The 87733-nt window shown below is 67.2% G+C and carries 77 protein-coding genes, 1 tRNA gene and 1 pseudogene; 45 read left to right on the forward strand and 34 right to left on the reverse strand.

Annotated elements, in window-relative coordinates; all coding sequences use genetic code 11:
• From GU927_RS20720 to trpE, 3 genes are all read left to right on the forward strand, one after another.
• Positions 1–127, forward strand: a 127-nt coding sequence (locus GU927_RS20720; RefSeq protein WP_161763958.1) for an integrase core domain-containing protein, incomplete at its 5' end; no start/stop codon positions are given.
• A gap of 72 nt (positions 128–199) precedes the next feature.
• Entirely contained in the window at positions 200–2077 is a 1878-nt protein-coding gene (locus GU927_RS18870; protein WP_161763959.1) for a peptidylprolyl isomerase, read from the forward strand.
• A 14-nt stretch (positions 2078–2091) separates the two neighbouring features.
• A complete protein-coding gene (trpE, locus tag GU927_RS18875; RefSeq protein WP_161763960.1) occupies positions 2092–3600 on the forward strand; it encodes an anthranilate synthase component I in 1509 nt (502 codons plus the stop codon).
• Positions 3601–3801: 201 nt separating this feature from the next.
• Here the strand turns inward: trpE and GU927_RS20655 are convergent, their stop codons facing one another.
• Complete coding sequence (locus GU927_RS20655) at positions 3802–5235, reverse strand: divergent polysaccharide deacetylase family protein (RefSeq protein ID WP_161763961.1); 1434 nt, start codon at positions 5233–5235, stop codon at positions 3802–3804.
• A gap of 136 nt (positions 5236–5371) precedes the next feature.
• On the opposite strand from GU927_RS20655, the gene GU927_RS18885 reads away from it, so the two are divergent.
• The 6 genes from GU927_RS18885 (at position 5372) to lexA (ending at position 10269) form a co-directional block, all read left to right on the forward strand.
• On the forward strand, positions 5372–5965 hold the full coding sequence (locus GU927_RS18885; RefSeq protein ID WP_161763962.1) for an anthranilate synthase component II: 594 nt from the start codon (positions 5372–5374) through the stop codon (positions 5963–5965).
• Positions 5962–6978, forward strand: a complete 1017-nt coding sequence (gene trpD / locus GU927_RS18890) for an anthranilate phosphoribosyltransferase (RefSeq protein WP_161763963.1) — start codon at positions 5962–5964, stop codon at positions 6976–6978. The genes GU927_RS18885 and trpD overlap by 4 nt, the downstream gene beginning before the upstream one ends.
• A 44-nt stretch (positions 6979–7022) precedes the next feature.
• Positions 7023–7829 (forward strand): indole-3-glycerol phosphate synthase TrpC, encoded by an 807-nt coding sequence (gene trpC, locus GU927_RS18895; protein ID WP_161763964.1) that lies wholly within the window; start codon positions 7023–7025, stop codon positions 7827–7829.
• Positions 7826–8308 (forward strand): cyclic pyranopterin monophosphate synthase MoaC, encoded by a 483-nt coding sequence (gene moaC / locus GU927_RS18900; protein ID WP_161763965.1) that lies wholly within the window; start codon positions 7826–7828, stop codon positions 8306–8308. Before trpC ends, moaC begins: the two co-directional genes overlap by 4 nt.
• Positions 8305–9483: a molybdopterin molybdotransferase MoeA gene (locus GU927_RS18905; RefSeq protein ID WP_161763966.1), complete on the forward strand. Its 1179-nt coding sequence runs from the start codon at positions 8305–8307 to the stop codon at positions 9481–9483. The genes moaC and GU927_RS18905 overlap by 4 nt, the downstream gene beginning before the upstream one ends.
• 81 nt (positions 9484–9564) lie before the next feature.
• Positions 9565–10269, forward strand: coding sequence for a transcriptional repressor LexA (gene lexA / locus GU927_RS18910; RefSeq protein WP_161763967.1), 705 nt, complete (start codon positions 9565–9567; stop codon positions 10267–10269).
• Here lexA and GU927_RS18915 read toward each other — a convergent pair.
• Positions 10263–12284: a ComEC/Rec2 family competence protein gene (locus GU927_RS18915; protein ID WP_161764031.1), complete on the reverse strand. Its 2022-nt coding sequence runs from the start codon at positions 12282–12284 to the stop codon at positions 10263–10265. The genes lexA and GU927_RS18915 overlap by 7 nt on opposite strands.
• Positions 12285–12397: 113 nt before the next feature.
• Between GU927_RS18915 and gltX the strand changes: the two genes are divergently transcribed.
• On the forward strand, positions 12398–13819 hold the full coding sequence (gene gltX / locus GU927_RS18920) for a glutamate--tRNA ligase (protein ID WP_161763968.1): 1422 nt from the start codon (positions 12398–12400) through the stop codon (positions 13817–13819).
• 85 nt (positions 13820–13904) lie between these two features.
• Entirely contained in the window at positions 13905–15200 is a 1296-nt protein-coding gene (locus GU927_RS18925) for a citrate synthase (RefSeq protein ID WP_161763969.1), read from the forward strand.
• 82 nt (positions 15201–15282) lie between these two features.
• Here the strand turns inward: GU927_RS18925 and GU927_RS18930 are convergent, their stop codons facing one another.
• Both GU927_RS18930 and GU927_RS18935 read right to left on the reverse strand, forming a co-directional pair.
• Entirely contained in the window at positions 15283–17556 is a 2274-nt protein-coding gene (locus GU927_RS18930) for a xanthine dehydrogenase family protein molybdopterin-binding subunit (protein WP_161763970.1), read from the reverse strand.
• Positions 17557–17667: 111 nt separating this feature from the next.
• Positions 17668–18813 carry a type III PLP-dependent enzyme gene (locus GU927_RS18935; protein ID WP_161763971.1) on the reverse strand — a complete coding sequence of 382 codons (1146 nt, stop codon included), beginning with the start codon at positions 18811–18813 and terminating at the stop codon, positions 17668–17670.
• Between the two features lie 215 nt (positions 18814–19028).
• On the opposite strand from GU927_RS18935, the gene GU927_RS18940 reads away from it, so the two are divergent.
• The 3 genes from GU927_RS18940 (at position 19029) to GU927_RS18950 (ending at position 23946) form a co-directional block, all read left to right on the forward strand.
• Positions 19029–19460: an Lrp/AsnC family transcriptional regulator gene (locus tag GU927_RS18940; protein ID WP_161763972.1), complete on the forward strand. Its 432-nt coding sequence runs from the start codon at positions 19029–19031 to the stop codon at positions 19458–19460.
• Positions 19461–19742: 282 nt separating this feature from the next.
• Positions 19743–22652, forward strand: coding sequence for a valine--tRNA ligase (locus tag GU927_RS18945; protein WP_161763973.1), 2910 nt, complete (start codon positions 19743–19745; stop codon positions 22650–22652).
• A 187-nt stretch (positions 22653–22839) separates the two neighbouring features.
• On the forward strand, positions 22840–23946 hold the full coding sequence (locus tag GU927_RS18950; RefSeq protein ID WP_161763974.1) for a pyridoxal phosphate-dependent aminotransferase: 1107 nt from the start codon (positions 22840–22842) through the stop codon (positions 23944–23946).
• On the opposite strand, the gene GU927_RS18955 is transcribed toward GU927_RS18950, so the two are convergent.
• The 3 genes from GU927_RS18955 to GU927_RS18965 all read right to left on the reverse strand — a co-directional run bounded on the left by GU927_RS18955 (position 23947) and on the right by GU927_RS18965 (position 26197).
• Positions 23947–24324 carry a DUF4177 domain-containing protein gene (locus tag GU927_RS18955; protein WP_161763975.1) on the reverse strand — a complete coding sequence of 126 codons (378 nt, stop codon included), beginning with the start codon at positions 24322–24324 and terminating at the stop codon, positions 23947–23949.
• Positions 24325–24428: 104 nt separating this feature from the next.
• Complete coding sequence (gene gatB, locus GU927_RS18960; protein ID WP_161763976.1) at positions 24429–25940, reverse strand: Asp-tRNA(Asn)/Glu-tRNA(Gln) amidotransferase subunit GatB; 1512 nt, start codon at positions 25938–25940, stop codon at positions 24429–24431.
• 56 nt (positions 25941–25996) lie between these two features.
• A complete protein-coding gene (locus GU927_RS18965) occupies positions 25997–26197 on the reverse strand; it encodes a hypothetical protein (RefSeq protein ID WP_161763977.1) in 201 nt (66 codons plus the stop codon).
• A 247-nt stretch (positions 26198–26444) separates the two neighbouring features.
• On the opposite strand from GU927_RS18965, the gene GU927_RS18970 reads away from it, so the two are divergent.
• Entirely contained in the window at positions 26445–27047 is a 603-nt protein-coding gene (locus tag GU927_RS18970) for a transglycosylase SLT domain-containing protein (RefSeq protein ID WP_161763978.1), read from the forward strand.
• A gap of 85 nt (positions 27048–27132) precedes the next feature.
• Here GU927_RS18970 and pepN read toward each other — a convergent pair whose 3' ends face one another.
• The 3 genes from pepN to GU927_RS18985 form a co-directional block, all read right to left on the reverse strand.
• Entirely contained in the window at positions 27133–29688 is a 2556-nt protein-coding gene (gene pepN / locus GU927_RS18975) for an aminopeptidase N (RefSeq protein WP_161763979.1), read from the reverse strand.
• 70 nt (positions 29689–29758) lie between these two features.
• Positions 29759–31843, reverse strand: a complete 2085-nt coding sequence (locus GU927_RS18980; RefSeq protein ID WP_161763980.1) for a sensor histidine kinase — start codon at positions 31841–31843, stop codon at positions 29759–29761.
• Positions 31844–31995: 152 nt separating this feature from the next.
• Positions 31996–32781, reverse strand: coding sequence for a ZIP family metal transporter (locus GU927_RS18985; RefSeq protein WP_161763981.1), 786 nt, complete (start codon positions 32779–32781; stop codon positions 31996–31998).
• Positions 32782–32933: 152 nt separating this feature from the next.
• On the opposite strand from GU927_RS18985, the gene GU927_RS18990 reads away from it, so the two are divergent.
• Together GU927_RS18990 and GU927_RS18995 are read left to right on the forward strand one after the other, a co-directional pair.
• Complete coding sequence (locus tag GU927_RS18990) at positions 32934–34448, forward strand: FAD-binding domain-containing protein (RefSeq protein ID WP_161763982.1); 1515 nt, start codon at positions 32934–32936, stop codon at positions 34446–34448.
• 2 nt (positions 34449–34450) lie between these two features.
• A complete protein-coding gene (locus tag GU927_RS18995; protein WP_217765731.1) occupies positions 34451–34615 on the forward strand; it encodes a DUF2256 domain-containing protein in 165 nt (54 codons plus the stop codon).
• 8 nt (positions 34616–34623) lie between these two features.
• Here the strand turns inward: GU927_RS18995 and GU927_RS19000 are convergent, their stop codons facing one another.
• Genes GU927_RS19000 through GU927_RS19010 form a run of 3 tightly spaced genes read right to left on the reverse strand, consistent with a single transcriptional unit; the run spans position 34624 to position 35908 of the window.
• The gene (locus GU927_RS19000; protein ID WP_161763983.1) at positions 34624–35085 is read right to left on the reverse strand and encodes an SRPBCC domain-containing protein; all 462 of its coding nucleotides are present in this window, start codon (positions 35083–35085) and stop codon (positions 34624–34626) included.
• Positions 35082–35570 carry an SRPBCC family protein gene (locus GU927_RS19005; protein ID WP_161763984.1) on the reverse strand — a complete coding sequence of 163 codons (489 nt, stop codon included), beginning with the start codon at positions 35568–35570 and terminating at the stop codon, positions 35082–35084. Before GU927_RS19005 ends, GU927_RS19000 begins: the two co-directional genes overlap by 4 nt.
• Entirely contained in the window at positions 35567–35908 is a 342-nt protein-coding gene (locus GU927_RS19010; RefSeq protein ID WP_161763985.1) for an ArsR/SmtB family transcription factor, read from the reverse strand. Before GU927_RS19010 ends, GU927_RS19005 begins: the two co-directional genes overlap by 4 nt.
• Before the next feature lie 192 nt (positions 35909–36100).
• Between GU927_RS19010 and GU927_RS19015 the strand changes: the two genes are divergently transcribed.
• The gene (locus GU927_RS19015; RefSeq protein ID WP_161763986.1) at positions 36101–38251 is read left to right on the forward strand and encodes a malate synthase G; all 2151 of its coding nucleotides are present in this window, start codon (positions 36101–36103) and stop codon (positions 38249–38251) included.
• Between the two features lie 65 nt (positions 38252–38316).
• Here GU927_RS19015 and GU927_RS19020 read toward each other — a convergent pair whose 3' ends face one another.
• Positions 38317–38568 carry a BolA family protein gene (locus tag GU927_RS19020; RefSeq protein WP_161763987.1) on the reverse strand — a complete coding sequence of 84 codons (252 nt, stop codon included), beginning with the start codon at positions 38566–38568 and terminating at the stop codon, positions 38317–38319.
• Between the two features lie 77 nt (positions 38569–38645).
• Between GU927_RS19020 and GU927_RS19025 the strand changes: the two genes are divergently transcribed.
• Positions 38646–39281 (forward strand): J domain-containing protein, encoded by a 636-nt coding sequence (locus tag GU927_RS19025; RefSeq protein ID WP_161763988.1) that lies wholly within the window; start codon positions 38646–38648, stop codon positions 39279–39281.
• On the opposite strand, the gene GU927_RS19030 is transcribed toward GU927_RS19025, so the two are convergent.
• Complete coding sequence (locus GU927_RS19030; RefSeq protein WP_161763989.1) at positions 39266–39727, reverse strand: hypothetical protein; 462 nt, start codon at positions 39725–39727, stop codon at positions 39266–39268. The genes GU927_RS19025 and GU927_RS19030 overlap by 16 nt on opposite strands.
• The gene (locus tag GU927_RS19035; protein WP_161763990.1) at positions 39720–40892 is read right to left on the reverse strand and encodes a cytochrome-c peroxidase; all 1173 of its coding nucleotides are present in this window, start codon (positions 40890–40892) and stop codon (positions 39720–39722) included. The genes GU927_RS19030 and GU927_RS19035 overlap by 8 nt, the downstream gene beginning before the upstream one ends.
• Before the next feature lie 199 nt (positions 40893–41091).
• On the opposite strand from GU927_RS19035, the gene cobS reads away from it, so the two are divergent.
• Positions 41092–42078, forward strand: a complete 987-nt coding sequence (cobS, locus tag GU927_RS19040) for a cobaltochelatase subunit CobS (RefSeq protein ID WP_161763991.1) — start codon at positions 41092–41094, stop codon at positions 42076–42078.
• Positions 42079–42192: 114 nt separating this feature from the next.
• Positions 42193–42585 (forward strand): hypothetical protein, encoded by a 393-nt coding sequence (locus tag GU927_RS19045; RefSeq protein ID WP_161763992.1) that lies wholly within the window; start codon positions 42193–42195, stop codon positions 42583–42585.
• Between the two features lie 64 nt (positions 42586–42649).
• Here GU927_RS19045 and GU927_RS19050 read toward each other — a convergent pair whose 3' ends face one another.
• The gene (locus tag GU927_RS19050; protein ID WP_161763993.1) at positions 42650–43234 is read right to left on the reverse strand and encodes an NADPH-dependent FMN reductase; all 585 of its coding nucleotides are present in this window, start codon (positions 43232–43234) and stop codon (positions 42650–42652) included.
• 234 nt (positions 43235–43468) lie between these two features.
• On the opposite strand from GU927_RS19050, the gene cobT reads away from it, so the two are divergent.
• The 3 genes from cobT (at position 43469) to GU927_RS19065 (ending at position 47683) form a co-directional block, all read left to right on the forward strand.
• On the forward strand, positions 43469–45337 hold the full coding sequence (gene cobT, locus GU927_RS19055) for a cobaltochelatase subunit CobT (RefSeq protein ID WP_161763994.1): 1869 nt from the start codon (positions 43469–43471) through the stop codon (positions 45335–45337).
• A 79-nt stretch (positions 45338–45416) separates the two neighbouring features.
• Positions 45417–47213 carry an aminopeptidase P family protein gene (locus GU927_RS19060; protein ID WP_161763995.1) on the forward strand — a complete coding sequence of 599 codons (1797 nt, stop codon included), beginning with the start codon at positions 45417–45419 and terminating at the stop codon, positions 47211–47213.
• Between the two features lie 128 nt (positions 47214–47341).
• Entirely contained in the window at positions 47342–47683 is a 342-nt protein-coding gene (locus tag GU927_RS19065; protein WP_161763996.1) for a DUF427 domain-containing protein, read from the forward strand.
• On the opposite strand, the gene GU927_RS19070 is transcribed toward GU927_RS19065, so the two are convergent.
• Positions 47680–48090 (reverse strand): SufE family protein, encoded by a 411-nt coding sequence (locus tag GU927_RS19070; protein ID WP_161764033.1) that lies wholly within the window; start codon positions 48088–48090, stop codon positions 47680–47682. The genes GU927_RS19065 and GU927_RS19070 overlap by 4 nt on opposite strands.
• Positions 48091–48211: 121 nt before the next feature.
• Here GU927_RS19070 and GU927_RS19075 point away from each other — a divergent pair, with 121 nt between their 5' ends.
• Positions 48212–48670, forward strand: coding sequence for a hypothetical protein (locus GU927_RS19075; RefSeq protein ID WP_161763997.1), 459 nt, complete (start codon positions 48212–48214; stop codon positions 48668–48670).
• Between the two features lie 10 nt (positions 48671–48680).
• Here GU927_RS19075 and rnd read toward each other — a convergent pair whose 3' ends face one another.
• The 3 genes from rnd to purM all read right to left on the reverse strand — a co-directional run bounded on the left by rnd (position 48681) and on the right by purM (position 51640).
• Positions 48681–49838, reverse strand: coding sequence for a ribonuclease D (gene rnd, locus GU927_RS19080; RefSeq protein ID WP_161763998.1), 1158 nt, complete (start codon positions 49836–49838; stop codon positions 48681–48683).
• Positions 49839–50012: 174 nt separating this feature from the next.
• Entirely contained in the window at positions 50013–50606 is a 594-nt protein-coding gene (gene purN, locus GU927_RS19085) for a phosphoribosylglycinamide formyltransferase (protein ID WP_161763999.1), read from the reverse strand.
• The gene (gene purM, locus GU927_RS19090; RefSeq protein WP_161764000.1) at positions 50603–51640 is read right to left on the reverse strand and encodes a phosphoribosylformylglycinamidine cyclo-ligase; all 1038 of its coding nucleotides are present in this window, start codon (positions 51638–51640) and stop codon (positions 50603–50605) included. Before purM ends, purN begins: the two co-directional genes overlap by 4 nt.
• A gap of 168 nt (positions 51641–51808) precedes the next feature.
• Between purM and GU927_RS19095 the strand changes: the two genes are divergently transcribed.
• Entirely contained in the window at positions 51809–51988 is a 180-nt protein-coding gene (locus GU927_RS19095) for a hypothetical protein (protein ID WP_161764001.1), read from the forward strand.
• Positions 51989–52029: 41 nt separating this feature from the next.
• Positions 52030–52102: transfer RNA gene (locus GU927_RS19100), tRNA-Ile, on the forward strand.
• Positions 52103–52163: 61 nt separating this feature from the next.
• Here the strand turns inward: GU927_RS19100 and GU927_RS19105 are convergent.
• Positions 52164–52571, reverse strand: coding sequence for a RidA family protein (locus tag GU927_RS19105; protein ID WP_161764002.1), 408 nt, complete (start codon positions 52569–52571; stop codon positions 52164–52166).
• A gap of 160 nt (positions 52572–52731) precedes the next feature.
• On the opposite strand from GU927_RS19105, the gene GU927_RS19110 reads away from it, so the two are divergent.
• The 7 genes from GU927_RS19110 (at position 52732) to GU927_RS19140 (ending at position 60147) form a co-directional block, all read left to right on the forward strand.
• Complete coding sequence (locus GU927_RS19110; protein ID WP_161764003.1) at positions 52732–53430, forward strand: glutamine amidotransferase-related protein; 699 nt, start codon at positions 52732–52734, stop codon at positions 53428–53430.
• Positions 53431–54312: a DMT family transporter gene (locus GU927_RS19115; RefSeq protein ID WP_161764004.1), complete on the forward strand. Its 882-nt coding sequence runs from the start codon at positions 53431–53433 to the stop codon at positions 54310–54312.
• Positions 54312–54908, forward strand: coding sequence for an NAD(P)H-dependent oxidoreductase (locus tag GU927_RS19120; RefSeq protein WP_161764005.1), 597 nt, complete (start codon positions 54312–54314; stop codon positions 54906–54908). The genes GU927_RS19115 and GU927_RS19120 overlap by 1 nt, the downstream gene beginning before the upstream one ends.
• A gap of 11 nt (positions 54909–54919) precedes the next feature.
• Complete coding sequence (locus tag GU927_RS19125; protein WP_161764006.1) at positions 54920–55705, forward strand: creatininase family protein; 786 nt, start codon at positions 54920–54922, stop codon at positions 55703–55705.
• A complete protein-coding gene (locus GU927_RS19130; protein ID WP_161764007.1) occupies positions 55702–56952 on the forward strand; it encodes an amidohydrolase family protein in 1251 nt (416 codons plus the stop codon). The genes GU927_RS19125 and GU927_RS19130 overlap by 4 nt, the downstream gene beginning before the upstream one ends.
• Before the next feature lie 99 nt (positions 56953–57051).
• Complete coding sequence (locus GU927_RS19135; protein ID WP_161764008.1) at positions 57052–58458, forward strand: FAD-binding oxidoreductase; 1407 nt, start codon at positions 57052–57054, stop codon at positions 58456–58458.
• Positions 58459–58500: 42 nt separating this feature from the next.
• A complete protein-coding gene (locus tag GU927_RS19140) occupies positions 58501–60147 on the forward strand; it encodes an ABC transporter substrate-binding protein (protein WP_161764009.1) in 1647 nt (548 codons plus the stop codon).
• A gap of 70 nt (positions 60148–60217) precedes the next feature.
• Here the strand turns inward: GU927_RS19140 and GU927_RS19145 are convergent, their stop codons facing one another.
• Together GU927_RS19145 and GU927_RS19150 are read right to left on the reverse strand one after the other, a co-directional pair.
• On the reverse strand, positions 60218–62632 hold the full coding sequence (locus tag GU927_RS19145; RefSeq protein ID WP_161764034.1) for a GcvT family protein: 2415 nt from the start codon (positions 62630–62632) through the stop codon (positions 60218–60220).
• A gap of 7 nt (positions 62633–62639) precedes the next feature.
• On the reverse strand, positions 62640–64160 hold the full coding sequence (locus tag GU927_RS19150; RefSeq protein ID WP_161764010.1) for a trimethylamine methyltransferase family protein: 1521 nt from the start codon (positions 64158–64160) through the stop codon (positions 62640–62642).
• 190 nt (positions 64161–64350) lie between these two features.
• Here GU927_RS19150 and GU927_RS19155 point away from each other — a divergent pair, with 190 nt between their 5' ends.
• Together GU927_RS19155 and GU927_RS20570 are read left to right on the forward strand one after the other, a co-directional pair.
• A complete protein-coding gene (locus GU927_RS19155; RefSeq protein ID WP_161764011.1) occupies positions 64351–65217 on the forward strand; it encodes a LysR substrate-binding domain-containing protein in 867 nt (288 codons plus the stop codon).
• A gap of 112 nt (positions 65218–65329) precedes the next feature.
• Positions 65330–67876, forward strand: coding sequence for a hybrid sensor histidine kinase/response regulator (locus GU927_RS20570; RefSeq protein ID WP_161764012.1), 2547 nt, complete (start codon positions 65330–65332; stop codon positions 67874–67876).
• A 39-nt stretch (positions 67877–67915) separates the two neighbouring features.
• Here GU927_RS20570 and GU927_RS19165 read toward each other — a convergent pair whose 3' ends face one another.
• The gene (locus GU927_RS19165) at positions 67916–70978 is read right to left on the reverse strand and encodes an efflux RND transporter permease subunit (RefSeq protein ID WP_161764013.1); all 3063 of its coding nucleotides are present in this window, start codon (positions 70976–70978) and stop codon (positions 67916–67918) included.
• Positions 70975–72102 (reverse strand): efflux RND transporter periplasmic adaptor subunit, encoded by a 1128-nt coding sequence (locus GU927_RS19170; RefSeq protein WP_161764014.1) that lies wholly within the window; start codon positions 72100–72102, stop codon positions 70975–70977. The genes GU927_RS19165 and GU927_RS19170 overlap by 4 nt, the downstream gene beginning before the upstream one ends.
• Before the next feature lie 287 nt (positions 72103–72389).
• Here GU927_RS19170 and GU927_RS19175 point away from each other — a divergent pair, with 287 nt between their 5' ends.
• Positions 72390–73073: a VOC family protein gene (locus GU927_RS19175; RefSeq protein WP_161764015.1), complete on the forward strand. Its 684-nt coding sequence runs from the start codon at positions 72390–72392 to the stop codon at positions 73071–73073.
• Here the strand turns inward: GU927_RS19175 and gph are convergent.
• The 3 genes from gph to GU927_RS19190 all read right to left on the reverse strand — a co-directional run bounded on the left by gph (position 73060) and on the right by GU927_RS19190 (position 76512).
• Positions 73060–73713, reverse strand: coding sequence for a phosphoglycolate phosphatase (gene gph, locus GU927_RS19180; protein WP_161764016.1), 654 nt, complete (start codon positions 73711–73713; stop codon positions 73060–73062). The two genes, GU927_RS19175 and gph, sit on opposite strands and share 14 nt — an antisense overlap.
• A 4-nt stretch (positions 73714–73717) precedes the next feature.
• Positions 73718–75100 (reverse strand): NAD(P)/FAD-dependent oxidoreductase, encoded by a 1383-nt coding sequence (locus tag GU927_RS19185; RefSeq protein ID WP_161764017.1) that lies wholly within the window; start codon positions 75098–75100, stop codon positions 73718–73720.
• A 188-nt stretch (positions 75101–75288) separates the two neighbouring features.
• Positions 75289–76512, reverse strand: coding sequence for an acyl-CoA dehydrogenase (locus GU927_RS19190; RefSeq protein WP_161764018.1), 1224 nt, complete (start codon positions 76510–76512; stop codon positions 75289–75291).
• 128 nt (positions 76513–76640) lie between these two features.
• On the opposite strand from GU927_RS19190, the gene GU927_RS19195 reads away from it, so the two are divergent.
• Positions 76641–77528, forward strand: coding sequence for a LysR family transcriptional regulator (locus tag GU927_RS19195; protein WP_161764019.1), 888 nt, complete (start codon positions 76641–76643; stop codon positions 77526–77528).
• A 109-nt stretch (positions 77529–77637) separates the two neighbouring features.
• On the opposite strand, the gene GU927_RS19200 is transcribed toward GU927_RS19195, so the two are convergent.
• Positions 77638–77922, reverse strand: coding sequence for a DUF1330 domain-containing protein (locus tag GU927_RS19200; RefSeq protein WP_161764020.1), 285 nt, complete (start codon positions 77920–77922; stop codon positions 77638–77640).
• The gene (locus GU927_RS19205) at positions 77922–78596 is read right to left on the reverse strand and encodes a GntR family transcriptional regulator (RefSeq protein WP_161764021.1); all 675 of its coding nucleotides are present in this window, start codon (positions 78594–78596) and stop codon (positions 77922–77924) included. Before GU927_RS19205 ends, GU927_RS19200 begins: the two co-directional genes overlap by 1 nt.
• A gap of 99 nt (positions 78597–78695) precedes the next feature.
• Here GU927_RS19205 and GU927_RS19210 point away from each other — a divergent pair, with 99 nt between their 5' ends.
• From GU927_RS19210 to GU927_RS19230, 5 genes are read left to right on the forward strand one after another with little or no spacing between them, the layout of a single operon-like run.
• Positions 78696–79298, forward strand: coding sequence for an amino acid synthesis family protein (locus GU927_RS19210; protein ID WP_161764022.1), 603 nt, complete (start codon positions 78696–78698; stop codon positions 79296–79298).
• The gene (locus tag GU927_RS19215) at positions 79270–80094 is read left to right on the forward strand and encodes an alpha/beta fold hydrolase (protein ID WP_161764023.1); all 825 of its coding nucleotides are present in this window, start codon (positions 79270–79272) and stop codon (positions 80092–80094) included. Before GU927_RS19210 ends, GU927_RS19215 begins: the two co-directional genes overlap by 29 nt.
• Positions 80091–81020, forward strand: a complete 930-nt coding sequence (locus GU927_RS19220; RefSeq protein WP_161764024.1) for a flavin reductase family protein — start codon at positions 80091–80093, stop codon at positions 81018–81020. Before GU927_RS19215 ends, GU927_RS19220 begins: the two co-directional genes overlap by 4 nt.
• A complete protein-coding gene (locus GU927_RS19225; RefSeq protein WP_161764025.1) occupies positions 81017–82054 on the forward strand; it encodes an LLM class flavin-dependent oxidoreductase in 1038 nt (345 codons plus the stop codon). Before GU927_RS19220 ends, GU927_RS19225 begins: the two co-directional genes overlap by 4 nt.
• A 7-nt stretch (positions 82055–82061) precedes the next feature.
• Positions 82062–83528: an aldehyde dehydrogenase gene (locus GU927_RS19230; protein ID WP_161764026.1), complete on the forward strand. Its 1467-nt coding sequence runs from the start codon at positions 82062–82064 to the stop codon at positions 83526–83528.
• Between the two features lie 30 nt (positions 83529–83558).
• Here the strand turns inward: GU927_RS19230 and GU927_RS19235 are convergent, their stop codons facing one another.
• Together GU927_RS19235 and GU927_RS19240 are read right to left on the reverse strand one after the other, a co-directional pair.
• Complete coding sequence (locus tag GU927_RS19235; RefSeq protein ID WP_161764027.1) at positions 83559–84989, reverse strand: bifunctional serine/threonine-protein kinase/universal stress protein; 1431 nt, start codon at positions 84987–84989, stop codon at positions 83559–83561.
• A gap of 3 nt (positions 84990–84992) precedes the next feature.
• Positions 84993–85733 carry a metallophosphoesterase family protein gene (locus GU927_RS19240; RefSeq protein WP_161764028.1) on the reverse strand — a complete coding sequence of 247 codons (741 nt, stop codon included), beginning with the start codon at positions 85731–85733 and terminating at the stop codon, positions 84993–84995.
• Between the two features lie 169 nt (positions 85734–85902).
• Here GU927_RS19240 and GU927_RS19245 point away from each other — a divergent pair, with 169 nt between their 5' ends.
• Together GU927_RS19245 and GU927_RS19250 are read left to right on the forward strand one after the other, a co-directional pair.
• A complete protein-coding gene (locus GU927_RS19245; protein ID WP_161764029.1) occupies positions 85903–86757 on the forward strand; it encodes a carbohydrate ABC transporter permease in 855 nt (284 codons plus the stop codon).
• Positions 86754–87533 (forward strand): carbohydrate ABC transporter permease, encoded by a 780-nt coding sequence (locus GU927_RS19250; RefSeq protein WP_161764030.1) that lies wholly within the window; start codon positions 86754–86756, stop codon positions 87531–87533. The genes GU927_RS19245 and GU927_RS19250 overlap by 4 nt, the downstream gene beginning before the upstream one ends.
• A 67-nt stretch (positions 87534–87600) precedes the next feature.
• On the opposite strand, the pseudogene GU927_RS19255 reads toward GU927_RS19250, so the two are convergent.
• Positions 87601–87733 (reverse strand): annotated as a pseudogene (locus GU927_RS19255) (phosphonate ABC transporter substrate-binding protein); the annotation flags it as partial.

An 87733-nucleotide genomic window follows, 5' to 3' on the forward strand; every position in this document is an offset into this window, starting at 1 on the left:
ATCAGCAGCGCGAAACGCCGACCTCACGCGCTGGCTTGACTGGTTCAACCAGTCACGACCACATTCTGCACTGGGCGGCCTCCCGCCAATCGCAAGGGTGAATGACCTTCTGAGAACTCACATCTAGCCCCCGCTTGCCCACCGCGCGCTGACCCACTAGACAGGCTGCGACACATCCCAGCCCGGACAGGCGCGACCCATGGCCAAGACGACCCAGACCGACGACCAGCCCCGCAAGAAGAAGAAGGCAGGCTCCTTCATCGTCTGGGGCATCCTCGTCCTCGTCATGCTCGGCCTCGGCGGCTTTGGCGTCACCAATTTCGGCGGCGGCGTCAATTCCATCGGCAAGGTGGGCGACCGCGAGATCGACGTGAACGACTACGCCCGCGCCCTGCGGCAGGAGATGAACGCCATCTCCGCCCAGTTCGGCCAACCCGTCACCTTCCAGCAGGCGCAGGCCTTCGGCATCGACCAGCGCGTCCTGCAGACCGTCGTCACCCGCGCCGCGCTGGACAACGAGGCCGCCCGCATCGGCATCTCCGCAGGCGACGCCTCCGTCGCGGCCGAGATCACCGCCATCGACGCCTTCAAGGGCAGCTCCGGCACCTTCGACCGCGAGGCCTACCGCTTCGCACTCGACCGCAACAACCTGACCGAGGCCGATTTCGAACAGGGCATCCGCGAGGATATCGCCCGCTCCGTCCTGCAAGGCGCCATCGTCGGCGGCTTCACCGCCCCCGCCGCCCTGACCGACACGCTCACCGCCTGGGCGGGCGAACGGCGCAGCTTCTCGCTCCTGCAACTGACCGAAGCCGACCTGACCGCCCCCGTCGCCGACCCCACCGAAGAAGAGCTGACCGCCTTCTACGACGCCAATATCGACCGCTTCACCAAGCCCGAGGCGAAGCGCATCACCTATGTCGCGTTGCTGCCCGAAACCCTCGCCCCCGAAATGGAAGTGGACGAGGCCGCGCTGCGCGACCTCTACGACTCGCGCATCGACGAATTCATGATCCCCGAAAAGCGCCTCGTCGAACGCCTCGTCTTCCCGACCGAGGCCGACGCTCAGGCCGCCCGCGCCCGCCTCGACGCGGGCGAGGTCACCTTCGACCAGCTCGTCACCGAACGCGGCCTGTCGCTGACCGATGTCGACATGGGCGACGTCTCCGAAACCGATCTCGGCGCGGCGGGCAAGGCCGTCTTCGCCCTGACCGAACCGGGCGTCGCAGGCCCCGCCCCGTCCGACCTCGGCCCCGCGCTCTTCCGCATGAACGCCATCCTCGCCGCGCAGGAAACCAGCTTCGAGGACGCCAAGGAAACCCTCTCGGCCGAGATGAAGACCGACGCCGCCCGCCGCGCCATCTCGGCGCGGATCGAGGAAATCGACGACCTCCTCGCCTCCGGCGCCGACCTCGAGGAAGTCGCGGCCGAGGCGAAGATGGACATCGCCACCATCGACTATGTCACCGGCGCCGAAAGCCCCGAAGGCATCGCCGCCTATCCCGACTTCCGCGAAGCCGCCGATGCCCTGCAAGAGGGCGACTTCCCCGAGGCGATCCAGCTTGACGACGGTGCGCTCGTCGCCCTCCGCCTTGACCAGATCGTCCCCCCCGCCCCCATCCCGCTGGACGAGGTGCGCGAGGACGCAACCGCCGCATGGCGCCTTGAGGCCACGCAAAAGGCGCTGGCCGCCCGCGCAGAGGCCATCAAGGCCGAGGTCGGGGGCGGCAAATCGCTTGGCGCCTTCGGCATTGTCAGCGTCACCCGCAACATCACCCGCGACGGCTTTGTCGAATCCGCGCCCGCCGATCTGCTCGACACGCTCTTCGCGATGGAACAGGAGGAACTCCGCGTGGTGCAGGGCGACGGTTTCACCGGCCTCCTGCGCCTTGACACCATCTCCCCCGCCGAAACCGCGGGCGAGGATGCCGAGGCACTGCGCGACTCCATCGCCATCCGCGCCCAGCAGACGCTGGCGCAGGATGCCTTCGCGCTCTTCACCAACGCGCTGTCGACCGAGGCGGGCATCCAGATCGACCAGACCGCCGTCAACGCGGTCAACGCGCAGATGAACTGAAGGCAAGGGCACGCATGAAACTCGAACCCGCCTTCGAAGACTTCGAACGCGGCTGGATGGCTGGCAAGAACCAGATCGTCCACGCCCGCATCGCCGCCGACCTCGACACGCCCGTCTCGCTCATGCTCAAACTGGCCGAGGCACGCGCCGACACCTTCATGCTCGAAAGCGTGACAGGGGGCGAGGTGCGGGGCCGCTACTCGGTCGTCGGCATGAAGCCCGACCTGATCTGGCAATGCCACGGCCAGACCAGCCGCATCAACCGCGAGGCGCGCTTCGACGCCACCGCCTTCACGCCCCTTGACGGCCACCCGCTCGACGCCATCCGCGCGCTGATCGCCGAAAGCCGGATCGACCTGCCCGAAGGGCTGCCCGCCATCGCCTCCGGCCTCTTCGGCTATCTCGGCTATGACATGATCCGTCTGGTGGAACACCTGCCCGACGTGAACCCCGATCCGCTGGGCCTGCCCGATGCCGTCCTCATGCGCCCCTCGGTCGTGGCGGTGCTCGACGGGGTCAAGGGCGACGTGACCCTCGTCGCCCCCGCATGGGTCAATTCCGGCCTGACCGCCCGCGCCGCCTATGCACAGGCCGCCGAACGCGTGATGGACGCGCTGCGCGACCTCGACCGCGCCCCCCCCGCCCAGCGCGACTTCGGCGAGGCCGCTCCCGTGGGCGAGGCGACATCCAACTTCACCCATGACGGCTACAAGGCGGCCGTGGAAAAGGCGAAAGACTACATCCGCGCGGGCGACATCTTTCAGGTCGTCCCCTCGCAACGCTGGTCGCAACGCTTCGAACTGCCGCCCTTCGCGCTCTACCGCTCGCTGCGCCGCACCAACCCGTCCCCCTTCATGTTCTTCTTCAACTTCGGCGGGTTTCAGGTCGTGGGGGCCAGCCCCGAAATCCTCGTCCGCCTGCGCGACGGCGAGGTGACCATCCGCCCCATCGCCGGCACCCGCAAACGCGGCGCGACGCCCGAAGAGGACAAGGCGCTGGAACTCGACCTCCTCGCCGACCGCAAGGAACTGGCCGAACACCTCATGCTCCTCGACCTCGGGCGCAACGACGTGGGCCGCGTGGCCAAGGTCGGCACCGTCCGCCCGACCGAGAAATTCATCATCGAACGCTATTCCCACGTCATGCACATCGTCTCGAACGTGGTGGGCCAGATCGCGGAAGGCGAAGACGCCCTCTCCGCCCTGCTTGCGGGCCTGCCCGCAGGCACGGTGTCCGGCGCGCCCAAGGTGCGCGCGATGGAAATCATCGACGAGCTGGAACCCGAAAAGCGCGGCGTCTATGGCGGCGGCGTGGGCTATTTCGCCTGCAACGGCGAGATGGACTTCTGCATCGCGCTCCGGACAGCAGTGCTCAAGGACGAAACCCTCTACATTCAGGCGGGCGGCGGCGTGGTCTATGACAGCGACCCCGAGGCCGAGTATCAGGAGACCGTCAACAAATCCCGCGCGCTCCGCCGCGCGGCCGAAGATGCGGGTCTCTTCACCCGCCGCGGCAACGCCTGATCGCTCAGGGCCGCGCCGCCGTCTTCTCTGCCCGAATATCCTGCGGGGGTGCGGGGGTGCAAAACCCCCGCCGCGCGCCCTCTGCCACCGTGGTTAACGCCCCCTTCGGGCACCGTGCGTATGCACAGCCTGCGGTACAACCGTCTGCACAGCATCCGGACAACCCGAATTGCCGCGCTGCAAACGGATAACGCAGCGTTCTCAGGGCTTTGGCGTGGCCTCCAGAACCGCGCTCACCGGCGCCAGCGCCACCGTCGACGCCCGCCCCTCCACCGTCCATTCAAGGATCGCCGCCACCGTTTCCGGCTTGGTTGTCCCGATCACCAGCACCCGCCCCTCCTGCGCCGCCTTGAAGGCCGCGCGGTCAAGGTAGTTTCGCATCTTCGGGATGGATTCCCCTTCGGAATCAAGCACGCGGAAGATCACCGCCGCCGGAACCCCCTCGCGCCGCGCGACCTGATCGGCGGTGTTCAGCCCGCGGTCATAGGTCACCAGCCCCCGCCCCTGCGCCGCCACGATCGGCACCGCCTGCCGCGCAAGCTCCGGCTTGTCCTGAAACCCCGCCGCCGCATCGTCCAGCACCACCACCGCCTCGGGCAGGGCGATGTCCAGCGCCTGGAAGGTCTGCTCCATATCCGCCGCCGTCGCCCCCGCCGGAATCCCCGCGGCCAGCATCGCCACCTCCTGCCCCGCCGCGCGGTAAACCCTTGCCGCCTCGGCAGAATCCGCCGCCAGAGGGTCCAGCGCAAAGGTCACTGGAAAGGGCAGCGCGGCCAGATTGGCACGGTCTTCGGCGGATGTTCCGCGGTCGATCAGGATGATGGAAAACAGCGGCTTCGCCTCGGGATTGTCGAACTGCGCCGCGAAAAGCTCCAGCGGCGTGGTCCCTGTCACGGCCAAGACCCCGGGGTCCGGCGCAGCGTCGCCTGCACCCTCCTCCGGATCACCGATGCGTGGCAGGCGGTCCGTTTCGACCTCCGGCACGGCCATGTCGATCCCGCCATCGCTCGCAAGACCGGGGGCAGGTTCGGGCGCGATCACAACCGGTTCCTCGGGCGCGATCAGGGCAGGGGCGGGGTCGGCAAACGGGGCCGGATCGGGCCGCAACAGCGCCTCTTCCACAGGTGCGGCGGGCGGTTCGCCTTGCACCTCGGGCACGGCCTCGGCCGATGGTGCGGCAGGCTCGTCCGCCGGAACGACACCCGGGGCCGCCTCGGCCTGCGGACTGGCAAGCGCGTCCCCCTCCGCCGCGGCGGCAGGGGCAAGGGGCGCTGCGGGGGCCTCGGACGTCACGCCTGCGGCGGGGGATGGCGTGGCACTTTCCCCTTCTGCGGCAGGGGCTTGCGCGGGATCATCCGCCAAGGTGCCGTCCTCGTCCCCTGCGCTTTCCTCCGCCCCGACGTCAGGCTCTTCCTCGGTCACTGGTCCCTTCTGCAGGATCTCGGGCGCGGGTTCCGCCTCGGGTGCTGCGGGCAGCGGCGCGGGTTCCGGTGCGGCACTGTCGGGGGCGGGGGCCTCGACCAAAGGTTCGACGGGGCCCGAAGCAGGCAGCGGCGCAACCTGCGACACCACGGCAAGCCCCGTCCCCGCCACGACGGCCCCCCAAAACATACCGGATAGGTAACTGCGGATCACCGCCCGAACTCCTTCTTCACCGGCCCCTAACGGACCGCTGGCAGCGTCACTTTGACTTGACGCCCCTTCGCCGCTCGGCCCATGTATAGCCCGACCAATCACGGGGTTCATCCCCTATCCGGCAAGGCCCCGCAAGATGCTGCTCCTGATCGATAACTATGACAGCTTTACCTACAACCTCGTCCACTATCTGGGCGAGTTGGGGGCGGATGTCGTCGTCAAACGCAATGACGCGCTGGATGTGCAGGCGGTTCTGGCCCTGCGCCCCGAATGCATCGTCCTCTCGCCCGGTCCCTGCGACCCCGCACAGGCGGGAATCTGCCTGCCGCTGGCCACCGCCGCGGCCGAGGCGCGCATCCCCCTTCTGGGCGTCTGCCTTGGCCACCAGACCATCGGTCAGGCCTTCGGCGGCAATGTCGTCCGCTGCAACGAGATCGTGCATGGCAAGATGGGCGCCATGCACCATGCGGGCAAAGGCGTGTTCCGCGGCCTGCCCTCGCCCTTCCTTGCCACGCGCTATCATTCGCTGATCGTCGACCGCGCCACCCTGCCCGACTGTCTGGAAGTCACCGCATGGCTTGAGGACGGCACGATCATGGGCCTGCGCCACAAGGAGCGGCTGATCGAAGGCGTGCAGTTCCACCCCGAAAGCATCGCCTCCGAACACGGCCACCAGCTCTTGCGGAATTTCCTCGACGAGGCGAAGGCCGCCGCACGGGTGCCGGCATGAGCGACGCGCTCCGCCCCCTGATCGGCATCGCCGCCGAACGCCCGCTGACCCGGGCCGAGGCCGAGACCGCCTTCGAGGCGCTCTTCAACGGCGAAGGCACGCCCGCCCAGATGGGCGGCTTCCTCATGGCCCTGCGTACGCGGGGCGAGACGGTGGACGAATACGCCGCCGCCGCAACCGTCATGCGGTCGAAATGCCACAAGGTGGCCGCCCCCGCAGGCGCGATGGACATCGTCGGCACCGGCGGCGACGGCAAGGGCACGCTGAACATCTCCACCGCGACCGCCTTCGTCGTGGCGGGCGCGGGCGTGGCGGTGGCCAAGCATGGCAACCGGAACCTGTCGTCCAAATCCGGCTCGGCCGATGCGCTGACGGAACTGGGCCTGAACGTCATGGTCGGCCCCGACGTCGTGGAACGCTGTCTGGCCGAGGCGGGCATCGGCTTCATGATGGCCCCCATGCACCACCCCGCCATGCGTCATGTCGGCCCCGTGCGGACGGAACTCGGCACGCGGACGATCTTCAACATCCTTGGCCCCCTGACCAATCCCGCAGGGGTCAAGCGGCAACTGACCGGCGCCTTCACACCCCGCCTGATCCGCCCGATGGCCGAAACCCTGCTTGCGCTGGGATCGGAAAAGGCATGGCTCGTCCATGGCGGCGACGGCACCGATGAACTCTCCATCGCCGCGAAGTCGAAGGTCGCAGCACTCGAAGGCGGGATGATCCGCGAATTCGACATCGGCCCCGAGGATGCGGGCCTGCCCTATCACCCCTTCGAGTCGATCCTTGGCGGCACCCCCGCCCAGAACGCCGCCGCCTTCCGCGAATTGCTGGACGGCGCACCGGGGGCCTATCGGGACGCGGTGCTTTTCAACGCCGCCGCGGCACTTGTCGTGGCCGAGCGCGTTTCCTCCCTGTCCGAAGGGGTTGACCTCGCCCGCCAATCCATCGACAGCGGCGCCGCACGGGCCAAGGTGGACGCATTGGCCCGCATCACCTCGGCGGGCTGACCCCCGCCCATCCCCGCCCCTGCGGGCACGACAAGGCAGACCGAATGAGCACGATCCTCGACCGCATCAAGGCCTACAAGCTGGAAGAAGTGGCCGCACGCAAGGCGCAGCGGTCGCTGCACGACCTTGAAGAGGCCGCGAATGCCGCCCCCGCCCCGCGCGGCTTTGCCCGCGCCCTGACGGAGGCCGCGCAGTCCGGCTATGGCCTGATCGCCGAAATCAAGAAGGCCAGCCCCTCCAAGGGCCTCATCCGCGCCGATTTCGACCCGCCCGCCCTTGCCCGCGCCTACGAGGCGGGCGGCGCCACCTGCCTGTCCGTCCTGACCGACGGCCCCAGCTTCCAGGGCGCCGACGAATACCTGACACAGGCCCATGACGCGACGGCCCTTCCCTGCCTGCGCAAGGATTTCATCTACGACCCCTACCAGATCACCGAAGCCCGCGGCCTGCACGCCGACTGCATCCTGCTCATCATGGCCTCGCTCTCCGACAGCCAGGCGGCGGAACTGGAAGATGCCGCGCTCGGCTGGGGCATGGATGTGCTGATCGAGGTGCATGACAAGGCCGAACTGGAACGCGCGGCGCGTCTGAAATCGCAGCTCATCGGGATCAACAACCGCAACCTGCACACCTTCGAGGTGACGCTGGACACCACCCGCGATCTGGCCCGCCGCGTGCCCGAGGATCGTCTGATCATCGCGGAAAGCGGCCTCTACACCCCCGACGACCTTGCCGACCTCGCCCGCTACGGCGCGCGCTGCTTCCTGATCGGCGAAAGCCTCATGCGCCAGAAGGATGTCGAGGCCGCGACCCGCGCCATCCTCGCCCGCCCGCTGACGGGGCAAAGATGACGAACCCCCTCACCCATTTCGACGATCAGGGCCATGCCCATATGGTCGACGTCTCGGCCAAGCCGGTGACAGACCGCACCGCCGTGGCCGAAGGCGCGGTCGTGATGCAGCCCGAAACGCTGGCCCTCGTGACCGAGGGGCGCGCCAAGAAGGGCGACGTCCTTGGCGTGGCGCGGCTGGCGGGGATCATGGGGGCGAAAAAGACCTCCGACCTCATCCCGCTCTGCCACCCCCTGCCCGTCACCAAGGTCGCGCTCGACCTCGTCCCCGACCCCGCCCTTCCGGGCATCCGCGTCACCGCCACGGTCAAGACCGGCGGCCAGACGGGGGTCGAGATGGAGGCGCTCACCGCCGTCTCGGTGGCCTGCCTCACGGTCTACGACATGCTCAAGGCCGCGGAAAAGGGGATGCGGATCGAAGGCATCCGCCTTCTGATGAAAGAAGGCGGCAAGTCCGGCCGCTTCGAGGCCGGCGCATGATCTCGGTCGACGAGGCGCTGGCGCGCTGCTTCGCGCTCGTCTCGCCGCTCGGCACGGAAACCGTGCCGCTGCGCGCGGCGGCGGGCCGCGTCATGGCCGAACCCGCCATCGCCCGCCGCGACCAGCCGCCCTTCGCCGCCTCGGCCATGGACGGCTATGCACTGGGGGGCGATCCCGTCGCGGGCGACCGCTTCACCGTGGTGGGCGAGGCAGGCGCGGGCCACGAATGGCAGGGCCGCCTTGCCGCCGGTCAGGCGCTGCGGATCTTCACCGGCGCCCCCGTCCCCGAAGGCGCGACCCGCGTCGTGATACAGGAAGATGTGGACGCGCAGGGCAATACCATCACCATCCGCGCCGGTGCCGACAGCGGCACCCATATCCGCCCCGCCGGTCAGGATTTCCGCACCGGTGACGCCCTCGCGCCCCGCCTCCTGCGGCCCAATGACATCGCCCTTCTCGCCGCTATGAACATCCCCGAGGTGACGGTCCGCCGCCGCCCTGTCGTCGCCCTCATCGCCACGGGGGACGAACTGGTGATGCCCGGCGAAGACCCGGCGCCCGACCAGATCATCGCCTCGAACAACTTCGCCCTCGCCGCCTTGGCCGAAGAGGCGGGGGCCGAGGCGCGTCTCCTGCCCATCGCCCGCGACACCAAGGAAGAGCTCTTCACCGTCCTCTCCATGACCGAGGGCGCCGATCTTGTCGTCACCATCGGCGGAGCATCGGTGGGGGATCATGACCTTGTCGGTCGCGTGGCCGAAAGCATGGGGCTGGAGCGCGCCTTCTACAAGATCGCGATGCGCCCGGGCAAACCGCTGATGGCCGGACGCCTGCGCGGCGCGCCGATGCTGGGGCTGCCCGGAAATCCCGTCTCTTCCATCGTGTGCGGCCATCTTTTCATGCTGCCCATGATCCGCGCCATGCTGGGTCTGGGCGAACACCCGCCCGCAACCCGCCGCGCCCGTCTGGCCATGGACGTCCCGCCGACCGGCCCGCGCACCCATTACATGCGCGCCCGCCTCTCGCCCGGCGCGGACCTGCCCGGCATCGCACCCTTCGATCGTCAGGACAGCGCGCTGCTCACCATCCTGACACAGGCCGACGCGCTGCTGGTCAGGCCCAAGGACGGCCCCGCCCTGCCCGCAGGGACCGAGGTGGATTATCTGCCCCTTTAACCACATTTTTACGGCGCGCTTGACACAAAACGGGAACACTGGCAGAACATAGCATCAACACCCTTGGCGTTGGAGTGGCGCATGCTGACCCGCAAACAGCTCGAACTGCTGGATTTCATCAAGACGCGGATGGATGCCGATGGCGTCCCCCCCTCGTTTGACGAGATGAAAGAGGCGCTCGACCTGCGCTCCAAATCCGGCATCCATCGCCTGATCACCGCGCTGGAGGAGCGGGGCTTCATCCGCCGCCTCGCCCACCGCGCCCGCGCGCTCGAGATCGTCAAACTGCCAGAGGCGATGGAAAAACCCGGCTTCCGACCGCGGGTGATCACCGGCTCCAAACCCGAACCTGCCCCCCGCGCCGAAGCACCGCGCGCCGCCATGCCGGTCGACAGCCTCCATGCCATGGAACTGCCCGTCATGGGCCGTATCGCCGCCGGCGTGCCGATCGAGGCGATTGCAGAAATCTCGCACCATGTCTCGGTCCCGGGCTCCATGCTCTCTGGCCGCGGGCATCACTATGCCCTTGAAGTCAAAGGCGATTCCATGATCGAGGCGGGCATCAACGATGGCGACATCGTCGTGATCCGCGAACAGTCCACGGCCGAGAATGGCGATATCGTCGTGGCACTGGTGGAAGAGCAGGAGGCGACCCTGAAACGCTTCCGCCGCCGCGGTGGCATGATCGCGCTCGAGGCGGCGAACCCCGCCTACGAAACCCGCGTCTTCCCCGACCATGCGGTGCGGGTGCAGGGGCGGCTGGTCGGGCTGATCCGCACCTACTGATCCCCCGGCCACAGCACATGGCGGGCGGGAACGGACCATATCCGCGCCGTGCCATGGGTCGAAAAGACCGTAACCCCTTGGGCTGTCGGGTAAAAGGCCAGCGTGCCCGTCGCGCGCAGGATGTCATCCGTCAGCCAGAGGCAGGTTTCATCCGCCACACCCCCCTGCGGGGCCACCACCAGATCATGCCCGCCGCATCCCGCAGGCAGGGGATCCCCCTTGCGGACCAGCAACCCTGACCGGCCCGCAAAGCCGAAGACCAGCCCCGCTCCGGTCTCGACGAAACCCGCGCGGGCAGAGGCTTCTTCCTGCGTCGCCAGATCGCCGTCATTTTCCAGCCAGTTGCGCGCCGTGAACCCCTCGCCCCGCGCGCGCGACAGCGCCCGCCCCTCGGGGCCCGCCACGCCGACCAGACCGCCCCCGGCGACCAGCAGCACAGGCCGCTCGGCCGTGGTCCAGAGCGCCATCGCCGCCATGACCGGCACAAGCCCCAGCCAACGCCCCCGACCGCCCCACAAGACCAGCCAGACCAGACCAAGCGTCAATACCGGCAGCACTTGCGGCGGCGGTGCCGGTATTGCGGTGACCGCCCCGTCCAGCCCCGCGATCCGGTCCGCGATGAAAAGGATCCAGCGGCAGCCCTGTTCCATCACCCAGAGTGCGGGCGCAGCCAGCCCGAAAGGTGCCAGCAGCGCGGCCATCGCCCCCGCAGGCATCACCACAAGCCCCATCACCGGACCCGTCAGCAGGTTCGCCAGCAGCCCGTAATCGGTGAACCGGTTGAAATGCGCCGCCGCATAGGGCGCCGTGGCAAACCCGCCGATGACCGAGGCCAGCACCACCGTCACCCCGATCCGCGCCAGCCACGGCACCCCCCGCCGCAGCATGCGGTCATTCACCGCGGCAAAACCCGCGATCAGCGCGACAGTCGCCGCAAAGCTCATCTGGAACCCCGGCGACAACAGCGCCTCGGGCTGCCACAGCAGCAGGATCATCCCCGCAATCGCAACCGACCGCAGCGTGATCGCCAGCCGGTCCAGCAGCACCGCCACCAGCATCACCGCGACCATGATGAAGGCCCGCTCCGTGGCGACATTGGCGCCCGACAGCAGCAGATAGAAGCAGGCCACAGCCAGCGACACCGCAGCTGCGACCTTCTTGCTGTCCACGCGCAGGGCAACGGGCGGGACCAGCGCCAGCCCGTACCGCAACAGGCCAAAGGTGAACCCCACCAGAAAGGCCATGTTCATCCCCGAGATCGCCAGAAGATGCGCCAGACTGGAATCGCGCAGGTCCGCCACGGCATCGACCGAAAGCCCGGATCGGTCGCCGGTCAGCACCCCCGCCGCAAAGGCCCCCGCATCGCCCGCGATGGCCCGCCGTATCGCCGCCGAAAGATGGGCGCGCAACCGGCCCACACGGGCCTCGCCCTCGGCCGCCTCGTCCCACAGCAGGAGCGGCGTGCGCGCATAGCCCACCGCTCCCAGCGCGTCGAAAAAGGCCATGCGGCGGAAGTCGAAGCCCCCGGGCTCCACCGCGCCGCCGGGCGCGTCGAGATGGGCCGTGACCATGACCACGTCGCCGGGGACCGGATCATGCACCACCGCCCCCTCCTGCAGCGAGATCCGCACCCGCGCGGGACTCTCGGGGGGCGGAACGCCGGTCAGCCAGACCCGATCCAGCGTGATCCGCAACGCCCCCGCCTGTGACCGGTCGACATCGACAACCCGCCCCGTGACAGGGCCGTAATACCGCTCGGACAGAACCGGCGCAGATACCAGTTCCACCCTCGCGCCGCAGGCAAGGACGCCACACAGCACGGATGCCAGCATCAGCACCAATGGCCGCCCCGCACTCGTGAAGGGCAAGGCCACCGCACAGCAGGCCAGCGCCAGCAGAACCAGCCCGTAATGCACGCCTCGGGGGTCGGCAGGCAGCGCGAACCACAGGCCGGTTCCAATGCCCAGACCGACGGGAAGAAAGGGGAAAAGATGTCCCCGCTGCCGCTCCAGCATGCGGAGTGGCTGTTGCACAACAGCCCCGATCCCGGCCACCTTGTTTCCCGCCCCGCGATTGCCTAGACAGGCGCAACCCTAGCCCCCGACAGGTTTCCGAAAGGTTAAAGGCCATGTGCGCCGTCAAGACCGCCGACACTCAGGTCGTCACCCGCTTTGCCCCCTCGCCCACCGGCTATCTGCATATCGGGGGCGGGCGCACGGCGCTGTTCAACTGGCTTTACGCGCGCGGACGGGGCGGCAAATTCCTGCTGCGGATCGAGGATACCGACCGCGAGCGTTCGACGCCCGAGGCGACCGAAGCCATCCTGCAGGGCCTGCGCTGGCTTGGCCTTGACTGGGATGGCGACGCGGTCAGCCAGTTCGAACGCAAGGACCGCCATGCCGAGGTGGCGCATCTGATGCTGGCACGCGGAACGGCCTATAAATGCTTCTCCACGCCCGAAGAGATCGCCGCCTTCCGCGCGGATCAGGAGGCGAAGGGAGTGTCCTACGCCCTGTTCCAGAGCCCGTGGCGCGATGCCGATCCCGCAACCCATCCCGACGCCCCCTATGCGATCCGCATGAAGGCCCCGCGCACGGGCGAGACGCTGGTCGAGGACGCCGTGCAGGGCACGGTGCGGTTCCGCAACGACCAGCTGGACGACATGATCGTCCTGCGTTCGGACGGGACGCCGACCTATATGCTGGCCGTGGTGGTGGATGACCACGACATGGGCGTGACCCATGTGATCCGGGGCGACGACCATCTGAACAACGCCGCGCGCCAGCAGATGGTCTATGATGCGATGGGCTGGGCGATCCCCGTATGGGCGCATATCCCCCTGATCCACGGGCCGGATGGCAAGAAGCTGTCGAAACGCCACGGCGCGACGGCGGTGGGCGACTATCAGGCGCAGGGCTATCCGGCGGCGGGGATGCGGAACTACCTGACCCGTCTGGGCTGGGCGCATGGCGACGACGAATTCTTCACCAGCGCGCAGGCGATGGAGTGGTTCGACCTGCCCCAGATCGGGCGCGCCCCCGCGCGGCTGGATTTCAAGAAGCTGGAGAATATCTGCGGGCTTCATATTGCCGCGACGGACGATGCCGCACTGCTGCATGAAATCGAGGGCTACCTTGCCGCTTCTGGCCGCCCCGCCCTTGCCGACGCACAGCGCGACCTCCTGTCGCGTGCCATGTACTGTGTGAAGGACCGTGCAAAGACCTTTCCCGAACTGCTTGAAAAGGCTCATTTTGCGCTGACATCGCGGCCTGTCGTGGCGGATGAGGCCTCGGGCAAGGCGCTGGATACGGTATCCCGTGGTATACTGAAATCGTTGACGCCGCGCCTGCAAACTGCTAGCTGGACAAAGGACGCGCTTGAGCCGATCCTGACCGAAATTGCCGCGGCCCACGGCATCGGTTTCGGCAAACTGGCCGCACCGCTGCGCGCCGCCCTTGCGGGCCGGAGCGCCACACCAAGCGTTTACGACATGATGTTAGTCATCGGTCGGGACGAGACGATTGCGCGGCTCGAGGATGCTGCGGGCTAACGCCCTCCTCGCTTCGGCCGTATTGCTGCTAGCTGCCGCTGGCCGGACTGCCCGGCCGATCCGGCATAACGAGGGACGTTGAGAGATGGCCGAAAGCAAGAAATCCGCGACGCTGACACTGGACGGCAAGACCTATGATCTGCCGGTGCATTCGCCCACCCTCGGCCCGGATGTGCTGGATATCCGCAAGCTGTACGGGGAAGCCGACGTCTTCACTTTCGACCCCGGCTTCACCTCGACCGCCGCCTGCGAAAGCGCGATCACTTATATCGACGGCGACAAGGGCGAGCTGCTGCATCGCGGCTATCCGATCGAACAACTCGCGGCGCATTCCTCCTATGTCGAAGTCTGCTACCTGCTGCTTTACGGAGAGCTGCCGACGGCGTCGCAACTGGCCGATTTCAAGAGCCGCATCACGCGCCACACGATGGTGCATGAACAGATGCACAACTTCTTCCGCGGCTTCCGCCGGGACAGCCACCCGATGGCCACGATGGTGGGCGTCGTGGGCGCGATGTCGGCCTTCTATCACGACTCGCTGGACATCAACGATCCGTGGCAGCGCGAGGTCGCGGCGATCCGGATGGTGGCCAAGCTGCCGACCATCGCCGCCATGGCCTACAAGTATTCGGTGGGCCAGCCCTTCGTGTACCCCAAGAACGCGCTGTCCTATGCGGGCAACTTCCTGCACATGTGCTTTGCCGTCCCGGCCGAGGATTACGTGGTCAACCCGATCCTCGAAAAGGCGATGGATCGCATCATGATGCTCCACGCCGACCATGAACAGAACGCCTCGACCTCGACGGTGCGTCTGGCGGGGTCGTCGGGCGCGAACCCCTTTGCCTGCATCGCGGCGGGGATCGCCTGCCTCTGGGGTCCGGCGCATGGCGGGGCGAACCAGGCCTGTCTGGAAATGCTGAAGGAAATCGGGACCGTCGACCGGATTCCGGAATTCGTGGCCAAGGCCAAGGACAAGAATTCGGGCTTCCGCCTGATGGGCTTCGGCCACCGCGTCTACAAGAACTTCGACCCGCGCGCGACCGTGATGAAGGAAAGCGCGGACGAGGTGCTGGGCCTGCTGGGCGTCGACAACAACCCGCTGTTGCAGGTCGCCAAGGAACTGGAACGCATCGCGCTGTCGGATGACTACTTCGTCTCGAAGAAGCTTTATCCGAACGTCGACTTCTATTCGGGCATCATCCTCGAGGCGATGGGTTTCCCCACCTCGATGTTCACGCCGATCTTCGCCATCTCGCGGACCGTGGGCTGGATCAGCCAGTGGAAAGAGATGATCGGCGAAAAGAACCAGAAGATCGGCCGTCCGCGCCAGCTCTATATCGGCTCGCCCAAGCGGGATTACGTGGATATCCGCCACCGCTGAGCGGGTCCGCCGGAAATGGAACGGCCGTCGGGAAACCGGCGGCCGTTTTTCTTTGTGCATCCGTGGCTTGGTGCGGACGGGTCTAACGCCCCGCCTCCTGCAACCACGCCCACACCCGCTGCGGCGTGAAGGGCATGTCGACGCGCGTCACCCCCTGCCCCGCCAGCGCGTCGCGCACGGCGTTGGAGATGGCCCCCAGCGCGCCGACCGTTCCCGCCTCGCCGCAGCCCTTCATGCCAAAGGGGTTGAGGATGGAGGGCACGGGTTCCGATGTGAAGGAGAAGAAGGGCAGCTCATCCGCCCGCGGCATGGCGTAATCCATGAAGCTGGCGGTCAGAAGCTGGCCGGTTCCGTCATGGACCGCATTCTCGCAGACCGCCTGACCATAGCCCTGCGCGATGCCGCCGTGGACCTGCCCGATGGCCAGCGCGGGTTCGATCAGCGTGCCGAAATCGTCGACGACTGTATAGCGGTCCAGCCGCAGCGCGCCTGTTTCGGGGTCGATCTCGACCTCGGCCAGATGGGCGCCGTTGGGGAAGGAGCGGCCTTCCAGCGTGATGGTGGCGGAGCGGTCGCACAGGTCGTCGCGGCCCTTCTCGCGGGCCAGTTCCGCCGCCTCGGCCAAGGTCAGGCGCAGGTTCGATCCGGGGGCGCCGAAGGTGCGACCGTCGAAGGCGACACCGTCCAGCCCGAGATCGGCCTGCAGGAAATCGACGAAACCCGCCACGACCTGCGCCACCGTCTCGCGCAGCGCGGTGCCCTGCACGGTGACCGAGCGCGACCCGCCTGTCCCGCCGCCCTTGGCGATCAGGTCGCTGTCGCCCTGCACGACGCGGATCAGCGCCTCGTCCAGCCCTGTCATTCCGGCGGCCATGCGGGCATAGACGGTTTCGTGCCCCTGCCCGTTCGACTGGGTGCCCACATAAAGCGTCGCCCCGCCATCGGCATCCAGCGTCAGGCGCGCGGTTTCATCGGCATCGCCAAGGATCGATTCGATATAGGCGGCAAGGCCCAGACCCCGCAGCAAACCCTTGGCCTCGCTTGCCTTTTTGCGTGCAGCAAAGCCTGCGACATCCGCCTCGGCTTCGGCCCGCGACAGCACGCGGTCGAAGTCGCCCACGTCGATGAAGGACCCCGTCACACTGCGATAGGGGAAGGTGCGGATGAAGTTCCGCCGCCGCAGGTCGAAGGGGCTGACGCCGAGAACGCGCGCGGCTTCGTCCATCACGCGTTCGATGGTCAGGATCGCCTCGGGCCGGCCCGCGCCGCGATAGGCGTCGACGGGGGCGGTGTTGGTAAAGACCCCCTTGGCGTTCAGCCAGGCATGGGGGATGTCGTAAAGTCCGGTCAGGACCTTGGCAAAGAGTTCGGACTGGATGCCCTGCCCGAATTGCGAGTTATAGGCGCCAAGGTTCGACAGGACCGTGACGCGATAGCCGGTGATGCGGTGGTCCGCGTCGAACCCTATCTCGGCCCGCGCGATCAGGTCACGACCGGCATTGTCGGTCAGCATCCCCTCGCCCCGTTCGGACATCCAGCGCACGGGGCGGCCCAGCAGGCGCGCGGCCTGTGCGATGACGGGGTATTCGGGGTAAGTCATTGCTTTTATGCCGAAACCGCCGCCGACATCGGGGTTCGTCACGCGGACCGCCTCGGGGTTCAGGGCCAGCATCCGTGCCAGTTCGCGCTTTTGCACCCAGACGCCCTGCCCGTTCACGCAGAGATGCAGGCGCAACCCGTCCCAGTCGGCCCATGCGCCGCGCGGCTCCATCGGGTTCACGATGATACGGTTGTGGAGCACCTCGAGCCGGATGACACGGGCGGCGGCGGCGAGGGCGGCTTCGGTTTCGGCCTCGTGCCCGATGCCGTAGTCGAAGGCGAGGTTGGCGGGGGCCTCCGCGTGGATCTGCGCCGCGCCGGGTTCGAGGGAGAGGGCGACGGGCCGTTCGTCCATGTCGAGTTCGACAAGCTCGGCCGCATCGCGGGCCTGATCCAGCGTTTCGGCCACGATCATCGCAATGGCCTCGCCCACAAACCGGACGCGACCTTCGGCAAGGACGGGGCGACGGGGGGCGGCGCCCTTGGTGCCATCGCGGTTGGTCATGCGGGAAAAGCGCATCCCTGCCTCGACCCCCTGTTCGCGCAGGTCGTCGGCGGTCAGGACCAGATGCACGCCCGGCGCGTTGCGGGCGGCCGAGACGTCGAGGCGGGTGATGTCGGCATGGGCGCGGTCGGACCGCAGGAACCATGCACGCAGCGCATTTTGTGGCGCAATATCATCGACATAGCGGCCCTGTCCGGTCAGGAAGCGGATATCCTCGCGGCGGTTGGCGGGCTGGGCCTGACCGAATTTCATGACGGGCTGTTCCTTTGTTCGACAGCCGCAAAACCTACGCCCCCGGCGGGGAATGTCCAGCCGGGGGCGCGGTATTCGTGGCGGTTAACCGTTCGTTAACCGGAAAGGCGGTCAGACCTTGAGCGACAGGACCGTCGCCATGGCCACATCGCCAAAGCCGTTGAAGCGGCTGTTGGTGACGGTGGAATAGGCGCCCATCCCCTGCACGATGACATAGTCGCCTTCCGCGATGTCGGAGGGCAGCATCACCTCGCCCGGCAGGCGGTCGACCGAGTCGCAGGTGGGGCCAAAGACGATGCGGCCCTGCGCCTCTCCCTTGCGGCGGTTGCCTTCGGGCGAGAGCACCTCGATCCGGTCGATGACGCCGATCAGCGGCAGCTCGGTCAGCGTGCCGTAGACGCCATCATTCAGGAAGACATGGGTATCGTCGCGCAGCGCCTTGACGCGGGCGGCCAGCGTGAAGGCATCCCCGCAAAGCGCACGGCCCGGTTCGCAGACCAGAAGCGGGCGGTTGTCGCCGAAGGCTTCGGTCGCCACGCGGTCGATCAGGGCGAAAGTCGCCTCGAGCTGCGGGATCACGCCGGTCAGGCGGTGCGAGGGGAAGCCGCCGCCCACGTTCAGACGCGCGATGGTGACGCCAGCGTTCCGCGCGATCTCGGCGGCGGTGCGGATATAGGTTTCCCATGCGGCGGGGTCGGTGCATTGCGTTCCGGGGTGGAATGTGAGCGAGGGGATGAACCCCGCCGCCGCGACAGTCGCCAGAAGTTCGGTCGCAAGTTCCGCTGTGGCACCGAATTTCGCGCCGAAATTGTAGGCCGCCCCTGCAACGGGCAGCTTGAAGCGCACCGAAATCTCGGTGTCCTGCGCGGGGACGAGTTCGATCAGCTTGGCCAGTTCCGATTTCGAATCGACCGAATAGGATTTCACGCCCTTTTCGACGGCATGCTGGATTTCGGCCCGGGCGCGGACGGGGTTGTTGTAATGGATCGCCGCATCGGGGGCGAGGCGGCGGATCAGGTCGATCTCGAAGGCCGAGGCGCAGTCATAGCCGCGCACACCGGCGGCGGCGAGGTTTTCGATGACCTCTTCGCCCGGGTTCGACTTCACGGCATAGGTGACCATGCCGGGGAAGCCGTCGATGAAGCGGCGCGCGGCGGCCTGAAGTGCCGAGGGCGAGAAGAACAGCACCGGATTTTCCGGCTGCTGGTTGCGGAGGAATTCGGTCGGATTGGTCCAGATCGTTTTGGACAGTCCCATCGGCGTGATCCTTTCTGCCAACAAGACGCAAGCCCTCCCCGTTTGCATGTTACGGACAGCGGCACCTGCGAGGTTTTTTCCAACCAGGCCAGGTGCGTATGAGCCGCCCTTTTCCTGCAATCGAGGATGCCGCATATGGGGTACAACTTCACCGGACAAAACTGTATAAATGCCGCGAAACGTCGTCATAATGACGAAATGATCGGGCAGAATGCATGGACGAACTGGATCGCAACATATTGGGACTTCTGGGGGCGGATGCCCGTATGTCGGTGGCGACGCTGGCGCGACGACTAAAGGTTGCGCGCAGCACCATCCAGGCGCGGCTGGAGCGGCTGGAGACGACCGGAGTCATAGCCGGATATACGTTGAAACTGGGTGAAGGGGCCCGTCAGGGGCGGCTGCGGGCATCGGTCCTGCTGACGATCGAGCCGCGGGCGCAGGCGGGAATCCTTCAACGTCTGAAGGCGATTTCCGAGGTGGAGCGGGTGTTTACCACCAGCGGGCGGTTCGATCTGCTGATGCAGATCGCCTGTCCCAATACGCAGGTGCTGGATCAGGTGCTGGACCAGATCGGCACGATCACGGGGGTGAAGTCGTCCGAAAGCCTGATCCACCTGTCGACACGGATCGACCGCGCCGTGTGAGAATCGGCCTTGGCCGCAGCTTGTGCCGTCGGCTGTGCAGACAGGTGTACATACGCAGCGGGCGGCGGGTTAAGGGTCCGGCCGAGAAGGCAGCATGCGCTGCACCCGCCCCCCCCGCCTGACCCCGATCGCGGGCGGCGGCGGGACGGGCCGCCGCAGGTTTCAGCCGACGGTTCGACCGAAGGGCCAGCCGGACCCAGCCGGATGCGGAGGTGGCATCTGGCGCTTTCCCTTGGCCCTTGGCCGCGCTAGAACCCGCGGCGACGATAGGGGATGCACGCGATGCCGATGGAAAAGACCTTTGACGCCGCCGGGGCCGAGGCGCGGATTTCCGCGAAATGGATCGAGGAGAAGGCGTTTCGCGCCGGGGCCAATGCGCGGCCCGGGGCGGAAAGCTTTTGCGTGATGATCCCGCCGCCGAACGTCACGGGATCGCTTCACATGGGCCATGCCTTCAACAACACGTTGCAGGACATCCTGACCCGCTGGCACCGCATGAAGGGGCATGACACGCTGTGGCAGCCCGGGACGGACCATGCGGGGATCGCCACCCAGATGGTGACGGAACGCGAGATGGCGGCGAAGGGCGAACCCGGCCGCCGCGAGATGGGGCGCGACGCCTTTACCCTGCGGGTCTGGGAGCAGAAGCGGAAATCGCGCGGCACGATCATCGGGCAGTTGCAGCGGCTGGGCTGTTCCTGCGACTGGGACCGCGAGGCCTTTACCATGTCGGGCGCACCCAACGCGCCCGAGGGGGAAGAGGGCAATTTCCACGATGCGGTGATCCGCGTCTTCGTGGACCTTTACAACAAGGGCTTCATCTATCGCGGCAAGCGGCTGGTGAACTGGGACCCGCATTTCGAGACGGCGATTTCCGATCTGGAGGTCGAGAATATCGAGGTCGACGGGCATATGTGGCATTTCAAGTATCCGCTCGCGGGCGGAGCCACCTATCGCTATGTCGAAAAGGATGCCGAGGGGCGCGTGGTGGTGGACGAGGTCCGCGACTACATCTCCATCGCCACGACGCGGCCCGAGACGATGCTGGGCGACGGCGCGGTGGCGGTGCATCCGTCGGATGAGCGTTACGCGGCCATCGTGGGCAAGCTGTGCGAGATTCCGGTGGGGCCAAAGGCGCATCGCCGCCTGATCCCGATCATCGTGGATGAATATCCGGACCCGACCTTCGGGTCGGGCGCGGTGAAGATCACGGGGGCGCATGATTTCAACGACTATGGCGTGGCCAAACGGGGGGGGATTCCCTGCTATCGCCTGATGGACACCCGCGCCCGGCTGCGCGATGACGGGGTGGCTTACGCCGAGGCGGCGGCGGTGGCGCAGGCCGTGGCGCGGGGCGAGCGGGTGTTGTCCGAGGCGGAGGCGGATGCGCTGAACCTTGTCCCCGATCACCTGCGGGGGCTGGACCGGATGGAGGCGAGGAAGCGCGTGGTCGAGGAGATCACGGGCGAAGGTCTGGCCGTGATGACGCGGGCGGATGATGCGCGTCTGGGAAAGGCGGCGGTGAAGAAGGATGCCGAAGGGGCGGATGCGCCCGTGCCGCTGGTCGAGGCGAAGAAGATCATGCAGCCCTTCGGTGATCGTTCGAAAGTGGTAATTGAACCCATGCTGACGGACCAATGGTTCGTGGATACGGTTCGAATCGTGCAACCCGCCTTGGACGCCGTGCGGTCGGGCGCGGTGAAGATCATCCCCGAAAGCGGCGAGCGGACCTATTACCACTGGCTGGACAATATCGAGCCGTGGTGCATCTCGCGCCAGTTGTGGTGGGGGCACCAGATTCCGGTGTGGTATGATGACGAGGGCAACCATTACTGCGCCGCGACCGAGGCCGAGGCACAGGCGATGGCGGGTGGGCGCAGGCTGGAGCGCGACCCCGACGTCCTCGACACATGGTTCTCCTCCGGCCTCTGGCCGATCGGGACGCTGGGCTGGCCGGAAGAGACGGATGCGCTGAAGCGGTTCTTCCCGACATCCGTCCTGATTACCGGGCAGGACATCCTGTTCTTCTGGGTCGCGCGGATGATGATGATGCAACTGGCCGTGGTGGGCGAGGTGCCGTTCAGGACGGTCTATCTGCATGGCCTCGTGCGGGACGCCAAGGGCAAGAAGATGTCCAAATCGCTGGGCAATGTCATCGACCCGCTGGAGATCATCGCGGAATACGGCGCGGATGCGCTGCGCTTTACCAATGCGGCGATGGCGTCGCTGGGCGGCGTGCTGAAACTGGATACGGCGCGGATCGCGGGGTATCGGAATTTCGGCACGAAGCTGTGGAACGCCTGCCGCTTTGCCGAGATGAACGGGGTGTGGGAGGGGCACGCGACGCAATCCGCCGCGCCCGCGGCCACAGCCACGGCGAACCGGTGGATCATCGGGGAAACCGTCCGCACGCTGGCCGAGGTGGATGCGGCGCTGGCGGACTATCGCTTCGATCAGGCGGCGGATGCGCTTTACAAATTCGTCTGGGGCAAGGTCTGCGACTGGTATGTGGAATTCGCCAAGCCCCTGTTCGACGGCGATGCGGCGGAGGAGACGCGCAAGGTCATGGCATGGGTGCTGGACCGCTGCATGATCCTGCTGCATCCGATGATGCCCTTCATCACCGAGGAGCTTTGGGCCACGACCGGAACCCGCGCGAAGATGCTGGTCCATACCGACTGGCCGGAGGCGGACCAAAGCCTCGCCGATGCGGCGGCGGATCGCGAGATGGGCTGGGTGACGGGGCTGATCGACGAGATCCGCTCGGCCCGCGCGCAGATGCATGTGCCGGTTGGGTTGAAGATCGACCTTGTCGCCACGACCCTGTCGGAAGAGGCGCGGCAGGCCTGGGCGCGGAACGAGGTGCTGATCAAGCGGTTGGCGCGGGTGGAAAGCCTGACCGAGGCCGCCAGCGCGCCGAAGGGGTCCGTCTCCATCGCGCTGGAAGGCGCGGCATTCGCCATGCCGCTGGACGGGATCATCGACATCGCCGAGGAGAAGGCGCGCCTGTCCAAGGCGCTGGAGAAGCTGGGGAAAGAGATCGGGGGGCTGAAGGGCCGTCTGGGCAACCCCGCCTTCGTCGCCAGCGCGCCGGAAGAGGTGGTCGAAGAGGCCCGCGCCAATCTGGAGGCGCGCGAGGACGAGGCGGGCAAGCTCGAGGCCGCGCTGAAGCGTCTGGCCGAGATCGGCTGATCGTCCGCGGGCGAAGGATTTTCTGGCGAAAATCCTTCGGGGCGATCTTTCTGGCGACAGATCGTGCCCTTCTGGCGGGCCGGATCGGCGGGGGCGATCCTTCGCAAGAAGGATCGTTGCGAAGGATTTTCGCCAGAAAATCCTTCCCCCCTTGCGCTTTTCGCTGCGCCGCGTTTCCCTGCGGCGCATGACCGGACCCCGCCTCACCCCGCTTGCCGCCAGCCTTCCCGATACCGTGCCCTTCGTCGGGCCCGAGACGCAGGAGCGCGCCATGGGCCGCCCCTTCCGCGCGCGGCTGGGCGCGAATGAAAGCCGTTTCGGCCCCTCGCCCCGGGCCATCGCGGCGATGGCGGCGGCGGCGGGCGAAGCGTGGATGTATGGCGATCCCGAGGTGCATGACCTGCGCGCGGCGATTGCGGCGCATCACGGGGTGACGGCGGCGCATGTCGTGGTGGGGGAAGGGATCGACGGGTTGCTGGGGGTTCTGGTGCGGCTGGTGGCGGGGTCGGGGGATCGGGTTGTGACCTCGCTCGGGGCCTATCCGACCTTCAACTTCCACGTCGCGGGCTTTGGCGCGGAGCTGCACCGCGTGCCCTATCGCGACGACCGCGAGGATACCGACGCGCTGGTGCAAAAGGCGCGGGAGGTGGGGGCGAAGCTGGTCTATTTCGCCAATCCCGACAATCCGATGGGCACGTGGCATGAGGCGGGCGTGGTCGAGGAGATGGTGGCAGCCCTGCCCGAAGGCGCGCTGCTGGTGCTGGACGAGGCCTATGCCGACCTTGCGCCTGCGGGGGCGGTGCCGCGGATCGCGGCGGATGATCCGCGGGTGATAAGGATGCGGACTTTTTCCAAGGGCTATGGTCTGGCGGGGTTGCGGGTGGGCTATGCGATCGGGGCGCCCGCGCTGATCCGCGCCTTTGACAAGGTGCGAAACCATTTCGGGATGGGGCGCGTGGCGCAGGCGGGGGCGCTGGCGGCGCTGGCCGATCAGGGCTGGCTGCGGGATGTGCAGGGCAAGGTGGCGGCGGCGCGCGACAGGATCGCGGGGATCGCGGCGGCGAACGGGCTGCGCGCCCTGCCGTCGGCCACGAATTTCGTGACGGTGGATTGCGGGCGGGACGGAGATTTTGCGCGGGCGGTCCTGCGCGAGTGCATCGCGCGGGGGCTGTTCATCCGGATGCCCGGGGTGGCGCCGCTGGACCGCTGCATCCGGATCAGCGCGGGCACGCCTGCCGATCTGGATGTGCTGGAAGAGGTGCTGCCGCAGGCGCTGCGCGCGGCGGCGGGCTGATCACTCGGCCTTGCCGATGGCGGGGGCCTGACCGGGGGGCGGTTCGATGGCGGGGCCCAGACGGGGGGCCGGAGGCTCGGCCGCGATGGCGCGGGGAGCCTCGGTCAGGGTGGCGGCAAGGCTGGCGGCCGCGGCCGTCGCACCGCCCAGCGGGCGGCGGAAGACCAGCATGGTCTGTTCGACCAGTCGCGTCTTCATGAAGCCCGCGCGTTCCTCGGTCGGCAGGGTTTCGGCGCGGACATAGTCCCAGCCGTCGCGCCCGAGATCGTTCATCAGGGTGGACAGCGTCAGGGCGAAGCGGTCCTCGTTCGTCTTGGCTTCGCGCGATTTGGTGCCGCGGCGGGGGGCGGGGATGACCTTGAATTCGTAACGCTGCATCGCGGGCTCCGGTGGCACAGGCGGAAGATAGGCTGCGGCGGGGACAAGGCCAAGGGCGGAAGCGGGCGGTGCGGGCTTTGCCGCCGACCGCCTTGCCGCTGCGATCAGAGGCCCAGTTTCTGCGCTACCATCTGGTTGACGACGGCCGGATTGGCCTTGCCGCCGGTGGCCTTGAGCACCTGACCGGTGAACCAGCCCGCCAGCTTGGCATTGACCTTGGCCTTTTCCACCTGTTCGGGATTGGCCGCGATCAGGGCATCCAGCGCGCGTTCGATCTCGCCCGTGTCGGTGACCTGCTTCATGCCGTGCTTTGCCGCCACCTCGGCGGGGATGCCGCCTTCGGTCCAGAGGATTTCGAACAGGTCTTTTGCCATCTTGGTCGTGATCTCGCCCGACGCGATCAGGTCGAGGACGCCGCCGATCTGGGCCGCCGAGAGGGGGCTTTCGGTGATGCCCTTGCCTTCCTTGTTCAGGCGACCGAAGAGTTCGTTGATGATCCAGTTCGCGGCCTGCTTGCCGTCACGGCCCCGTGCCACCTCTTCGAAGAAGGCGGCGTTGTCGAGTTCGGCGGTCAGGACGTTCGCGTCATAGTCGGTCAGGCCGAAATCGGCCATGAAGCGGGCTTTCTTGGCGTCGGGGAGTTCGGGCATGGATGCCGCGATGTCATCGACCCATGCCTGTTCGATCTCCAGCGGCAGGAGGTCGGGACAGGGGAAGTAGCGGTAGTCATGCGCCTCTTCCTTGGAGCGCATCGACCGCGTCTCGCCCTTGTCGGGGTCGTAGAGGCGGGTTTCCTGATCGACCTTGCCGCCATCCTCGAGGATGGCGATCTGACGCCGCGCCTCGTATTCGATGGCGGCCTGGATGAAGCGGAGCGAGTTCATGTTCTTGATCTCGCACCGCGTGCCGAGATGGCCGAAATCCTGCGTGGCCTGATAACGTTCGTAATCGCCCGGGCGGCAGACCGAGACGTTGACGTCCGCGCGCAGGTTGCCGTTTTGCATGTTGCCGTCGCAGGTGCCCAAGTAACGCAGGATCTGGCGGAGTTTGGCAACGTAAGCCGCCGCTTCCTCGGGCCCGCGGATATCGGGGCGCGACACGATTTCCATCAGCGCGACGCCGGTGCGGTTGAAGTCGACGAAGGACATGTTGGGGTCCATGTCGTGGATCGATTTGCCCGCATCCTGTTCCAGATGGATGCGTTCGATCCGCACGCGGCGGGCGACGCCGGGGGACATTTCCACGATCACCTCGCCCTCGCCCACGATGGGGTGGTAGAGCTGGCTGATCTGATAGCCCTGCGGCAGGTCGGGGTAGAAATAATTTTTGCGGTCGAAGGCCGAGCGCAGGTTGATCTGCGCCTTGAGCCCGAGGCCCGAGCGGACGGCCTGTTCCACGCAGAATTCGTTGATGACGGGCAGCATCCCGGGCATGGCGGCATCGACGAAGGCCACGTTGGAATTGGGTTCGGCCCCGACCTGCGTCGAGGCGCCCGAGAAGAGCTTGGCGTTCGAGGCGACCTGCGCATGGATTTCCATGCCGATCACCAGTTCCCAATCCCCCGTCGCGCCCGCGATCACCTTGGGTTTCGGGGCTTCAAAGCCAAGGTCAAGCATGTCCCGCCGTCCTTCAATCCGTTTGACGGACTGTCTAGGGCGTCAGGGGCGGCGCTTCAAGCGGACTTGTATCGGGACGGGGGCATCCGCGGGGCTGGCCCGTCCGGGTCATCGCCGAAAGGATTGGCCTGCTCCTGCCCTGTCGCGATGCGGCGGGCGAGAAACCAGATGAGGGGAAAGAGAATCAGCAGGAGCAGCCGGTTGGCAAGCCGCCCCAGAAGATCGGCCGTCACCGACCGGGCAAAGATACGCGACATGGCAGTGTCGAACCTTTTACTGGGCGGACGGACAGGGCGAGCAACCCGGCCGTCCGGTACAAAGCGTATGGATACAATGCCTTGGGATTGTGGCAGTGGCGGGGCATTTGCGGGCCTGAAATGGGGGGGGGTGGCGGGAATCTGCCGAAGCGGGCGGGCGGTGGTCCCTTTGCGTGGACAGTGCTGTTTCGGGCTGGTCAAAGGCACAGGTCGCGCAGATGGGTGCGGCGCTGCCCTGTGGTAAACGATGTCCTGTCCTGTACGCCTTGCCGGTCTTGTCCTTGCCCTTGCCGCCCTGTCGGGCTGCGTTTCGGGCAAGACGGAAGCCAACCTGTCCACGAGCGGACAGACGCCGCCCATGCAGTGGGACGTGCGGCCGGACGGCAAGGAATGGACGAAAACCACGCTGGACGCGCTGGAACAGCATGATCCGGCGCTGGCGGGGGCGGTTCCGGCGGATATCGACCTGTGGTGTCCGGGCTACGAGACGGCCTCGCTGGACGAGCGGCGGGCCTTCTGGGCGGGGCTGATGTCGGCGGTGGCGCGGTATGAATCGTCGTGGAACCCGCAGGCGGCGGGGGGTGGCGGGCGCTATATCGGCGTGATGCAGATTTCCCCCAAGACCGCCGATTACCACCAGTGCGAGGCCGATACGGCGGCCGAGTTGAAAGACGGGTCCGAGAATCTGGAATGCGCGTCGCGGATCATGGCCAAGGCCGTGGCGATGGACGGCATGGTGGCAGGCGGCGGCAATCGCGGGATCGGGCGGGACTGGATGCCCTTCCGCGATGCGGCCAAGCGGGCGGCGATGGCGGACTGGACCAGCGCGCAGCCCTATTGCCAGGGGTAAGGCGCTTTATTTCGCGGGGGAATGCGGGCGGGGGTGACCCCGCCTTTTTTGGTCCTGATCCGTAGTCTGGGCGCTATTGCCCGTCCTACGCGCCGCGCATGCGCCCGACCATTTCGCCCAGATCGCGGCTGAGGCCGGGCGTGGCGGCCATGCGCGCCAGTTCCGCCGCGACCAGCGCGCGGCGGTCGGCGTCGTAGCGCGGCCATGTCTCGAAGGCGGTCGACATGCGCGCCGCCGTCTGGGGGTTGAGCGGGTCGAGCCGCAGCAGCCAGTCCGCCACCAGCCGGTAGCCCCCGCCCGAGGCGTGGTGGAAGCCCGCGTGATTGGCCGACAGCGCCCCGATGACCGAGCGGAAGCGGTTGGGGTTCTTCCAGTCAAAGGCGGGGTGGCGGGTCAGGCGGTCGGTCGTGGCCACGGCCTGATCGGGATGGGCATGGGCGATCTGCAGCGCGAACCACTTGTCCATCACGTTGCGGTCGGCGGACCAGCGGGTTTCGAAGAGGCGCAGCTCCTCTTGCCCCAGTCCGTTTTCCAGCAGGCAGACCAGCGCGCCCACCTCTTCGGTCATGTTGTTGGCGGCGCGATAGGCGGTGGCGGCGGCGCGGCCCCCGTCGAGCCGCGACATGAGGGACAGGGCGGCGATCCGCAGCGCGCGGCGGCCTGCGGCGCGGGCGTCCGGCGTGAACGGGCCGGGTTCGGCCAGCGCGTCGATCAGGGCGGGCAGGCGGGGGCCAAGGTGACGGGCCAGCGCCTCGGCCATCCGCCTCCGTTCGGACCAGATGCGGGCGGGGTCGGGGGTGATGCCTGCGCCATGCAGGGTGGCGGCCATGTCATCCTCGCCCGGCAGGCGCAGGGCCAGCGCGCGGAAGGCGGGGTCGAGCGTGTCGTCGAAGGTGACGCGGGCGACGGCATCCAGCCAGTCGGGACCGGGGCTTGCGCCATCGGTCACCATGCGGGCCAGCAGGTCCTTGGCCAAGGCGCGGCCCGCCTCCCATCTGTTGAAGGGGTCGGTGTCATGGGCCAGCAGGAAGGCGCGTTCTTCCGGTGACACCTCGCGGTCGAGGATCACGGGGGCGGAGAAGCCGCGCAGGATCGACGGGACGGGGCGGGCGGCGGCGGGGAAGCGGAAGCTTTGCCGCGTTTCGGTCAGTTCCAGTACGGTCGTCGGCAGCACCTCGTCGCCGTTGGGGTTCAGAAGGCCCAGCGCGACGGGAATGACCTTCGCGCCCTTTTCGGGCTGTCCCGGCGTGGGTGGGTTTTCCTGTTCGAAGGTCAGGGTATAGGTTTCGCCGTCCCAATCCTCCCACACCTTCACGCGGGGGGTGCCTGCTTCGGTATACCAGCGCTTGAACTGCGTCAGGTCGCGGCCAGTGGCATCCTGGAACACCGCCAGCCAATCCTCGATCGTGGCGGCGTCGCCGTCGTGGCGGGTGAAGTAGAGGTCGAGCGCGCGGGCATAGCCGTCATCGCCCACGAGGCGTTTGAGCATCCCGATGACCTCGGCCCCCTTTTCATAGACCGTGGCGGTGTAGAAATTGTTGATCTCGACATAGCTGTCGGGGCGGACGGGATGGGCGAGGGGGCCGCCATCCTCGCGGAACTGGCGGGCGCGCAGCAGGAGCACATCCTCGATCCGCTTGACCGCGTGCGAGCGCATGTCGCCGCTGAATTGCTGGTCGCGGAAGACGGTCAGCCCCTCTTTCAGGCAAAGCTGGAACCAGTCGCGGCAGGTGATGCGGTTGCCGGTCCAGTTGTGGAAATATTCATGGGCGATGATCGCCTCGATCCGGGCGAAGTCGTCATCGGTCGCGGTTTCGGGGCTGGCGAGGACGAATTTGGAGTTGAAGATGTTGAGCCCCTTGTTCTCCATCGCGCCCATGTTGAAATCGTCCACGGCGACGATGTTGAACACGTCCAGATCGTATTCGCGGCCATAGGCGGTTTCGTCCCAGCGCATGGAGCGGATCAGGCTGTCCATCGCATAGGCGCAGCGGTCCTGATCGCCGGGACGGACCCAGATGTTGAGCGCGACCGCGCGGCCCGAGGCGGTGGTGAAGGGGGCGCTGTGGGCCACCAGATCACCCGCGACAAGGGCGAAGAGGTAGGCAGGTTTGGGCCATGGATCCACCCATTCTGCCCAGCCTGCCCCCTGCCCCGCCGGATTGCCGTTGGACAAAAGGACGGGAAGGTCGCTTTCGATGCGGACGCGGAAGGGGGCCATCACGTCGGGACGGTCGGGGTAGAAGGTGATCTTGCGGAACCCCTCTGCCTCGCACTGGGTGCAGTACATGCCGCGCGACATGTAGAGCCCTTCGAGGGCGGTGTTGGTTTCGGGGCTGATCTCCACCTCGGTGTGCAGCGTGAAGGGGGCGGAGGGGAGCAGGGCGGCGGGGATGGTCAGGCCCGTCGCGTCGGGGGTCAGGTCGAGCGGTTGGCCATCGAGCCGGAGCGACAGGAGGCGGAGATTCTCGCCATCCAGCCGCAGGTCGTGATGCCCCGGGCGGGCGGGGTTGGGGGCGAGGCGGAGCGTGGCCGAGACGCGGGTCGCGCGGGGGGCGAGGCGGAAGGTCAGCGCCACGTCGCGGACGATATGCGTGAAGGGCTGGTAGTCGGACAGGTGGACGGCGCGCGGTTCGGACATTTCGCTCTCCCTTTGCGGGGAAAGCTATGGAGGGGGACGGGGGAAGGCAAGACGCGGCGGCGGGGCGCCCTCAGGCCAGCGGGATGCGGAGCGTGAAGGTGGAGCCCTGCCCCTCGGTCGAGGTGAAGGTGATCGTGCAGCCGGTCAGGTCGGCGAGGCGGCGGCAGATGGTCAGGCCGATGCCCGTGCCGCTGATCGTGCTGTTTTCATGCCCCAGCCGGTCGAAGGGGGTGAAGAGGCGCGGCTGCATATCGGCGGGGATGCCGATGCCCGTATCGGTGACGCGCACGGCGAGCATTCCGGATTCGACCCCGAAGGCCAGCGTGACGGAGCCGCCGTCGCGGTTGTACTTGATCCCGTTCGAGACGAGATGCGTGAGGATGCGGCGGATGATTTCCGCATCGCCGCGCACCGGCGGCAGCAGGGCGGCGGGCGGGTTGACCGTCAGCGTGACGCCGTGGTCGGCGATGGCGGGACGCGCGGCCTCGACCGCCTGACGGGCGACGGGCAGCACGTCGAGTGCGACGAGATGTTCGCGCACCTCGCCCTGTTCGATGCGGCTGAGTTCGATCACGCCTTCGACCAGTTGCAGAAGCTGCCAGCCCGCCGTGGAGATGGCCTTCACCTGCCGCAGGTTGTCGCCGTCGAGCGTCTGGCCGCGGGCGGAACCGAGCAGTTCCGAGAAGCCGAGGATGGCGTTGAGCGGGGTGCGGAGCTCGTGGCTCATGGCCGACAGGAAGTTGGACTTGGCACGGTTCGCGGTCTGGAGCTTTGCCCCCATCGTGACCAGATGGTCACCCACGGTCTGGAGTTCGGCCACTTCGTAGCGGTGGTCGGGGGGCACGCTGCCGCCATCGGCGATGCGGACCATGTTCCCCTCGATCTCGGCCAGCGGACGGGCCACGCGCGAGGACATGGCCGAGGAGCGGCGCCACAGGAGCAGGAAGAACACGGCGTAGAAGAGCACGAGGATGGCCAGCATGATCTGGCTGACCAGACCGAGCTGTTCGCGCAAGGTGGTCGCACCGGCAAGGATCGACTCCTCGCTCGTCAGGGTGATGAGTTTCCACTGCGGGCCGGCGATGGTGGCCCAGCCTGCGATCATCGGGCGGCCGAGATCCACGTTGCCGTGCCCTTCGGGCATGGACTGGATCACCTGCGCGAGGTCCGAAAGTTCGGCGCGGCGGTAGAGGTTGAAGCTGTCGGGTTTGAACGTGTCCTGGAGGATCGCCTCTTCGTAGCTGTGGTCCAGAAGTTCGGACAGGCCCAGATCGGCCTCGCCCGCCGGAGGCAGGGCAAGGATTGTGCCGTCGCGGCCCACGAGGATGGCATAGCCGTCGCCTTCGAGGTCGATGTCGAGCACCTGATCGACGATGGTGTCGATGGTGATGTCGATGCCCACCACGCCTTCGAGGACGTCGGGACGGTCGGCGCCGTAGACGGGCGCGATGGCCGAGACCATCCAGCCCGAACCGGCGGGATCGACATAGCTGTCGGTCCAGACGACCTTGCGGTCGGGGTTATGGGCGGCGTCGGCCTCGTAATAGAAATTGTAGCTGGGGATATCCATCCTGGGCGGATAGATCGCCAGCACGTCGAACCACGGATAGATGCGGTTCAGCGAGTCATGGGTGTTGAGGTAGAGCTGCGTGATGAGCGGGTCGGCGGCCTTGATCGATTTCATCAGCGGATCGAGGCGGCTGGTGCGCCAGACCTTGTCCTGCTCTGCCGGTCCCACGGGGACGATGCCGCTGTAGAACACGGCTGCGGCGCCGGTATCCGTGCCGGTGTGGAACACCCCGTCGGGCGAATAGACGTGGTTGTCCTTTTCGGATTGCGGCAGGTCGGGGGCGGGTTGGGCCAGCGCACGGACCGAGTCATCGGCAAAGACCCGCGTCAGGGCCGCGACGGTTTCGAGGCGGCGGGCGATGATGTCGGCCTCGCGCACGGCGGCGGCGCTGACGGCTTCGGTCGAGATCTGGGTGACGGCCGCGGCGCTGCGGTCATAGACGACCTGGCTGGTGCCCCAGTAGATGGCAAGGAAGGAGAGTTCGATCAGCAGGAGCGGGACCAGTGCCGCACGGATATAGGACCGCCAGAGCCAGGTCTTGAGCGGTTGGGGGCCCTGGGCAGTGGTCGTGCTGGTGGTAGACATAGGTTCCCGGGGGGCAGAGAGGGTCCGCGTGGCGGATCATGATCCTGTCCATGATCCTGCCATGTGCCTATCACTTTTCACCAGAAGAACATTCGGAGGCATTGTCACACCCCCAAGGTATAGAAGCGATCCATCCTAATGGGTGGATCATTTCAACCGGAGAGGGAGACGTCGAGGAAGAGCATCACCACCAGCCCCACCGCAAGGCCGAGCGTGGCGCGGTTCTGGTTCCCGTTGCGATGGGTTTCGGGAATGATCTCGTGGCTGATGACATAGAGCATGGCGCCTGCGGCGAAGGCCAGCCCCCAGGGCAGCAGCGCCACCGAAGCCGAGACGACCCCCGCCCCGACCATGCCGCCCAGCGGTTCCACCAGTCCGGTCAGGGCGGCGATGGTGAAGGAGCGCAGGCCCGAATACCCCTCGCCGCGCAGGGCGATGGCGACGGCCAGACCCTCGGGGATGTTCTGCATCCCGATCCCAAGCGCCAGCGGCAAGCCGCCCGCAAGGCCGTCGCGGCCCACACCCACGCCAACGGCCAGTCCTTCGGGGATGTTGTGTATGGTGATGGCAAAGACAAAGAGCCAGACCTTGCGGAGCGAGACGGCGGCCGGACCTTCGCGCCCGCTGGCGAAATGTTCGTGGGGCAGCATCTCGTTCAGGGCGGCGATCAGGGCCATGCCGGCCAGAAGGGCGATGCAGACGACCAGCGCCGCGCCGCTGCGCCCGCCGTAATCGGGGCCCGCGCTGGCAAGGGCGGGAATGATGAGCGAGAAGAAGGCCGCCGCCAGCATCACCCCCGCCGCGAAGCCGAGCGCGAGGTCGCGCGCCGCAGTCGACGGCACGCGCCCGCGCAGGACCGGCAAGGCGCCCAGCGCGGTGAGCGATCCGGCGCAGAGGCTGGCGAGGAAGCCGAGAAGGAGGGGGGATTGCGACAGCACGGGGTCCGGACAGGAAAACTCTGCCCATTGTTAATGCGGGTGCAACGCATTTGAAAGCGCCAAGCGTGGCAGGCCCTGCCCTGCCGCTGCGACCCGTGGCGCGCGCGATTTCCGGCTTTACGAATCCGGCGGGGTCGCTAGATAAATGTTCCATGAATGTTCTTGTCTGGTTCAAGCGCGATCTGCGGATCGAGGATCACCCGGCCCTGAGCCGCGCGGCGGCTCTGGGCGCGGTGCTGCCGGTCTATGTGGTGGAGCCGGAGCTGTGGCGGCAGACCGATGCCTCGGGGCGGCAATGGGCCTTTGTGGCCGAGACGCTGGAGGGATTGCGCGCCGATCTGGCGCGGCTGGGCGCGCCGCTGGTGGTGCGGGTGGGCGACGCGGTGGAGGTGCTGGACCGGCTCTGCCGCCAGCATCACGTCGCACGGGTGTTCAGCCATGAGGAGACCGGCAACCTGTGGACCTATGCGCGCGACCGGCGGGTGGCGGCTTGGGCGCGGGGCGCGGGGGTGCCGTGGGAGGAGTTGCCCCAGCAGGGCGTGGTGCGCCGCTTGGCCAGTCGCGACGGCTGGGCACGGCGGCGCGACGGGGTCATGGCGGCGGCGGCGCTGCCCGCGCCGGTGGCGCTGCACGGGGTGGCGGGGGTGGAACCCGGCGCGATCCCCACGGCCCGCGCGCTGCGTCTGGCGGATGATCCTTGCGCGCACCGGCAGGCGGGGGGGCGGGCGCGGGGGCTGGCGCTGATGGAGTCCTTTCTGGCGGTGCGGGGCGAGCCTTACCGCGCCGCCATGTCCTCGCCCCTGACGGGGGAGCGGGCCTGTTCGCGGCTGTCGGCGCATCTGGCCGCGGGGGCACTGTCGGGGCGCGAGGTGGTGCAGGCCGCAGCGGCGCGGGCGGCAGAGCGGCCCGGCGGGCGCTGGGGCGGCGCGCTGGCAAGTTTCCAGAGCCGGATGGCCTGGCGCGACCATTTCATGCAGAAGCTGGAGGACGAGCCGGAAATCGAGATCCGCGCGCTGCACCGTGCCGCCGATGCCCTGCGCCCGCGCGAGCCGGATGCGCTCCGGCTGGCGGCATGGGCGGCGGGCGAGACGGGGCTGCCGTTTCTGGATGCCTGCATGCGCTATCTGCGGGCGACGGGGTGGCTGAACTTCCGGATGCGCAGCATGGTGATGGCGGTGGCCTCGTACCATCTGTGGCTGGACTGGCGGGCGACGGGGGCGGTGCTGGCGCGGCGTTTCACCGATTACGAGCCCGGCATCCACTGGCCGCAGGTGCAGATGCAGGCGGGGGTGACGGGGATCAACACGATCCGGATTTACAACCCCGTGAAGCAGGGGATGGATCAGGACCCTGCGGGGGTCTTTACCCGCCGCTGGGTGCCGGAACTGGCCGCCGTGCCGGACGCCTTTTTGCAGGAGCCGTGGAAATGGTCCGGCGCGCGGGGCGTGCTGGGGCGGCTTTATCCCGAGCCGGTGGTGGATGTGGCCGCCGCCGCGCGGGCCGCGCGCGAGGCGTGCTGGGGCCTGCGGCGCGAGCGGGGGTATCACGAGCAGATGGCAGAGGTGATCGAGCGCCACGCCAGCCGCGCCGATGCGCGCTTTGTCAACGACCGCGCCCCGCGGGGGCGGCGGCGGGCGGATGCGGCGCAGATGAGTCTGGACCTTTAGCCATGGCGAAGATGCGGAAGAAGGGCGATCTGCCGGTCAAGACCTGCGCCTGCTGCGGGCGGCCCTTTGTCTGGCGCAAGAAGTGGGAAAAGGTCTGGGACGAGGTGCGGTATTGCTCTGACCGGTGCCGTGGCGAGGCGCGCAAGGGCAAGGGCGCGACGGCGTAGGACGGGCATTATTGCCCATCCGGCGGGGCGACCCGTGCCGCGAGTTTGCCCAGTGTCTGAAGGCCCAGCGCCTCGGCCCCGAACGCCTTGGCCTGTTCCCGTTCCCCTGCCGTGTTGAAGATCATGGTCAGCGTGATGCGGGTGCCTTCGGGGACCGGTTCGAAGCTGGCAGAGGCGTCGGCGTGTTTCGGGCCGTTCTCGCCCCAGTGCAGGGTGTAGTCGATCCGCTCCATCGGGCGGATGGGGCCGTAGCGGTGGTGGTTCGGATAGACCGTCCCGTCGGGGCCGATCATGTCGAACACCCATTCGCCCCCTGCGCGCAGGTCGATGCGCGCGGTGCGGCAGGTGAACCCGTCGGGGCCCCACCAGAGCGGCAGGGTGGATTCGTTCCACCATGCGCCCCAGACGGTGGCGACGGGCGCGCGGATCACGCGCGAGATGGTCATGGTGCGGTCTGCGGCATCGGTCATGTCATCAGCCCCCGCGCATAGGCCTCGAGCTGGGTCGCCACCGTGCCCCAGCCGTCATGGAAGCCCATCTCGGCATGCTGTTTCGCGGTGTCGGCGTTGCGGTGACGGGCGATGGCGGTATAGCGGGTGCGGCCTTGGCCCAGATCCTGAAACGTCAGGATGGCGGTCATGAAGGGTTCTGCGGCGGGCTTCCAGCCCTCGGTATAGGTGTCTGTAAAGACGAGCTTCTCGTTCGGCACCACTTCCAGATAGACGCCGCGGTTTTCCATCACGGCGCCATCCACATCGAAGGTCGTGTTGCAGGCCCCGCCCACGCGCACATCCAGATGGCAGGCGGTGACGCGGTGGGGTTTGGGGACGAACCAGTGGACCAGATGTTCGGGCGTGGTCCAGCAGGCATAGATCAGCTCGCGCGGGGCGTTCAGGTCGCGTTGCAGGACAAGGTCGAGATCGGGGTCGAAATCGGGCAGGTCTTGGGGCGTCATCGCGCGCGTTCCTTCATCAGGCGGGTCACGTAATCGTCCAGCCGGTCGAGGCGCGACTCCCAGAGCGTGCGCTGTTCGTCCAGCCAGTGCTGCATCGGCGCCAGTGCCTGCGGGACCAGCACGCAGGAGCGGACGCGGCCATCCTTGGCGGTGGTGATCAGCCCCGCCCCTTCCAGCACGGAAAGGTGGCGCAGGATCGTCGGCAGGCGAAGCCCCGAGGGACCGGCCAGTTCCGTCACCGCCGCAGGGCCCTGTGCCAGACGTTCCAGCATCGCCCGCCGCGTGGGATCGGAAAGCGCATGGAAGAGGAGCGAGAGGTCGGGGTCATGCTTAGCCATATCGCTAAGTATCACGGCGGGGGCGAGTCGGGGAAGGAAAACTTAGCTATATTGCAAAGTTTCAAGATTATCTCGCAAAGCCAAAAGGTGATGTTCGCAAAGCTGCGCAAATCGGTCGGGGGCGCCGGTTGCGGTAACGGGGGCGGTTTCTGTATGGTGTGCCATCGCATACCGAAATGACAGGAGAGCGCCATGGAACGGCAGGATCGCCACGGATTGCAGGTGGATGCCCGTCTGGTGTCTTTCGTGGAGGGCCACGCCCTGCCCGGAACGGGCATCGCGGCAGAGCGTTTCTGGCAGGGCTTTGCCGCGGCGGTGGCCGGGCTTGGTCCGGTGAACCGCGACCTGCTGGCCAAGCGCGACCGGATGCAGGCGCAGATCGACGACTGGCACCGCGCGCGCAAGGGACAGCTGCATGACGCTGCGGCCTATCGCGATTTCCTGCACGAGATCGGCTATCTGTTGCCCGAAGGCCCCGATTTCACCATCCGCACGGCGGGTGTGGACCCCGAGATCGCGCAGGTTCCCGGGCCGCAGCTTGTGGTGCCGGTCATGAACGCGCGCTATGCGCTGAACGCGGCCAATGCGCGGTGGGGGTCGCTGTACGATGCACTGTATGGCACCGATGCGCTGGGCGATGCGCCGAAGGGGCGCGACTATGACCCAGCGCGCGGGGCGCGGGTGATCGCATGGGCCAAGGCGTTTCTGGATGATGTGGTCCCGCTGGCCAAGGGCAGCCATGCCGATGTGACGGGCTACCGTGTCGAGGGCGGCGCGCTGGTCCCTGCCCTGCGTGACCCGTCGCAATTCGCGGGCTTTCGCGGCACGGCAGGGGCGCCGTCGGCCATCCTTCTGAAGAATAACGGGCTGCATCTGGTGCTGCGGATCGATCCGGGCCACCGGATCGGCGCGGCGGACAAGGCGGGCGTCGCCGATGTGCGGATGGAAGCCGCGCTGTCGGCCATCATGGATTGCGAGGACAGCGTCGCGGCGGTGGATGCCGAGGACAAGGTTCTGGCCTATTCCAACTGGCTGGGCCTGATGCGGGGCGATCTGGTCGAGATGGTGGCCAAGGGCGACCGGACCATCGAACGGCGCCTGCGCGACGACTATGCCTTTACCGCCGCCGACGGGCGCGAGATCAGCCTGAAGGGGCGCGCGCTGATGCTGGTGCGCAATGTGGGGCATCTGATGACCAACCCCGCCATCCTTGACGCCGAGGGGCGCGAGGTGGGCGAGGGGATCATGGATGCCTTCGTCACCACGCTCTGCGCGCTGCATGACCTGCAGAAGGCGGACGGGCCGCGCAATTCGCTGCACGGGTCGGTCTATGTGGTGAAGCCCAAGATGCACGGGCCGGAAGAGGTGGCCTTTGCCTGCACGATCTTCGACCGCGTGGAAGAGACGCTGGGCCTGCCGCGCCACACGGTCAAGCTGGGCATCATGGACGAGGAGCGGCGGACGAGCGCCAATCTGAAGGAATGCATCCGCGCCGCCGCCGATCGGGTGGCCTTCATCAATACGGGCTTCCTCGACCGCACGGGGGACGAGATCCATACCAGCATGGAAGCGGGGCCGATGGTGCGCAAGGGCGACATGAAGGGCGCCGCGTGGATCAAAAGCTACGAGGACAGGAACGTCGATATCGGGCTGGCCTGCGGGTTGAAGGGGCGGGCGCAGATCGGCAAGGGGATGTGGGCGATGCCCGACCTGATGGCCGCGATGCTGGAGGCCAAGATTGCCCATCCGCGCGCGGGCGCGACCTGTGCATGGGTGCCCTCGCCCACGGCTGCCACGCTTCATGCCACGCATTACCACCGCGTGGATGTGATGGCGGTTCAGGACGGCATCGCCAAGGGCGGGCCGCGCGGGCGGCTGGAGGATCTGCTGACCATCCCGCTGGCCGAAGGCGTCAACTGGTCGGACGAGGATATCCGCGCCGAGGTGGAGAACAATGCGCAGGGCATCCTTGGCTATGTCGTGCGCTGGGTCGATCAGGGCGTGGGCTGTTCCAAGGTGCCCGACATCCATGATGTGGGGCTGATGGAGGACCGCGCGACCTGCCGGATTTCCTCGCAGGCGCTGGCGAACTGGCTGCACCATGGCGTGGTGAGCGAGGCGCAGGTGATGGCCGCGATGCGCAAGATGGCCGCCGTGGTGGACCGGCAGAACGCGGGCGATCCTGCCTATCGCCCGATGGCGCCGGGATTCGACGGGGTGGCGTTCAAGGCGGCCTGCGATCTGGTCTTTGACGGGCGGGCACAACCTTCGGGATATACGGAACCCGTGCTGCACCGTCGCCGGCTGGAACTGAAGGCGCGCAGCCGCATTCGCGCCGTGTGAAAGGCCCGCTCCGGTGCGGGCAGGCGGGGCCGCGTTTGTGGCCCGCACCCCTGCCCCGCGGCGGGTCAGCCGATATCCAGCGCCAGCGCGTGGATGCGGGTGTTCAGATCGCCCAGCGCCTTCTGCACGGCGCGGTGACGGTTCACGCGGCCCATGGCGGCAAGGGACGGCGCGCGGATCATCACGCGGAAATGGCTTTCCCCCGACCCGTCATCGCCCGCATGGCCCGCGTGGCGGTGGCTTTCGTTCACGACTTCCAGCGCGGTGGGTGCGAAGGCGGCGACAAGACGCTGCTCAATCTCGGTTGCGACGGTCATTTTGTCCTGTCCCCTCTTCAACTTGCCGCCGGAAGTCCTAAACTCTCGCCTCCGAGTCGGAAAGGCCAAGCTCGACCATGACCACACGTCCCCCTTTTGAGTTCGATATCCGCGTTTCGGCGGACAAGAAGCGCCGCAAGACGGGGCGGCGCGGCATGTCGGGGGCGTTCGAGACGTCGCAGAAGGGATGCGAATATCCCGGCTGCAAGGAGCAGGGCGCCTATCGCGCCCCGAAATCGCCGGACCTGCTGGACGAGTTCTTCTGGTTCTGCAAGGACCATGTCCGGGAATACAATCTGAAGTGGAATTTCTTTCAGGGCACGACGGACGAGGAATTCCAGAAATTCCTCGACAAGGACCGGCTCTGGGGGCGCGAGACCCAGCCCTTCGGCAAGCGTCCTGACGAGGGGCGGGCCTGGTCGCGGCTGGGCGTGGATGACCCTATGGCCATTCTGGGCGAGAAGGCGACGCTGAACCCCGCGCGGCCCACGGGCAATGCGACGCGCAAGCTGCCGCCGACCGAGCGCAAGGCTCTGGAGATCCTCGACGCGCGGGACACGATGACCAAGGCCGAGATCCGCAAGCAGTACAAGTCGCTGGTCAAGGACCTGCATCCCGACATGAACGGCGGCGACCGCAGCGACGAGGACCGGTTGCAAGAGGTCGTCTGGGCGTGGGACCAGATCAAGGACAGCCGCTACTTCCGCGACTGAGCGCGCGCCGCCTCGCGCAGGGCGACCATCTGGACCGCGACGGGGGCGGCGAGTGCCGCGCCCCATGCCAGCGGGTGGAAGGGCAGCGCGGAGAGCAGCGCGAGCGGCCCGCCCGCAACCCCGCCCATGAGCGGCGCGGCAAGGGCGGCGATGATGGCCGAAAGGATAAGGACCGGAAGCGTGACGCCAAGGGCGCGCAGCCAGCCCTGAAGCCCTGCCCGCCCGAATTGCCCCGCCACCGTCCAGCCGCCCAGAAGCGCGGGCGGCAGGGCCGCCGCGAAGGCGGGTGTGAAGAGGACCGAGGCTTCGGTATCGGCCCCCAGTTCCGCGCGGCCGATGGCAGCGGCGGTGAAGATGGCGATCAGGGCGGTGCGGGTCAGGCGTTGTCTGGCGGTCATGACGCAGGAATAGCCGCCCGCCCCGCCGCAGGGAAGCGGGTCATTCATCCGTCAGGGTCTTGAGAAAGGCGACAAGCTGCGCCTCTTCCGCCTCGGTCAGTTTCAGGTTGCCCAGTTCGTCACGGTTCATGGTCGAGGCGATTTCCGGCGCGGGCCAGCAGCGCGCGGCGAGGGCCTGCGACTCGGTCTTCTCGGTCGTGCAGCGGGGCCAGAGGTCGCGGGTGTTGTAGAAGCGGACCACGCCTTCGAGCGTGGTGAACCAGCCGTTATGCATGTAGGCGCGGGGCTTGCCGGTCCAGAGGTTGCGAAGCGTGGGCACCTTGACCGCGCCTTCGACGGCGGCGGCGTGGGGGGCGTAGAGCGGATCGGTGGCCAGCGTGGCGGCAAGGCCGCGGTCCACCCATGCGGGACCATAAAGACGGTAGGCGGGGTTGTCGGGGTTCGGCGGCACGCCGAGATTGTCATAGGTGAAATCGGTGAGCACCGGCCCGCGCCCGCCGGGGCCAGCGGTCAGCACATGGCAGGCGGCGCATTGCGCCTTGTCCCGGAACAGCGCGAGGCCCGACAGTTCGTCGGCGCTCAACCCGCCCTGCCCTGCCAACCATGCGTCGAAGCGCGAGGAATAGCGCATCACGTCGGGCGACGTCTCATAGGCGGCAAGCGCGCGGGTGATGAGGGAGAGGGCGGCTTCGGGCGGGTCATCCGGCGCGGGGTTGTCGCAGGTGGCAGCGGCATCCAGCGGCAGGGCGCAGACGCCCGGTTCCAGCGCCTCCATCGCAGCGCCTTGGCTGGCGCAGGCGCGGGCGGCGGCGCAGGCGGCGTGGGGCAGCGCCATCTCGTCCGGGTTCGTCATGGGCAGCAGCGCCTGTTCCGCGGCGGGATCGCCGGTGGCGGCCCCCGTGGCGCGCCCGTCATGCATGGTGCCGCCGATGAAGAGCAGGTCTTCGCCGTCGACCAGATGGTGCAGCACGGGGGAAAGCGCCTGATAGGCGAGGCTGGGCGGTTTGCGGATGCCTGCATGGCCCGCGACGGCGCCTTCGGCGAAGGCCCCGTCATAGGCGAAACCGTTGTCGGGCCGGTGGCAGGAGGCGCAGGATTGCGTGCCGTTGACCGAGAGCGCGGTGTCGTTGAACAGCGCGCGGCCAAGATCGGCAAGCGGGTCGGCATGGGCCACGGCGGGCAGGAGGGCGAGGGACAGGAGGGCAGCGCGCATTTTCTTTACTGTTTTACTTCGTTTTCTTCTTCCTGATTTTTCCTACAATTATTGTCAACTAATTTCGTGCATGTCGGACCCACCGGATAGACCCCGCCACATGTCGCTTGCGGAAGTTTCCCTGCCGCCCTTCCCCTTGCACCCCCCCGCGATATGTTCCACACATCCTCGACAGCCCCTGACGGGGCAATTTGACCTGATGGCGGACGGAATGCTGGACACTGTGATGAAGCCCACCGAAGAAATCTCTGTTCGGGATGTCTTCGGGATCGACACCGACATGAAGGTGAAAGGTTTCGCAGACCGCACCGACCGCGTGCCGGAGATCGACCCGACCTACAAGTTCGACCCCGACACCACGCTCGCGATCCTTGCAGGCTTTGCCTATAACCGCCGCGTAATGATCCAGGGCTATCACGGGACGGGGAAATCGACCCATATCGAACAGGTGGCGGCGCGGCTGAACTGGCCCTGCGTGCGGGTGAACCTCGACAGCCACATTTCCCGTATCGACCTGATCGGCAAGGACGCGATCAAGCTGCGCGACGGCAAGCAGGTGACGGAGTTCCACGAGGGCATCCTGCCCTGGGCGCTGCGCAACCCCGTCGCCATCGTCTTCGACGAATATGACGCGGGCCGCGCGGATGTGATGTTCGTGATCCAGCGCGTGCTGGAACATGACGGCAAGCTGACGCTTCTGGACCAGAACGAGATCATCACGCCCCACCCGTCCTTCCGCCTGTTCGCCACGGCCAACACGGTGGGTCTGGGGGATACGACGGGCCTTTACCACGGCACGCAGCAGATCAACCAAGCGCAGATGGACCGCTGGTCCCTTGTCGCCACGCTGAACTATCTGTCGCATGATGCGGAGGCCGCGATCGTTCTGGCGAAGAACCCGCATTACAACACCGAAAAGGGCCGCAAGCAGATCAACCAGATGGTGACGGTCGCGGACCTGACGCGGACGGCCTTCATGAATGGCGACCTGTCCACGGTGATGAGCCCGCGCACGGTGATCAACTGGGCGCAGAATGCGGAGATCTTCCGCAATGTGGGCTATGCGTTCCGCCTGTCCTTCCTGAACAAGTGCGACGAGCTGGAGCGGCAGACGGTGGCCGAATTCTACCAGCGCTGCTTTGGCGAGGAGCTGCCGGAAAGCGCGGCCTCGATGGCGATGAAATAAGACCGTCCCGAGGGACGGCCGCGAAGGACCCCGCCTCTGGCGGGGTTTTTTCTTGGGGAAAAGTTTACAGACTGCCCGATTGATCGGCGGAAAAATCGCTACCATGCTGGGTTCATGGGCGGTTTTCGAAAATATCTCCGCGCCGTGGCGCTGCTCTGCGCGCTCGCCGCCCCGCTTGCGGCACGGGCAGATGCCGATATTCCCGACGATCCGGTGCATTTCTTCGCCACCTGCGCGGGGCGGATGTCGGCACTCATGGAACATCAGTGGATCGTGGACGGACCCGCCTCCGAGGTGACAAAGGCGCGGCGCGATGCGGTGGTCGAGGTGCTGGAGGCGATGATGCCGCGCGGGGACGGTGCGCGGGTGATGGGCTGGCGGGTGGAGGCGAAGGCCGCCCATGCGGCGCTGCTGGGTCAGGTGCGGCACGGGCCGGAGGCGGTGCGGGCGCGGGCGGAACGGCGCGCGCTGGCCTTGATCGCGGAATGCGAGGCGTTCCTGTCGTAGGATCGGCAAGAAAAAGGGGTGGCTTGCGCCACCCCTTCGGCCGACAGGGAGGGTGTCGGACGGATCAGCCGCGGGCGGCCTTGGTGGCCTTGGCCCACCACACCAGATCGTCGAGCGAGGCGCCGGCGGCCTGCAGGAGGTTGGCTTCGACATCGGCCATGTTGCCGGTGCCGCCAAAGCCCGGGTGGACCTTGAAGAAATCGCCCATCCCGAGGTGGACGGCATTGCGCGTGGGGACCATCTGCAGTTCCACCGCGATGTTGCGCAGGTGTTCCAGCGCGCGGGTGCCGCCGACCGAACCATAGGCCATCGCCGTCATCGGCTTCTTCGCCCATTCCACATAGGCCTGATCCAGCGCGTTCTTCAGCGCGCCGGTGATGGAGCGATTGTATTCCGCCACCACAAAGATGTAGCCGTCGAATTCGCCGATCTTCTTCTGCCACTTCTGCGCAGCTTCGGACTGCGAGGGCGCCCATGCGTTCGAGGCGACCTCGTTGAACAGCGGCAGGTCATAGTCGCGCAGGTCGACCAGTTCCACATCCATGTCGGTGCGGGTCTGCGCCTGCTTCAGCATCCACTGGGCGGGGATGTCGGCAAAGCGCGAGTCGCGGGTCGAGCCGATGATGAGGGCGATTTTCGGGTTGCTCATGGCGGTGGTTCCGTTCCGTTGAGGAGGGTTTGAATTCTGTCCGCCATAGATGCCATTTGTACGCCGCCGTTCAATTCAGCGGGGGCGCAACGGACCTGTGCGCCCATGCACGGAGAGCGGGCCTTGCGGTTTTGGCGCCGCGCGCGTCGTTCCCGCCCTTGCCCCTGCCCGCCCCAAGTGCAAATCTGCGCGGTGACGGGTGCGCCTTCCGCGCGCCCCCTTTGGCCTGACCTGATGAACAAACCGACCGACAATCCCGCCGATCCCTTCAAGAAGGCGCTGGCCGAGGCCACGCGCACCATGGCCGACGATCCGGAAATGACCGTGCAATATTCGGTCGATCCGCCGGGGATGAACCGCGAAGGCGTGCGCCTGCCGCAGGTCAGCCGCCGCATGACGCGGGACGAGGTGATGCTGGCGCGCGGGACGGCGGATGCCTTCGCGCTGCGCCGGAAGTTCCACGATGACGGGGTCGCCGCGCGCTATCAGCCGCAGGGGAACCTTGCGCGGGAAATCTACGAGGCGATGGAAACCGCGCGCTGCGAGGCGGTGGGGGCGCGGTCGATGCCCGGCACGGCGGTGAACATCGACGCCAAGATCGCGCATGAGGCGGAGCGGAAGGGATATTCGCAGATCACCTCCATGCAGGATGCGCCGCTGTCGGTTGCGGCGGGATACCTTGTGCGCCATCTGGCAACGGGGCGCGCCATGCCGAAAGGCGCGGGCAATGTCATGGACCTGTGGCGCGGCTTCATCGAAGAGCAGGCGGGCGGGACGCTGGAGAACCTTGACCACGTGCTCGAGGATCAGGCGGCCTTTGCGCGGCTGGCGCGGAAGGTGATCTCGGACCTCGGCTATGGCGACCAGCTGGGGGATGACCCCGATCAGGACGAGCCGGACGATCAGGAAGGCGAGGCGGAGGAGGATCAGGACAGCCCCGAAAGCGCGGGCGAGGAGGAGCAGGAGAGCGACGAGTCGGAAGCTTCGCCCGAGCGGTCGCAGGAAGAGCAGCAGGATCAGAGCCAGGCGCAGGTCTCGATGGAGGACAGCGCCGACATGGAGCAAGGGGACGAAGCGGAATTGCCCGAGGGCGAGGCGCCGCTGGAACCCCCGCCCCCTGCCCCCTATTCCGACGCGGACCCGAATTACACCGTCTATACGCAGGATTTCGACGAGGAGATCCGCGCCGAGGAATTGGCAGAGCCTGCGGAGCTGGAACGGCTGCGGGCCTATCTGGACCAGCAGCTTGAGCCACTGAAGGGCGCGGTCAGCCGTCTGGCGAACAAGCTGCAGCGCCGGCTGCAGGCGCAGCAGAACCGGTCGTGGCTGTTCGACCTTGAGGAAGGCACGCTGGATGCGGGCCGTCTGGCGCGGGTCGTGGCAAACCCGACGACGCCCCTGTCGTTCAAGCAGGAGAAGGATACCGAGTTCCGCGATACCTGCGTGACGCTGCTTCTGGACAATTCCGGTTCGATGCGGGGGCGGCCGATCTCCATCGCGGCCATCTGCGCGGATGTTCTGGCGCGGACGCTGGAGCGGTGTTCGGTGAAGGTCGAAATCCTCGGCTTCACCACGCGCGCGTGGAAGGGCGGGCAGAGCCGTGAACGGTGGCTAGCGCAGGGGCGGCCGCAGGGGCCCGGACGGCTGAACGATCTGCGCCACATCATCTACAAGGGCGCGGATGCGCCGTGGCGGCGGGCGCGGCCCAATCTGGGCCTGATGATGAAGGAAGGCCTGCTGAAGGAGAATATCGACGGCGAGGCGCTGGAATGGGCGCACCGGCGGATGATGGCGCGGCCCGAGGCGCGCAAGATCCTGATGGTGATTTCCGACGGCGCGCCGGTGGACGATTCCACCCTGTCGGTGAACCCCGCGAATTTCCTTGAGAAACACCTGCGCGACGTGATCGCCATGGTCGAACGGCGGCGGCAGGTGGAGCTGATCGCCATCGGGATCGGCCATGACGTGACGCGCTATTACCAGCGCGCGGTGACGATCACGGATGTGGAGCAGTTGGCGGGGGCGATGACCGAACAACTCGCGGGGCTGTTCGAGGTCGATCCGAAGAAGCGGGCGAAGGCGGGCCTGCGGCGCGCGGGGTAAAGGGGGCGCTCGCGCCCCCTCTGGGCCTGCGGCCCATTCACCCCCTGAGGATATTTGAAGACGGAAAATGAGGGGCGCGATGTTCCAGAGCTTTGACACGGTGTCGGACCCTTCGGCGGGGGCGGCGCGTCTGGCGCGGCTGCGCGACCATCTGCGGGGTGAGGGGCTGGCGGGGTTTCTGGTGCCGCGCGCGGATGTGCATCAGGGGGAATATGTGGCCGCGCGGGACGAGCGGTTGCAGTGGCTGACGGGGTTCACGGGGTCGGCGGGGTTTGCCGTCGTGCTGCCCGAGGTGGCGGGGGTGTTCATCGACGGGCGCTACCGGGTGCAGGTGAAGCAGCAGGTGGATCTTGCGGTCTACACGCCGGTACCCTGGCCCGAGGTGAAGCCAGGGCCGTGGATCGTGGAGCATCTGGAGGCGGGGGTCGTGGGGTTCGACCCGTGGCTGCACACGGCAGACGAGGTGGCGCGGATCGAGGCGGCGCTGGAAGGGTCGGGCGTGACCCTGCGCGCGGTGGCGAATGCGGTGGATGCGATCTGGGAGGGGCAGCCTGCGGCCCCTGCGGGCGCGGCCTTTGCCCATCCGGTGACGCTGGCGGGCGAGACGTCGGAGGCCAAGCGCGCGCATCTGGCGGAAGGGTTGCGGAAGGCGGGGCAGGATGCGGCGGTGATCACGCTGCCGGATTCGCTTTGCTGGCTGCTCAATCTGCGGGGGGCGGATGTGCCGCGCAATCCGATCCTGCACGGCTTTGCCATCCTGCGGGCGGATGCGACGGTGGATGTCTTCGTGGACGGGGCCAAGCTGGGCGCTGCGGCGCGGGCGGCGCTGGATGCGGGGGTGCGGCTGCATCCCGTGGCGGGGTTCGACGCTGCGTTGCGCGGGTTGGCGGGCGTGGTGCGGGTGGACCGGGCGACCGCGCCGCTGGCCGTGTCGCGGCTGGTGGAGGACGGGGGCACGACGGTCGCGTGGGGGGATGATCCCTGCCGCCTGCCCAAGGCCGCGAAGAACGCGGCGGAGGTGGCGGGGATGCGCGAGGCGCATCTGCGCGACGGCGCGGCTGTGGTGGAGTTCCTGTGCTGGCTGGATCAGGCCGCGCCCAAGGGCGGGTTGACCGAGATCGACGTGGTGACCGCGCTGGAAGGGTATCGCCGCGCGACCAATGTGCTGCATGACATCAGTTTCGACACGATCTGCGGGGCGGGGCCGAACGGGGCCATCATGCATTACCGCGTGACGCGCGAGACGAACCGTGCGGTCGGGCGGGACGAGTTGCTGCTGGTGGATTCTGGCGCGCAATATGCGGACGGGACGACCGACATCACCCGCACCGTGGCCGTGGGCGATCCGGGGGCCGAGGCGCGGGAGTGCTATACCCGCGTCTTGCAGGGGTTGATCGCGATTTCGCGGGTGCGCTGGCCGCGCGGGATCGCGGGGCGCGATCTGGACGCGCTGGCGCGGTTCCATCTGTGGGTGGCGGGGCAGGATTTCGACCATGGCACGGGGCATGGCGTGGGGGCTTTCCTGTCGGTGCATGAGGGGCCGCAGCGGATTTCCCGCGTGTCGGAGGTGCCGCTGGAGCCGGGGATGATCCTGTCCAACGAGCCGGGCTATTACCGCGAGGGGGCCTTCGGCATCAGGCTGGAGAACCTGATTGTGGTGCAGCAGGCGCCCGCGATGGGCGACCTGCGCGACCAGCTCTGCTTCGAGACGCTGACCTTTGCCCCCTTCGACCGCCGCCTGATCCGCGCGGAGCGGCTGTCGCCGGACGAGCGCGACTGGCTGGACGCCTATCACGCCGAGGTCGTGGCCAAGCTGTCGCCGCGCCTGTCGGACGGGGCGCGGGGCTGGCTGGCGGCGGCCTGCGCGCCGCTTTAGGCCCTGCCCGGCCGCGCAATTGGCGGCTTCGGGCGGGGAGACGCCGATTCCGGACGGAAGGCTTGCGTGCAGGACGTGGCAGCCTGCATCCTCGGGGCAGACAGGACTGCAAACGGGGGGAGGACGCCATGAGCGTGTCGATCATGATCCGGCCCGTGCCGGGGCGGTATATCGTGCGGGCCAGTGGGGCCATCATCGGAGAGACGGAGCGTGCGCTGGAACTGGTCGAGGGGTCGCGTCCTCCCGTCCTTTACGTGCCGCGCGAGGATGTGGCGATGGCGCTGCTCGATCCCACGGACCGGCACAGCACCTGTCCGTTGAAGGGCGAGGCGAGCTATTTCAGCGTCACCACGCCCGAAGCGCGGCTGGAAAATGCGGTCTGGTCCTACGAGAACCCCGTCGCGGGGGCCGAGGCCATCGCGGGCCATCTGGCCTTTTACGAGGACAAGGTGCGGGTGGAGCCGCGTTAGGCGGCCTCGGCCGCGACCTTGCGGATGCGTTCGACCATGGCGCGCAGGCCGTTGGAGCGCTGCGAGGAGAGGTGTTCGTTCAGGCCCAGCCGGCCCAGTTCGGCGGGGGCGTCGACGGCTGCGACCTCGGCCACCGGAAGGCCTGCGTAAAGCGCGTGGAGCACGGCGATCAGCCCCTTTACGATCATCGCGTCGCTATCGCCCTGAAAGTCGAAGCGGCCATCGGCGATGACGGGTTGCAGCCAGACCTGCGAGGCGCAACCCTGCACCTTGGTCGCGGGGACCTTGAAGGCCTCGTCCATCGGGGGGAAGGCCTTGCCCAGTTCGATGACATGGCGGTAGCGGTCTTCCCAGTCGTCGAGGAAGTCGAAGGTTTCGGCAAGCTCTTCAAAGGCGGGCGTGGCCATCGGGTTCTCCATTCCGTGGCCCTGAGGTAGGGCCTTCGCGTGAAAAGGTCCACCCTTTGCAGGGGTGCTTTTCAAAGCGCGCGGCATCGGCTACCCAAGGGCAAGACAACGGGAGACCGGGATGAAACGGAGAGTTCTGCTGGGACTGGGTGCTGCGGCGCTGGTGGCAAGCTGCGGGCGCATCCGCGACTCGCGTCTGAACCCGTTCAACTGGTTCGGCGGCGCGCGGCGGCGCGAGCAGGTGGCGCAGGATCCGGTGACCGCGCAGGACCCGCGCCTGCTGGTGGCCGAGGTGGTGTCGCTGTCGGTCGATCCCTATAGCGGCGGGGCCATCGTGCGGGCCAAGGGCATTCCGCCGTCGCAGGGCTGGTGGGATGCGGAGCTGGTGGCGCGGCCGATCGACGAGAACGGCGTGCTGGTCTACGACTTCCGCGTCTTCCCGCCGGTGACCGAGACGCCCGCGGGCAGCCCGCGGTCGCGCGAGATCACCGTGGGCGTGTCGATCTCGTCGGTTAAGCTGGACGGCGTGAACGAGATCGTCGTGCAGGGCGCGAACAACGCGCTGTCGTCGCGGCGCTGAGGCGCGGCCCTTACAGGCGGACCACGCGCACCTCGCTGCCCTTGGCGGACAGGGCGATCTCGCCCTTGCAAAGCCGCAGCGCATCCTCGCCGAAGGCTTCGAAGCGCCAGCCGCTCAACGCCTCGACCGAGCGGTCGCCGGCGGCGATGGCGTCCAGATCGGCGGCCGAGGCGATGAGTTTCGAGGCCACGCCCAGCTGTTCCGACTTGGCCTTGAGCAGCACGCGCAGCAGGTCCGCGAGGGCGGGGTTGACCTGCATCTGTTCGCGGCTGACATCGGGTTTCGGCATGTCTTCGGGTTTCATCTCGAGGCCCGCCTTGATGGCGGCAAGGATGCCTTCGGCAATCTCGGGCTTGCGCCCCTCGCGCAGCAGAAGGCGGGAGCGGCCCAGCTCTTCCATCGTGGCGGGACGGGTGGAGGCGAGTTCCAGGAGCGCGTCATCCTTCATCACGCGCGAGCGCGGGACGTTCTGGCGCTGGGCATATTCCTCGCGGAAACGGGCGAGTTCCTTGACGATGGCAAGGAAGCGGCCCGAGGTGGTGCGGGTCTTGACGCGCAGCCATGCCTCGTCGGGATGGACGGTATAGGTGGCGGGGTCGGTGAGGATGGAAAGCTCCTCCTCCACCCATTTGGTGCGGCCGTTCTTGGCCAGTTGCGCGGAAAGCCATTCGTAGATCACGCGCAGGTGCGTCACGTCGGCCAGCGCATATTCCTGCTGCGCGGTGGAGAGCGGGCGGCGCGACCAGTCGGTGAAGCGCGAGGTCTTGTCGAGGTTTTCGCGCGCGATCTTCTTGACCAGCGTCTCGTAGCCCACCTGTTCGCCAAAGCCGCAGACCATGGCGGCAACCTGCGTGTCGAAAAGCGGTTCGGGGAAGGTCTTGCCTTCGACGAAGAAGATTTCCAGATCCTGCCGCGCGGCATGGAAGACCTTGACCGTATCGCGGTGGCGGAAAAGGTCGTAGAGCGGTTCGAGGCTCATCCCCTCGCCCTCGATCGGGTCCACCAGCACGGCATCGCCCGTCTTGCCCGGCAGGGCCATCTGGATCAGGCAGAGCTTGGACCAATAGGTCCGCTCGCGCAGGAATTCCGTGTCGATGGTGACGTAGGGTTGGGTCTTTGCGGCTTCACAGAAGGCGGCGAGGTCTTCGGTCGTGGTTATCGTGCGCATCATGCCTTCCGACTGGCCAGTGGGGCACGGGGTCATCCCGCAGAACCGCTATAACGGATTGCGGGGAAATTGAAAGGGTTTGGTCTTTCGGGCGTCTCGCGGGACGGCAGGCGTCGCAGGCGGGGGTTTCACACCCCCGCACCCCTGTGGGGTATTTGGGCCGCGATGAAGGGGTCAGAGAAGGACGGGGCGGCGGTCGCCGGCGGCGAAGCGGCGCAGGACGGCGGGGTAGAGGATGTGTTCCTGAACCAGAACGCGCGCGGCGAGCGTGTCGGGCGTGTCGTCCGGCAGAACGGGAACGCGGGCCTGCCCGAGGATGGGGCCGTCGTCGAGGACGGGCGTCACCTCGTGCACGGTGCAGCCGGCCTGTGTGTCGCCCGCCTCCAGCGCGCGCTGGTGGGTGTGCAGGCCGGGGTATTTGGGCAAAAGCGAGGGGTGGATGTTCAGCATCCGTCCCGCAAAGCGGCCCACGAAGGCGGGGGTCAGCACGCGCATGAAGCCTGCAAGGCAAAGGATGTCGGGCCGCGCGGCGAGGAGGGGTTCGAGGAGTGCGGCCTCGAAGGCCGCGCGGTCGCCCTTGAAGGGGCGGTGGTCCACGGCGGCGGTGGGCACACCAAGCGCCGCCGCCTTGGCAAGCCCCGCGGCGGCGGGGTCGTTCGAGGCGACGAGGACGGGCGTGGCGGGATGCCCGCCCTGCCCCATGTCGCGCAAAAGCGCCAGCATGTTGGAGCCGCCACCGGAAATCAGGATGGCGACCCGTGCGGTCACAGCAGCGCGCCCTTGTAGCTCACGCCCTCGCCCTCGACCACGCGGCCCAGCGTGCAGACGGTTTCGCCCTGATCGCGCAGGAGGGCGGCGAGATCGTCGGCACGGTCGGCCGCGACGACGAGGATCATGCCGATGCCGCAGTTGAAGGATTTGAGCATCTCGGCTTCCGCGATACTGGCGGTCTGTGCCAGCCAGCGGAAGACGGGGGGAAGCTGCCATGCGGTCAGGTCGATCTCGCAGGCCAGACCTTCGGGCAGGACGCGGGGCGGGTTTTCGGTCAGCCCGCCGCCGGTGATATGGGCAAGCCCATGCACGCCGCCCGCGCGGATCGCGGCAAGCGCCTGCTTGACGTAGAGCCGGGTGGGGGCAAGCAGCGCCTCGCCCAGCGTGCCGGAGGAGAAGGGCGAGGGCGCGTCCCAGGACAGGCCCGAAAGCTCCACCACCTTGCGCACGAAGCTGTAGCCGTTGGAGTGGACGCCGTTCGAGGCAAGGCCCAGCAGCACGTCGCCCGCCTGCACCCCTGCGGGCAGGTCCGCCCCGCGTTCCATCGCGCCCACGGCAAAGCCTGCAAGGTCGAAGTCGCCCTTGTGATACATGCCGGGCATTTCCGCCGTCTCGCCCCCGATGAGCGCGCAGCCGGACTGTTCGCAGCCGGTGGCGATGCCTTCGATGATGCGGGCGGCCTGATCGACATCAAGCTTGCCGGTGGCGAAATAGTCGAGGAAGAGGAGCGGCTCGGCCCCCTGGCATACAAGGTCATTCACGCACATGGCGACGAGGTCGATACCGATCGTGTCGACATTGCCGGTGTCGATGGCGATGCGGAGTTTGGTTCCCACCCCGTCGGTCGCGGCGACGAGGATGGGGTCGGAATATCCCGCGGCCTTGAGGTCGAAAAGCGCGCCGAACCCGCCGAGGCCGGACATGGTGCCGGACCGGTTCGTCCGTTTCGCAGCCGGTTTGATGCGTTCGACAAGGGCGTTTCCGGCGTCGATATCCACGCCTGCCTGTGCGTAGGTAAGGCCGTTCGTCATGGGACTCGCTCCGCCGTTCGGGTTGGTTGGGCGCGGCATATACCAGCCCTTGCTGCATCGCAACGGCGGATGGCGCAGGGGGCGGTTTGACCCCGATCAAGGCGCGGGCGCGGCGGGCAGGCGACAGTGGCGCAAGGGGACGCGCGGTCCGCAACAAAGGCATAGACCATGTCACGACTATTCTTCCTGCTCTATTCGCTTGTCGGCCCGTCGCTGGCCGGGGCTGCCATCGTGGCCGTTCTGACGGCGGGGATGGTCACGCTGAAGCCCATCCTGCTGGCGGCGGCGGCGGGTTTCGCTCTGGGGCTGCCGGTGGCGCTGCTGCTGGCGCGGCGGTTGCAAGGCTGAGGCTTGACCACCCCGCGAGGGTGGCTTACCGACTGGGGCATGGGGCTGTAGCTCAATGGTTAGAGCCGGGCGCTCATAACGCCTTGGTTGGGGGTTCGAGTCCCTCCGGCCCTACGGATTTCCGCATCGCATGGCGGGGCCATGCGGGATGGCCTGCGGCGGGCAGAGTGCGGGCTCATGCTGGCCCGTCCGCTGCGGTGGCCATCACCTCGACCTCGACGGTGAATTCGGGGCGGGAAAAGCCCGCGACAAGCAGCACCGTCGAGGCGGCCGGGACGGTCTGACCGGCAAGGAAGGCATCGCGGGCGGCCATGTAGGCGGGAAGGTCGGCGCGATCCACCAGCCATGCCGTGATGTGGCAGATGTGGCGTGGTTGCATCGCGGCCTCGGCGAGGATGACCGTGATGTTGTGGAAGATGACGGCAAGTTGGGCCCCGGTGCCGTCAGGGATGGTGCCGTCGGGGCGCAGGCCCAACTGGCCCGAGCTTCTCAGAACGCGGGAACGGGGCGGGATTTCTACCGCGTGGGAATAGCGCGCGAGCGGCGCGGGGATGGCGGGCGGGTTCAGGGGAAGAAAGGTCATGATACGGTCCTTTCCGTCCCGTGTAGCGTCCCGACCGCGAGGGATCGCGAAAGAAAACCGGATCCCACGACCGCAATTTCCTTTTGCCCCGATGACGGCATAGTTTCCTATGCTGCCGGCAAGGGCATCACGGTTCGGGCAGGTCCCATTGGAGCGAGGCATGGCAGCAAGGAAACTGGTACTGGTCCGGCATGGCGACGACCCGCCGGATGACCGCGTCGTCAGTTTTGCCGTGACGCAGGGGTTCGATCCGGTGATCGTCCGGCCGTTCAAGGGCGAAGCCCTGCCCGAGGCGGATGACAGTGTCGCGGGGTCGGTCATCTATGGCGGGCCGTTCAACGTCTTCGAGGAGGATCGGCATCCCTTTCTTCATGCCGAGGCGGAATGGATCAGGACCTGCATGGCAGGGAAGGTGCCGCTGCTGGGCATCTGCCAGGGCGCGCAGCAGATCGCGCGGGTGATGGGGGCCGAGGTCGGGCCGCCTGCCAGCGGGCTGCACGAATTCGGCTATTACCCCGTTTCGCCAACACCCGAGGGGCGAGACCTGCTGCCTGACATGCTGTACATGACGCAGGCGCATTTCCACACCTTTGCCATCCCGGAGGGCGCAGTGCATCTTGCCACAAGCCCGCTTTACCCCAATCAGGCGTTCCGCATCGGAGATCGGACCTACGGGTTCCAGTTCCATCCCGAATGCACGATCGAGGGCTTCCGCCGGTGGCAGTCCACGCCTTGGGCAGCCTATGGCAAGCCCGGGGCGCAGAGCCGCGAGGAACAGGATGCGCTGATGCTGGAACATGACGCACGGCAGGCGGAATGGTTCTATGCCTTTCTGGCCAAGCTGTTCGGAACCCGCTGAATGCAGCGACTGGCGCAGCGCAACCCGAGGGCCTTCGGGATCACCGTGACGCTTGCCGGTGTCATCGTCTTCGTACCGGATGCCCTTGTCATGCGGCTGGTCGGGGGCGACATGCTGGCGCTTGCCTTTTGGCGCGGCCTTCTGGCGGGGATGGTCCTTTTGGCCGGAAACGCGGTGCTGGCCCCGCAGTCGCTGCCGCGCAGGGGCGAATGGCTGGATGCCACGGGGGCCACGGTGATCCTGCTGAATGCTGCGGGTGTGCTGAGCTGGTGCGCGGCGATGGAACATACATCGGCGGCGAATGCGCTTCTGGTGCTGGCCACCGCCCCGTTCATCGCCGCGCTCCTGTCATGGCTTTTGCTGCGCGAGACCATCGACCGCAGGACGGGACTGGCCATCGCGCTGGTCTCGCTCGGGGTGGTGGTGATCGCCTCGGGCAGTCTGGGACAGGGGCGGATGGTGGGCGATCTTTTCGCGCTTATGAACGCCACCACAGTGGCGGCCTATTACGTGACGCTGCGGAAGGCGGGCACGCGCAACATGCTGCCCCACCTTGCCATCGGGTCGATGCTGGGCGGGGTGCTTGCCCTGCCCTTTGCCGATTTCGTACCGGTAGACGGCGCGACGGTGATGCTGATCCTGCTGTCGGGGGCGGTGATCGTTCCGGTGGCTGCGGGGCTCCTGCTGCTGGGGCCGCGCTATCTGACCGCGCCGGAAGTGTCGATGATAACGCTTCTTGAACTGGTCTTCGGCCCGCTGCTGGTCTGGGCCGTGCTGGGCGAGGATCCGGGATTTCGGACCCTGATCGGAGGGGCGATCATCATCTGCGCGGTGATGTTCCATGCGCTGCGTCGGCCGGGACGTGCGGGGGTGACGGCCTGATGCGGCTTTTGTTCATCCATGCCCATCCGGTGCCCGAAAGCTTCAACCGCGCGCTGTGCGATTGTGCCGTTGCCACCGCGCGGGAGCGCGGGCACGAGGTCCGGCTCATCGACCTTCATGCCGAGGGTTTCAACCCGGTCATGTCCGCCGAGGAACGGCGGCGCTATCATGACGACGCCCCCCCGCCCGAGGATGTGGCCCCCCATATCGACGCGCTGCGCTGGGCAGAGGGGCTTATCTTCGTGTATCCGACGTGGTGGTATTCGCAGCCTGCCATCCTGAAGGGCTGGATGGACCGCGTCTGGCGGCCCGGTGTCACCTTTACCGTGCCCGCGAAGGACGCGCCGATGCGTCCGGCGCTGACGAATGTCCGTCTGATCGGGGTCATCACCACCTTCGGGTCTCCATGGTGGTTCTGGACGCTTCTTATGGGTGCCCCGGGACGCAGGATCATCCTGCGCGGGCTTCGGTTTTGCACTGCCCGGCGAACGCGCAGCTTCTGGCTGGGCCTGCACGAGATGGACACACAGACCGACAGTGCGCGGCGGCGCTATCTGGAGCTGGTGCGTCGGCGCATCGCGCGTATTCCTTTATAGCCGGGGGAAACATGCACCACGCGGGAGCATGGGTCGATCTGACCGCGCCGGAATTCGCCGCCCTGGACCTTTCCTCGGCGGTGGCGATCCTGCCTCTGGGCGCGTCAGAGCAGCACGGGCCGCATCTGGCGATGTCCGTGGACCACGACCTTGTCGACGCCGTCCTGCGGCGGGCAATGCCCCTGCTCGACGGCAGGGTTACTGCGCTTGTCCTGCCCATGCTGGCGGTGGGCAAGAGTAACGAGCATCTTGCTTTTGCAGGCACGCTGTCGCTTTCGGCAGAGACGCTGCTGCGCGTCCTGACCGATCTGGCGCGGTGCATCGCAGGTGCCGGCGTCGGGCGGTTGATGATCCTGAACGGTCACGGCGGAAACCGCGCGGTGCTCGAGGTTGCCGTCCGCGACATCCGCGCCGGCTGTGGGCTGATCACCGCGCATGTTGCATGGGATGAACTGGCCGGAGCGGATGACATCGTCGGCCGGGACGAGGCGGAGAACGGATTGCACGGCGGGGATGTGGAGACATCGGCGATGCTGGCTGCCCATCCCGACAAGGTGCGGATGGCGCTGGCCCGCGATTTCGGGTCGGCACATCGCGACTGGCAAAAGGCACATCCCGATCTGGGGCTGGGCGGCGCGGCGATGCGTCCGGGATGGCTTATCGGGGATCTCAACCCTGCGGGCGCAGTCGGCAACGCCGCCGCCGCAACCGCCGCGAAGGGCGAGGCGCTGCTGGGCACTGCCGCGGCGCGACTGGCAGACCTGATTGTCACCTTCTCGCATTTCGACCCGCGATGACCCAGCTTTTCCTCGTCCGCGATGTCGCGGTTCCCGCAAGCCTTCTGGCCCGTCCCGACCACTTTGGCGGCGAGCGGCGGGATGGGCTGCTGAGCGGCGATCTTCTGGTGCAGGACGGGCGGGTACTGGGCTTCACCGCAACGCCACCGCGCGAGGCGCGTGTCCTGTCCGGTGGGGGAAGGCTGGTGCTGCCCGCCCTTGCGGAGCCGCATCTGCATCTGGACAAGGCCTTCACGCTCGGGCGCCTATCCGGCATCGGGCGCGATCTGCTGTCGGCGATCAGGGCGCAGGAGGCAGACAAGGCGAACTGGACGGACGAGGATCTGCGCCACCGCGCGAGCCGCGCGATGGAGGAACTTTACGCTGCGGGTGTCGGGTTGGCGCGCAGCCATGTCGACTGGGGCGATGGAGAGGATCCGGCTGGCACCCCGCGCGCCTGGGACGTTCTGGCCGAAGTCGCGCAGGAATGGCGCGGGCGCGTCACCCTGCAACTGTCCTGCCTGCCGGAGATCGACCTGTTTGCCGAACCCGAAACGGGCCAGCGCATCGCGGAGGCCGTGCGGCGGAGGGACGGTGTTCTGGGGGCGTGGTGTCTCGGGCATCCTCGCCGCCACGCCGGATTTACCGAGGTGTTCCGGCTGGCGGACCGGTACGGGCTGCATCTGGACTTCCATGTCGACGAAGGCGCGGGGGTGGAGCTTGACGGGCTGGAGATCATCGCACGCGAAAGGGCGCGGACCGGTTTCGAGGGGCCGGTCCTGTGCGGCCATGCCGTCAGTCTGATGGATGCGGCGCCTGACAGGCTGTCAAACCTTCTGGAGAGCATGGCGCGTGGCGGAATTGCGCTCTGCGCCCTGCCGACGACCAACCTGTTCCTGCAATCGCGCGGCAGCGGGACGCCGGACCGCCGCGGGATCACCCGTCTGGTCGAGGCGTCGCAGGCAGGGGTGGCGACCTGCCTTGGCACGGACAATGTGCAGGACGCGTTCTATCCTCTCGGACGTCATGACCCGCTGGGGACGCTGGCGCTGGCGGTGCCCGCGCTGCATCTGGCGGCACCGCTTGGCGACCATCTGCCGCTTGTCTCGACACAGGCAGCACAGGCGATGGGGGCCGCACCCGTCTTTGTCGACCGCGCCCCTGCCGCTGCGCTGTTGCTGGCCGAGGCACGCGACGTCGCGGGGCTGCTCTCCTGCCAGCCAAGGCGCAAGAGGCTGCCGGAGTTCATCGCCACTGCTGGCCGATGACGCCGGAATCCTGTGGGTCACGGCCCCGATTTGCTTGCGTGAACGCGACCCTGTCGCACCCTAGGCTTGTGCGGGCGGACCAAAGGGGCGGACGGCGGCATGACAGGGATCTCTGGCAAGACATCCACGGATTGGGTTGCCTTTGCATCGGCCCTCGCCCCGGTGGAAACCATAGACGAGCCGGTTCTGGTGAAGAAGCGTAGCCGCGACTTCTTCTGGTTCTCGCCCATCCTCGAGCGCAGGTTGAGGAGCTGTTTCGGAGATCTGGTCGCCCGGCCGCGGACGGTTGCGGAACTGTCGCATTGCCTGTCCCTTGCCGCGCGCCATCGCGTTCCGGTCACATTGCGTGGCGGCGGGACCGGCAATTACGGCCAATCCGTGCCGCTGGAAGGCGGGCTGATCATCGAGATGACCGGTCTTGACCGGATCCTCGAGATCGGGCCGGATTTCGTACGGGTCGAGGCGGGATGCAACATCCTTGCGCTGAACCGGGCGCTGGGGGAACGGGGGCGGGAACTGCCTGTCTTTCCCTCGACCCAGGATATCGCGACGATCGGCGGATTCATTTCAGGCGGGTCGGCAGGGATCGGCACCGTAAGCCACGGGATGCTGCGCGATGACGGCAACATCCTCGAACTGCGGGTGCTGTCGGTCGAGCCAACCCCGCGCGAGGAGGTTTTCCGCGGCGGGGCGATCAACATGATCCACCACGCCTGGGGGATCAACGGCGTCATCACCGAACTGACCCTGCGGACGGTCCCGACCGAGGATTGGGTCGGCTGCATCGCAACCTTCGACAACTATCCAGACTGCCATGCGGCGGCCATCGATCTGGCCCTGTCCGAAACGATCCGGCGCAAGCTGTGCTCCACTCTGGATGCCCATATCGGGGCCTATTTCGACCGTCTGAAAGGGATCGTGCCCCCCGGCCGAGCGATGCTTGTAACGCTGGTCCCGCGTGGCCAGGTGGATACTCTGCGCGCGCTTGTCGCCGGTCATGGCGGGCGCATCGACCTTGCCATGGACGAGGCAGAGCGGGTGGCGCGAAAGCTGCCGCATGTTTTCGAGTTTTCCTACAACCACACCACGCTTCAGGCGCTGAAGTCGGACCGCAAGGTCACCTATCTGCAGATCCTTTTCCCCGCGCCCGTCACCGTGGCGAAGGTGGTGGAGCTTCGGGCCGTGCTGGGCGACGACGTCTTCATGCACCACGAATTCGCGCGGATGGGCGGCAAGGTCGTCTCATTCGACCTGCCGCTGGTGAAGTATACGACCGACGAACGGCTTTACGAAATCATGTCGATATACGAGTCGCACGGTTGCCCGGCCTCGGACCCGCATTCCTGCATCATCGAGGAAGGCGGGATGAAAAAGGCCGACTACCGCCATCTGGCGTGGAAAAAGCGCCTCGATCCCGGCGGTCTGCTGAACAGTCCGAAATCCCGCGAATGGACGCGCGTGCGCGACCTTTCGGCCGAGGACATCGAAGCCCTGCACCAACCCTGACCCAAAGGGCGACCAACTGCCCGTCCAACAAGGAGACCTGCCATGATCCATACCGACAGAAGGGGCAAGCCCTTGCCCGCCCATCTGCAGCGCACCGCACGGACGGCGGGCGGGGATCCCGTCAGCCGCCGCGAATTCCTTGCCATCGCCACGGCCTTCGGGGCCACCACGGCGACGGCCTATGCGATGCTGGGCCTGCCCGCCCCCGCCGTCGCACAGGAAACGCCGGTCAGCGGCGGCACCTTGCGCGTCGGCATGCAGGTGATGGAGTTGAAAGACCCCCGCACCGCCGACTGGTCGCAGATCGCCAATCTGGAACGCCAGTTCCTCGAACCGCTGGTCAAGTACACCTCGGACTTCACCTTCGAAGGCAAGCTTCTGGAAAGCTGGGAGGTGAATGCAGATGCCACGCAATACACGCTCCGCCTGCGCCCCGGCGTGTTATGGAACAATGGCGATGCCTTCACCGCGGATGACGTGGTCTTCAACCTTATCCGCTGGTGCGACCGCGGGGCAGAGGGCAATTCGATGGCCTCGCGCTTTTCCGCGCTGATCGACGAGGCGACGGGCAAGGCGCGCGACGGGGCAATCGTCAAGGTCGATGATCTGACCGTTCAACTCAACCTTTCCGCGCCCGATATCGCCATCATCCCGAACATGGCCGATTACCCGGCCCTGATCGTGCATCGCAGCTATGAGGAGACGGGGTCGAACCTTGCCGCCAATCCCATCGGCACCGGCCCCTTCGAGCTGGAGTCACATTCCGTCGGGTCGGCCGCGCGTCTGGTGCGGCGCACGAATGGCGCGTGGTGGGGCGGCGAGGTCTATCTGGATGCCATCGAGTTCACCGATCTGGGCAACGATCCCACGGTCGAGCTGAACGCATGGGCGGCGGGTGACATCGACCTCAACCAGCAATCCAGCGAGAATTTCATCGACCAGCTTGACGCAATCGGCCTGACACGCAACGAGATCGCGACTGCAAATACCGTCGTGGCACGGATGAACGTCCAGCAGGCACCCTACACGGACAAGCGCGTGCGTCAGGCCATCCAGGCCGCCGTCGACAATGCTATCGTGCTGGAACTCGGTATTTCCGGCCGTGGGTCGGTGGCCGAGAACCATCATGTGAGCCCGATCCATCCCGAATATGCCGAACTGCCGAAGCAGTCGCGCGATCCAGAGCGCGCCAAGGCCCTGCTGGCAGAGGCGGGAATGTCGGACTACGAATTCGACCTCATCTCCATCGATCAGGACTATCATCAGGCCAGTTGCGACGCCATCGCCGCGCAGGTGCGTGACGCAGGCATCAACATCAAGCGGACCGTCATCCCGGGTGCCACCTTCTGGAACGACTGGACGAAATACCCCTTCTCGATGACCAACTGGAACATGCGCCCCCTCGGCGTGCAGGTTCTGGCGCTTGCCTATCGCTCTGGCGAGGCATGGAATGAAAGCGCCTATTCCAACCCCGACTTCGACGCCAAGCTGTCGCAGGCCCTTGCCACTGCCGATGTCGAGGCGCGCCGGGTCATCATGGCGGAGCTTCAGGCAATGCTTCAGGATGACGGCATCCTGATCCAGCCCTTCTGGCAGAATGTCTACTCGCACAATACGCCTCGCGTTAAGGGCTACCGTGTGCATCAGACTTTCGAGATGGATCTCGGCAAGGTCTGGCTGGAAGCCTGAACCCGCACCGCCCGATGAAAGAAAAAGGGCCGGGAAACCGGCCCTTTTCCCTTGCGGCGGCTAGATCGGATCACTGTCGCAGGCGCGACCCGTCTGGATCGAAGGCAGGACCGGCAAGCACGCTTGCCCGGTGCGGGCGACCAAGAACCATCACGGAAAGCTCGGCCCCCGGCGCGATGTCGGGGCGCAGATAGGCCAGCGCCAGCGACTGGCGCACGTGATGACCATAGGCCCCGGACGACACCTTTCCCGCAGGCCGTCCCTCGGGGTCGAAGATCGGCTCGTTCCCGGTGGCATCGGCGGTGGTGGCGTCGATGGCGATGGTCCGCAGCACCTCGCGCGGGGGGTGCCCCGCGATGGCGGCATAGGCCGCCTTGTTCAGGAAATCCTTGTCCATGCGGATCAGCCCCGCCAGACCCGTTTCCTGCGGCCAGTATTCGGGCGAATAATCCCGCCCCCAGCTGCCATAGCCCTTTTCCACCCGCAGGCTCATCAGCGCGCGGCTGCCCACGGGGCCGGCGCCAAGGGGCGCACCCGCCGCGAGCAGGGCATCGTAAAGCGCGGCCTGATCCTGTTCGGCGCAATGGAGTTCCCATCCCAGATCGCCGGTGAAGGACAGCCGCAGCGCGATGCAGTCGATCCCCGCCACGCGGATGCGGGCCGCGCGGGCAAAGGGGAAAGTGGCACTGGACAGGTCGGTATCGGTCAGGGGTTGCAGCAGGTCGCGCGCCAGCGGCCCTGCCACGTTGAAGCCTGCCATCGCCTCGGTCACGCTGTGCCACTGCGTCCCTGCGGGCAAGGGCACGGCATCGAAGAAGCGGCGGTGATAGCGTTCGGCCATGCCGGAGCCCACCATGAAGAAGTCGCCCTCTCCCAGACAGGTGACGGTGAAGTCGCCCGCGATCCCGCCGCGCCTGCCGATCAGGGGGGCAAGGCAACTGCGCCCCGGCAGCGACGGGATGCGGTTGGCCAGCAGCGCGTCAAGCCAGTCGCGCGCGCCGGGGCCGGTGATGCGGTAGCGCGCGAAATTCGAGATGTCGATGATCCCTGCACGGTCGCGCAGCATCCGCGCCTCGCGCCCCACGGGCGCCCACCAGTTCTGCCGCTCGAACCCCGCCGTCTCTTCCTGCGGCTCGCCTTCGGCGGCGAACCACAGGGGATGTTCCCAACCGTAGTTCAGCCCGAACACCGCCCCCATGTCCTTTTGACGGCCGTAGACGGGGCGCGTGCGGACGGGACGGCCCGCCGCGCGTTCCTCGTTCGGGAAGTGGATCTTGAAGCGGTTTGCATATTGGTCGCGCACCCGCGCCTTGGTGAATTCCCGCCCCGCCCATGCGCCAAAGCGGGCAAGGTCCCAGCCGAACATGTCCATCTTCGGCTCGCCCTCGACGATCCATTCGGCGGCCAGCAGCCCCAGCCCGCCGGATTGCGAGAAGCCGGGGATGATCCCGTTGCAGCAGAAATAGTTCCGCAGTTCCGGCACGGGGCCGAACAGAGCCGAGGAATCGGGCGACCAGATCATCGGGCCGTTGATGACGCGTTTGATCCCCGCCGTGCCGACGACCGGCACGCGGGCGATGGCGCGCAGCATGTTGGGTTCGATCCGGTCCAGATCATCGGCAAAGAGTTCGTGGCCGAACCCCGCGGGCGTGCCCTCCTCGGCCCAGAAGCGCATGTCGCGCTCGTAGGCGCCGACCAGCAGCCCCTTGCCCTCCTGCCGCAGGTAATATTCCCCGTCCCGATCCGCCACCGACGGAAGGCGGCGGTCCAGCGCGGCGATCTCGGCGATGGTTTCGGTGACGAAATACTGGTGCTCCGTCGGCATCAGGGGCAGTTCGATCCCCGCCATGCGCGCCACTTCCCGCGCCCACAGACCCGCGGCATTGACCACCCATTGCGTGTGGATGTCGCCCGAGGGTGTCTCGACGATCCACGACCCGTCAGGTTGCGCCCGCGTCGCCGTCACGGGGCAGTTGCGGTGGATCTGCGCCCCCCGCGCCCGTGCCCCCGCCGCATAGGCCATGGTCACGCCCGACGGGTCCACGTTGCCGCCCTGCGGTTCGAACATGATGCAGCGGATGCCGTCGAAATCCACCAGCGGGTGCAGACGCTCTGCCTCGTCCCGCGTCACCTCGTGGAAATCCATCCCGTAATAGCGGGCCTTGGCTGCCTGAAGCCGCAACTGGTGTTCGCGCGCCCCGGTCTGGGCGAGGTAGAGGCTGCCGGGCTGGAAGATGCCGCAGCCCTGCCCCGTCTCGGCCTCCAGCTCCTTGTAAAGGCCCATGGTGTAGTGCTGCAGGCGGCTGATATTGGTGCTGTCATGCAGCCCGTGGATGTTCGCCGCCGCGTGCCATGTCGAACCGGAGGTCAGCTCGGACCGTTCCAGCAGGACGACATCGGTCCAGCCCAGTTTGGTCAGGTGGTAAAGGATCGAACAGCCGACCAGCCCACCCCCGATGACCACCACCTGCGCGTGGGATTTCAGCTTCGTCTCAGGGCTCGTCATGTCCGATCTCTTCCCGCCGTCTGGCGACATAGGCTTCCAGTTCTTCGCGCCGCGATGCGTCCATCGCCGGTTCTTCGTATTCGGCCAGCGCCTGCTGCCACAGGTCGGTCGCACGTTGTGCGGCATCCTTGGCACCTGCAATGGCCCAGTTCTCGTAACTGCGCCAATCTGACAGCATAGGGGCATAGAAGGCCCGTTCATAGCGCGCCATGGTATGGGCCGCGCCGAAGAAATGCCCCCCCGCAGGCACGTCGCGGATGGCGTCGAACCCGAGCTCGTCGGCGTCCCATTTCACGGGGCGCAGGAATTCCACCATGTTCTGCAAGATCTCGACGTCGAGGATCAGCTTCTCATAGCTGGCGGTCAGCCCGCCCTCGAGCCAACCCGCCGCATGATAGATCAGGTTGGCCCCGCCCATCACCGCCCCCCAAGTGGCCATGGCCGTTTCATAGGCGGCCTGCAGATCGACGGCATTCGACGCATTGGCATTCGACGTCCGGTAGGGCAGGCCATAGCGCCGCGCCAACTGCCCCGCGATCACGTTTGCCTTTGCATTCTCGGGCGTGCCGAAGGCGGGCGCACCGGACCGCATGTCCACGTTCGAAGTGAAGGCCCCGTACATCACCGGCGTGCCCGGGCGGACGAGCTGGGTCAGGACCACACCGAACAGCGCCTCGGCATTCTGCTGGGCCATAGCGGCAGGCAAGCTGACCGGCGTCATAGCGCCCATCAGGGTAAAGGGAGTGATCGTCACGGGCTGGCCATGTTCGGCCATGGCGATCAGCCCGTCGCCCATTGCATCATCCAGCAACCGGGGCGAATTGACGCTGATGATCGTGGTGACTCCCGGCTCCCGCGCCATCTCTTCCAGCGTCACGCCACGGGCGATGGCCATCATGCGGATGCCGTCCATGGCCCGCCCGCGCCCGATGGCTGTGCAATGGAAGGACAGCTCCGACAGGGTGAGATTGGCAAAATACGTATCCAGGTGGCGGTTGTTGGCAGGCAGTTCCTGCGGGGCCATCACCTGATTGCCTATCATGTGGATGACGTTGAAATGCTGCGCCAGCCGGATGAAGTTCCGGTAATCCTCAAGGTTGCCTGACCTGCGTCCCTTGATGCGGTCATCCACATTGGGCGGCCCCGCGACGAGTCCGAAGACCAGATCGCGGCCACCGAAATGGACCCGCCGCGCGGGATTGCGCGGGGTAAGCGTGAAGTGGCGCGGTACGGTGGACAGCGCCTGCGCGACGATGGTTTCATCCAGCCGCACAAGACCTTCGTCATCGACGCGTGCACCGGCCTTACGCATCAGGTCGCGAACGTTTTCGCCCATGACCTTGATGCCCAGTTCCTTCAGGATCCGGATCGAGATGTCGTGCAGGTCCTCCATCTGTTCGGGCGTCAGCATCTCGAGCGGCGCATAGGGGTTCGACACCCGCTCCCACGGCAGTTGCGTGATGACCGCACCCGCCGCACCCCTCCGTCCGCGCCTTGCCTCCCGCATCGCACTCCCCTTGCCCTTGCGGCAGGCCACGCCGCCATCGCACCCTCCGGCGCAGTCCCGACGAGATTAGTCATCCGGCGGGCGGGGTTCACGAAAGCGAAACGGGGGACTGAACCGAAAAGATTCAGGGGCGTGCCATATGGCCCGCGCGCATCGGCTTGGCTAGCATGGTCAAGGGGGGGAACGTGCCATGAAGACCTTGCCACCGCTGAACTTCATCCGCTCTTTCGAAGCCGCGGCGCGACACCTCAGCTTTACCAAGGCCGCAGACGAGCTTGGGCTGACGCAGGCGGCGGTGTCGGGCCATATCCGCGCGCTGGAAACCTATATCGGGCGGCCGCTGTTCTATCGTGCGCCCCGTAGCCTGACCCTGACAGAAGTCGCGGCCTCGTACCTGCCGACCCTGCGGCAGGCGCTGACCCAGATCGAGATCGCCACGGGACAGATCCTGACCGTGGCGCACCGGCAGGAGGTGACGCTTGCCTGTCCCGCCTCTCTCGCGACGAACTGGCTGCCACAGCGCCTGCGGCGTTTTTCAAAGCAGTTTCCCGAGGTCAACGTGACCGTCCACGCGACCATCTGGTCCGAGACCACGGACCAGATCGCCGATCTGCGGATCACGCCCCGCCATGACAGCCAGCCCCTTCTGGGATACAGGCTTGGCGAGGAGCGACTGGTCGTGGTCTGCGCGCCGGAACTGGTGACAGGAGAGGCCGCCATACGGTCGCCGCGCGACATCCGCCAGCACGGGCTGATCCACGTTCTGGGCCGACAGGAGCATTGGGAGGCCTTTGCCCGTCATCACGGCCTGTCGGACCTGCCTCTCAGCCAAGGATTGCGGACCGACAGTTCGAATGTCGCGCTGGAGATGGCCGTGGCCGGACTGGGATGCGCGATCACGCTGGAATCGTTGGCGGATATCCACCTGCAGCGCCGTACGCTGGTAGCCCCCTTTGCCGAACGCCTGCCCAGCGGGTGGGGCTATGACCTGCATGTGGGCGACTTGAACCCCAGCCGCGCGTCGGAAAGGTTGATGCAGTTCCTCATCGCCGCGTGATCCGGACCTTCAGCATTCAACAAAGGATAGGATACCCTCTAAAGACAATTTCTTTCCATCCGGTGGCACCGGTATAGCTGGATGGACGTGTTCCAAGTGAAATGTTGCCCCGATGCACTCTCTGTTACTGGTCGAGGATGACCGCCCGCAGGACGCAACCGTCCTGTTCGCCCAGATCGAACGACCCCGCCGCGCCTATTTCACAGCGAATGTCACCCGCAGGCCGGTGCTGTGGTCTGCAGGCTTCTTTGCGATCATGATGGCGCTTGCGGTGCTGCTTGCGGTGCCGCAATTCGGCGGGGACATGCCGGATGCGACCCTGGACCTGCTGCCAGCTGTTGCTGTGATGACGCTGCTGATCGGGGTTCCCGCCTTTCCTTTGCGGATGGTCGCGGTGCCGGTTGCCGCCTATCTGGCGACGTTCACGGCCTATTTCCTGCTGAAACTCTGGGCCGATCCCGGCTATCTGCCGCCGGGCGTGGCGGCAGGGGAAGCCTTCTGGCTGGCCCTCGTGGCAAACGGGGCGCCGGGACTGCTGGCGGGACTGGCGGCGCAGGGGGTTCTCTTGTGGCTGGGGCCGGACCATCCGCAGGCGCAGACGCTGCTGTCGGGGATGGTGGCGCTGGCATACGGGGTGCTGTCGCTGCCGGTGGTGTGGTGGGTTGCGACCACCTGTTACGATCCGGCTTGGGATTCGGCCGATTTCGGCAAGCTGGAACTCTGGCAGGCGGGGGCGATCGGCGCCTTCAGATCGGGACTATCGGCGGGGGTGATCCTGCTGTTCCTGCTGGATGTGCCGACGCGCAAGCATGTGAAGGTGGCGCTGGCGACGACGCCCGTCTTTGTCGCGGCGGGCGTGCTGGCCAATATGGGCATCGCGCTTTATCCCCCCGTCGACGTGATGGTGCTCTGCCTTGTCGTGGCGCTGTTCACGGTATCCTTCGCGGCGATCCTTGCCTGCATCATGGGGCTTTTGTCCTATGTCACCCTGACCGGCGCGATCGTGGTGATGGAGCCTTTGGCCACGACGGATGCCGTGCGGCTGGAGGTGCTGTCGCTCGTGCTGATCGCGATCACCTATGTCCTGTTGCTGGTGCGCCATCAGAACCATCTGGACGCAAAGCGCAACAGCGCCACCCTTGACCGGATGCAGCGGGTCAACCGCTTTGCCAATATCGGTTATTTCGTCTTTGACACGGCCAAGATGGCGCTGCGCGTCGATCCTGTGGCGGCGGAATACCTGCAACTGGGCCGGATGGCGCTGTTTCGCGACGTGCTGCAACGGATCGCAGAGGAGGACCGCCCGCGCTTGGTGGCGGCGATGCGCGACCGGCGCAATCCGGGCGGGGCAGTCACAAGCTTTACCCTCATGCCGCCACCCGATGCGACAGAGGGGACCGCGGCCAAGCCGCGCTATATCGCGCTCTACTACTGGAACGAGCGGCTCTGGGACCATCGCCGCGTGTCCTATGGCGCCATCGTCGATCTGACGGACGAGCACGAGAACGCCGCCGCCCTCGGCAAGGCGCTGGCCGATCTGTCCGAACAGCAGGACCGCCAGACGCAGCTTTTCTCGATCGTGTCGCATGAGTTGCGGACCCCCGCCTCGGTCATCTCGATGCTGCTGGAAGAGATGGAGAACGGCGCGCCTTGGGAGGAGAGCGGCCCGCGTCTGCGCGCGGTGAGCGACCAGTTGCTGTCAGTGCTGGCGGACATGCGCCAGACCGTGCGGCCCGAGCAGAACCTGCCCGTGCGGATGGAGCCGTTGCAGCCGCAGGAATTGGCCACGACCGTGCGGAACACCTTTGTGCTGATGGCCGCCGAGAAGCGGATCGAGATCGATCTGGAGCTTGCCCCGCAGGCCTGGGCGACGCGGGTGACGGATCGGGTCCGGCTGATGCAGGCGCTGTCGAATCTGGTGAAGAACGCGATCCTGCACGCCCAGTGCCGCCGCATCACCATCGGCTATGCCGAAGAAGGCGGGAACGGGGCGATCACGGGTATCTGGACGGTCACGGATGACGGGCGCGGTATTCCCGAAGAGGTGACGTCCACCCTGTTCGATGCCTTCCGTCGCGGCACCTCGCGGTCGACCGCGCGGGCGGACGGATCAGGGCTCGGGCTGTTCGTCACCAAATCCTCGGTCGAGTTGCTGGGCGGGACGGTGACCTATCGGGCGGGCAAGGACGGGGGATCGGTCTTCACGCTGGGCCTGCCGATGCCAGAACCCGCGGCGGACGATCCCGCCCCCGCCGAAGGCAAGACCCGGACCGAGGCCGACGGCCCCGCCTATCGGGACCGCAGCGTGCTGGTTGCCGAAGATAGCGAGATGATCGGCGAACTGATGGTGGCGCGGCTGAAACGGCTGTTCGGCACCGTGCACTGGGCCAGAAACGGGGTGGAGGCGCTGGAAATCCACGCGCGCGAGAAGGTCGATCTGGTGCTGAGCGACCTGTTCATGCCCGAGATGGGCGGGGACGACCTGACCGCCGCCCTGCGCGCGCGGGGTGCGACCATCCCGATCATCGGCATGACCGCCGCAGCCATCGGCGATGACCGCCAGCGGTTCGATGCGGCAGGAACGGACCGCGTGCTGACCAAGCCCGTCTCGACCGCCCAGCTTCTGGAAGTGCTGGACGGGTTGGGCCCCGACTGGTGAGGTCGCGGCGCGGGGATGCCTGCGCCGCGCCGCGCCGCCTCAATGCGCGGGGTCGGGATCCTCGGCCGGTTTCGCCATCTCCTTGCGCGAGATGAGCGTGTAGAAGGCAGGCACGACGAAGAGGGTGAAGACCGTCCCGATGGTGATGCCCGAAAAGATCACCAGCCCGACCGAATAGCGCGCCGCCGCCCCTGCCCCGTCCGCGATGATCAGCGGGATCACCCCCAGCGCCATGGCGGCTGTGGTCATCAGGATCGGGCGCAGGCGGACCTTGGCTGCGGCCACGATGGCATCGCGCGCCGAAAGCCCGCGCTCGCGCCGCGACTGGTTGGCGAATTCCACCAGCAGGATGCCGTGCTTTGTGATCAGCCCGATCAGCGTGATCAGCCCCACCTGCGTGTAGATGTTCAGCGTCCCCAGCCCCACGTTCAGGGGCACGATGGCGCCGAAGATCGACAGGGGCACCGACATCATGATGATGAAGGGATCGCGGAAGCTTTCGAACTGCGCGGCCAGCACCAGATAGATCACCACGACCGCCAGACCGAAGGCCAGAAGGATGGTGTTGCCCTCCGTCACCTCAAGCCGCGACTGGCCGGCATAGTCGATGAAGAACCCGTCGGGCATCACCTTCTGCGCCTCGTCCACGATGATCTGCAACGCCTCGCCCGTGCTGACGCCGGGGATGGGCAGGGCCGACAGGGTGGTGGAGTTGAGCTGGTTGAACTGCTCCACCGAACCCGGGGCGACCTGCGTGTCGACGGTCACCACCGCCGAGAGCGGCACCATCTGCCCCGTGGCCGAGCGGATGTAGAAATCCGTCAGACGCTCGGGGTTGTTCCGGTATTCCTGCGGCACCTGCATGATGACGTCATAGCTGTTGGAATCGCGGTCGAACTGCGCCACCGATCCGCCGCCCACCAGCAGGCCCAGCGTCGTGCCGATGTCGCGCGCGGGCAGGTTCAGCGCCGCCGCGCGTTCGCGGTCGATCCTCAGCACGACCTGCGCGCTGTCATAGGACAGCGAGTTCTGCACGATGATGAACCGCCCCGAGGCCATGGCGGCGGCCTTCACCTCTTCGGCCACCTCGAAGATGCGGTCCGAGGGGCCGGTGGATTGCAGCACCACCGACACCGGCAGCCCCCCGCCCGCGCCGGGCAGCGAGGGGGGCGCAAAGACGAAGGCCTGCACCCCCGCGATCTGGCCCAGCTTGCCCTGCAATTCCTGCTGGATCTCGGCCTGCGACCGGTCGCGTTCCGACCAGTCCTTGAAAGCCCAGAGCGCGATGCCCGAATTCGTCGCCCCGCCGAAGCCAACCACGCTGAAATTCGCGGAAAGCTCGGGCAGGTCCTGCGTCAGGGCGCGCATCTGGTCGATATAGGTGCGGGTATATTCCGAAGTCGCATAGGGCGGCGCGTTGACGAAGGAGAAGAGCGCGCCCGAATCCTCTTCCGGTGCCAGCTCGGTCGAGGTCTTGGAGAAGAGGTACCCCGTCAGCCCCATCAGCACGACGACGATCAGGATGGTGACAGGCCGGTAGTCGAGCGAAGCGGACACCCGCCGTTCGTACCACCCCGCCAGCCGGTCGAAGCCGCGATCCACCGCGATCTGAAAGCGGGAATGGCCGCCCTTCTGCAACAGGCGGGCCGACATCATCGGCGTGATGGTGACCGCGACGATGCCCGAGATGATGACGGCACCCGCCAGCGTCACCGCAAACTCGCGGAACAGCGCGCCGGTCAGGCCGCCGGTAAAGGCAAGGGGGGCAAAGACGGCGGCCAGGGTGATGGTCATGGCCACCACCGCCCCGAAGATTTCCTTCATCCCCATGAAGGCCGCCTGAATGGGTCGGAAGCCTTCCTCGATATGGCGGTGGATGTTTTCCACTACGACGATGGCGTCATCGACCACCAGCCCGATGGCCAGAACCATCGCCAAGAGCGACAGCAAGTTGATCGAATAGCCGAAGATGTAGAGCACGAAGAGTACGCCCAGAAGCGACAACGGGATCGTGACGACGGGCATCAGCACCGACCGGAACGACCCGAGGAACAGCAGGATGATCAGGATCACGATGCCAACCGCTTCGGCGATGGTCTTGAACACCTCGCCAATCGACGCGCTGATCTGTTCGGTCGCGTCATACATCAGCGTCAGCTTCATCCCGTCCGGCAGGCCGTTCTGGATCAGCGGCAGTTCCGCCAGCACGGCGGCCGACATGTCCAGCGGGTTCGCCCCCGGTGTCGGAAAGACCCCGATGAAGGTGCCCGGCTCGCCGTTGAAGTTCACGATGGTGTCGGTCGACTCCGCCGCCAGTTCCACCCGCGCCACATCGGCCAGACGCACCACATCGGCCCCGTTGCCCTTGATCGGCAGGGCGGCAAAGGCCTCGGGCGTGCGCAGCGTGGTTTCCATCGTGATGGAATAGGTGGTGTATTCCCCCTCCGTCCGGCCCGGCGCGGCAAGGAAGTTCGCGTTGTTGATCGCACCCAGAACCTCGGCCGCCGTGACGCCGCGCCCCGCAAGGCGGATCGGGTCGATCCAGACGCGCATCGCATAGGTCTGCCCGCCCAGCACCTGGATCTCGGCCACGCCGGGGATGGTGGACATGCGCGGACGGATCACCCGCTCGATATATTCCGTCACCTGTTCCGACGTCATGTTGGGGTTCTGCATCGCCAGATACATGGTGGCGAAGGTCATCCCCGTGCCCTTGACGATGGTCGGGTCCTCCGCCTCGGACGGCAGGCGCGAGCGGACCTGCTGGACCTTCGACATCACCTCGGTCAGCGCCACGTCGGGGTTCGCCCCCAGCCGCATGTTGACGGTGACGGTCGAGGCCGAGGGGCGCGAGGACGAGGTGATGTAATCCACATTCTCGGTCGTCGCGACCGCCGCCGCGATGGGCGAGGTGATGAAGCCCTGTATCAGGTCCGCCGAAGCGCCGGGATAGACCGTGGTGATGGTGATCACCGTCTCGTCCACCTTGGGATATTCGCGGATCTGCAGGCTGGAAAAGCCCTGAAGCCCCAGCAGCAGGATCAGCAGGCCCAGCACCGTCGACAGGACGGGGCGCTTGATGAAGATGTCGGACGGGCTCATTCGTCGCCCCCGCCGATGGCGTCGCCCGTGGCGGTGGCGGCGGGGTTCACGCTGTTATCCACGATGGCGGGCTGGCCGTTCGACAGGCGGTTCTGCCCTGCGGTGACGATCTGGTCACCGGGGGCCACGCCTTCGGCGATTTCCACCACCCCGCCCGACCGGCGGCCGGGCGTGACGAAGACCTGCCGCACCTCCAGCTGTTCGGCATCCGCCTCGGACGGGCGGACGACATAGACGTAATCGCCGTAAAGACTGGTCGAAAGCGCGGTCTGCGGCAGGGCGATGACGCCCTCTTCCGCCGGAAGCTCCACCCGGATGCGGACGAACTGGCCGGGGGTCAGCTTGCCGCCCGCATTGGCGATGGACCCGCGCAGCGCGACAAGGCGCGTGGCGGGATCGACGCGCGGGTCGATCCCCGTCAGCGCGCCGGGGAAGGATTCATCCAGCCCCTCGATCCGGACCTCGATCCTCTGGCCGATGGTCAGCTTGGGCAGGTCCTGTTCCGGCAGGCTGAAATCGACGCGCATGGTGGACAGGTCCTGAAGCGTGGCGACGATGGTGCCGGGCGCCACATATTGCCCTACATCCACGCGCGGCAGGCCGATGGTGCCGGCAAAGGGGGCGGAAAGCTGGCGCTGTTCCAGCACGGCCAGCGCGCGGGCAAGCTGCGCCTCGGCCGCCTGCGCCGCCGCCTGCGTCTGGTCGAGCGAGACATTGGTCGTCACCCCCCGCCGCGTCAGGTCCTGCGCGCGGGCGAGGTTGCCTTTTTCCAGATCGGCCTGCGTGCGGGCGGCCTCGACATCGGCCTTCTGCACCACGTCATCCAGGCGCATCAGCAGCGCGCCCGCCTGAACCTGCGTGTTCGGCGCGAAGGCGATCTCCTTGACCACACCTGCCGTCTCGACCGTCAGGTCCACGCCCTGCGCCGCGTTCACGGTGCCGATCGCCTCGATGCTGGGGGTCCATGTCACGGGCCTTGCCTCGACCGTGGACACTGTCGCGGGCTGCTGGGGCATGTTGGCGAAGATCTGCGCGATCATGTTGTCGCGGAACAGGTTGAAGCCGACAAGGCCGCCCCCGACGATCCCCAGAAGCACGATGGCGATGATGAAACGCTTGACCATGACAAAGGCCTTCCTGCCAAAGGGCCGCCGGACCGCCGTCCGGTGACTGCCGAAAAATTCCTGCGTCCTGCATTTACCTTGGCTTCGGCAAAGTCAACATTTCCGCCCCCCGCCGCGGGCAGATCGCGGGGATGACGGGGCCAAATCCCCTGCCCTGCTGCATTTTCCGTCACCAAATATCCTCGGGGGGTGCGGGGGGCAGACGGCCCCCCGCGGGCGGGACCCGTCGCATCCTATTGCTTGCGGCCCGCGCTTCTGCCAGAGGCGACGGGAAGAAGGGCCGAACCATGACCGCAGACGCGACCATCATCCCCGAACTCGCCGTCACCGACAGGACGGCCGCCACCGCGCTGCTTTTGCGGGTCTTCGGCTTTTCTGATGCGGGGGGTGGCCTGCTGCGGCTGGGGTCGCAAACGGTGGCGCTCGTGGGGGCGGATGCGCCCGCAGGCCATGGCAAGATCGACCATCTGGCGCTGTCGGTGGCGGATGTGGATGCGACGCTGGCCGCGCTGATCGCGCGCGGGGCAGAGCTTGAGGGCACCACCCCCGACGGCCCGCGCGAGATCGCGGAATTCTGGGGCACGGGCGTGCGATACGTCTTCCTGCGCGGCCCCGAAGGCGCGCGGATCGAGCTTTGCGCGCGGCGCGGCCCTGCGGCGGCGGCGGGCATCGCGGGGCATGACCATATCGGCATCCCCTGCACCGATATCGCGGCAAGCGAGCGGTTCTTCCGCGACCTCGGCCTGACACCCCTTGCCGCCGTCGATCTGGACCGCCCCGAAGGCGTGACCCATGTCCGCTTCCTGCGCCATGGCGAGAGTGTCGTGGAACTTTACGGCCCGCCCGACCTGCGCGGCAGGGCGGCGCCCTTTGCCGCCAACGCCCTGTGGCGCGGGCTGCGGATGACAGGCACGGGTCAGCCGGCGGGAGAGCGGACGGGTCCGGACGGTCTGCGCGTCACGCTCCTGTAAACCGCGCGACCAGCGCGGGCAGGTCGTCCCAATGGTCGAAGGCCGCGTCATGCGGCAGGTCGGCCACCGGCGTCTTGCGATAGCCGCCGGTGAACAGCAGGAACGGCACCCCTGCCCGTTCCGCCGTTTCGGCATCGACCTCGCTATCCCCCACGAACAGCACCACACCGCCGCCGATACGCGCCACCGCCTCGTGCAGGGGGGCGGGGTCGGGTTTGCGGACGGGCAGCGTGTCGCCGCCCACGATCACCGGAAAATGCCCGGTCCAGCCCATCTGCGCCAGAAGCGCCCGCGTCGGCCCCTCTGGCTTGTTGGTGCAAAGACCCTTGGGCAGGTCCAGCCGCGCCAGCGCCGCCGCCACCCCGTCATAGGGGCGGGTCAGGCCGCCGGGATCATGTTCATAGCGTTCGATGAACCGTGCGCATAGGTCCGCATGGCGGGCGGGATCGTCCCCCATCCCCATCGCCGCCATCACCCGCGTGACGAGAACCGGCACGCCATTGCCGATGAAGCCGCGCACGGTGTGGAAGGGGAGTGGCTCCATCCCCTCTTCCACCAGCAGCGCGGCGACGCCCGCATGGATGTCGGGCGCGCTGTCGACCAGCGTGCCGTCCAGATCGAAGAGGATCGCGCGCGCCATCCCCTCACCGCCCCGTCAGCCAGTTGCCCAGCTTCGCCAGACGCGAGGGCGGGCCGCCCGTCGCCGCCTCGTGCCGGTCGGCCAGATTGTAAAGCGCATACATTCCCCGCACCCCCAGCCAGCGCAGCGGTTCGGGTTCCCACTTCCGCACCGGACGGTTGACCCATGGCAGGCGGACAAGGTCGCTGTCCCGCGCCAGCACAAGATCGGCCAGCGTCCGCCCCGACAGGTTCGAGGTGGACACCCCCACCCCCACATAGCCGCCCGCAAAGCCCATCCCCGTCGCTCCGTCATAGCCCACCGTCGCGCACCAGTCGCGCGGCACGCCAAGGACGCCGCACCAGGCATGGTCGATGCGGTAATTCCGGGTCACGGGGAAATGGCGGTGCAGGATCGCGGTCAGCCGCCGCACCGTTTCCGCATCCGGCACGCCGGACGTGTCGGTGCGCGACCCGAAACGGTAGGGCACGCCCCGCGCGCCCACCGTGATGCGCCCCTCGCGCGTACGCTGGCAATAGCAATAGGCATTGGCGAAATCGCCAAGGATTTCGTGGCCCTGCCAACCGATCTGCTCCCATGCCTCGGGCGGCAGGGGTTCGGTGGCGATCTGGGCGGAATTCAGCGGCAGCCACTCGCGCCGCAGGCCCGGGAGGCCCGCGGTGAAACCTTCGGTGCAGCGCAGGATATGGCGGGCGCGGACGGTGCCTCGGTCGGTCGTGACCTGCCGCGGGGCGATGGCGGTGACGGTCGTGCCCTCGCAGATGCGCACCCCCATCCCCTCGACCACCCGCGCCAGACCGCGCGCCAGTTTCGCAGGCTGCACCCGCGCCACGCCTTCGACCACCATCGCGCCCAGCGCGCCGGGGATGTTCACGCGGCTGCGCGTCTGGCCCGCGCCGATCACATGGACGCGGTTCTCGCCCCAGTGCCGCCGGTGCGCCACCTCGCCCTCCACCCGCGCCATCTGGGCGGGGGTGACGGCCACCATCAATTCGTCCGTCCGCAGGATGTCGGCCTCGATCCCCTCGGCCCCCGCCACGCGGATAACCTCGTCCACCGTGCCGTTCATGGCCTGCACCATGGCGCGCACGGCCCCCTCGGACGAGGTTTTCAGGTATTTCTCATGGCTCCACGCAAAGCCACCCGTCAGCCACCCGCCATTGCGCCCCGACGCGCCGAAGCCTGCGAAGTCACGCTCGCAGACGATGATCGACAGATGGGGCGCGGCCTGTTTCAGGTAATAGGCCGACCACAGGCCGGTATAGCCCGCACCGATGATGCAGACATCGGCCTCGGCATCGCCATCAAGGGCGGGGCGGCGGGTGTCGGGCAGGCCGATATCGGCATACCAGAAGGAAACGTCACCAAGTCGGGCAGGCTGTGTCATGGGCGCAGAGTAGCGGCGCGGCGCGGTCTGTCATATCCCGAAACGACAGGACCACCGCCGCGCAGGGCGTTTTCTGACACAGAAAACGCGACGGAATTTGACGCAAATTCCGCGCCCGCCCGAAGGTCATGGCCCGAAATCTGCGTCAGATTTCGAGGCGGAGTTTGCGTCAAACTCCGCCTGCGCCGTCAGAAGAACGCCTGCACGCCCGTGATCGCACGGCCAAGGATCAGCGCATGGATGTCATGCGTGCCCTCGTAGGTGTTCACCGTTTCAAGGTTCACCATGTGGCGCATGATCTGGAAATCCTCCTGGATCCCGTTGCCGCCATGCATGTCCCGCGCCCAGCGCGCCGCCTCCAGCGCCTTGCCGCAATTGTTGCGCTTGATGATGGAAATCATCTCGGGCGCGGCATTCGCCTCGTCCAGCAGCCGCCCCACGCGGAGCGATGCCTGCAGGCCCAGCGAAATCTCGGTCATCATGTTCGCAAGCTTCAACTGGTAAAGCTGCGTCCCCGCGATCGGCTTGCCGAACTGCTTGCGGTCAAGGCCATATTGCCGCGCGGCCTGCATGCAGAACTCTGCCGCCCCCATCACGCCCCAGGAAATGCCATAGCGCGCGCGGTTCAGGCATCCGAAGGGCCCCTTCAGCCCCTCGACATTGGGCAGGAGCGCATCCTCGCCCACTTCCACATCCTTCATCACGATCTCGCCCGTGATGGAGGCCCGCAGCGACAGCTTGCCGCCCACCTTCGGCGCAGAAAGGCCCTTCATGCCCTTCTCCAGCACGAAGCCCTTGATCTTGCCGCCATGCGCCTCGGACTTGGCCCAGACGACGAAGACATCCGCGATGGGCGCGTTGGAAATCCACATCTTCGCGCCATTCAGGACGTAACCGTTGGCCGTCTTCTTCGCGACCGTCTTCATCCCCGCCGGATCGGACCCCGCATCGGGTTCGGTCAGGCCGAAGCAGCCGATCCATTCGCCGGACGCCAGCTTGGGCAGGTATTTCGCCCGCTGCGCCTCGGTTCCGTAGGCATAGATCGGATACATCACGAGGCTGGACTGCACCGACATCATGGACCGATAGCCGCTGTCCACCCGCTCCACTTCCCGCGCCACAAGGCCATAGGCCACATAGGACGCGCCCAACCCGCCATATTCCTCGGGGATCGTCACGCCCAGAAGGCCCATTTCGCCCATCTCGCGGAAGATGCCGGGATCCGTCTGCTCCTCGCGATAGGCGGCGGTCACGCGCGGTTGCAGCTTTTCCTGCGCATAGGCGCGGGCCGCATCGCGCAGCATCCGCTCTTCCTCGGTCAGCTGGTCGTTCAGGCGGAAGGGGTCTTCCCAGTCGAAGCGACCCAGATCGGGGGCGTCCTTGGCTTTCAGTTTCGGGGCATCAAGGCTCATGATCCGTCTCCCATCCGTTTGGGGCATCGTGACAGCTGCGCGCGAGTCGCGCCACTTGCGGCTTGTATGGCGCATGGGATTGTGACTGAATAGCGAAACATCCTGCAAACATGTTGCGCATCACTCACATGATTCCGCCCCGCCGTCACCTGCCCGCCCTGCCCGGCCTTCTGGCGCTGGAGGCGGTGGAGCGTCTGGGCACCGCCACCGCCGCCGCGCGCGAGTTGAACCTGACCCCCGGCGCCATCTCTCGCGCGCTGCAGGAGGTAGAGGCGCAACTGGGCACGCCGCTGATGATCCGCGACCGCCAGCGCCTGCGCCCAACACCCGCCGCGCGGGACTATGTGGCGCAGGTCCGCCGCGCGCTGGACACGCTGGGACAGGCCGCGCTGCGCCTGCGGTCAGGCGAGACGGGGGGGGCGCTGACACTCGCCATCCTGCCCGCCTTCGGGATGCACTGGCTGGCCCCGCGCCTTGCCGATTTCCGCGCGCGCCATCCGCAGGTGTCGCTCAGCCTTTCCACCCGCCTGCGCCCCTTCGATATGGAGGCCGAGGGCTTCGATGCCGCCATCCATTACGGCCGCCCCGACTGGACAGGGGCCGAGCACCTGCTGCTCATGGAGGAAGAGGTGCAGGCCGTCTGCGCGCCGACCTTCCTGCCATCCCCCCTGACAGCGGCGGCGGGGATCATGGACCATCCGCTGTTGCAAATCGAAAGCCGGACGGGCGACTGGGGCCGGTGGCTGGCGGCACAGGGCGTGGCGGGGCAAAGGCCGGGGGGGATGCTCTTCGACCAGTTCGCCACGATGCAGCAGGCGGCGATCCATGGTCTGGGCATCGCCCTTCTGCCGACATTCCTGATCTCGGACGATCTGCGCAGCCGGCGGCTTGTCCCCGCCTTCGGCCCGCCGGTGCGGGCGGCGGGCAGCTACTGGCTGGTCTGGCCGCGCGCCCTGCCCCCGCGCCCGCCCTTTGCCGCCTTCCGCGACTGGATCGACGGGCAGCGCCCGCGTTGAGCGGGGACAGGGGGCGCACGCGCCCCCTCTGACCCTGCGGGTCATTCACCCCCTGTGGATATTTGCGGACAGAAAATGCGGACAGCCGCTGCCCTGCGCCACGCGGCGCCTAAAGGCCCTCGACGATCACCACCTGCACCTCGGCGGCCCCTGCACGGGCGGCGCGGGCTGCGGCATATTCGGGACTCGCATGGCAGGCCCGCGCGGTGGCGAGATCGGGGAATTCGATCACCACATGGCGGGCATGGGCGGGGCCTTCCAGCGTCTCGGCCGCGCCACCCCGCGCAAGGAAGCGCGCGCCGAAGCGGGCGAAAGCGGCGGGGGCTAGGGATTGGTAATCGCGGTAGCGGTCGGGGTCGGTGACCGTGACATGGGCGATCCAGTAGGCGGGCATCAGGTGGCCTCCAGCATCCGCCGCGCGATGGCGGCGGCTTCGGTCAGGTGATCTTCCACCGCCTGCCGCGCGGCGGCGGGGTCGCCCGCGGCGATGGCGGCGGCGATGCGCGCCATGCGGTCGGGTCCGGCGACGGGACGGTCGGTCGCGGCGAGTGTCAGGGCGCGCAGGCGGCTGATGCGGCCGTTCAGGCGCTGCACGATCTCCCACGCGATGGCGTGGCCCGCAGACTGGAAGATGATTTCGTAGAACCGCGTGGTCGCCTCGAACACCGCATCCGTCGCGCCCTGCGCCGCGCGGATGGCGGCCAGCGCCGCGGCAAGCTCCGCCTTCACGCCCGCATCCGCCACGCCCGCGCAGGCGGCTGCCGCGCTTCCCTCCAGCAGCAGGCGGATATCGTAGATCTGCCGCGCCTGCGCCCAGTCGAGCCGCGCCACGACAGGGCCACGGTTGGGCAGGCTTTCCACCAGACCCTCTGCCTCGAGTATCCGGATCACCTCGCGCACGACCGAGCGGCTGACGCCCAGCTGGTCGCACAGCGTGCGTTCCACCAGCCGCGCGCCGGACGGGAAGCGCCCCGCGATGATGGCCGCGCGCATCCGCGCCAGCACGATCTCGCGCAGGGTCTGCGGCGGGCGGTCGATGCGGAGGGCGTCTTTTTCCGGCTGTTCCATGCGTTGACCCTAGCCTGCGACATTGGGGGTCGCAACGACTCGTTGACATCCCGTCTTATGGTATACCATCATACAGGGAACTGCAAAACGAGGTTCCCGATGCCCGCCGAAATCCGCAAGACGCTGCTGCATGTCGAGACGACGCTGATCGAGGGGGGCCGCGCGGCACCCCGCCCGCTGAAGCTGATCGGTGCGGCAGCGGTGGTGCGGAACCCCTGGGCGGGGCGCGGTTTCGTGGAGGATCTGAAGCCCGAGATCCATGATGTGGCCCCCGAACTGGGCGCGCTGCTGACGGGGATGATTTTGGACGCGGCGGGCGGCGGCGATGTGGTCGAAGGCTATGGCAAGGCCGCGATCGTGGGGCTGGACGGCGAGGTGGAACATGCCTCGGCCCTGATCCACACGCTGCGCTTCGGCAACCATTACCGGCAGGCGGTGGGGGCCAAGACCTATCTGGCTTTCACCAATATTCGCGGGGGCGCGAATACGCCCGTGATGATCCCGCTGATGGACAAGAACGACGAAGGCCGCCGGTCGCATTACCTGACCGTCCACTTCGCCATCCCCGACGCCCCCGCGGCGGACGAGATCGTGGTGGCCCTTGGCGCATCGGTGGGTGGCCGCCCGCATCACCGCATCGGGGACCGCTATCAGGACCTGAAGGATCTGGGCCATGATGTCAAAAACCCTGCTGCTGTCTGACGGGGCAGAGGTCGGGCTGATCGAGGTCGGCCCCAAGGACGGCACGGGAGAGGCGCTGGTCCTGATCCATGGCGTGGGGCTGAACGCCCGCGCCTGGGCACCGCAGATTGCCGCGCTGGCGGCGACGCACCGCGTCTTCGCGCTGGACATGCCGGGGCACGGGCGGTCGGACTTGCTGTCCGCAGGGGCGCGGCTGCCCGATTATGTCGACTGGGCCGCACGGACGATCCTTGCGCTGGGGGTGGGGGCGGTGAATGTCGCGGGCCATTCCATGGGCGCGCTGATCGCGACGGGGCTGGCGGCGGACTATCCCGAACTGATCCGCCGCGTGGCGGTGCTGAACGCCGTCCACCGCCGCACGGCAGAGGCGCGCGCCGCCGTCACTGCGCGGGCCGAGGCGATGGCGCGGGGCGAATTCGACGCGCAGGCCCCGCTGGCCCGCTGGTTCACCGATGCCGATGCCCCCATCCGCGCGCAGGTCGCCCGCTGGCTGCAGGAGGTCGACCGCGCAGGCTATGCCGCCGCCTACCGCGCCTTTGCCACGGGCGACGATGTCTATGCCGACCGCTGGGGCGGCATCCTGTGCCCTGCGCTGGTGCTGACGGGGGATGGCGATGCGAATTCCACGCCCGAGATGACGCGGACCATGGCCGCCACAGCCCCGCGCGGGCGGGCGGTGGTGGTGGAAGGCCACCGCCACATGGTCAACCTGACCGCGCCCGACCGCGTCACGGCGGCGCTGCGGGACTGGCTGCAAACCCCGCTGATGGCGGAAACCGAAGGGCTGCGCGCATGACCCAACCGCAAGACCCCCGCCGCGCGCTGCGCGATGCCTTCGGCACCTTCATGACCGGCGTGACCATCGTCACCACCCGTGACGGACAGGGCAGACCGCTGGGCTTTACCGCCAACAGCTTTGCCTCCGTCTCGCTGGACCCGGCGCTTCTGCTGGTGCAGATCTCGCAAAATTCCGTAAATTACGTAAACTTCACCACGGCCCGCGGCTTTGCCGTCAACATCCTGTCCGAAGGGCAGAAGGCGCTGTCCAACACCTTTGCCCGCCCGTCCGAGGACCGCTTCGCCGGCATCGACTGGCAGGCGGGACCGGCGGGCAGCCCGATCCTGCCGGACGTGTCGGCATGGTTCGACTGCGCCCTGCATCAGGTGGTCGAGGCGGGCGATCACGCCATCCTGCTGGGCCGGGTCGAGGCGTTCCAGGCCACCCCTGCCCCCGGGCTGGGCTATTACCGCGGCACCTATTTCACCCCCGTCGCGACGCAAGCCACCGTGCCCACGGGGCCGGACATCATCGTGTCGGCCATCCTCGAACGCGCGGGGCAGGTGCTCTTGGTCGATGACGGCTTCGGCGGGCTTACGCTGCCCACGGCGCGGGTGGGGCGGGACGGGACGACGGCGGCCCTTGCCGCCCTGATCGCCGCCACGGGCATCGAGGCCGCGCCCGGCCCCCTTTACTCCGTGTTCGAGGATGTGGCGCGCGGGCAGCAGCACATCGCCTTCCGCTGCCCCGCCACCGCAGGCACCCCCGCCAAGGGGGCTTTCGTCGACCTGACCCCTGCGTCATTCGCGGAGGTGACGGATCAGGCGCTGCGCACCATGCTGGACCGGCTGGCCGAGGAATCGCGCATGGGCAATTACGGCATCTATTTCGGCAACCAGAATGCAGGCCAGGTCGCGCTGGTCGCGGGAGAGAAGACCAAATGAAATTCTCGCTCTTCGTCCATATGGAGCGTGTCAGCCCCACCGATCCCGAACCGCGCCTGTACGAGGAGATGCTGGAACTTTGCCGCATGGCCGACGAGGGCGGCATGTGCGCAATCTGGACGGGGGAACATCACGGGATGTCCTTCACCATCGCGCCGAACCCGCTGTTGAACCTTGTCGACCTTGCGCGGCGGACGAAGAATGTCCGCCTTGGCACCGGCACCGTCATCGCCCCCTTCTGGCACCCGATCAAGCTGGCGGGCGAGGCCGCGATGGCCGACATCATCATGGACGGGCGGCTGGAACTGGGCATCGCGCGCGGGGCCTACAGTTTCGAATATGAACGCGTCATGCCCGGCCTTGACGCATGGAACGCGGGCGGGCGGATGCGCGAGCTGATCCCCGCGATCAAGGGCCTCTGGGCGGGCGATTACGCGCATGAGGGGCAGTATTGGCAATTCCCCGCCACGACCAGCGCGCCGCAACCACTGCAACAGCCGCACCCGCCGATCTGGGTGGCCGCGCGCGACCCGAACAGCCACGAATTCGCCGTGGCCAACGGCTGCAACGTGCAATGCACGCCCCTGCACAACCCGTTTTCCGAAATCGAAAGCCTGATGCAGCGCTTCAACGACGCCTGCGCCAAGTCGCCCGAGGTGCCGCGCCCGAAGATCATGGTGCTGCAACACGGCTATGTCGCGGCGGACAAGGCCGATGCCGACCTTGCGGCGGACGAACTCAACCGCTTCTACAACTATTTCGGCGCGTGGTTCCTGAACAAGCGGCCCATCACCAAGGGCCTGATCGAACCCCTGACCGAGGAAGAGATCGCCGCCCACCCCTTCTATTCCCCGCAGGTGATGCGCGAGAACCTTCTGATCGGCGAGGTGCCCGAGGTGATCGAAAAGCTGCGCCGGATCGAGGCGCTGGGATATGACGAATTCTCGCTGTGGATCGACAGCGGGCAAAGCTTCGAGAGAAAGCGCGCGAGCCTCAAGCGCTTTATCGAAGACGTGATGCCCGCCTTTGCCTGAGGGACAGATGGACCGCTTCCAGCTTTACATCGACGGCGCGTTCGAGGATGGCGCGGCCCGCTTTCCCAGCATCGACCCCGCCACGGGCACCCCGTGGGCCGACATGCCCGAGGCGCGCGCGGCAGAGGTGGACCGCGCGGTCAGCGCGGCAGAGCGGGCCTTCCGCACGGGGGCGTGGCCGAAGATGACGGCCAGCCAGCGGGGGAAACTGCTGCTGAAACTGGCCGATCTGGTGCAGGCGGCGGCGCCCGAGCTTGCACGGCTGGAAACCCGCGACACGGGCAAGATCATCCGCGAGACGACGGCCCAGATTGCCTATGTGGCCGAATACTACCGCTATTACGCAGGGATCGCCGACAAGATCGAAGGCGCGCATCTGCCCATCGACAAGCCCGACATGGAAGTCTGGACCCGCCGCGAACCCGTGGGCGTCGTCGCCGCCATCGTGCCGTGGAATTCGCAACTGTTCCTTTCTGCCGTCAAGCTCGGCCCCGCCCTTGCCGCAGGCTGCACCGTGGTGCTGAAAGCCTCCGAGGACGGCCCCGCCCCCCTGCTGCATTTCGCGCGGCTGGTGCATGAGGCGGGCTTTCCGGCGGGGGTGGTCAACATCCTCACGGGCTTTGGCCCCACCTGCGGCCACGTCCTGACGACCCATCCCAGGGTCGCCCATATCGCCTTTACCGGCGGGCCCGCCACGGCGCGGGCGGTGGTCCGGAACTCGGCCGACAACCTTGCCTCCACCTCGCTGGAACTGGGGGGCAAGTCGCCCTTCATCGTCTTTGCCGATGCCGATCTGGACAGCGCGGCCAACGCGCAGGTGTCGGGCATCTTCGCCGCCACGGGGCAAAGCTGCGTCGCAGGCTCACGCCTGCTGGTCGAGGCATCGGTGAAGGACGCCTTCCTTGCCCGCCTGAAGGCCAAGGCCGAAGCGATCCGCATCGCTGCCCCCGACGACATGGCAACCGAGGTCGGCCCCCTCTGCACCGCGCGGCAGCGTGACCATATCGCGGCCACCATCGCGGCCTCCGTCGCCAAGGGGGCGAAGATCGTCACGGGCGGCGCGGCGATCGACGGCCCGGGCTTCTACTTCCCGCCCACGATCCTTGACTGTTCCGATGCCCCCGACGCCCCTGCCCTGTCGGAGGAATTCTTCGGCCCCGTCCTGTCCGTCACCCCCTTCACGACCGAGGAAGAGGCGCTGGAAAAGGCCAACGACACCGCCTATGGCCTTGCCTCCGGCGTCTTCACGCAATCCCTGACCCGCGCGCACCGGATGATCCGCGGCCTGCGCGCGGGCGTGGTCTGGGTGAACACCTACCGCGCCGTCTCGCCCATCGCGCCCTTTGGCGGGCACGGACTGTCGGGCCACGGGCGCGAGGGGGGCATGGCCGCCGCGCTGGATTACACCACGACGAAAACCGTCTGGCTGCGCACCTCGGACGACCCGATCCCCGACCCCTTCGTCATGCGCTAGCCAGTCCGCCCGCGAACGGGCCGGAGCGGGTCAGGCCGCCACCTCTGCTGCATCTTCCTGCGGCAGGGCGCTTTCGGGCAGGCGGACCACCGTCACGCTCGAGGCCGCCTCGGACACCACCTGCGCCGAGACCGAGCCGAGATAGCGCCGCGTCGCGGAATGTCCGCGCGCGCCCATCAGGATATGGTCGACGCGGTTCCGGTTGGCATGGGCGATGATCGCCCCCGCCGGATCGCTGCTTTCCAGCACGGAAAAGGAAATCCGCCCCTCGTCCAGCTCCAGTTCCGCCCCCCAGTCGCGCAGCGCGACAAGGCGCATGACATGCAGATGCTCGCCCGCGTCATCCGTGGCCTGATCGATCCCGATCCGCGCGGTCCTGAGGATGTTCACGCAGGACACCCGCGCATCGGGCTGCACCGCCAGCATCCGGCGCAGCGTCGTCAGGATATGACGGTTGAGCGCTTCGGCCTCGGGCGACAGGTCCAACGCCACCATCAGCACGGGTGCCTGATCCATCTGCGCGCTGACGCTGACCGGATCGGACAGCCGCCGGACCCCGCGCATCCGGCGCCAGCGGCGGAACACGGCAAGCCTGCCATCCGCCCGCATCCTGCGCGCCCGCGCGGTCAATCGCACCTGCGCGGGGTTCTGCAGATCGAACAGCAACTGTCCCGCCGACTGGTACCGCGCCTGCGGGTCCACCTCCAGACAGCGCAGGACGATCTCCTGGAACCATTCGGGCAGGGCCGGAACCAGCGCACGCGGCGGCACCGGATCGCGCCACAACCGCTTTCGCACCCCGCGCAGGCTGGCGGGTTCGCCCCATGGCGGATGGCCCGTGCACAGCTCGTAGAACATCGCGCCAAGGGCGAAGATATCGCTGCGAAGGTCGTCGCGCTGCTTCAGATACTGTTCGGGCGCCATATAGGGAAAGGTGCCCAGGGGAACGGTGAATTCTTCCGCCAGCAGGTCGGGCAGCAGGTCGTGGCGGGCAAGGCCGTAATCGATCGCGACGTATTCGCCGCTGTCACGGCGCAGGAAGTTCGCGGGTTTCAGGTCGAAATGGATGACATGCTGGCGGTGCAGGTCCACCACCGCCTCGGTCATGCGCGCGGCCATTTCCAGCACGTCGGACAGGGGCAGCGGCGCCTGCGCGAACGGGCCGAGCAGCGATCCCCCGCCGATCCATTCCGTCACGATATAGGGCATGGAGGAGAAATCGCCCAAGGCCACCACCCGTGGCACATGCGGCCCCGTCAGGCGCGGCACGATCATCTGCTCGATCTCGAAGCCCACGATGGTGGGCGCATCGAACCCGTCAAGGATGGTGGGCACCTTCATCGCCAGACGGCCCTTGTGGTCGGGATGGGTCGCCTCCCAGATCGTCGCGAAGCCGCCCCTGTGCCGGCATGGCCCGATGGTGAAACCGTCGATCTCCAGCCCCTCGCGCGGTCGCAACATGCCCTAGGCCCCCCAGTTCAGTCGCACGGCAAGGCTTTCGGGCAGGCCCAGCGCGCGGATTTTCCCCACTGTCCGCGCCGTGTTGCAAGCCACACGGTGAAAGGACAGTTCGTTGCGGTCGTGGTCGAAGATGGCATAGCCCGCCTTTGGCACCCCGTCGCGCGGCTGCCCCGCCGCACCCACGACGGCAAGCCAGCGCCGCGTGCGGATCAGCGGCACAGGCTGGGCAAAGGCGAAACCCTGGCGCTGGATGCGCCCGTCGAAAGAGCGGCTCATCAGGTCGGGGACATGGCGGTGGCCCACGAAGATCGCGCGGGCATCGGTCACGGCGAAACTTCCCGCCGCACGGGCGGGGTCGGTGACATAGATCCAGTCCGCGGGCGAATTCGCACTGGCATGGACAAAGAACAGATCCCCCTCCCGATGGGTCATCGGCAGTCCGTCCAGAAAGGCGCGGTGATCCGCAGAGAGCAGCGGTCGCGTCCAGTCGATCACCCGCCGCGCCGTCACGTTCATGCCGCTGTCGGGCGTAGCGATGGCTGCGTCATGGTTGCCCTTGAGGACGACAGCCCCCTGTGCGGCAAGCGCTGCCACCGTCTCGACGCACCAGACCGGATCGGGGCCATAGCCCACGATGTCACCCAGACAGACGATCCGGTCCGCCCCGCGTCCGGCAAGGTCGGCCAGCACGGCCTCCAGCCCCTCGCGGTTGGCATGGATGTCGGTAATGATCGCCGTCCGCACGCCCCGCCCACCCGTTCACGCCGCGCAAGCAGCATAGGCACCCCGCCCCCATTGCCGCAATGACACCCGAAGTCGCAGTCCCCGCGCCCCGTGCCGCGCAAATGCGGATTGATCCCCCCGCGCCTGCGGGCCAGACTGCGCGCCACGGGAAACGGGCGGAAGGAACGCGATGCAGCCCCATGACAACCGCGCGTGGCTGCTGCTGTTGCCCGCGCTCCTGCTGCTGGGCGTGGTGGGGGCGCTGCCGCTTCTGGCGGTGATCAATTACGGTTTCCACGACATCTTCACCCTGTCCGACGTGCAATGGGTGGGGGTGGAGTGGTTCGGGGACATCCTGCAATCGGACCGTTTCCTCGCCTCGCTCGGGCGCAGCCTGCTGTTCTCGGCGCTGGCCCTGTCGATACAGGTGCCGCTGGGGATCATGGTGGCGCTCCTGCTCGTGGGGTTCGGGCGGCGGGCGATCTGGGGGCTGATGCTCTGCGCCCTGCCGCTGGTCGTGCCGTGGAACATGATCCCGATGCTCTGGCTGGGGCTGGTCGATGCCCGCACGGGGATCGTGGGACCGTGGCTGGCGGCGGCGGGCTTCGACTGGAAATTCACCGCATGGCACACATGGGCGCTGATCCTGACCATGGACACGTGGCACTGGCTGGGGCTGGTCGTGGTGCTGGCCTATGCGGGGCTGTCGGCCATCCCGCCCGCCTACCGTCAGGCCGCCGCGATCGACGGCGCCAGCCGCTGGGCCATCTTCCGCCACATCGAACTGCCCCGCATCTCGGGCGCGCTGGCCATCGTGCTGCTGTTGCGCTTCGTCGACAGCTTCATGATCTATATCGAGGCCTTCACCATCAACGCGGGCGGTCCGGATGACGCCACGCGCTTCCTGACGCTGGAACTGGGCGAAGAGATCAAGGGCTTTTCCTATGGTCAGGCGGCGGCGCGGGCGACGCTTTACTTCCTGTTCGTGCTGGCGGTGGTCTGGGCCTTCGTCATCGCCACCCGCCGGACAGAGGAGACGGCATGATCCGCGCGGCAGGACTTCTGGCGCTGGCCCTCTTCATCCTGCTGCCGCTGGCGCAGGCGGTGATGCTGAGCTTCGTCGTCACCCTGCCCAAGGACGGGCTGGCCGAAGGGGCGGTCGGCCTGATGAACTATGCCGCCGTCCTCGCCGCGCCGGAGCTGCGCGCGGCCATGGTCAATTCGGCGGTCTATGTGGTGCTCAACCTCCTGCTCTGCATCGCGGTGGCGCTGCCGGCCGCCTATGCGCTGGCGCGCTACCGCTTCGTGGGCGACCGGCATTTCCTGCTGCTCATCCTCGTTTTCCGCGTGACGCCGCCCGTCGTGCTGTCGCTGCCGATCTTCATCCTGTTCTCAAAGCTCGGCCTCGTGAACTCGCCGGTCGGGATCGCGCTGGTCCATTGCCTGTTCAACCTGCCCGTCGCGATCTGGATACTGGAAAGCTTCATCCGCGCCGTGCCCCGCGCGCTGGACGAGACAGCCTTCCTCGACGGCCATTCCGGCGCGTCCTTCTTCTTCCGCCACCTGATCCCCGCCATCGCGCCGGGGATCGGGGTCGCGGCGTTTTTCTGCTTCATCTTCTCGTGGGTCGAGGTGGTCTTCGCCCGCATCCTGACGGTGACGGCGGGCAAACCGGTGACCATGGCAATCAGCGCCATGTTCGGTTTCCAGACGGATATGGGAATGGTCATGGCGATGACCTGCCTGTCGCTCCTTCCGGGGCTGGGCATGATCTGGCTGGTCCGCAACCACCTGGCCCGCGGCTTCACCCTGCGCGCCTGACGCGCCGCAGAACGCAAAAGGGCGGACCCGCAGGCCCGCCCTTCCCCGTTCACGGCGAGAAGGCTGCTTACTGCAGCGGCCCCATGACCACCTCGTTCGCGACCGCGTCCTGCGTCGCGGCAAGCTCGGGGTCGGACACCAGACCATAGGCCGCCAGCGGGCCATCGGGACCGGCCATGTCGTCGGACACGAAGAATTCG

The sequence above is a fragment of the Paragemmobacter amnigenus genome, from assembly GCF_009908265.2.
Taxonomy (GTDB): domain Bacteria; phylum Pseudomonadota; class Alphaproteobacteria; order Rhodobacterales; family Rhodobacteraceae; genus Paragemmobacter; species Paragemmobacter amnigenus.

Coding starts and splice junctions, on each gene's coding strand:
- GU927_RS19025 (WP_161763988.1), top strand. CDS start 38,646: ATGACCACACGTCCCCCTTTTGAGTTCGATATCCGCGTTTCGGCGGAC.
- GU927_RS18950 (WP_161763974.1), top strand. CDS start 22,840: ATGACCGGACCCCGCCTCACCCCGCTTGCCGCCAGCCTTCCCGATACC.
- GU927_RS19235 (WP_161764027.1), bottom strand. CDS start 84,989: ATGTTGCGACCGCGCGAGGGGCTGGAGATCGACGGTTTCACCATCGGG.
- GU927_RS18940 (WP_161763972.1), top strand. CDS start 19,029: ATGGACGAACTGGATCGCAACATATTGGGACTTCTGGGGGCGGATGCC.
- GU927_RS18980 (WP_161763980.1), bottom strand. CDS start 31,843: ATGTCTACCACCAGCACGACCACTGCCCAGGGCCCCCAACCGCTCAAG.
- GU927_RS18945 (WP_161763973.1), top strand. CDS start 19,743: ATGCCGATGGAAAAGACCTTTGACGCCGCCGGGGCCGAGGCGCGGATT.
- GU927_RS19170 (WP_161764014.1), bottom strand. CDS start 72,102: ATGGTCAAGCGTTTCATCATCGCCATCGTGCTTCTGGGGATCGTCGGG.
- trpE (WP_161763960.1), top strand. CDS start 2,092: ATGAAACTCGAACCCGCCTTCGAAGACTTCGAACGCGGCTGGATGGCT.
- lexA (WP_161763967.1), top strand. CDS start 9,565: ATGCTGACCCGCAAACAGCTCGAACTGCTGGATTTCATCAAGACGCGG.
- cobS (WP_161763991.1), top strand. CDS start 41,092: ATGGCGGACGGAATGCTGGACACTGTGATGAAGCCCACCGAAGAAATC.
- GU927_RS19005 (WP_161763984.1), bottom strand. CDS start 35,570: ATGACGCCCCAAGACCTGCCCGATTTCGACCCCGATCTCGACCTTGTC.
- GU927_RS19070 (WP_161764033.1), bottom strand. CDS start 48,090: ATGGCCACGCCCGCCTTTGAAGAGCTTGCCGAAACCTTCGACTTCCTC.
- gph (WP_161764016.1), bottom strand. CDS start 73,713: ATGGCGCGCGCGATCCTCTTCGATCTGGACGGCACGCTGGTCGACAGC.
- GU927_RS19120 (WP_161764005.1), top strand. CDS start 54,312: ATGCGGCTTTTGTTCATCCATGCCCATCCGGTGCCCGAAAGCTTCAAC.
- GU927_RS19250 (WP_161764030.1), top strand. CDS start 86,754: ATGATCCGCGCGGCAGGACTTCTGGCGCTGGCCCTCTTCATCCTGCTG.
- GU927_RS19175 (WP_161764015.1), top strand. CDS start 72,390: ATGACCGCAGACGCGACCATCATCCCCGAACTCGCCGTCACCGACAGG.
- GU927_RS20570 (WP_161764012.1), top strand. CDS start 65,330: ATGCACTCTCTGTTACTGGTCGAGGATGACCGCCCGCAGGACGCAACC.
- GU927_RS19015 (WP_161763986.1), top strand. CDS start 36,101: ATGGAACGGCAGGATCGCCACGGATTGCAGGTGGATGCCCGTCTGGTG.
- GU927_RS19195 (WP_161764019.1), top strand. CDS start 76,641: ATGATTCCGCCCCGCCGTCACCTGCCCGCCCTGCCCGGCCTTCTGGCG.
- GU927_RS19020 (WP_161763987.1), bottom strand. CDS start 38,568: ATGACCGTCGCAACCGAGATTGAGCAGCGTCTTGTCGCCGCCTTCGCA.
- GU927_RS19130 (WP_161764007.1), top strand. CDS start 55,702: ATGACCCAGCTTTTCCTCGTCCGCGATGTCGCGGTTCCCGCAAGCCTT.
- GU927_RS19190 (WP_161764018.1), bottom strand. CDS start 76,512: ATGAGCCTTGATGCCCCGAAACTGAAAGCCAAGGACGCCCCCGATCTG.
- GU927_RS18930 (WP_161763970.1), bottom strand. CDS start 17,556: ATGAAATTCGGTCAGGCCCAGCCCGCCAACCGCCGCGAGGATATCCGC.
- GU927_RS18870 (WP_161763959.1), top strand. CDS start 200: ATGGCCAAGACGACCCAGACCGACGACCAGCCCCGCAAGAAGAAGAAG.
- GU927_RS18965 (WP_161763977.1), bottom strand. CDS start 26,197: ATGTCGCGTATCTTTGCCCGGTCGGTGACGGCCGATCTTCTGGGGCGG.
- GU927_RS19165 (WP_161764013.1), bottom strand. CDS start 70,978: ATGAGCCCGTCCGACATCTTCATCAAGCGCCCCGTCCTGTCGACGGTG.
- GU927_RS19065 (WP_161763996.1), top strand. CDS start 47,342: ATGAGCGTGTCGATCATGATCCGGCCCGTGCCGGGGCGGTATATCGTG.
- purM (WP_161764000.1), bottom strand. CDS start 51,640: ATGACGAACGGCCTTACCTACGCACAGGCAGGCGTGGATATCGACGCC.
- GU927_RS19030 (WP_161763989.1), bottom strand. CDS start 39,727: ATGAATGACCCGCTTCCCTGCGGCGGGGCGGGCGGCTATTCCTGCGTC.
- GU927_RS19205 (WP_161764021.1), bottom strand. CDS start 78,596: ATGGAACAGCCGGAAAAAGACGCCCTCCGCATCGACCGCCCGCCGCAG.
- GU927_RS19000 (WP_161763983.1), bottom strand. CDS start 35,085: ATGACCGATGCCGCAGACCGCACCATGACCATCTCGCGCGTGATCCGC.
- GU927_RS19230 (WP_161764026.1), top strand. CDS start 82,062: ATGGACCGCTTCCAGCTTTACATCGACGGCGCGTTCGAGGATGGCGCG.
- GU927_RS18925 (WP_161763969.1), top strand. CDS start 13,905: ATGGCCGAAAGCAAGAAATCCGCGACGCTGACACTGGACGGCAAGACC.
- trpD (WP_161763963.1), top strand. CDS start 5,962: ATGAGCGACGCGCTCCGCCCCCTGATCGGCATCGCCGCCGAACGCCCG.
- GU927_RS19125 (WP_161764006.1), top strand. CDS start 54,920: ATGCACCACGCGGGAGCATGGGTCGATCTGACCGCGCCGGAATTCGCC.
- GU927_RS19140 (WP_161764009.1), top strand. CDS start 58,501: ATGATCCATACCGACAGAAGGGGCAAGCCCTTGCCCGCCCATCTGCAG.
- GU927_RS18885 (WP_161763962.1), top strand. CDS start 5,372: ATGCTGCTCCTGATCGATAACTATGACAGCTTTACCTACAACCTCGTC.
- GU927_RS18915 (WP_161764031.1), bottom strand. CDS start 12,284: ATGCTGGAGCGGCAGCGGGGACATCTTTTCCCCTTTCTTCCCGTCGGT.
- GU927_RS19115 (WP_161764004.1), top strand. CDS start 53,431: ATGCAGCGACTGGCGCAGCGCAACCCGAGGGCCTTCGGGATCACCGTG.
- GU927_RS19135 (WP_161764008.1), top strand. CDS start 57,052: ATGACAGGGATCTCTGGCAAGACATCCACGGATTGGGTTGCCTTTGCA.
- GU927_RS19210 (WP_161764022.1), top strand. CDS start 78,696: ATGCCCGCCGAAATCCGCAAGACGCTGCTGCATGTCGAGACGACGCTG.
- GU927_RS18995 (WP_217765731.1), top strand. CDS start 34,451: ATGGCGAAGATGCGGAAGAAGGGCGATCTGCCGGTCAAGACCTGCGCC.
- GU927_RS19150 (WP_161764010.1), bottom strand. CDS start 64,160: ATGCGGGAGGCAAGGCGCGGACGGAGGGGTGCGGCGGGTGCGGTCATC.
- GU927_RS19200 (WP_161764020.1), bottom strand. CDS start 77,922: ATGCCCGCCTACTGGATCGCCCATGTCACGGTCACCGACCCCGACCGC.
- GU927_RS19035 (WP_161763990.1), bottom strand. CDS start 40,892: ATGCGCGCTGCCCTCCTGTCCCTCGCCCTCCTGCCCGCCGTGGCCCAT.
- GU927_RS18955 (WP_161763975.1), bottom strand. CDS start 24,324: ATGCAGCGTTACGAATTCAAGGTCATCCCCGCCCCCCGCCGCGGCACC.
- trpC (WP_161763964.1), top strand. CDS start 7,023: ATGAGCACGATCCTCGACCGCATCAAGGCCTACAAGCTGGAAGAAGTG.
- GU927_RS18905 (WP_161763966.1), top strand. CDS start 8,305: ATGATCTCGGTCGACGAGGCGCTGGCGCGCTGCTTCGCGCTCGTCTCG.
- GU927_RS19075 (WP_161763997.1), top strand. CDS start 48,212: ATGAAACGGAGAGTTCTGCTGGGACTGGGTGCTGCGGCGCTGGTGGCA.
- moaC (WP_161763965.1), top strand. CDS start 7,826: ATGACGAACCCCCTCACCCATTTCGACGATCAGGGCCATGCCCATATG.
- GU927_RS19110 (WP_161764003.1), top strand. CDS start 52,732: ATGGCAGCAAGGAAACTGGTACTGGTCCGGCATGGCGACGACCCGCCG.
- GU927_RS19010 (WP_161763985.1), bottom strand. CDS start 35,908: ATGGCTAAGCATGACCCCGACCTCTCGCTCCTCTTCCATGCGCTTTCC.
- rnd (WP_161763998.1), bottom strand. CDS start 49,838: ATGCGCACGATAACCACGACCGAAGACCTCGCCGCCTTCTGTGAAGCC.
- GU927_RS19155 (WP_161764011.1), top strand. CDS start 64,351: ATGAAGACCTTGCCACCGCTGAACTTCATCCGCTCTTTCGAAGCCGCG.
- GU927_RS19050 (WP_161763993.1), bottom strand. CDS start 43,234: ATGAGCAACCCGAAAATCGCCCTCATCATCGGCTCGACCCGCGACTCG.
- GU927_RS19215 (WP_161764023.1), top strand. CDS start 79,270: ATGATGTCAAAAACCCTGCTGCTGTCTGACGGGGCAGAGGTCGGGCTG.
- pepN (WP_161763979.1), bottom strand. CDS start 29,688: ATGTCCGAACCGCGCGCCGTCCACCTGTCCGACTACCAGCCCTTCACG.
- GU927_RS19095 (WP_161764001.1), top strand. CDS start 51,809: ATGTCACGACTATTCTTCCTGCTCTATTCGCTTGTCGGCCCGTCGCTG.
- GU927_RS18970 (WP_161763978.1), top strand. CDS start 26,445: ATGTCCTGTCCTGTACGCCTTGCCGGTCTTGTCCTTGCCCTTGCCGCC.
- GU927_RS18935 (WP_161763971.1), bottom strand. CDS start 18,813: ATGGGACTGTCCAAAACGATCTGGACCAATCCGACCGAATTCCTCCGC.
- GU927_RS19060 (WP_161763995.1), top strand. CDS start 45,417: ATGTTCCAGAGCTTTGACACGGTGTCGGACCCTTCGGCGGGGGCGGCG.
- GU927_RS19220 (WP_161764024.1), top strand. CDS start 80,091: ATGACCCAACCGCAAGACCCCCGCCGCGCGCTGCGCGATGCCTTCGGC.
- GU927_RS19105 (WP_161764002.1), bottom strand. CDS start 52,571: ATGACCTTTCTTCCCCTGAACCCGCCCGCCATCCCCGCGCCGCTCGCG.
- GU927_RS19045 (WP_161763992.1), top strand. CDS start 42,193: ATGGGCGGTTTTCGAAAATATCTCCGCGCCGTGGCGCTGCTCTGCGCG.
- GU927_RS19225 (WP_161764025.1), top strand. CDS start 81,017: ATGAAATTCTCGCTCTTCGTCCATATGGAGCGTGTCAGCCCCACCGAT.
- GU927_RS19185 (WP_161764017.1), bottom strand. CDS start 75,100: ATGACACAGCCTGCCCGACTTGGTGACGTTTCCTTCTGGTATGCCGAT.
- GU927_RS18990 (WP_161763982.1), top strand. CDS start 32,934: ATGAATGTTCTTGTCTGGTTCAAGCGCGATCTGCGGATCGAGGATCAC.
- gltX (WP_161763968.1), top strand. CDS start 12,398: ATGTGCGCCGTCAAGACCGCCGACACTCAGGTCGTCACCCGCTTTGCC.
- cobT (WP_161763994.1), top strand. CDS start 43,469: ATGAACAAACCGACCGACAATCCCGCCGATCCCTTCAAGAAGGCGCTG.
- GU927_RS19245 (WP_161764029.1), top strand. CDS start 85,903: ATGCAGCCCCATGACAACCGCGCGTGGCTGCTGCTGTTGCCCGCGCTC.
- gatB (WP_161763976.1), bottom strand. CDS start 25,940: ATGCTTGACCTTGGCTTTGAAGCCCCGAAACCCAAGGTGATCGCGGGC.